Source organism: Sphingobium sp. MI1205 (assembly GCF_001563285.1).
Taxonomy (GTDB): Bacteria; Pseudomonadota; Alphaproteobacteria; order Sphingomonadales; family Sphingomonadaceae; genus Sphingobium.
In genome coordinates this window covers 2356571-2466523 of the sequence record NZ_CP005188.1, presented here as the reverse complement: position 1 = coordinate 2466523, position 109953 = coordinate 2356571, and the positions used below count along the sequence as shown (strand labels likewise).

Here is a 109953-nt window from a genome sequence, read left to right as displayed (position 1 = left end):
CGCCATATCGCCGACTTCATTGCGGGCATGACCGACCGCTATGCCGAAAAGCGCCATGCGGAGATATTCGGCGAACTGGCGGTAGCCTGACTCGCCCGGTCCGGCTCCTTCCGCGCGACCTTCACTGCCCGACCGATTGAGCAATTGACGCCGCGCTGCATTTCCCGCAATGCGAAGACGTCTCTGGTGCCCGGAAGATTCGGGCCCGGACATGATGCGGGAGAGCATGGGAAGCCTTTCAGGCCACCCCGTCGCCGAAGGAGCAACCGCCCCGGAATCTCTCAGGCCAAAGGACCGCATCGTGGGCAGGCGCTCTGGAAAGCGGACGGTTTAATCGCCGTCCCACCGAAGGGGTAAGCCATCCGGTCACTGGCCGGTGGTCAAAGCTCTCAGGTTCCGTGACAGAGGGGGTGGCATACGCAACAGGTCCGATTCCGGACCGCGGCGTCTGTCGCCAATCACTCGCACGGAAAGGCCGCCCCTCATGTCCGGCAATGACGACATCGCCCATATCGAAGAAGAATTGCCCCTGCAGGACTTGCCGCTGGACGCTTGGCATCGGGCAAAAGGCGCGCGCATGGTCGGTTTTGCCGACTATAACATGCCCATCCAATATGAAGGCATCATGGCCGAGCACGCATGGACCCGCGAGCATGCGGGCCTGTTCGATGTCAGCCATATGGGCCAGCTGCTTTTTTCCGGCGAAGGCGTGGACGACGCGCTTGAACATCTGCTGCCGAGCGACATCAGGGGGTTGAAGCCCTTCCGCCAGCGTTACTCGATGCTGCTCGATGAGGATGGCGGCATTCTGGACGACTTGATGGTCTCCCGTCTGGGCGGTGACGCCTTTGACGGCGCGGACATCTACATGGTCGTCAACGGCGCGACCAAATATGACGATATGGGCTGGATGATCGAACATCTGCCCGATGAGGTCGTCATGAATCATATGGATGAGCAGGCGCTGCTCGCCCTGCAGGGGCCGGAAGCGGGTGAGGCGCTTGCCAGCCTGATCCCTGAAACCGCCGACCTTCTGTTCATGCAGTCTGGCCTCTTCATCTGGCGTGGCGTGCCGCTGTGGATCAGCCGGTCGGGCTACACCGGCGAGGATGGCTTTGAAATCAGCGTGCCCGGCGATGATGTCACGCTGCTTGCAGACGCGCTGTGCGGTTTGCCGCAGGTGAAACCGATCGGCCTTGGCGCGCGGGACTCGCTTCGCCTTGAAGCCGGTTTGCCGCTTTATGGCCATGATCTTACGCCCGCGGTCAGCACGATCGGCGCGGATCTGGGCTTTGCGATCCAGAAACGCCGCCGGGAGGAGGGGGGCTTCATCGGCCATGCTCGCGTGATGAAGGAATTGGCCGATGGACCCGGATCAAAACGCGTCGGTTTGAAGATAGAAGGCCGGCTGCCCGCGCGGGAAGGTGCGCCGATCTTCGCCGGAGTGGCGCGGGTGGGTGAAGTGACGTCCGGCGGCTTTGCGCCTACCGTCGGCGCACCCATCGCGATGGGCTGGGTTAGCCTGCCGCACAGCGCGATCGACACCGCGCTCGAAATCGAGGTGCGCGGCAAGCGCATCGCCGCGACCGTCGCTCCGATGCCATTCATTCCGCATCGCTATCGTCGCAAAGCCTGATTTTTTCTTTTCCGAGGGGAGAAGCACCACATGAGCCGTTATTTCACTGACGAACATGAATGGATCGATGTCGAAGGCGAAATCGCCACCGTCGGCATCACTGATTATGCGCAGGAACAGTTGGGCGACATCGTGTTCGTCGAACTGCCTGCCGAGGGCACGACTTTTGACAAGGGCGACGACGCCGCAGTCGTGGAGTCGGTCAAGGCCGCGTCCGACGTTTATGCGCCCATCTCCGGCGAAGTCGTCGAGGCCAACAGCGCGCTTGAGGATGAACCCGCGCTCGTGAACAGCGATGCAGAGGAAGATGGCTGGTTCTTCAAGCTGCGCATCACCGATACGAGCGAGCTGGACGGCCTGATGAATGAAGCCGCCTACAAGAAGTTCGTCGCCGCGCTTTAACAGACATAAGTCCCTCCCATCAGGGAGGAGGAAAGGGGTGGGTCGCGACCGCAGGGAGCGTCCGCCCCATAGAGATGGCGGCAGGCTTGCTTTGCTCGCTACCACCCCAGACCCTCCCGTGAAGGGAGGGGGGAGTTTTGGAACATGCGCTACCTACCCCTTACCGATGCAGACCGGCAGGACATGCTGTCCGTTATCGGCGCGGCATCCATTGACGACCTGTTCGTCGATGTCCCCGCTGAAGCGCGCCTTCCCGGAAAGATCGGCGGCCTGCCCGATCATGCCAGCGAACTGGCGGTCGAGCGCCATATGGCGGCGCTGGCGCGGAAAAACCTGTCGGCGGGGGAGGCGCCCTTCTTCCTGGGCGCAGGCGCCTACAGGCATCATGTTCCTGCCAGCGTCGATCATCTGATCCAGCGCGGCGAGTTCCTGACCGCCTATACGCCCTATCAGCCGGAAATCGCGCAGGGCACGTTGCAGGTGCTGTTCGAATTCCAGACGCAGGTCGCCCGCCTGCTCGGCTGCGACGTCGCCAACGCCTCCATGTATGACGGCTCGACCGCCTGCTGGGAAGCGATCGGCATGGCTCGCCGCATCACCAAGCGCGGCAAGGCGATCCTCTCCTCCGGCCTGCATCCCCATTATGTCTCGGTCGCCAACACCATGGCGAAGTTCACCGGCGACACGCTGGTGCATGAAGCGCCCACCCTGGACGCTGCCACCGATATCGATGCGCTGATCGCCGGCATCGACAAGGATACGAGCTGCGTCGTCGTCCAATATCCCGACATCCTCGGCCGCATCGCCGACCTGACCCCGCTCGCCGAGGCGGCGCACGCCGCAGGTGCGCTGCTGGTCGCGGTGGTAACGGAACCCGTCGCGCTGGGTGCGTGCCGGGCGCCGGGCCATATGGGCGCGGACATCGTCGTGGGCGAAGGCCAGTCGATCGGCGTCGGCCTGCAATTCGGCGGGCCTTATCTGGGCCTGTTCGCGTGCAAGCAGAAATATGTCCGACAGATGCCGGGCCGCCTGTGCGGCGAGACGGTCGACGCGGCGGGCAAGCGCGGCTTCGTGCTGACCCTCTCGACCCGCGAACAGCATATCCGCCGTGAAAAGGCGACGTCGAACATCTGCACCAATTCGGGCCTGTGCGCTCTGGCATTCAGCATTCACATGACCCTGCTGGGCGAAAAGGGCCTGCGGGAACTTGCGGCGCTGAATCATGCGCTCGCCTGTCAGGCTGCTGAGCGCCTGGCGCAGGTGCCGGGCGTCACGCTGCTCAACGACAGCTTTTTCAACGAATTCACGCTGATCCTGTCAAAGGACGCGCGCGAAATCGTCCGTAACCTTGCGGACAGGGGCGTGCTGGGCGGTGTTTCGCTGGGCCGCCTGTTTCCCGATGCGCCGCAGATCGGCAACGGCCTGGTTGTCGCCGTCACTGAAACCGTGACGCCGGAGGATATCGAAACCCTTGCCAAGGCGCTTGAGGAGGAACTGGCATGACCATGCTCAAGGAAGGCCGTCCCACCGCGCCGCAGGCCATCACCCAGGCCGATGCGCCTCCGGCAACCGTCACTGGCAACCGCGCCCTGATGCTGGAAGAAGCGCTGATCTTCGAGATCGGTTCGACCGACACCACCGGCGTCGATTTCGCGGAGGCCCCGAAAGTCACCAGCCGCCTCGGTAATCTCGCCCGCACGGACGGCATCGGCCTGCCGGGCCTGTCGGAACAGGAAACGGTGCGCCATTATACGCGCCTCAGCCGCCAGAACTATGCCATCGACCTTGGCCTGTTCCCGCTCGGCTCCTGCACGATGAAGCACAATCCGCGCCTGAACGAGAAGGTCGCGCGGATGCCCGGTTTCGCCGACCTTCACCCGCTGGCGCCCCAATCGACGGTGCAGGGCGCACTCGCGGTGATCCATGAACTGGCCGAATGGCTCATCAAGCTGACCGGCATGCATTCGGTCGCGATGAGCCCCAAGGCAGGCGCGCATGGCGAACTATGCGGCCTGCTTGCGATCCGCGCCGCGCTCGAAGCCCGGGGTGACGCGCGCAGCGTCATCCTCGTCCCTGAAAGCGCCCACGGCACCAACCCCGCCACCGCAGCCTTCTGTGGCTACAAGGTCGAGGACATACCCGCTACGCTGGATGGCCGCGTTGACCTTGAAGCGCTCAAGGGCCGTCTCGGCCCGGACGTCGCGGCGGTGATGATCACCAACCCCAACACCTGCGGCCTGTTCGAGCGAGACATGAAGACGATCTCTGACGCGGTCCATGCCGCCGGGGCCTTCGTCTATTGCGACGGTGCGAACTTCAACGCCATCGTCGGCCGGGTCCGCCCCGGCGACCTTGGCGTCGATGCGATGCATATCAACCTGCACAAGACCTTCTCCACCCCGCACGGCGGTGGCGGTCCCGGTTCCGGCCCGGTGGTGCTGAGCCAGGCGCTCGCTCCCTTCGCGCCGCTCCCCTTCGTCGAGCGTCAGGGCGATCAATTCGCGCTGATCGAAGAAGAAACGGCGCAGGGCCATCATGGCCAGACCTTTGGCCGCATGGTCGCCTTCCACGGCCAGATGGGCATGTTTACTCGCGCGCTCACCTATATTCTCAGCCATGGCGCGGATGGACTGCGGCAGGTCGCGAGCGACGCGGTGCTCAATGCCAATTACATCCTGCGCAGTCTGGACGATGTGCTGGACGCGCCTTTTGGCCAGAGCGGCCCATGCATGCATGAGGCGCTGTTCAGCGACAAGGGGCTGGCCGAAGGCTTCACCACGCTCGACATCGCCAAGGGGCTGATCGACGAAGGCTTCCATCCCATGACCATGTATTTCCCGTTGGTCGTCCATGGCGCGATGCTGATCGAACCGACCGAAACCGAAAGCAAGGCAGCGCTCGATCAGTTCATCATGGCGCTGCGCAGCCTCGCCCAGCGCGCCAAGGCGGGGGACGAGGCGTTGAAGGGGGCGCCCCATTTCGCACCGCGCCGTCGCCTTGACGAGACGCTTGCCGCTCGCAAGCCGATCCTTGCATGGACCGACCCGGCACTGGCGCAGGCCGCAGAATGACCGGCGGACCGGAGCCGTGGGAACCCGGTTCCGGCCCCGCTGCGGCGGACAAGCGCCATGCCCCCGCAACCGAGCGCAATCGCGACGCCATCCTCGCTGTCCTGCGAGACGAGCTGCCACCTTCCGGCCTTGTGCTGGAGGTGGCGAGCGGAAGCGGCGAACATGCGGTTCATTTTGCCACCACCTTGCCCGCGCTCGACTGGCAGCCCAGCGACCCCGATCCTGCGGCGCTTGCCTCCATCGAAGCATGGCGCGTTGAGGCCCGCTGTCCCAACCTGCGCCCGCCCGTCCGGCTTGATGCGGCGGCAGACTGGCCGATCAGGCAAGCCGACGCGATCCTGTGCATCAACATGGTCCACATCAGCCCTTGGGAAGCGACGGTCGGATTGATGAAAGGGGCGGGAAGGCTTCTGCCTCCCTCGGGCCTTCTCTACCTTTACGGCCCCTTCCTTCGGCAGGACCTTGCAACAGCGCCCAGCAACCTTGCTTTCGACGCCTCGCTAAAGTCTCGCGATCCGCAATGGGGCCTGCGCCGCATGGAGGATGTAGTCGCCGCCGCCGGGGGTGAAGGGCTGGCCTTTCAGAAGCTGGTCGAAATGCCCGCCAACAATCTATCGTTGCTCTTCCGCAAGCGCCTGTCCTGAAAAGCGCTTCGACAGGCGAGATCGAAGCGGATATGGGGCGAAAGCTGATGCCCGATACGCTGCCATCCCTCGTCACTGCGGAACTCACCGCGCCTGCTGATCCTCGCGCGGCGGCCATGGCGGGCGCGTTGGCGGCGAAATATCCTTATGCATCGCGCGCCGTGCTGTTCTACGGCTCTTGCCTGCGAGAGAAGAATCTCGATGGGCTGATGCTGGATTTCTACCTTATCGTGTCGGACTATCGCGGGGCTTATGGCAAAAGCTGGCTGGCCACCGCCAACCGGCTGATCCCGCCCAATGTCTTCCCGTTCGAACATAACGGCCTGGTCGCCAAGTATGCTGTGCTTTCGGAGGCGGACTTCGCTCGACTGAACAGCATGGATGCTGACAATGTTTCGGTCTGGGCGCGCTTTGCCCAGCCTGCCCGTCTGCTCTGGGTGGCGGATGATCTTGCGCGGCAGCGGGCGGTCAGCGCTATCGCCAGCGCCGCGCCGACACTGCTGTCGCTGGCCCGCCCAATGGCGAAGGCGCAGGACGCGCTATCGCTCTGGAAGACTGGCTTCACACTGACCTACAACGCCGAATTGCGGGCGGAGAAGAAGGGGCGTTCCAACTCGATCGTGGACGTAGACGCCGACCGCTATCGCCGTTTTGGAGAGGCCGCGCTGGCTGATGGGCTACCGCCTTCGCCGAAAGATGCGCCTGCCCGATGGCGCGAGCTTCAGCGTCGCGGCAAGCGCCTGTCGGTTATCCGTCTTGCCAAGGCCAGCTTCACCTATGCGGGCGGCATCGATTATCTGGCGTGGAAGATCAATCGCCACGCAGGCACGGCGATCGTCATCAAACCCTGGCAGCGCCGCTGGCCGCTGCTTGGCGCGCTTACTCTGCTGCCGCGGCTGTTCCGGGGTGGTGCGATCCGTTGAGCGCATTGGACAGCGCGTGGGACAGACCCATCAGCGTATAGGGCTTTCGCAGCACCTGGTGCCCGCCAAATTCCGAACCCTCCGCAATATCGCCCGCATATCCGGTGACGAACAGCACCGGCACATGTGCGTAGGCAGCGGGCAGGGAGCGGACCATTTCCGGCCCGGTCATGTCTGGCATCAGCACATCGCTGACTATCAGACCGATGTCACGGTGACTGGCAAGCAGCTTAGCGGCCTTTGACGGATGATCGCATGCGACGGGCAGATGGCCCAGTTCCGCCAGCGCCGCCATCGTCTGGTTCAGCACGCGGGGATCATCCTCGACGACCAGGATGCGCGTGGGTGGATGCAGCACCGGCTCCCGATCGGACAGGGGCGCTTCACCAGCCGATTGCCCGCTGAGGCTGACCCGGCGGGGCAGGTAGATCTGGACACTGGTACCGTGGCCCAATTCCGATTCGATGCGGATTTCACCTTGGCTCTGCCGTACGAAGCCGAAAATCTGGCTAAGCCCCAGCCCGGTGCCCTTGCCGACGGGTTTGGTCGTGAAAAAGGGTTCGAATACTCGAGCGAGAACGTCGGGGGCCATGCCGCATCCATCGTCTGTGACGCTCAGCACGACATAATCCCCCGCCGCGCATTCCCCGATCTCGTTTCCAGCGAGCAGCGCCTGGCGCGTTTCGATGACCAGCCTGCCCCGACCATCCATCGCGTCGCGGGCATTGACGCACAGGTTCAATATGGCGTTTTCCATCTGGTGCTGATCGACGAAAATGTGCCAGCCATCAGCCTGATTATCGAAGGAGACAATGATCTGGTCGCCGATCGACCGGTCGATCAGTTCCGCCATGTCCTTTACCAGCATGTCGGGATCGACGGCGCTGGGCAGCAGTGGCTCGGAGCGGGCGAAGGCGAGCAGGCGGCGGGTCAGCGCCGCGGCGCGGGTTGCGCCGTCCATGGCATTGTCCAGATGCCGGGAAGCCTCCTGCGGCTTCAGGCGCAACGTGCGCTTGGCCAGTTCCAGGCCGCCGACGACGACCGCGAGCATGTTGTTGAAATCATGCGCGATGCCGCCAGTCAACTGGCCCACGGCATCCATCTTCTGCATCTGGCGCAGATTTTCCTCGGCGGCCGCGCGTTCCGCCGTTTCCTTTTTCAATTGCTCATAGGCGCTCGACAGCTCCACGGTGCGCGCGGCAACTGCGGCCTCCATCCGGTCGGCGCGCTCGGCCTCCATGTCCGCGATGCGGCGGGCGCTGCGACGCTCGGTCAGGGCTGCGTTCGCCATCCATAGCGCAAACAGGACGCAGACAAACAGCACCAGACCGAACAGACGCGAGGTTCGATCAACCCATTGCGTGCGATTGCCCGCCAGCTTCACCGCCAGGCTGCGTTCCTGAAGCCGGCCATTTTCGGCCTGGATCACCCGGTCGAGCAACTTGTTGATATGCTTCAGCTCTTCTGACTTGCCCGCCTGGTGGAATTGGCCCAGGGCGGCCATCTTCTGGTCATAGGTTGTGCGCAGACCGATTTCGTTCAGCGTCTTTCCGCGCTGCTCGAAGGCCTGCTTTAATTCCCGCACATTGGCTCGCTGCCATCCCGATCGGCGCGTTGCATAGGTCAGCAGCTTGAGCTGGCTCGACGCGGTACGCCATTGATCCTGGAATAGGCGGCCAACGTCGGGATCCAGGCTGATCACATAGCGGGCCAGCGTCACTTCGGCGCGCGCGGTCTTGGCCTCAAACGCGCGGGCAAGGGCGATAATCTCGAAACTGCGCCGCTGTTCCGTCAGCGCGCGTTCATGATCCCGCGTCGCCGTGCTGGCGCTGTAGAGCAGGGTGCCGAGCGCCCCGACCAGCAATATCACCAGGACGAGTGGAAGGAAGCGTCGTACCGCTGCTTGCCAGCCGGACTCCTGATCTTCCATGCAATAACTGTCCGCCATCAACCCTTACATTAGTCGAACAGTATTACCGGCGAAATATCAAGGATGAAAAGGTTCCCCGATGTTGTTGCCCTTCGTCGGACACTCGCGTCGCAAAGGCGGCAAGGCGCTTGCTGGCGCGATTAAGCGATGGCTCCGGTCGCCTTTCCAGCGACCTCGAATATGCCGATGATCTGCCCGACCTGTTCGTCGCTATGCTCTGCGCAAAGCGAGCAGCGTAGCAGGAACGTGCCAGCCGGTGTCGCGGGCGGCCGAGCCATGTTGACATAGAGACCCAGTTCCAGCAGCGCCTGCCACATCGCAACAGCCTGGGTCTGATCGGTCAGGATTACGGCGATGATTGCCGATTGGGGCGTTTCAGTCCCCAGCTTGAAACCAAGGTCCGTCAGGCCCTTGTGCAACCTCTGGCTGTTCTTCCAAAGATGCGCGCGCTTTTCCCCCGCATGCATGAGCTTGCGGATCGAGGTGGCGGCGGTGGCGACCACGCTGGGCGGCAGCGATGCGGTGAAGACATAGGGACGGCAGACCAGGCGCAGCACTTCGAACTTGGGATGGTTGGACACGCAGAATCCACCCACCGTGCCAACTGATTTGGAAAAGGTGCCGACGACGAAATCGACGTCATTCTCGACGCCCTGCTCTTCATACACGCCGCGCCCGTTGGCTCCGAAAAAGCCCATGCCATGCGCTTCATCGACCAGGATCATGCAATTGGGATGCTTGCGCACAGCCGCGACCATCTCGGGCAGGGGGGCGACGTCGCCCAGCATCGAATAGACGCCTTCCAGCACGACCAGCTTCTGCGCGTCCGCAGGCAGGCGGCCAAGGCGCTTGTCCAGATCCTCGACGCTGTTGTGGCGGAAACGGACGATCTCCGCATCGCCCAGGAAGCAGCCGTCATAGATGGAGGCGTGACTGTCGGCATCCAGAATGATGTAATCGCCACGACCCGCCAATGTGGAGATCATGCCCAGATTGGCCTGGTAACCGGTGGAAAAGACCATCGCGCCGGAGGTGCCGTAAAATTCCTTGAGCGCCTCTTCGACTTCCTTGTGGCCCTGATAGGTGCCGTTCAGCACGCGGCTGCCGGTCGTGCCAGCGCCAAATTCGTCCAGCGCCTTCTTGCCCGCCGCGACCACATCCGGGTCGAACGTCATGCCCATATAATTATAGGTGCCGAGCAGGATCGTTTCCCGGCCCTTGATAACCGCCTGGGTCGGTGACTTCACCTCGTCCATGACGATCGCAAAGGGATCGCGCACGCCAGTCGCCAGCAGCGCCTCGCGCTCGGCGATCAGCGGATCGAATTTGGAAAACAGGTCGCGCGCGCCGGTCACTTCGGCGGGCGTGTGGGCGTCGGTGGCGGTTTCCGCTGCGTCTGTCATCTCGTTATCCAAATATCCGTTCGTCCCCACTTGAGCGGTGGGACGTTACGCGAATGCGCGGGTCGTTTCGCCCGCTTGCGAAAGCAGCCCGGATCAGCCTTTCAGCTTCGCCACAGCATCGACAAGCTGGCCGACGGTCTCGATTTCGGCCTGCATGTTCATCGTGATGATGATGTCGAACTCGTCCTCGATCGCCGCGACGAAATCCATCACCGTCAGGCTGTCCCATTCCAGGTCGCCTGCAAAGGTGGTGGCCTCGCTCAGTTCGACGCCCTTCTTGTTGAAGGGGCCGATCTGCGCGGTGATGCTATCGAAAATCTGCTGGCGATCCGTCATTATCTGTTCAAAGCTTTCCCGTGAAAGGGTGGCTTTTGCCCCCAAGCCTCGCCTCTTGGCAAGGGAATAAGGCGGCAATCGGGCAGCATCGCGCCCGATTGTGCCACCGATTTGGGTGTCAGCGGAAATTGTCGGCGTATGCCTGAATCTTCAACGTCTTGGGCGGCGTGGCAATGAGGCTGTAGTCGATGCCATATTTGTCGGCATAGGCGCGCGCGGCGTCCTGCGAGGGAAAAGTCAGCTTCACCTGGCTCTGCGTATCGCCTGATCCGGCCCAGCCCGTCAGGGGATCGGGCTTTTTCGCCTCGCTCGGTGCGAACTCCAGCACCCATTTGTCGGTCCGCGCCTTGCCGGACTGAAGAGCGTTCTTCTGGATCTGATAGATGCGCGCAGCCATCGTGGCGTCAAACTCCTTGGGGCGATGGCTCCGTTGCACCAGCGGGTGTCTGGAAGTCAAGGCTTGCGGCGGGTATCGGCGCGTTTCGTGCGTAGCGTTGCGGCGGCGCCCGCAGGATCGTCGGGCCAGGGATGTCTTGGATATCGGCCGCGCATCTCCTTGGCGACCGCGCTCCAGCTTCCCGCCCAAAAGCCGGGCAGGTCGCGCGTCGTCTGGATCGGCCGTCCCGCAGGAGACGTCAGCGACAGGACAAGCGGGATCCGTTCGCTCCCGACGACCGGATGCTCGGCCAGGCCGAACAGCGCCTGCACCCGCAATTCGACCTTGGGCCCGCCCTCTGCGGCATAATCGATCGCATTGCTGCTCCCCGCAGGCGAGCGGAAATCCGGCGGGGCGAGCCGGTCGAGCTGTTGCTTGCCGTCCCAGCCGATCAGCCCTTCCAGCACTGCCGACAGCTGCGACCGGTCAATGTCCGACAGGCGCCGCTTGCCCGTGAGCAGGGGTAGGAGCCACTCGTCGAGGCTGGTGATCAGCGCCGCGTCCGAAAGCGCCTCGATCCCGGCGAACCCCGCCCGCATCCTGAGTGACCGCGCGGCCTCCGACCAGGGCAGCAGGTCCAGCCCGCCACGCCTGACGCCGTCCAGCAGAGCCACCGCCACTGCGTCTGGGTCCGGCCTGTCATCCGACCCGGACGAAAGCCGTACCGCGCCGAGCCGCCTTTCCCGCAGCGCCTCTATCCCGCCGGTCTCGGGCCGGAAGCGCACGGTGCGATGTTCCGCCACCCGGTCGCTGAACAGGCGCAGCACATCGTCCTCGTCGATCGGCGCGGCAGACAATATCCGCGCACCCGCAGCGCTGCCCTGCACTTCGCCAACCGCCAGCCACTCCTCCCGCGCGAGCGGGCTGGCGGGGTCCAGCCGGAAGCCGCGCCCACCCACGCTGGCCCAGTCCGCGCCGTCTGCGGACCGGCGCTTCGCCACCCGGTCGGGAAAGGCGAGGGCGAGACAAAGGCCGATGCTCCTGTCTCCCTTCCCGCCGCCAGAAGGGGTCGGCGTGACCTTTATCAGGCCAGCCCATCGCCTCGCCATTGCCCGGGCCGCGTCGGCCCGCTTCCCGGACTCCCGCCGCCATCGCATCCGCCGTTGCGACAGGTCGATGTCCTGCCCACCGACTCCGCGCTCGCCCAGCAGCACGGCTACGTCGGCGGCAACCTCCGCCAGACCCATCTCACCCGCCCGGATCAGCATATGGCCGATCCGCGGGGCAAGCGGCAGCCGGGCCAGCGCCTTGCCATGCGCCGTGATCCGGCCGTCCTTATCCAGCGCTTCCAGCGCCGTCAGCCGCGTTCTCGCCTCGCTCAGCGCAGCCGCAGGCGGGACATCGAGCCAGCGCAGGCTAGCCGGATCGCTCACCCCCCACAGAGTGCAGTCGAGCAACAGGCTCGACAGGTCGCTTTCCAGAATTTCGGGCGGGTCAAAGGGCGGCATGCCCGCCGTCGCCGCCGCTTCCCACAGGCGGTAGGCTACACCTGGCCGTTGCCGCGCAGCGCGTCCTGCCCGCTGCGTCGCCGCCGCCTGGCTTGCCCGTTCGGTGACAAGGCGCGTCACGCCGGCTGCCCGGTCATAGCGCGGACGGCGCGCCAGCCCCGAATCGATCACGATCCGCACGCCATCAATGGTCAGGCTTGTTTCAGCGATGGACGTCGCCAGAATGACCTTGCGCAGCCCCTCGCGCGATGGCCGGATGGCGGCCCGCTGGGCTGCGGGATCGAGGCTGCCGTGCAACCGGTGCACCTCGACGCCCAGTCCCTCCAGTCGCTCCGCCGTCCGTTCGATCTCGCCGACGCCGGGCAGGAAGGCGAGCAGGTCTCCTTTGCTTTCTTCGGTCAGCGCGCGCCGCACGGCCGCAGCCATCTCGTCCTCGATCCGCCTTTCCGCCGACCGCCCCAGATGCCGCAGTTCCAGCGGTTGTATCCGCCCCTCGCTCTCCAACACCGGCGCGTTGTCCAGCAAGGCCGCGAAGCGCGCGCCGTCCAGTGTCGCCGACATCGGCACGATGCGCAGGTCCGGCCGCAACGCGCCCTGAGCATCCAGCGCCAGAGCCAGGCCGAAATCGCTGTCCAGGCTCCGCTCATGCACTTCGTCAAACAGCACTGCCGACACGCCCGACAGTTCAGGATCATCCTGTATCCGCCGCACGAAAATACCCTCGGTCAACACCAGGATGCGCGTCCGTGCCGACTGCTTGCTGTCCATGCGCGTGGCATAGCCAACGGTTCCGCCCGCCGCCTCGCCCATCATTTCGGCGATACGTTCCGCCGCCGCGCGGGCCGCCAGCCTGCGGGGGGACAGCAGCAGGATCTGGCCCGTGCACCATGGCTCGTTCAGCAGGGCAGGGGCGACCGCCGTCGTCTTGCCCGCGCCGGGCGGCGCGACGAGTACGGCGTTGCTTGCCTTTCGCAGCGCGTCCAGCAGCCGGGGCAGAACATCATATATGGGTAGCGGGGCACTCATCCTGCGTCCCTGTCGCGCCAATCAGCCGTCAGCGCAAGCCATCGAACCCGCCCGCCACGCCACCGATATGCGTGGCTATCCAAAAAGCAGGGCGTGCACCGGATTCGTCGGGTCCAGCAGCATCTTCGCCGTCAGCCCCAGCGACATGACGATCAATAGCGGCCGGATCAGCTTGCTGCCGAACCGCATGGCCAGATGCGACCCGATCTGCCCGCCGGTGATGCTGCCCACGGCCATCGCCAGCCCGGCGATCCAGATCACATGGCCGCCCGCGATCATCGTCATCAACCCGGCGATGTTGCTCGCGAAATTCGCGGCTTTCGTCTGCGCCGTCGCCCGGACCAGCCCCAACCCGCCCAGCGCCACGAATATGGTCGTGTAGAAAGCGCCCGCGCCGGGGCCGAAAAAGCCGTCATAAAAGCCGATTCCCCCGATCAGCAGGCTCAGCGCGACGATGCCCACCCGGCTGCGCCGATCCATCTCGCTCACCTTGGGGGAAAAGGTGAAATAGGCGGCGAGTGCAATCAGCAGCGCGGGCATCAGTCCCGCCAGAATGGCAGGGTCCACGCGCTGGATCAGCCATGCGCCGCCCACTGACCCGGCAAAGGCGGCGATGATCGGCCAACGATAGGCTTTCAGATCCATATGTCCCGCCCGCGCGTAAGCGATGCAGGCGCCGAAGGTGCCAAGGGAGGATTGCAGCTTGTTGGTGGCAACGGCGGGGACGGGCGGCACCCCGGCGGCGAGCAGCGCGGGCAAGGCGATCAGGCCACCGCCGCCCGCCATGGCGTCGATGCACCCGGCAATCAGCGCGGCCCCCATCAGGAAAGCCAGAGTTTCGGGAGATAAGATCATGTAAGGGGCGCCCCGCTCATCCTGCCGCCCGCCCGAGCTTGCGAACGCAATCGGCGGGACGCAACATGATACGATCGGGAAGTCCCAATTCCTCAATAAGCGCGTGCAATGGCGAACTCGACCGCCTCGGTCAGCGCGGCCTTGGCGCTGCCTGAGTCGAACTGACCCAGTGCATCGATCGCCCGCTGGCCATAGAGCCGCGCCCGCGCCAGCGTGTCGTCAATCGCGCCCGTCTTGCGCAGCAGCTGCGTTGCATGCGCCAGGTCCTCGTCGGCCACCCGGTTGCCCGCCATAGCCTGCTTCCAGAAAGCGCGATCGTCTTCGGCGCCGCGCGCATAGGCCAGGATTACCGGCAGCGTTACCTTGCCATCGCGGAAATCGTCGCCTGCATCCTTGCCCATGGTCGCGCCATCCGATTCATAGTCGATGGCGTCGTCGATTAGTTGGAATGCGATGCCGAGGTTGCGGCCATAGACGTCCAGCGCCTTTTCCTCCGCCTCGTCCCGGTCCGCGACGACCGCCGAAATCCGGCATGCGGCTGCGAACAGGGCGGCGGTCTTTGCGCCGATAATGTCCAGATATTGTTCTTCGCTGGTGTCGATCTTGCGCTGGGCGGTCAGCTGGTTGACCTCACCCTCGGCGATCACCGCCGAGGCGTTGGACAGGATCTTGAGCACCTTGAGCGATTCCGCCTCGACCATCAGTTCGAAGGCGCGGGAAAACAGGAAGTCGCCAACCAGCACGCTGGCGCTGTTGCCCCAGATGATGTTGGCGGTCTTGCGGCCCCGGCGCAGGCCCGACCCATCGACCACATCATCGTGCAGCAGCGTGGCGGTGTGGATGAACTCGACCGCCGCGGCCAGCTTGTAATGGCGGCTTCCCGCATAGCCCACCAGCTGCGCGCAGGCGAGCGTCAGCATCGGCCGCATCCGTTTGCCGCCGCCTGCGATCAGATGGCCCGCCAATTCGGGGATCAGCGGTATGCGCGACTGCATCCGGTCCAAAATGACGACATTCACATGGTTCATGCCCTGGGCGACCAGCGCCATCATCGGGGCGAGCGAAGGCGCGCCGTTGGCGCGGCCGATGGGATGGACATTGCCGGAGGCGGGTGCGGTCATGACCCGGCCCATGTGGCGGCGCAAAATGCAGATGGCAAGCGGGAATAGCTTGCGCGCGGCGCGGGATGGCGCAAAAAGCGCGCGAAGATTGGGAGGACAGGCGTGGACGAGACTTTGAAAGGGTATCGCGAGAGCATCGACAATATCGACGCCGCGCTCGTGTTCATGCTTGCCGAGCGTTTCAAGGTCACACAGGCGGTCGGCGAATATAAGGCGACCCATGACCTGCCGCCTGCCGACCCCGGCCGTGAGGAACGCCAGATCGCCCGCCTGCGTCAGCTTGCGACCGATGCCAATCTCGACCCGGACTTTACCGAAAAATTCCTGCGCTTCATCATCGATGAAGTGATCCGCCATCATGAACGGCTACGCGAAAGCTGAACGCCGCCCTATTGGTCAGGCTGGCTCGTTTACCGTTTCGCGATTGCCTCGCGACCGTCCCAAAAGCACGCCCACCAGCGCCAGCGCGAATCCCGCCAACTGGACTGGCCCCAGCCGCTCGTCGAACAGCAGCCAGGCTTCGATAGCGGCCAATGGCGGCACGAGCAGCAGCAGCATCGACATACGGGTCGGCCCCTGTTTCCGCACCAGCCAGATCAGCAAGGACAGCCCGCCTGCCGACAAGCCCAGCACCGACCAGCCAAGCCCCATCCATAGCAATGGACTATTGTCCCAGCGCATCTCACCGATTGTCAGCACAGCGCCGATCGCGACCAGCGCTCCACCTGCATTCTGCACAGCGCCTGAAATCCAGATGCCATCGCGCGCGATCGAACCGCGCTGCACCATTGTGCCGCCGGTCATGCCGATCACTGCGACGAATCCGGCAATGGCAGGGATTAGCGGGATGCCGTCCGCACCGGATCGCTCGATCGCTGGCAAAAGTACGCAGGTGACGCCTGTAATTGCTATGGCGAGCCCTGCCCATGCGCGGCCTAGCAGCCGGTCGCCCAGCAGGGCCACGCTCGCCACCGCGACCATCAAGGGTTGCAACGCCCCCAACAATGCCATGATTCCCGCTGGCATGCCATTATAGACGGCCCACCAACTCACTGTCAGATAGACGCCATGCAGCATCGCGCCCGCAACGATGTGCAGCATTAATCGCTTCCCGCGGGGCAGTTTCTGCCGTGCGCCCAAAGCGATCATGGCCAGCAGCATCGCCGTCAGCGTCAGCCGGATGCTTAATATCAGTTCGGGCGCGCCATGCGGCGCCATTCCCCGCGCAACGATGAAGCCGGTGGACCAGATGAGGACGAACAGCAGTGAGGCGCCGATTGCGATCATTCGCGACCGGCCCGGATCGCCGCGCCGCCTGCAAATGGCGTGATCGCCACCAGCAGCAGCGACGCTGCCCCCAGGAATTTGAGCGCCGCGCCGCTGCCATCCCCCAACGTCCCCGCGCCGAAGATCAGCAGCGGCACCGCCAGCGGCAATGCCAGCAGCCCTGACAGCGCGCCGCTAGACCGCAGTCCCGCCGTGAGACTCGCTACCAGCAGCCCCAGCGCAGCCAGCGCCGGGGTTCCGATCAGCAAGCCCAGTTCCAGCAGCCCTATCGTCGCCCCGTCCAGCTTCAGCAGCGCCGCCGCTGGCAAGGTTGCGATCATCAGTGCCGGGCCGAAGCCAAGCCAATGCGCGATCAGCCGCGACAATATCACCATCTCCTCGCCAATGCCGCGCAGGGCGATCTGGTCCAGCACGCCAGCGTCCCGGTCCGGCGCGATCAGCCGATCGACCGGCAGCAGGCTGGCGAGCAGCGCCGCGATCCACAGCATACCTCCGCCCGACCGCCGCAGCAGCGCCGCGTCCGGCCCCACTGCAAAGGGATAGAGGCTGGCGACCAGCAGCAGGAATGCGATCGGCAGCCATAGTCCCGCAGACTGCCAGGCCTGCCGCAAGTCTCGCGCGGTGAGCAGCAGGATCAGCCTCACGCAGCATCCTTTGCCAGATAATCGGCAAGCGCGATGGTCACGGGAGCTGCCATCGGCAACGGCTGATGCGACGCCGCCACGACGACCCCCCCCGTCGCCAGATGCGCCTCCACCGCCGCGCCCAGCAGCGCGAGCGACGCGTCGTCCAGCCCGTTCCCCGGCTCGTCCAGCAGCCACAGCGGCGCGCCACCGGCAATCACTCGCGCCAGGGAGGCGCGTTTGCGCTGCCCGGTCGACAGCATCCGCACCGGTATGTCGCGGATCGGTGCCAGCGCCATGGCGTCCATCGCCCGGTCCAGCGTCTCCGGATCAGCGCCATCCAGCCGCGCCCAGAAGCCCAGCGCCGTCTGCAACCTGTCCTCCATGTCCAGCGCAAGCCGTTCGTCGGCCAGCGCGATCCGTCCGCGCCGCTCGATCGTGCCGGCCACCGGTCGTAGCAGCCCGGCGCAGATCCGCATCAGGCTCGACTTGCCGATGCCATTGGGTCCGCGCAGCAGTGCGCTTCCGCCCGGTTCCAGCGTCAGGTCCACCCCCCTGAACAGCAGTCGCCCGCCGCGCGCGCAGGCAATGCCCGACAGGCACAGCGCCGCATCGCTCATGGTGCGACCATGTCCTCCAGAACCTGCATGTCCACATCGGATAGGCCGAAATGATGGCCGATCTCATGCACCACCACATGGGTGATCAGCGCATCCAGCGGCACGCCCGTCTCCACCCATTCATCCAGCAGCGGCCTGCGGAACAGATGCACCGTCGGCGGGCTGTCTCCGGTCTGCACCGGTTCCCCGATCGGACGGCCGCTGTAAAGGCCGGTGAGGCCGAACGGGTCGTCGATCTCCATTTCCTTCAATATCTGTTCATCGGCGAATTCCTCAACGAAGAGGGCGACGTTGGACAGATGTGACCGGAACGGATCGGGCAGCCGCGACAAAGCCTCCAGCGCCAGGCTTTCGATCCGGGCGCGCGTTGGCGGCAAAAGAAGGGGTTGACCATTGTCGGACATGGCTGCGACATAGGCGAAACAATAATATGAGGATAGGGCCATGATTGGTAAACTGTCCGGGGAAGAACGAGATCGGGAACTGGCCGATCTCCCCGAATGGACGGCGATAGCGGAGCCGGAAGGCATTCGTCGCCGCTTTGTCTTCGCCGATTTCAACGCCGCCTTCGGTTTCATGGCGCGTGTTGCGCTGCTCGCCGAACAGGCGAACCATCATCCCGAATGGTCCAACGTCTATAATCGGGTCGATATCACCCTGACGACGCATGATGCGGGCGGGCTTTCCCGCCGTGACATCGACATGGCTAAGGCGATCGACGCGTTGCTCGCCTGATCGGGCGGATCACTGCGGCCTGGCTTCGATATGATCTTCATAGCCATGCAGAGCCGCGATGACAGCCGCATCGCCGGCATAGCGCCGCCGCAACATCGCCAGCTTCGCATCGGTGCCGGTGCATAGTTCGGCGATATTTTCGATCAGGAACACACGGCGCTCGCTGTCATAGGGTTCCTCGCCCCGGAAATGGTCGCATCCGTCGCGATCCACCATGAAACTGGTGACTTCCTGCGGGAAGGGCAGCGGCTGCACGGCGTCCGGGGAAGGAGGAAGGTCAAGCGAGTTCATCGGCGCAGGCTGCGCCCGCACGGTGACTTCTGGAGAAGGCCGCTGCCGTGCGGCGACCACCTCGATCGATTCGCCCTCTATCGCGTTGAAGGAAACCACGGGAGGGGGCGCAACGGCATTGTCGGCGGACACGGCATCGCCGGACGCATCACGGCAACCCGCCGTCAGCGTCAGCATCATCACCAATGGAAACAGTCCCACCCGTGTGCCCACCGATTTCCTCCCGCAATATGGCAATTAGATCAGCGACATGCGGCAGTCGCTGTTCCTCTTCATCGAGAATCGCCATGAATGCGGCTTGCCTATAGGCGCGCACGCTCTCTTCGGGAAGGCGGCTTGCTGCGGGCAATGCGGAAATTACGATATCCAGCAGGCGTTCGACACCATGAAGGCGTCCCCATAAATAGTCATTCTCACGGTAAGCCCTGCTAAAGAACGCGCCGAAGTTATTGAATTCTATCCCCTTTAACGTCGCCTCTGCCCCGCCGGAGCGGATAGCGCTGCAATCCTCTGGCGAAATCCGGTCCACCTTCACCGGATCATATTCATCCATGGCGTGGCCCTGAAGCAACGGTAGGGTCGCGATGTCGTAAAAGGGAAAGCCGAGATAGGCGAGCAGCATGGTGCGCCGCTCCCCCTTGGGCAGCCCGGCCAGCGCATCCGCCAGCATCATGTCCGCCGTGCCGTCTCGCTCATCCAGGCCTCGCGCCTGCGCGATGGCGTCCAATGCCGCCGCAGGATTGTTGGGCAATTCCTTCGCAGCCGACCGGATCGCGCCATTGTAGAAATCCGTGCCCTCACACTCGGTGTAATGGGCCAACGCCTCATATATGGCGTCATGCATCTTCTGGACGGCCGCATCGCCTTCCTGCGACCCCACCTCCAGCGTATCGGCCAGCCGCCGCGTCAGGAAACGCAGCCGCCGGATACGAAAGGAAAGATCGTGGGTGCGGAAGAACAGCACGGGCGGTGAACCCGGCCCGACATCCTCGGTCAACCGATCCGCGCCGATCGCCCGGACATGCGACCAGAGCGCCTGCCGGTAATTTTCGCGCATCAAGGGGCTTTCTTCATCGCTCAGGCGAAAAAGCAGGGCGGCAAGATCCTCGACAATGCCCGACAGTTTCAAATGCCCATAAGCGGGAAAGGCGAAGCCCGCTGAATTGGCCGCGCGCTGCTGCGCCTTGGCCCGCCAGGCGGAAAGCCGCGCCGCGGTGGGGCGGTCCAGAAACAGCATGCCGCCCATCGCGCTTTCGACTTCCGCCTCGATGCCCGGCCGCAGCGCGTTCAAAATGCGCACCACCCTGCGGATACGGGAGGAATGGCGGTCGATCGCGTCCAGATTGTCGCGGATCGGCTGTTCGCGCGGAATGTCGCTCAGGGCGCCGAATATGGTGCGAAAAAATCCCGGCAGCGGGGCATTCTCTCCTGTTGCCTCCTCCTGCTGGTCGCCTTCACGGTTGAGCCGGACGGACCGGTGGCCGGGCTTGGGATCGATATAGACGAACCGCCGGTCAACCTCGCGTCGCGACGGCCGGTTGCGCAGCGCCCCGATCGCCTGGGCAAAGGGGGCGTTGGCCAGAACCGAACCGTCGATCAGCACGGCGTCCTCCGCCGTTCCCCGCGCGGCATGCCGTGGCAAGGCATGGGCCAGAAACGCATCGCGCGTCGGCCAGGCGCGATGACGGCGTTTGAGCACCTTGTCCAGTTCGCGCACGGTGAAGGGCGGGAATGCGCCGGGGAAGCTCGCCGTCGCCCGCGCGGCAAAGACCAGTTCGGCCGGATCGGCAAAGATCCGATCGCCCCGACCCCGCGCGCGAAAGCCGATCGACAGCCGATGCTCTGTCTCCACCACTTGGGGCGGGCTGTTGAGATTAAGGCTTTGCGGGTGCCCTTCGAAATCGGTGACCGTGACGAACAGGTCCAGCGGATGTCCTTCCGGCAACAAAGGCGGTCCGCGTTCGGCCTTTTCCATGGCGTCGAACGCATCCAGGATCATCGCGGTGAATATTTCGCCGCCAAAAGGAGGCTCGAACCAGCGCGATCGGATGAAATTGGACAGCTTGTGCCGCACCTCCTCGCGCGTGTTGGGGGCGACCGTGCGCTCTACCGTATCGCCGGGATGCCGCGCCGCCATCCAGACGAGCGGGGTTGCCCAGAATTTGGTGATCCGCCGGGCGGGCCGGGCGTCAGGGTCCAGCAACTGCTCCACATCGGCATTTTCCAGCCACAGGTCGGTCAGCGGTTCCAGTGACTGGCCGGTCTCGAGCGCTTGCGCCAAAAATATGCCGTTGATGCCGCCCGCGCTCGCCCCGGCAATAATGTCGGGCATTACACGCAGACGAATGCCGCTCGCCGCCTCCAGATCTTCCAGCAGCTTGCGATATACGGCCTCGCTGCTGTTGCCGCTGGTCGTTCCGTCATGGAAACCGCGACTTGCCCGTGCCAGCCGCCAAATCTCCTTGGTGATGCCGTGCATGTAGACCGCCAGGCTGATCCCCCCATAGCAGACCAGCGCAAGGCGCAGTTCGCGTTCCTTCATGTGGCGAGCATCCCCGTCATAGCTGGAACTCGGCCCAGATCGGCAGGTGGTCCGACGCCTTGCGCGCCGCCGCGCTGTCATGCGCCCCGCAATCCACCAGTTTCAACTTCGCGCAGTGCATGATCCGGTCCAGTTGCGCCACCGGCCGTTGCGCATGGAAACTCCGTCCACAAGGTGCGAAATCATAATGGCGAGCGAAATCCGCCAGGCATCCGCGCCCCGCGCTCCATTCGTTCAAATCTCCCATCAGCACCGTCGGCATCGCGTCGCGCAGCCCCGCTGCATGGATCACAGCTGCCGCCTGCTTGCGCCGCCACAGACCCGAAAGGTCCAGATGCATGCCGAAAATCCGCATCTTTGCGTTGCGCAGCGTGACTTCCGCCATGATCGCGCCGCGCGGCTCCAGACAGGGCAGGTGCAATATGTCATGCACGCCTATGTCGGATTCCTTGCGCACCAGAATGGCGTTGCCGTGCCAGCCCATCGAATCTGCCTGTACATTGAGCGGCACCGGCTTGTAGGGACTGGCGGCCTCCAGCAGCCACGGCGGTATGGCCGCTGATCGGACGCCAAACCGCCGGTCAGCTTCCTGCAGGGCGATAATGTCGGCATCGACTTCTGACAGTACCTCCAGCACCCGTTCGGGACTTCGTCGGCGGTCGGTGCCGATGGCTTTGCGGATATTGTAGCTGGCAACGCGAATAGGCTTCATGGCGAAACAATGCGCCACATCGCGATCAGTTTCCAGCGCTCTCCCGCCCCTTTGCAACTTATGGCCGGTTGGAACCGGACTGCTTCCTGATAGGTGCATCCTGCTCTTTGTTCTTGAAACGTTCGCATCCTCCCGCCATACCGGCATCTTCCGGTTGGCGGAAGTTGAGACGCCTCGCCTCCGGCGGAACATGAAAAGAGTTTCTGGATGGCAAAGGCAAAGCGCAAATTCGTCTGCCAGCAATGCGGCACGCTCTCTTCTCGCTGGCAGGGCCAGTGCGATGATTGCGGCGAATGGAACAGCATCATCGAAGAGGCGGGAGAGACGATCTTCTCGGCCCGACATGACCTGCAAAGCGGTGGGCGCGCGCTGACGCTCGTCGGCCTGGATACCCAGGTCGAACTGCCGCCGCGCACCAGCACCGGCATCGCCGAGTTCGACCGGGCGCTGGGCGGAGGGATCGTTCCCGGTTCGGCGACCCTGATCGGCGGCGACCCCGGCATCGGCAAATCCACCCTGTTGCTTCAGGCTGCCGCCCGCATTGCCGCGCGCGGCCTTTCCGTCGCTTATATCAGCGGTGAGGAAGCCGCCGACCAGGTCCGTCTGCGCGCCCAGCGTTTGGGCCTTGGCTCCGCGCCGGTTCAGCTTGCCAGCGCAACCTCCGTCCGCGACATATTGACCACCTTGGGGGAGGGGGATCCTCCCGCACTGCTCGTCATCGATTCTATCCAGACGATGCACAGCGACCTGATCGAAGGCGCGCCGGGCACCGTCAGCCAGGTCCGCGCCTCGTCGCAGGAACTGATCCGCTTCGCCAAGCAACGGGGCACCGCCGTCATTCTGGTCGGCCATGTGACCAAGGACGGCAGCATCGCCGGGCCTCGCGTCCTCGAACATATGGTCGATACGGTGTTGAGCTTCGAAGGGGAGCGCAGTCACCAATATCGAATCCTGCGCGCCAGCAAGAATCGCTTCGGCGGCACCGACGAAATTGGCGTTTTCGCGATGGTGGCCGAAGGGCTTGAGGAGGTCGCGAACCCTTCCGCGCTGTTCCTGACGCATCGTGACGAAAACGTAACGGGCGCAACGGTCTTTCCTGCGCTTGAGGGTACTCGTCCGGTTCTGGTCGAAATTCAGGCGCTGGTCGTTCGCCTGTCCAGTGGGGCCACCCCGCGCAGGGCCGTGGTTGGTTGGGACAGCGGCCGTCTCGCCATGGTCCTTGCGGTGCTGGAAGCGCGTTGCGGCCTCAGCTTCTCGACCTGCGAAGTTTACCTGAACGTCGCGGGCGGCTATCGTCTGTCCGATCCTGCCGCTGACCTCGCAGTCGCCGCCGCTCTCATCTCTGCCCTCGCGGAACGGCCCGTGCCCGCTGACCTTGTCCTCTTCGGGGAAATCGCCCTGTCGGGGGAAATCCGGCCGGTCGCTCACGCTCCGCTGCGTCTGCGGGAAGCCGCAAAGCTGGGCTTCGAGCGCGCCAATGTCCCGGCGGCCGTTGCCGATGGGGTGCAGGGGATCGCCGTCAGCGGCTACCGGGGATTAAGCCAGCTGGTTGACCAGATGCTCGGGCGCGGATAGCCCGGCGTCCATGAACGCCGTCGACATCCTCGTCCTGCTCGCCATCGGCGGCTGCGCCGTCCTGGGCCTGCTTAATGGTTTCGTATCCGAAACATTATCGCTGATCGCCTGGGTGCTCGGCATCTTCGCCATCCGCCTTTTCCACAGCTCCGCCACCGAACTGCTCACCCCCTTCGTAGGAACTGATAGCGGCGCTGCAATTCTTGCATTCCTTCTTGTTTTCGGCATCACCTTCAGCGCAGGCAAGCTCCTCGCCCACGCCATCGGCCGCCGCACGCGCCAGTCGGTTCTCGGCCCTGTGGACCGGGTCCTAGGCGGCGGGTTCGGAGCGGTCAAGGGGCTGATCGGCGCGACGCTCGTCTTCCTCGCGTTCAGCTTGGTCTACGACACGTTCTATGGCAGCGCGGCCCGCCGCCCGGACTGGCTGTCCGACGCCCGTACCTATCCCCTGCTCAACGCGAGCGGTCAGGCGATTAGCGAATTCGTCGCAGAGCGCCGCTCTCGAAAGCCCATAGACTAGGCTACAGCCATCCTTTTGCCCGATAGGCTTCCACCGTCGCTTTCAGCCCATCCTCTGTCGCGACCTTTGGCGTCCAGAGCTTCATTGGCGGCTGCTTGCGCTTGGTCACAACCCAGTCGGGATGGCAGAAATAGTTGACGCGATCCTGGGTCAATTTCGCGCCCTTGCCTCGCAGCACCCGGTCCAGCCGGGCGCCTAGGCCCAGCGCCCAATTTGGAGTGGCGAAGGTCTTGACGGGGCGACCCAGCGCGCGGCCGATCGCCTGACCGAACTCCAGATGGTCCCAGCCGCCGGGCGTGCCGTCATCAGCTTCATAACAGTGGGCGAGGCTAATTTCCTTCTCGCGTGCAAGCACCAGCAGCAGCCGCGCCAGATCGCTCACCTCAATCAGTGAAAGCCGTCCGCCCGGGGGCAGCAGCATGACGCCGCGCTTGGCCATTCGGAACAGCTCCAGCATTTCGCGATCGCCGGGCCCGTAAATTGCGGGCGGCCTTACGATCGTCCAATCCAATCCGCTCGCTTTCACATGCCGCTCGGCCAAACCCTTGGACCATCCATAGTCGGACAGTTTGGGCTCGCGCGCTGCGAGCGAAGACACATGGACGAGCCTTCGCACGCCGCGCTGCCGCATGGCGTCGATTACCGCCATCGTGCCGCGGGCATTTCCTGCTTCGAAACCATCGCGATTAGTCGCGTTAACAACCCCCGCGATGTGGATCACGACGTCGGCATCCCGCACCAGCGTATTCAACGCCGCGCGATTCTCAAGTGAGCCCGGCACCCATTTCAGCCGTCCACGCGGCGGTTGTGCCTTGCGCGTGATTGCGGTCACGTGATGGCCTGCTTCCAACGCCTGATTAAGCGTCTCAGCGCCGACGAATCCCGTCGCGCCGGTCATTGCAATGCGCAAATTCATAGAATCTCAGACCATCGCCATATGATCGCGATGGACCAGCACGGAACGCGGCAAATGGCCCAGTAATGTAGCGATATCCTCGCTGCGCTTGCCTGCAACCAGCGCGGCTTCTTCGCTGTCATATTCGCTTAGGCCGCGCGCTATAACTTGCCCTTCCGGTCCGACGATATCGACGACATCGCCACGCGCGAAGGTGCCCTCAATCCTGGCTACCCCCGCAGGCAGCAGGCTGTTGCCGCGCCCTAGCGCTTTTTCAGCGCCTGCATCGACGACGATCTGTCCGCGTACCGTCAGTCGGCCAGCGAGCCACCCCTTACGCGCCCGTTTTGCAGGCGCTGCCAGGAAGATTGATCCTCGTCCGCCGTTGCTCCAGTGGGACAGGGGACTATCCACATTGCCGGAAATGATCGCCAGATGCGCACCTGCGCCGGTCGCGATGCGTGCCGCCTCGATCTTGGATGTCATGCCGCCCGATCCCATGCCGGAAGCGGAGCCACTGTCGGCCATTGCCGTGATCTGCGCATCGATGCGCTCAATTGTCTCAATCAACATGGCGCTCGCATCGACATGCGGGTTCGCGGTGTAAAGCCCATCGACGTCGGAAAGGAGCACGACCGCGTCGGCCCGTGCCGCCTGTCCGATACGCGCCGCCAGCCGGTCATTATCGCCAAAACGGATCTCGGCGGTAGCCACGCTGTCATTCTCGTTGACGACAGGCACAACGTCCAGCGCCATCAGACGCTCCAGGGTCGCCGAAGCATTGAGGTAGCGGCGCCGATGCTCAAGATCGTCCAACGTTACCAGCATCTGCGCCGCCGTTATGCCCTTTTCCTGCAGCAGGTGCGCCCAGCATTGCGACAATGCGATCTGTCCGGTAGCGGCAGCGGCCTGCGCATCCTCCAGGCTGCCCCGTCCGCCCTTGGGGAGCTTCAGCCTTCGGGCGCCTAGCGCGATTGCGCCTGACGACACGATGATGATCTGTTGCCCGGCGATCTTTCGAGTAGCGATGTCCTCGATCAGTGTGCGCAGCCATGCTTCGCGCACCTCGCCAGCCGGATCGACAAGCAAGGCTGACCCGATCTTGACGACGAGACGACGGATTTGAGAAGGGGGGAAACCGGCGAGGGGAGAGGTCACAGATCTAATTTCCGTTGGCCTGGACTGTGATCGGGCAACACAACAGGCTCGGCTGCCGGTCCTGGTTCAGCCCAAGGGCGCAGCCGTTCGCGATCAGATCGGTGACCATTGGGCGTCACCTTTGTCATCGGCCTCATCCTCTGCTTCTGCCTTTGCTTCCGCCAATAAGGGTAAAACGGCATCCAACAGGCGGGGCACGCCTTCGCCCGTGGCACCAGAGACGATGAAGAGATCCTCAACCCCTGCTTCCTCGCGAAGCTGGGCAGCGATGTCCTCCATCAGTTCCTGCCCGAGCAAATCGCCCTTGTTAAGAGCCACGATCTGGGGCTTGTCGTCCAGCCCTTCGCCATAGGCGCCGAGTTCATCCTGCACGATCCGGAATTGTTCGACGGGATCATCGCCGGTCGCATCGACCAGATGCAGCAGTACGCGGCAGCGCTCGATATGACCGAGGAACCGGTCGCCGATTCCCGCGCCCTCGGCCGCGCCTGCGATGAGACCCGGAATATCCGCAAGAACGAACTCCCGATCACGATGCAGCACAACGCCAAGCTGCGGCTTGGTCGTTGTGAAAGCATATGCCCCGACCTTCGCCTTGGTATTGGTGACCTGGTTGATGAAGGTCGATTTGCCCGCATTGGGCATCCCGACGAGCCCCACGTCGGCCAGGAGCTTCAGGCGCAGCCAGACCCACATCTCCTGGCCCGGCCAGCCCGTGCCGTGCTGACGCGGCGCGCGGTTCGTGCTGGTCTTGTAAGAAAGATTACCCCGGCCGCCATCACCGCCGCGCAGCAGAACCAGGCGTTGGCCAACTTCCGTGAAGTCGGCGAGCAGTTCCTGCTCTTCATATTCGGGATAGCCGTCCTCGTCCTCGGTCCCATCGACAGGCTGAGGATCGGACAGAATCTGGGTTCCCACCGGCACCTTGATGACAAGGTCGTTGCCACCCGCACCATAGCGATTCTTGCCCGCGCCGGGCATGCCTCTCTGCGCCTTGAAATGCTGTGTATAGCGAAAATCGATGAGCGTGTTCAGTCCAGCGACAGCTTCGAAGATGATGTCGCCGCCCTTGCCCCCGTTACCGCCATCGGGACCGCCATATTCGACATATTTTTCCCGCCGGAAACTGACCGCGCCGGGGCCGCCCCAACCGGACTTAATGTATATCTTTGCTTGATCCAGAAAATGCATGGCTGGCCCATAGCCGCTTATGCTGCGGAATTAAACCTCGCCGTCGATGGTCCATCCAAACACATGAATGAAATTATGAGGACGGATGATGCCGCCCCCATCTGTCATTCATGCCGCCATGGCTGGCATGGCATCATCATAAAGGTCCATTGCTGGATCGATGCTCGCTCGGCCGGCAATGCCCTCTTCGAAAACCAGGCATTCGGCCGTCGCGCCGCGCGCAGGACTGTAACGCCGCTCAACGCGCCCGGTGTAACGGAAACCAAGCTTGCGCAGGACGTTGCCTGATGCCGGATTGTCGGCGAAGTGCGATGCCCGGATGCCGGTAATGCCCGCCGCGCGCGCCATCCCGAGCGCCGCGCCGGCTGCCTCCGTCGCAAAGCCCAGGCCCCAATAGGGTCGCGCGACCCAATATCCGATTTCCGGCGTGCCATCTTCGGCAAGGTGCAGCCCACAGCCGCCGACGAGCCGCGGCGCGCCGCGGGTACGGGAAAAGACCAAAAGGCGCGGCATGCGCGAATCGTGCGGCAGCGCGAGGAAGGCGCGGGCGTCGTCCACATCGTAGAGGGCGGGCGCACGAATGAGGTTGCGGAGAATGGCCGGCTCGCCGATCGCCTCGGCCAGCGCGGGTGCATCTTCCATCCAGCCGGGCCTAAGGAGCAGGCGGGGGGTACGGGCGAACATTTAAACTCTCCTCTTATCGCTGCGCCAATGGCCGCAAAAAGTTACGGCTTGACGACTATTCCTTTGGCTGAACCCCGCGCGCATGACGCTCGAGAATGCGAAGGGTTCCAAAGGCTTGAGGGAAATGAGGGGAGATGCCCTGGAAAATAGAAAAAGGGGCGCTCCCAGATGGGGCGCCCCTTTGTTCCCTCGAATACTGGCGGTGACTAAAAGTCATTCCGCCAGGAGGATCGCCCCGATGGTGAGGGACGATCCGTCATCGATCATCCGTTATTCGGCTGCTTCGGCCATCGCATCGACCGACACATATTTGCGGCCGAGCTTGCCAGTGTGGAATACCACGCGGCCTTCACCGAGCGCGAACAGCGTGTGGTCTTTACCCATGCCGACGTTGCGACCCGGGTAGACGCGTGTGCCGCGCTGGCGAATGATGATGTTGCCGCCGATCACTTCCTGACCACCGAACTTCTTAACGCCAAGACGCTTCGACTCCGAATCGCGACCGTTACGCGATGAACCGCCAGCTTTCTTATGTGCCATGACTCAAACTCCTCGAAACTGGACTGCGGCTCAGGCGATCGACACGATCTTGAGGATCGTGTGATTCTGGCGGTGGCCATTGCGGCGGCGATAGTTATGCCGACGGCGCTTCTTGAAAACGATGACCTTTTCGCCCTTCGCTTGCGCGATGATCTCTGCGGCTACGGTCAGCTTGCTGACGTCCTTCACGTCGCCGCCTTCGCCGGCGAACAGGACGTCATCCAGCGTCACCTTGTCACCAGCCTCACCGGCCAACTTCTCGACGACGATCTTGTCTCCGGCGGCGACGCGATATTGCTTGCCGCCCGTGCGCACGACTGCGAACATGGCTCTTCTCTTCTCGTTCAAATCTGCTTTACGCAGATCATCGAGGACATGAAGTCCTGCTGACCCGCGCGGGAATGTGGCCCGGTAGTGGAATGACTCGCGGCTGTCAACCGATATGGCCCCGGATCGGTACTGGTTTTTCCGCTCGCTCGCGCGTATCTCTCGGGCGAAGGGACCAATAAAGCGCATGACGTCGATACTGCACGGGGCCAGCCGCATGAAAGGACGCAGTTCCTTCATCGTCACCTTGTGGGTTGCGATTATGGTCGCGCTATTGTCCGCCGTGGCGCCTTTGGGCCCGCCGTCCAGCAGACTTACCGGCTCGGCCTTCAATCCCGCCACGGTCAGTGTCGTGCTGAAGGCTCGGTCCCTTGACAGCGCGAAGGTTCTTCCGGTCGTTGAGAGGGAGCCGGGTCACCCAGCCTATAGCATGGCTTACGTTCAGTCCTGGCTTCTCCCGGCGATGTTGTCGCTGGTGGCTGCCGGACTGTTCCTAGTTACACTTCGCTGGCCCGCGCCCCCTGACCGCAGTGGGACTGCATTACATTTTCCTTTTTGCCGAGCACGGGCTCCCCCCGCGTCCATCTGACGATCCTTGCCCCGGCCCCATAGCCTGGAAGGAGCCTTCCATGACCCGGAGGAAATTGCGCCGCAGCCGCAGCCGTCCACCCCGGTGGTTCGTCCCGGCTGTCTTCACCGGAATTGCCGCGGCCGGTGCACTGTTGTCCGTAGCGATGCTGGCAGTTGTAGAATGATAATGAGCCGGGGGTAGCGCCATGCTGTGCCCCGGCGGACAGGGAAAGACCCTATATGCCCCATCATACGCCGCTGATCGGAACGATCGTTGCGGGCCTTGTTGTCGCTTTCATAATGGGCGCGATTGCTCATCGCCTCAAACTATCGCCGCTTGTAGGCTATCTCGTCGCGGGGATCATCGTTGGCCCTTTCACCCCGGGGTTTGTGGCCGATGCCGGGCTTGCCAATGAACTTGCCGAGATTGGCGTGATCCTATTGATGTTTGGCGTCGGTCTCCACTTTTCCCTTCGCGACCTGTTGTCGGTTAAGAATATCGCCGTTCCCGGCGCAGTCGGTCAGATTGCCGTGGCCACATTGCTGGGGATGGGCCTTTCGCATCTCATGAGCTGGCCAATGCTGGGGGGCCTTGTCTTTGGTCTCGCCTTGTCGGTCGCCAGTACGGTGGTGCTTCTGCGCGCATTGCAGGGTGCGGACCTGGTGGAAACGCGGCGGGGGCGGATCGCGGTAGGCTGGCTGATCGTCGAGGATTTGGCGATGGTGCTGGCTCTGGTGCTGCTGCCCGCACTTGCAGGGGTAATGAACAACGCTGACGCCTCAGCCGGGATGGGTGCGCTGCTGGTGCCACTGCTTGGCACGCTGTTGAAAGTAGCAGGCTTCGTTGCCCTGATGTTGGTCGTCGGCCGTCGAGTTATCCCGTGGTTGCTGCATTGGGTAGTGCATAGTGGTTCGCGGGAGCTGTTTCGCCTTGCGGTTCTGGCCGTTGCGCTGGGCGTCGCATTCGGCGCAGCGGTCGCGTTTGACGTATCCTTTGCGCTAGGCGCATTTTTCGCGGGCATGATTCTGGGCGAAACTCGGCTTAGCCGACGCGCCGCGGAAGAAACGCTGCCGTTGAGAGACGCATTCGCCGTTCTCTTCTTTGTGTCCGTGGGTATGCTGTTCAACCCGGCGGTCTTGATTGAGCAGCCGCTACCTCTGCTCGCTACGGTGGTGATTATCATCATCGGCAAATCCATCGCCGCTTTCGTCATCGTCCGCGCGTTCGGCTACGCTGGCGACACTGCGCTTACCATCGCGGCCAGCCTGGCCCAGATCGGTGAATTTTCCTTCATCCTCGCATCATTGGGCACTGGCCTCGGCATTCTGCCAGCGGAGGCGCGCGACCTGATCCTTGCGGGGGCGATCGTGTCCATCTTTCTGAATCCGCTGATTTTCACGATGATCGTTCGGAAGCACCAGGCGGACGAGGAAGAGGAGCAGGCTGAAGAGCCGCAGCCAATGCGCCCGGTCGGTCATGTTATTCTGGTCGGCTATGGTAGGGTAGGCAAGATGATCGCATCGCGCCTTGTCGAGAGGAACACGCATCTGGTAATCGTCGAAGGCGATCTGGAACGCGCCAGGGAAGCGGAGGCGGCGGGCCTTTCGGTCGTGCGGGGCAGCGCGCTGGAGGATCGCCATCTTCACGCTGCCGGCGTTTGCGAGGCACGCCACCTTTTGATCGCGGTTCCGGAGGGATTTGAGGGCGGCGCTATCCATCAACATGCGTGCATCCTCAATCCGGAAATTCAGGTCATCGCTCGCGCCCACTCAGATGCGGAGGTCGAGCATCTGGAAGCATTGGGCGTTCCCCACATCGTCATGGGCGAGCGTGAACTGGCCGCAAAGATGTTGTCGCTTTGCGGTGCGGGATGACGCTCGCCAGCCGGTTTCACACCCGGCAACAATAATAAGGGGCCGCTCGGTTAACGAGCGGCCCTTTTTTATCCTCGAGGATTGCGAGGCCCGGTCCGCTTCGGACCACCCTTGAAGGGCCGGGGGCTGTGCGCGGGCGGACGCGGGCCGCGATCGCTGTTGGGACGGCCTTTGCCGCGAGGCCCTTCGCGTCTGTTCTCGCGCGCCATTTCGCGCGGTTTGCCCTCCATCTGGTCGATAGCCACCTCCGCGCCTTCGTCACTGGCCTGGCCTGTGCGCTTAACTGCGGCCACGAACTTCGCCGCGATCGCGGAGGGAATTTCGAACATCGTTTCGTTGGCGGCGATGCGAATCGCACCGATATCGCCCCGGCTGACATGTCCGCGACGGCAGATCAGCGGCAGGATCCAGCGCGGGTCGGCATTCTGGTTCCGGCCGATATCCATGCGGAACCAGATAGTGTCCTCAAAGCCAGGACGCGGTCCTTCGCGGCGTTGCGGCGCTTCGCTGGCGTCCAAGAGTTCCTCGGGAGCGGGCAGGGCGGCGCGCGCGCTCTTCACCAGCATTGCCGCGATTTCCTTGGCCGACTTTTCGGCCAGCAGTTCGGCACCCAACGCCCAGTCCAGCTCGTCAAGTTCGGCCTTTTCCATCAGGCTGGCGCGGAGCCGCGCATTATCTTGCTCCTGAATGGCTTCCTTGCTTGGCGGCGTACCCCACTCCACTGGAATCTTCGCGCCGCGCAGCATTGATTCAACCCGACGGCGGCGCGGATAGGGAACGACCAGAACGGCCGTGCCTTTCTTGCCCGCGCGCCCGGTGCGGCCCGATCGGTGCTGCATCGTTTCCGCATCGCGAGGAATTTCCACGTGAACGACAAGGCTCAGATTGGGGAGGTCGATGCCACGCGCGGCGACGTCGGTCGCCACGCAGACGCGTGCCCGGCGGTCCCGCAGCGCTTGAAGCGCGTGATTGCGCTCATTCTGGCTATGTTCGCCCGACAGTGCCACCGCCGCGAAGCCACGCTCGGTGAGGCTGGCGTGTAGATGCCGCACATTGTCGCGGGTCGCGCAGAAGAGGATCGCTGTCTCGGCTTCATGATAGCGGAGCAGATTGACGACGGCGTTTTCGATGTCGGCCGGAGCAACGGTCACTGCCTGATAGCTGATGTCACCATGACCGCGTTCATCACTGACGGTGGAGATGCGCAGAGCATCCTTCTGGTAACGCTTGGCCAACGCCACGATTGGCTTGGGCATGGTGGCGGAAAACAGAAGCGTTCGGCGACCGTCGGGCGCGCCATCAAGTATCTCTTCCAAATCTTCGCGGAAGCCCATGTCGAGCATTTCGTCGGCTTCATCGAGCACCACGGTCTTGAGGCCTGACAGGTCGAGGGCGCCGCGCTCAAGATGGTCGCGCAGACGGCCTGGCGTGCCGACGACAATATGCGCGCCATGGCTAAGGGCGCGGCGTTCCTTGGCGGCGTCCATGCCACCGACGCAGGTGGCGATGCGGGCGCGGGCTTCGCCGTAGAGCCATTCCAGCTCGCGGCTGACCTGTAGTGCCAGTTCGCGGGTCGGTGCGATGGCGAGCGCGAGGGGCTTGCCAGCGACCGGCAGGCGGCTCTGTTCGCCCAGCAGTTCGGTAGCCATGGCCAGGCCGAAGGCGACCGTCTTGCCGGAGCCGGTCTGTGCGGACACGATCAAGTCGCGCCCTTCGGCTTCAGGCTGGGTGACTTGGGCCTGCACCGGGGTCAGCTGTTCATAGCCTTTCCGCGTTAGTGCGTCAGAAAGCAGGGGTGGGAGATGTTCAAAAGACATTATGTTTTCCATCGGTAAGGCGACCCGCCAGTCCCGACGGATACATGATGACCTGATCTTCTCCAGCCATTGCTGGAGCCCGGAGTGCAAGGTCACGCACCCCGAAGTTCACACCGTCAATCGGAAGAAGCAGCCGCCGAAAACAGGGGTTTTCGGGCAGCGCCCTTGCGAAGGGAGATGTTCCAAATAAGAAGGCCGCCTTCCCCTGCAAAGAGGAAGGCGGCCCCTTTATTGATTATCCGTTCAGGATCAGACCGAAGCGACTTCCGCCACATCGACCTTCACGCCCGGGCCCATCGAGGACGACAGAGCGATCTTGCGGACATATTTGCCCTTTGAACCCGACGGCTTCGCCTTGACGATCGCGTCAACGAAGGCATCGAAATTCTTGCGCAGATCTTCAGCCGAGAAGCTCGCCTTGCCCAGGCCAGCATGGATGATGCCAGCCTTTTCAACGCGAAATTCGATCTGACCACCCTTGGCAGCCTTGACCGCCTCGGCGACGTTCGGCGTCACGGTGCCCAGCTTGGGGTTCGGCATCAGGCCTTTGGGGCCCAGAACCTTACCCAACCGGCCAACCAGACCCATCATGTCGGGAGTGGCGATCACGCGCTGGAAGTCGATGTTGCCAGCCTGGATGCTGTCGAGCAGATCCTCGGCGCCCACGATGTCGGCACCAGCGGCGGTCGCGGCTTCAGCCTTGTCGCCACGGGCGAACACGGCGACGCGAACGTCCTTGCCGGTGCCAGCGGGCAGGGTGACGACGCCACGGACCATCTGGTCGGCGTGACGCGGGTCGACGCCCAGGTTGATCGCGATTTCGACGCTTTCGTCGAACTTGGCGGTTGCGTGGGTCTTGATCAGGCCCAGCGCTTCGTCAACGCCGTGCAGCTTTTCGCGGTCAACCGCGGTGGCCAGCGCCTTCGCCTTCTTGCTCAGCTTTGCCATGATCTTAGCCCTCCACCACTTCGAGGCCCATCGCGCGAGCGGAGCCTTCGATGATCTTCGTCGCTGCGTCGATGTCGTTCGCGTTCAGGTCAACCATCTTGGCCTGGGCGATTTCAGCGAGCTGGGCGCGGGTGATCTTGCCAGCGACGACCTTGCCCGGCTCCTTGGAGCCTGACTTCAGGTTGACGGCCTTCTTGATCAGGTAGGTGGCGGGCGGCTGCTTCGTCACGAAGCTGAACGAACGGTCCGCATAAACGGTGATGATGGTCGGCAGCGGGGTGCCCTTGTCCATCTTTTCCGTCGAGGCGTTGAACGCCTTGCAAAATTCCATGATGTTCACACCGCGCTGACCCAGCGCCGGACCGATCGGCGGGGAGGGGTTGGCGGCTCCAGCGGGCACCTGGAGCTTGATATAGCCCGTAATCTTCTTGGCCATTGTCACTCACTCTGTTGCTGAGCGTGCCCGAAGGCGCGCCCGGTTCAAGTTTAGCGGTCAAGCAGCGATCCCAAGGACGCCTCCCGCACTGCCCTTGTCGTCATCCCAGCGGGCGCTGGGATCTCAGGCCGCAAGGGAACGGCTTGAGGGACGAGATCCCAGCTTTCGCTGGGATGACGTAATCTCTCTTACTTCGACAGTTCGACCTGCTCGAAGTCCAGTTCGACCGGCGTGGCGCGGCCGAAGATCGACACGGACACCTTGACGCGGTTCTTTTCGAAATCCAGTTCCTCGACGGTGCCGTTGAAGCTGGCGAAGGGGCCGTCCAGCACCTTGACGCTGTCGCCGATTTCGTAATCGACATTGACCTTGTGCTTGGGCGCGGCCTCGGCTTCCTTGCGGGCGCCGAAATAGCGGGCGGCTTCCGTCTCGCTGATCGCCTGCGGCTTGCCGCTCGATCCGAGGAAGCCCGTCACCTTCGGCGTGTTCTTCACAAGGTGATAGATGTCGTCGTTCATTGCCAGCTTGGCGAGGACGTAGCCGGGCATGAACTTGCGTTCCACCTGAACCTTCTTGCCCCGCTTTACTTCGGTCACGGTCTCGGTGGGGACTTCCACCTGTTCGACCAGCTGGGAGAGGCCCATGCGCTCGGCTTCGGACAGGATCGATTCCTTGACCTTGTTTTCGAAGCCCGAATAGGCGTGGATGATGTACCAGCGCGCCATGTTACCGTTTCAAACTCCCAATCAAGCCTGTCCGGCCGCGAAGCTCAGCAGCCACTGAACGACCGCGCCGAAAAAGGTGTCTATGCCGAAGAAGAAGATGCCCAGCAGGGAGGTCATGATACCGACCATCACTGCGGTCATGACCGTCTCGCGGCCTGTAGGCCACACGATCTTCGACGCCTCGGTCTTCACCTGATTGACGAATTCGCCCGGAGAAACCTTCGCCATCGCTGCCTCAAAAACCTTCGAACAAAACACCAAAGCGCGAAGCAACAGTCCACCCTCCGGACCCCGCCATGTCGGCGTCCCGGGGTGCGGCCGCTGGCTTCGCGACCCATCTTCACTCGGGCAGCTACCCGCGAACCTTTGAAAAATCAAGGATCAGCGACCAGATGCTTGGCAGGAGTGGAGGGACTCGAACCCCCGGCATTCGGTTTTGGAGACCGACGCTCTACCAGCTGAGCTACACTCCTGTGCCGGCGAAGGAGGGCGCTTTAGCGTGGCCTGCCGGGGAGGGCAAGCAGGAAACTTCAGAGGAAAACGCCACCCTTCATGATCCGGCGGGCGCGGCCCTGAACGGGCACATGATCGAAGGGCGTATTGCCGGCCTGCGCCGCCATTCTGGTGGAATCGATGATCCATGGCGCATCGGGATCGACGAAGATGAGGTCGGCTGCGCTGCCCTCAGCAAAGCTGCCCGCATCAATATTCAGTATCCGTGCCGGATTGGCGCTGAGCAGGGTCATCAGCCGCGTCATCGAAAGATGCCCTTCGCGCACCAGATTGAGCGAAAGGGCGAGCAGCGTCTCTGCGCCCGCCATGCCCGGCGAGGCGTCGGCGAACGGCAGCCGCTTGTCCTCCGGACCGCGTGGATCGTGGCCGGAGGTGATAACATCCACCGTCCCGTCCGCCACCGCTGCGATCGAAGCCAGGCGATCATCTTCCGACCGCAAGGGCGGCGACAAGCGAGCGAAGGTGCGGAAATCGGTGACGGCGTTGTCTGCGAGGTAAAGATAGGCCGGGCTGATGCCGCAAGTGACCTTCAGCCCTTCGGCCTTTGCCGCGCGGATGAGGTCGAAGCCAGCCTTGGTGGTCACGAGGCGGAAGTGGATCGCCGCGCCCGTTTCGCGCGCCAGCATGATGTCTCGCGCGATCGCGATGGCTTCGGCGCAGGCTGGCGCGTGGGGCAGGCCCAGCCGTGTCGCCGTTTCGCCACTCGTCGCAACAGTCTTGCCAGTCAGCCCGTTGTCCTCGGCGTGGGTGATGACCGTCAGTCCAAGGCCGGATGCATAGGCAAGGACCCTCATCATGACCCCGGAGTCCGCGATCCACTGTCGCCCGGTTCCAACAGCCTTGGCGCCAGCCAGTTGCATCATGCCGATTTCGGCCAGCTCGGCCCCTTTGAGACCACGGGTGGCTGCGGCGATGGGATGGACCCAGAAGTCCGGCTTGCCCGCACGGGTCGCCTGGCGGATGAGTCCGGCATCATCGAGCGGGGAAGACTGGTCCGGCATCAGCGCCGCACGGGTTATACCACCAAAGTGGAAGGCGGGCTTGTCCGTCGCAAAGACGCCCAGATCGATGAGGCCCGGCGCCACCACTAGTCCTGCCGCATCCACTTGTTCCGCATCCTGAGGGACAGGAATATCGCCCGCGGCGACAATCCGGTCCCCTTCGATCAGGATGACGCCGCTGGTTAATCCGGATTGGGCCGGATCAGCCAGCTTTCCGTTCACGATGGCGATCCTGGTCATTGCCATCCCTCCACACCGCGCGCGCTGCGCGTTAAAACATCCAGGCAGGCCATGCGGATAGCGACCCCCATTTCAACCTGTTCAGTGATGGCGGAGCGTTGGGGGTCATCGGCCACGACGCTTGAAATCTCGACCCCGCGGTTCATTGGACCAGGGTGCATGACGAGGGCGTCGGGCTTGGCGATCCCCAGCCGTTCAGGCGTCAGGCCGTAGAGCATGTGATATTCGCGCGGGGACGGGATGAAAGCGCCGTCCATCCGCTCATTCTGCAGACGCAGCATCATGACCACATCCGCGCCATCCAGTCCTTCGTCCATCCGGTGGAAGGGTGTAGCGCCCAGCATTTCCACTTCCGGCGGCATCAGTGTGGGAGGGGCTACCGCCCGCACCTGCGCGCCCAGAGCAGCGAGGCAAAGCATGTTCGATCGCGCAACCCGGCTGTGTAGCACATCACCGCAGATCGCGACGATCAGCCCTTCGAAACTGCCCTTGCGTCGGCGGATGGTCAGCGCGTCGAGCAGCGCCTGGGTTGGATGCTGATGCCAGCCGTCCCCGGCGTTGAGCACCGGGCAGTCCACCTTGTCAGCGATCAGCGCTACCGCGCCCGAACTGGCGTGGCGGATGACGATTACGTCAGCGGCCATGGCGTTGAGCGTCATTGCCGTGTCGATCAGCGTTTCGCCCTTCTTCACGCTGGATTGACCGGCATGCATGTTGACGACATCGGCGCCCAGCCGCTTACCTGCAATTTCGAAGGACAGCAGCGTGCGCGTGCTGTTTTCGAAAAAGGCGTTGATCTGCGTCATGCCCGTCAGCCGGTCGTCATGCTTGCGGGCATTGTCGCGATTGGTCCTTGCCCAATGCTCCGCCTCATCAAGTAGGAAGCGGATTTCCCATGGTTTCAGGTCTGCGATAGAGAGGAGATGCCGATGCGGAAACAGCGCCCGGCCAGTGAGGTCGGGCGCGGCGGAGTGAGCAGTGGGATCGGGCATGAACGGACCCTTTAAGCGAGCGCAGAAAAGAGGGCAAGGCGCGAAACTTGGAACTTCACCGCCGCTTCCTATCTCGGCGACATGCGCATTTATACGATAGGATATGAAGGAACTACCCAGGCCGAGTTGATCGCAGCACTGCAAGAGGCGGGCGTGAGGCTGCTGGCTGACATCAGGGCCGTGCCGCTATCCCGCCGTCCGGGCTTTTCGAAGAATATCCTGGCTGCCGGATTAAGAGAGGCTGGCATCGATTATGTCGGGCTGAAAGCGCTGGGTACGCCTGCGGAGGGCCGCGAAGCTGCGCGCAAGGGCAACCATGCGAGGCTTCGTGAGATTTACTCGGGGCAGCTTGATTTGCCCGAAGCCGTTGTCCAGGCGGAGCAATTGCGCGACATGGCGCGTGAACGGCCCACGGCCCTGCTTTGCTTCGAGCGGGAGGCGGACGGTTGCCATCGCTCGCTGCTGCTCGAATATCTTTTTCCCGACGATGAGCGTGTCGATCTGAAGCCTTGACCCGGATCAGAAGCGGCGTGCCAGCGCGCCCGCGGCCCAGCCCATGCCCCCGGCGAGCAATATGGCGGTGAGGCCATAGAGGAACGGCCATTGTTCCGCCGCTACGGCCATGAAGCGCTCGAATCCCGACTTGCGGATCTTGATGTCGCGCACCGCCGCAGCGACCACTCGGCCATCCTGCACCAGGAAAGTTTCAGCCGTATAGTCGCCGACGATCACGCGCGCGGGAAGCGGCAGGCGGGCGCGGTACAGTACCCCTTGCGTGATCTCGACCGAACCAGGCCGTTCGGCGAAGAGCCCGGCCCGCTCGCGCAGATCAATGAGGCCCGCCTGGAAACGTTCAAGTTCTGCACTTTCGTTGAGCGAAGAGGGAGATAGTTGCAGCTTGTTGACGCCCAACTCATAAATGGCAGCGGTACGGTCATCGACGACTTCGGCAATGGGCCTTGACGATGCAACCGCATAGAAGCTGGGGGCGGAACGGAATCGGGCGCTGTCCGCATTGATCCATATACCGGCGACCTTCTGTTTTTCACGCATGATGATCGACTGGTCCGGGCCTTTCAAGACAACCAGTATTTCAGCCGGTTTCTTGGGCAGGCGGCCGTCAGGGTAGACAATGGCGCCGAACAGCAAAAGGTCTGCGCCGGTGAAGCTATATTGGATCTTTACCTCGCGCTGGGAAACGTCGGGGACCAATATCGGCTCTCCGGCCGCGCCGAGCAGCAATATGGCGGGCAGCAGGGCCAGACGGGCACGCAAGCTCACCGGACTTCCACCGTGTAGATTTCGTCGGGACGGAAGCCGAGGCCGAGCGCCATGCGCGCTGCCACCAGAAGGACGATCGCCGACAAGAGGATACGCAGATATTCGGGCCGGACCGTCATCGATATTCGTGTTCCGACCTGCGCGCCGGTGACGCTGCCGATCAGGAGCAGCATCGCGAGGACGAGATCGACTGCCTTTGTGGTGAAGGCATGCATCATGGTGGTGGCCATGGTGACAAACAGGATCTGGAACAGGGATGTACCCACCACCGATTGCGTGGTCATGCCCAGAAGATAAAGCATGGCCGGCACAAGAATGAAGCCGCCGCCGACGCCCAGCAAGGTCGTGAGGATGCCGGTGGCCAGGCCCAGCAGCAGCGGCGCCAGGGGCGATATATACAGACCGGAACGATAGAAGCGCCAGCGCATCGGGAGCGCCGCGACGAGCGGGTGGTGGCGGCGCTTGCGAGCGGGCAGGCGCTGACCGGTCTTCAGAGCGATGAGCGCCTGGATGGATTCCCTTGCCATCAGCAGGCCGATGCCACCCAGCATCAGGACGTAAAGGATGCCAATGGCCGTATCGATCTGTCCCACCGATTGCAGCAGGCGAAAAAGGATGACCCCAATGCCTGCTCCGATGACGCCGCCACCGATCAGGACCCCGCCCATGCGGAAATCAACGGTTCCCCGCGCCATATGCGTCACGACACCAGACACGCTTGCTCCGGTCACCTGAGATGCGGCTGACGCGGCGGCAACCGTAGGAGGGATCCCGTAGAAGATCAGCAACGGCGTTGTAAGGAAGCCGCCTCCGACCCCGAACATGCCGGATAGCAGGCCGACCACGCCGCCCAGGGCGATGATCACCAGCGCATTCACCGACAGGTTGGCGATGGGGAGATACAGATCCATTGAGTATCCCGGTTAAGCCCAATAAGCGGCAAGATAAAGGTGAAGACCGTCGGTCTTGCCTTAAAAATCCGCGCCGAGCGTGACCGCCAGGCCAGATGATGGCGATGCCTGTCCCGCAATACGCTCCCGCCATTCAATGCTGACGCGCGATGCGACTTGAGGAAATGGCAGGCGCAACTGAATTTCCGGGCCAACATCCAGCCGCTCTACCTTGGGCTGAGCGCCGCCCGAAACACTCAACCCCATGCGGATCGGTGATCGTGCGAGGGGCGAGAGCAGCGAGAATTTCCCGTCCGCGAACAGGTCGCCGCGTCGGAATCCGACGACGCCCGCCTGCGCGTAGCTTTCCGCTTCCAGCGAGCCGATGACCGGCGTTGGCCCCAAGCCGCCCACGATGAGCAGAGCATTGGCATTCCGTGCGCCCTCCCCAAAAGCTATGCGTCGTTCAGCGGCGATAGAGACGGGAATGGCGCGCGACGGCTGCCAGGCGATGCCCAGCGCGCCCTCCGGCGAGGCGGGGCGGTTGAAAGCGCTGCTTACGCGTCCATAGGCGGCGGCGCGGCCTGTGCCGACGGGCGTCAGATCATAATCGAGCCGAAGGCCAGCCTGCGATCCGCCCAGCCGACCTCCAGTGACGATGTCGGCGGGGTCGGCGCTGCCCGCGCGCCAAAGCAACCAGACGCTTCCGCGCCACCGGTCCGACGTTGCGGCACTTGTAGATTCCAGTGGAATAGCTGGGGAGAGAGTGGGTGAGGATAGCGTGACGCGGTTTGCGGGTGAGGCCGCTGCTGCCGAACTGGTTGCTAACCCTGGCGTGGCCATCAGTATAGCGGCAGCATCTGCAGAAAAGCGGGTGGGTTTTGCCGAGCCTGTAGCGTCGCGAACAAAGCTGCCCGAGGCTGCTGGTGAGCGGTTTTCGAACTGAGAGGTGGCCGTTACCGGAGTCGGTAGCGGGCGCGCTGCCGCTGTTCGCACGGGTGTCGGCAGCGGTGCTTCGGGAACCTTGAGGCCGAGCATGTCGCCAGCGACATGGGCGACGCGAATAATGACCCAGCCGCTCATAAGGAGGATGAAAAAGCGAACCGGCCGGCCGCTTACAGTGCTGCTCATGCTGTTCTCTAAAGCTTGGGGAAGCGATGTTGCGTCTTGTCCCAGGCGAGTGGCTTGCCGAACAGGGAATCAAGATAGAGGAAGACGGCGCGCCGGGCGGCAAGCATGGCGATCAGGTTGGCGAGGATCGCGCGGGGTATCGCGCCGAGCCCATATAGCCACCCATAGCTTCGCCCCACGAAAATGGCGCGCATCGCAATCCGCCACGCCATGAATGCGAAGTTCAGCCAGAGCAGCATCTCGATCAAGGGCGAGGGTTGAGGGGCGGCTTCAAGGCCGAACCAGCTCGCGAGCAGAAGCGCGCCCCACAGGATGAACGAGAGATAGGCGGCCAAGAGGACGAAGGCGGCGATAGCGGCGCGGCGATCACGGATGCGCATCCACCATTCTGCAGGACCGCCTTGCCAGCCCATGCGATCCCATCCCGCAAGGGAAATGCCGACCATCCACCGCGCCTTTTGCCGGACCGCGCCATCAAGGCTGTCCGGGAAATATTCGCGTGTTGCGACCAGATCGCCCGCTCTGTCCCGCATGCGTACGAATACACCGCGGCCTCCCATATTCTTGATCCGCAGACCGACTTCATAATCTTCGGTCAGGGATTCGGGGTCGAAAGGCCCGCCATTGGCTGGATTGACCAAGCGATCGAGCGTGAGCCGTTCGAATGCGCAGGCGACACCGGCAGAGGGCACCGATGCGCCCATGGCTTCCCGGATCGTCAGATACTTCCCGTGACTCTCCGCTAATTGGGCGTTAGCGTAATTGAGCTTGCTGCCCTTTGGCCATGGACAGAATCTCGTCCATCTGTCGCACCACCTCGACCTTAACGCCGCGCTTCCGTTCGGTGTCAGGATGGACGATCACGCGCGCGATCATAGCGCGAAGGCGTGGGACAGCCTCCAGCTCGGCTTCTGGCTCGGCAAGGGCCTTTTCCAGCTCTTCGACCTGATTACGATAGGCCTGCTCGATATGCGGGTGGAGCGATAGCACGTTGGGCATGGCGTCCAAGCTGGCGAGTTCGCGGGTGAGTCGTTCCTTTTCATCTCGCGCGGCCGCGAGCATCGTTCGGATTTCGGCGAATTCACTGCCGCCCTCGCTAAACGCCTTCAGCATGCGCTCCATCTTGCGCTCTGCTTCCTGTAGCTTGCGCTCGATCTTGGCCCGATCGCGGCCCAGCTCGGCTGACTGGCGGGCGAAGTCGCGGTGATATTCGCGCACATATTCGGTGATGGCGTCAGGGGAAAGCAGGCCCGCCTTCAGGTCCGCGAGCACACCACGCTCATATAGGCGCGTGTTCGTCATATGATTGTTCGAGCATCCGAGGCGGTAGCGATAGTTGCTGCATCGCCAGAAGTCGCCGCTCGCTTTAACCCATGCCGCGCCACAAACGCCGCAGAAGCCCAGGCCCGATAGGACATGCTTGGGCCGGCGCTTACGCTCAGGGCGGACGCCCTGGTTCGACGCGAGGCGTTCCTGGACCTGCTGCCAGAGATGATCGTCGATGATCCGGAGATGCGGGAAGGCCTGACGCTCTACCGCTTCCTCAGGGTTGGGACGCATTAGCCTCTGCCTAGTCTGCGGATTAACGACTTGGCTGCTGCGACCGTAGGTGACGACGCCGATATAGGTCTCGTTGCGAAGGATGCCCCGCTTGTGCTTCAGGTCGCCACTGATCGCGGTCTCGTGCCAAAGCGCGCCCTGTGGCGCCGGCACGCCGTCTGCGGTCAACCTAGCTGCAATCTGGCGGGGGCTGCGGCCAGCGGCATATTCGGCGAATATGCGGCGGACGATGTCGGCCTTCTCAGTGTCGATCTCGCGGAGCCCGCGCACCAGCTGCCCTTTTTCGTCGAGCCGGTTGGCGTGACGATAGCCGTAGGCGATGCTGCCCGGGATGCGGCCTTGCTTGAGCGTGCCCAGCTGGCCGCGCCGCACGCGCTTGGCGAGGTCGGTGCGAAACTGTGCGTCCATGAAGCCTTTGACCAGGCCGATCATGGGCGTGACGGTGCCGTCGAAGAGCGTGAAGAGCCGCGCGCCGACGAATTCGATCCGTTCGCGGATCATGTGGGCGTCGGCGATGTGGCGGGAGATGCGGTCGGTTGATTCGGCGAGCACCTGGTCGATGCCGCCAGCCTCGACCATCTGCATCATGGCGTGCAGTCCTGGGCGCTGGTGCGCATCGATGCCGGCTGCGCCGGAAGTTGCGGCATCCTCGAACGTGGCGACGACGTGCCAGCCTTCCTGCTCCGCGCGCTGGCGGCACAGAGCGATCTGATCCGCGGTCGAGCGCGGATTTTGATTATCGCTGCTGAAGCGTGCGTAGATGACCGTCCGCACCGGCGTCTCCTGGCTGGCCGCTTCGCCCGTGTGGATTCTGGGCGGCGCGAAGGGCGGCAATGTCTCTTGCAACCTGGGCGCGCGCAAGCGCCTTTACGAATTCCCGCATCTTTGGATCAAGGCTCATGCTGCCTTCCTCCTGCGGCTCCAGCGCAGCGCTCGGTTCGTCTCGGCCGGGATCAGCTCGTAATGACTTTCCTCGATGCAGAGCGTCCGCTCGCAGCGGTGGTCGAGGTTCATGCCGTCGGGCACGCGAGGCGTGGGGATGATGCCCGTGACCCATGCGACCGCGACATGGACGCGCACGGCGTTGAAGCCGGGGATCCAGATCGAGCCATAGGGGCCGCTGCTCGGCCGCTTGCCGCCCTTCGACTGCGCTCCGGTCCACAGACGGCACGGCTTCGTCAGGCCATTGCGCGAGCCGATCAGCACGCGCTGCTTCTCGGCGAGGCGTGCCGCGATGAGGATGCGGAGGCAGGCGGGAGTCATGCTGCCGCCGTCCTGCCCGGGATGCAGTGGGGGCGCGGCTGGGGATAGACTTTGCAGTAGAGCAGCGTGAATTCGAGAGCGTACCAGATATCGCGCAGGCCCTTCAGCTTGTCGAAGTCCTCCTGCCTAGTGCTGCCGTCCAGCACCTCCAGCATGCGCTTATAGGTGGCGCGCGCACTCTTCGACATGATCTCGCGCTGGGCCTCGGACCAGCCCTGCGGCTCGCGGGTGTCGCCCGACCAGCGGCGGAAGAAGTGGACGATGTTCGACCAGATGGCGTCGTCATAGTCCGCCTTCTCGACCGACACCTTGCCCGCCTCGACCGACGCCTTCGACGCGGCGGCGCGGCGGGCTCGTTCCTGCTCGGCCGCGTGCTGAAGGGTGGTCGGCGGCAAAGGTTCGCTGAGGAGGTGGCAGCTCATTGTCCCACCATGTCGCGGAAGAGGATCGGCTCGACCGAGCCGTCGCCGTTGACACGGTCGAGCCAGACCGAAGCGTTCGGCTCGCTGCCGTCCCACTTCTCCGGGAATGTGCGCGCGCCGATCAGCTCGCGGATGCGGGCCTCTTCCTCGGCATTGATCAGGTCGACCTGCGCCCGGCTTTGGATGTCGAGGATCCTCGCCAGCGCATCCACACGCGCCTCCAGCGTCAGCGGCCCCATGCGCTGAGGGTTCTTCGCCAAGCTGCCGTTTTTAAGCGTCTCGGCCCCGGCCTTGCGCAGGCGCTGGGCCGGCTGGCGCATCCACCGATAGAGGGGCTTCAACTCCTTCAGTGCGGCCAGGTGTGCCCATGCCTCGGTGCCGACGAGGTAGTCGAGCGCCGTGTCTTTCACCGCAAGCGGACAGCCGATACAGCCAGTGCGGGCGTTGATCTCCTCGGCATCATCACCGCCATAGGCATCGGCAAGGATGCGAACTGGCCAGCCCCCGAATTCAGGCTGCGGCGCATAGACCTTCAGCCAGTCCCAGACGATGCAGACGCGCCAGTGCAGGATCGGCGCAAGCGTCGCGATACGGCCGCGCACGCCTTTGCTCTCAGGCAGTGCCTGCTGATACCAGCCCTGCCCGCATTCGGCGCCGTCCTTCGAGCAGGACATCTCAATCCGCCCGTCGCGCGCCGCGCTCTCGCCCTGGCGCACGCCGGTAATCATCAGTGCTGTGCCGGGTAGCGCGGCGATTGCAGCGCCCAGCGCCTCGGCCATCGGCTCGACCTTGATCTGCCGGGTGCACCAACGGAGGGTGTTGTTGTTAGGCGGCGGCACGCCCCGGCCAAGGATATAGACCATGAACCGCTTATCTAGTGGCGCGCAAACGACGATGACCTCGATCCAGTGGCGCAGGCGCAGCAGCGCAATGACCTGCTCGGCCGCGATTTGTATGGGCGGAAGCTCCTGTCGGGTGTCAGCATAGAAGACATAGAGCTTCGCCGGTCGCGGCAACTCGCCCGCTTCGATCAGGTGAACGAGCAGCGTCAGGGTTGCAGTGCTGTCCTTGCCTCCCGACCACGCGATGGCGACATGCTCGTGCTTGTCCCAATAGGCGCGGAGGGATTGAAGCGTCAGTTCGATCGCCTCCTCGGATACCATGCGCGCGCCAGCGGCGAACAGGTTGTCAATGGCTGCCATGGGCAACCTCCGGCATCCCGTCGTGCTGGACGCCGTCGAGCAGGCGACCGGCCTTGCGCTTGCCGACGGCCATCATCTGCATGGCGCCGGTGCCGTGCAGAAACGCGCCATCCTCCAGGAAGTGATGCTGCGACCCGTCATCATGGAGAATGTGGGACTGGACCTTGCAGCGGCGCGAGGCGTCCGGGTGGCGGACCGGCGCGGGATGATAGCAGCCGTCGATCAGCTCCTCGCTCATCGCACAGACCGGCGCCCAGCTGCCCCATTGCTTGAAGAAGAACGGGACGCCCGCCTTGTCGCAGTCGTCGCGCAGGGTGCGTACCCACATCGGGTGCATTGGGCGGGCGTCCGGCCCGCTCTCACCGCCGGCCACCACCCAATCGATTTTGCGGGTAAGTGTGCCATCACCGCCATTACGGCGACAGCCCGGATCATGACCGAACAGCCCGCTGCAATTGCAGTCCCCCCAGCATTCAGGATCCAGCACCGTCGACCCGCCGTCGGCAATGTCGGTCAGATAGATAGGGCCGAGCAGGGGTTCACATGACAGCCAGCGCACTGCTGCCGGGGTTGCGAGCAGATCGGGAATTCGCGTCAGGGCGCGGGCGTGGTCCTCGACCGAAACGCCTAGCCAGACATTCGGAAGCGCCCACCAAGCAGCGCCCGGCTGGACATGCTCCAGCGGCGCGACAATTACGCGCTCCCCCCGATGGCGCCGCATGGCGATGATCCTATCGGCGATACGTCCGCATGCGCGCTCCATGTATGCCCGCATCCGATCGGATCGCTTCGTCAGCACCTGGTGGATGTGCTGCGGCGTCAGCGCCATGACGGCAAAGCAGCGGTCGATCCACGCATCGGGCACGGCCGGGTGGAACATGTCGCCGTGCGCGTTCCAGAAGATACGGCGCGGCTTGGCCCAGCGGAGCGGCTGGAGCAGCTTGTCCTCGTTCAACCGGACCTCGCCGTTCCAGACCGGCCCAGCCTTGCTGTCGATGGTCAGGCCCGCGCGGGAGGGGTGATGCTTCAGCCGGGTTCCGGCAAGCCGCATCGCGTAGCAGTTGGTGCAGCCCGGCGACAGGACGGAGCAGCCGTTGATGCCGTTCACCGTCGCGTCGGTCCATTCGATCTTGGTGCCGTCAGCCATTGGCGCGCTCCCGAATCTGCTGTGCCACCGCTCTCTGCGTGTCCGCGTCGAGGCAGAAGAATCCCAGCTGACCCCGGCAGGGGATGAGCGGCAGCGGGAAGGCGTCGTGCAGCACGAAGCCATAGGGACCGAAGAACCAGCGCGAATCCATCTCGGTCACGCAATCGACGATGCGGGCCATGCCGACCACGCCGCCGCGTGGTATAGCCGCCTCTTTCGGATCCTGCATGTCCAGTTCGCTCTTCGACACGCCGGCATGGATGATGAACCAGCCTCGGCCCCTGGTGCCCCAACTGCGGTTCTCGACATCCTTGCCGTCGTGAAAAATGTGGTGGGGGTAGGGCTGCTTGATCGACAGCGCCTTGATCACACCGCGCTCGACGCGGTCGGCCAGCTGGAGGAGGTCAGACATGGGCGTCCTCCCTATTGCCGCCCCGGCCGTTCATCGGTTGTTCGCAATGGAAGCAGTTGTTAGGACCGCTTTCCATGGAAGTGTCGACCTGATGCTTGCCATTTGGTGATAGCGCGCATTTCCGCTCCCTTCGCTCTTGAGCGCCGATGGAGAGGGCGGCTGACGCATCGGCTATGATCGCATCCAGCTCTTTCAGGCCCGCATAGCCGTTCCAGCAATTGACCGGATAGTCTTTGTCCCACTTAACCAGTCGAGCAGCGATGGTCCGAAAATCGTTCGGCGCGCTCGGTGGTGAGGGATTGGCGACCCTCTCGATCGTCGCTGCTTCGAAGCGCGCGACCTCCTGCACTGTCGGGTCGCTGTCACTGTTGCCCTCGCGCACACATGCGGCGGTGGCAGTCAGTCCGATTGCTTCCAGAATGTCGGCAGCCGCGCTGCGCGCCTCATTGCTGACCTTAGCCATTGGCGATCTCCAGCAATACATCGGCGTGGCAGGGCTCGCCCGGTCGGCACCAGCAGGCGAGGTTCTTCCCCCGCAGTTCGGTGCGTATCTGTTCGAGCGATGGAGCTTTAGGAGCCGCAACATCGGGTGAAACAGCGACGGGCTTCTTCCTGCCTTTGTGGACGGCATAGAGGCCGACGCCGGTGAGCAGCATGAACTTGCCACCCTCAATCCATTCGCGGAAAGCCTTCACGCTCGCCGCGTGCCGCCCGGCGGGGTCGCCGCGTTCGCCATATGACAGCGCCGTCCAGCAGTGAGCCGACGACTTGAAGTTGAACGGATTGCCCCACTTGGTCGAGCGATCGACCTTCACCGTGTTGTCGGGCATGCGCCACCCCTTGGCGCGCGACAGCTGGATTCGAGCGGGCTTATCCATGATGAGCCTCGACGGATGGCTCGCCACAGTCGGGGCGGCGACCTGGGGTGAAAGGGAGCTTTCCGAAGTCGATCGCGCTGAGCAGCAACAGCACGCCTATGGCGACCAGTACGGCGAAGAAGGCGGCGGCGCGGCTCATGAAGGATTGACCCCGCCGCCCCTGACCTTGACGCCCAGCTCTTCGAGCTTTTCGGTCCAGAGCGCCTTCATCGCGTCGGAGCAATGCTCCATCGCATCCAGCCAGGTCGCAGTCCGGCCATGCTGCATGTGGAAGGCGGCCTGATAATAGAGGCTTTGCGCATTATGCGGCAGCTCAGGCTCGTGCACGGTGCCGCACTCTGTGCAGCGGCCGGGGCCCGGCGGCAGAAGGGTCCATGATCCTTCCTTCGTCACCACGGTCATTCCGCGCTGGTTCGGTCTGTCCTGGGCCATGATCACCGCCGTTCCACCGGCTGCCCCGCGCGATATCGCTGGTCGCCCGGCATCGGCTCCATCGTGAGAGCGGCGGCGATCCGATCTCGATATTCGAAGAACATGCCGACGATGATCGAGAGGGCGAACCACGCGATCGCGAAGATCATGACGGCGGCAGCGGGAACCGCGGCGCTCATGCTGCCATCTCGGCGGCGTCGAGAAGCGCGAAGCCGAAGCCGTTGCGGATGCCCTTGGCGTAAAGCGGGCGACGGCGTTCCATGCGGAAGCCGCTATCGCTCAGGCGTCGGGCAAAGACGGCTTTGTCGATGGCGGGCTCGCGCTGATAGACATTCCGGTGCCAGGCGAAGAAATCGGCCCAGGCATCGTCCCGCGTCGTGAAAGCGTCGCTGTGGACCGATGCGATCCGCGCCGAGGACCATAGCTCGATCGCGTCTTCGGGTGCGGCATAAGCGGTGAGCTGATCCAGCGCCACGGTCGCGGTCACCTGTTTGCGGCGATCGGTAATGCCCGTCACCAGGCGCGTGCCGTTTGGATTGATCCGCTGAATGCGGACCTTGGTGTTGCGAAAGACGGCATAGCTGCCGACGTGCGGGAATTCGGTGGGCGTCTGAAGCATGGTGCAATCTCCGTCACATATGACGGGTTAGCTACACCGTCATATGTGACGGGTCAAGCGGCACGCGTAACGGGATATCGCGTCTGGGCTGCGAGGGGTATGATGAGGCCACTGGACCGGGGGAATTCTGAATGAAATCTGTGGCGCTGCTCATGCTGCTGGCTTCGGCATCAACGCAGGTGCCCGTGTCGGGCGCGCGGGATGTGCAAATCCAACGGGGCCCCGGCAAATGGCATGTGCTGAAGCAGCCGGATCCGATTCGTGGCGGCGAAAGCCTGGCCATGGTGGTGGAGTCGGAAAACGGTCACGACTTTGCCTGGCCATATCAGGGCGGGTCGAAGTTGCGCCTCTGGCTGGCCCGCAACGCCGCGGGCGGGCAGGGTGCGATTATCGAGCTGACGAAAGGCCAGCTAGTCTGCTCGCCGTCTATTCCGTGCAGCGCTCTTGTTCGGTTTGACGAGCGTCCGGCGAGGCGCTTCCGTCTGGGGCTGATGGAAGACTTCTCGCCCAACCGCCTACGGATTGTAGACGGCGAAGAATTCGCTCGCGAGCTTATCAGTGCCCGCCGACTCGTGGTGGAGGTGACGGTGTTCCGGGAGGGAACGCCGCAATTCTCCTTCGACGTGTCCGGTCTGGATGTCGCTTCCGATCAGAGACCGTAGAGGTCGTTATTTTCCATGATCCGGTGCATCCGGTGAACGGACTTTGCGGGCAGACGGAACACTATCGGCGGGTTGTATTGCTCCAGCTCGATATATTCCTGGGTCCGTTTCAGCAGCGTCTTTACGAGCACGCTGTATATCCTGCCGTCGCCCTCGTCGCCCTCTGGCCGGGCCACCTGGACGATCACTGCGTCACCGATGCTCGGCTCGCGACGAGTCTCCACAAACGATAACCAGCCTGGGAAGAAGCGCGGCTGCATCGAAATGCCGGTGTGATAGATCGCGTAGATATCCTTGCGGCCCGCCACCCCTGCGGGCCTGCGCACATAATCGATCACATCGTTTTCGTCGATTTCCGTCATCTCGACGATCTTACTGAGCCCGTCTTCGTCGAAGTGCATATCGCTCCCCATGGCTGTTCCAAGAACGGGGACATCCTTGCCCAGCTTTAATTTATCGAAGGTTGCCATTTCGGGAATAGCTCGCTCCGCCTCGCTGAAGGTTGGGAAGTCATAAGGCTGGGGGAGCGACAACTCTGGTTTCGCCGGCTGATCATCCTTGCCCAGCAGCCATGCAACGGTGGTGCCGAGTTCGCGCGCGATCATCTCCATCCGTTCGCCGCTGGGCATGTGGCCTCGATAGATACGGCGAATCGCGTCCTCGTTGCCCGTCGCGGCCTTTGATACATTGGAAGCCGATCGCTTAATCAGCTCCAGGCGTTCTTTGATGCGGTCGTTGAGGGTGTCGGACATACCGGCATTTATGGCGGATTTGCGGGCCGTCATGCTATCGTCATCCGTGCCGGTTGACTGTGACGCAGAAACCGTCATATGTAACGGCTTCCGAAGTGAGGAAGTCGTTTGCTGTGGACCAAGACAATCCATCCTCTGTTCTCATCGATCCGATGTTGGCGTTAGCCGAAATCTGGTCGGCGAAGGCGGGTAAGCCGCTAACCGTGTTAGCTGAGCGGGTCATTTCCAGCAGCCAGTTCTTCGCCCGCGTGCGGGAAGGGCGCGACATCACCGTGCGCAATTACGCTCGTGTCACCGCATGGCTGAGCGAGCCAGCAAACTGGCCGGACGAACGCATGCCCAAGGCTGCGAAGCGCATTGTCGAGATCATGCCCCATGGTGCTGATATTGCCAGCGCGCTGGCGGCGGCGTCATCTCATAAGGCGGATGAGTGCATGAGCGACTCCGACCTTGGGGCTGCCGCATGACGAACGGCGTCACCCTCTCCACCGACCAGCTCTACCTGAAGAAGGAAACCCGTGCGGCCGTCGACGACGTGCAGGGGATGGACAAGGTCGCCAAGATGCTCGGCCGATCGCAGTCCCGCATCTCCCATTACTGCTCGTCAAACCGGGACGAATTCATGCCGATCGACCTGGTCGCGGAGCTGGAGCAGCTGACCGTCGGCAAGCCCGGCCATCCCCGCATCACCCGTGCGCTCGCCCGGCAGGCCGGTTTCCTGCTGGTGCCTGAGGGCGGCGAGAAGGGCGAGGGTCGCTCGCTCAGCGAGCATCTGGCCGATGTGGTGGGCGAGGCCGCCGGGGTCATGACCGCGATGAAGGCCGCCATCACTGGATGTGCGCTTGATCGCAATGCCCGCAGGGAAGCGCTGCAGGAGGCGCGTGAATTGCAGGATGCGGCCGCCGAATTGGTGGCCGCGCTGGAAGCACAGGGGGGATAGGCATGCACGGGGGTGGGGTAGACCAGGGTGCGAAACGCGGCGCCGCAAGGCGCCAGCTCAATCGCGAAGAACTGCTTGAATGGGTGCTTGCGGCTCAGTCCGGTGCCCGGCTGCTCTATGGCCATGGCGAGCATGCCTCCCATGTCGCGAGCGAAGAGGTCAATGACGAGCTGAAGAAGCTCGCGGAGCAGGGCTACGTCCACCTGTTTCAGGGCAAGGCGCATCCGCCCCGCTTCACGCGCGATTATATCGCCCAGCGCAGCAGCCGGCAGGTGAAGGCATGAGCTGGCTTCCCCGTTTCGGCCTCCTGGGGGCGATCGTCCCCGGCCTCAGTGAATGCGATGACTTCCATGGCTGGGCGCTCATCATCACATGGGGCCGTTGGACTCTCGACATCACAATCGCGCGGCGGCGTCCATGAGCGGCGAGGGCTATCCGATCGCCGCCGATCGGCAGGTGTCTGACGACACGGTGCAGTGCTGCACATGCGATGCGCTGCATCAGGGCGTCCCGGCGTCGTCGCTCCCTCATGGATGGGACGTCCTTTTCGACGTCGGTGAGGGGCTCGCGCTCTTCTGCACGGCATGTGTCAGGGCTGGCCGGATGGAGATGTTTCGCGCAACGGCGCAGCTGCCCCGGCAGCAGCAGTGGAAATTCTCCACCTGTGTTATCGCGGTCTATCGCCCCGCGTCCCGCGAAGTGCTGGTCGTGACGCCCGATGGCGTCGCTGCTCTGTCCGAACGGGATGCTGAAGCTCTTGTAGCGGCGATCGGCGGCGCGCTCGCGGACAGGGCGCTGGCCCGGCAGCTGACCGGAGACCGCGCATGACGGGGGCGATCAGGGAACAGGTCGCTGCTCTCCTCCTCCATATCCGTCCCGTTCATCTGGACGCAGCGGACGTGCGCGACCCGGCGAAGCGCCTCATGCGCGACCTCGGCCTCGATCATATCGACCTCATGAGCCTGGACCTCGAACTGGAAGACCGGTTCGGGCTGAGGCTGGGGGAGGATGCGCTGCTGGCGCTGACGACCGTCGGCGATGTTGTCGCGGCGGTCACGAATCATGTTTCTGCCGGGGCCTTGTTCACCCCACCCGGCACGGCGGGAGCTGTCCTTCGGGTCGCACCGGCTCCCGCCGACCCTTTCGGTTTGACGGAATCGCTGCCCTGCCAATCTTTTGCCGGAGGTAAAGCCGCATGATCACGATCATCCATGGGCCGACGCGCACCGGGAAGACGCTACACAGGCAGGCGTTCGCCCGCCACTATGGCTGCTCGCACATCGTCGACAACTGGAATCCGAGCGAGCATGAACTGCCAGCGGAGTCCGGTCGACTGGTGCTGACCGACGCCGCGGCGGACGCCGTCCTTCAGCAGATGACCCTTTTCGGCGACCCTATCGTCGCGTTTCGGATGATCGACATTGTCACTGCCCGGTTAGCAATTGGGGTCGGGGCGTGCGCGCCGGAACCTGAGGTCGTGGAAAGGCTGGCGCAGTGAAGACGGTCAGCCTCCTCGACGATGCGCGCGCGCCGCTGGAGCGTGACTGGTCCGTCGGCATCAACGTCGACAATTTCGCCGGCGGGGGCGGCGCCTCGACCGGTCTGGAGCAGGCCGGGATCGAGGTTCACGTCGCCATCAATCATGATCCCGAAGCGGTGGCGATGCACGCAGCCAATCATCCGCGCACCCGTCACCATTGCCAGAGCGTCTGGAGCGTCGACCCGCTGGAGGCCGTGACCTGGGCCGATGATGACGGCGTGGTGCGGGCGCATCCGGTGCGGGGCGCGTGGTTCTCGCCGGACTGCAAGCATTTCAGCAAGGCCAAGGGCGGCAAGCCTGTCGAGAAGAACATCCGCGACCTCGCCTGGGTCGTGCATCACTGGATCGACCGGCTCGGCCCAGCCCTGCGCCCGGCGATCATCTGGCTGGAGAATGTCGAGGAGTTCCGCACCTGGGGACCGCTCGGCGATGACGGCCGTCCCTGTCCGGCGCGCAAAGGCAAGACGTTCAACCAGTGGGTCGCGAAGCTGCGTCGCGCCGGATACCGCGTGCAATGGAAGGAATTGCGGGCCTGCGACTATGGCGCGCCGACCTCCCGCAAGCGCCTGTTCCTGAAGGCGCGCTGTGACGGGCGCAAGATCAGCTGGCCCAAGCCCACGCATGGGAAGCCCGGCAGCCCGGCGGTCGTCAGCGGAAAGTTGCTGCCATGGCGTACGGCCGCCGAGATTATAGATTGGTCTATTCCCTGCCCGTCGATCTTCGAACGGGCACGACCGCTGAAGGATGCCACCTGCCGCCGGATTGCTGCGGGGATCATGCGCTACGTCATCAACGCGCCGCATCCGTTCATCGTGCCGGTCTGCAACAGCAGCTGGGCGGCGGGTCGTGCCTATGCCGGTGACGAGCCGCTGCGCACCATCACGACCGCGAAGGGCGGGGAGTTCGCCGTGGTTGCACCCTATTTCGCACGCACGGCCCATGGCGACGTAGATCGAAACGGGAAACGGCGGGGCCGTGGCACGCACGGCATTGACGAGCCATATCCCACCGTCACGGTGTCGGGTGATAGCGCGCTGATCGTTCCGCACGTTATGACGATGCGAAACAGTGGTAAACCCCATACCGCCGCCGATGAGCCGACCCACACCGTCACCGCTGGTGGCGCGCATCAATATCTGGTCGCGGCCTTCATGGCGCAGCACAATGGCGGGGTCGTCGGCCGCGATGCAGCCGCGCCGCTTTCAACCATCACCCATCGCGGCACGCAACAGCAGCTGGTGGCGAGCCATATCGTCAAGCTGCGGGGCACGTCGAAGGACGGCCAGCCCACCGACACGCCGCTTCATACGGTCAGTGCGGGGGGCCTGCATCATGCCGAGGTTCGCGCCTTCCTCGTCAAATATTATGGCAATGAGCATGACGGCCATGGCCTTGACGCGCCGCTGGGCGCGGTGACGACGAAGGATCGCTTTGGCCTCGTCACGGTGACGATCGCGGGAGAGGAATATGCGATCGTCGATATCGGTATGCGGATGCTCAGCCCGCGCGAGTTGTTCCTCGCCCAGGGCTTCCCCGCTGATTACATCATCGAGCTGGAGGTCAACGGCCGTCCACTGACGAAGACAGCGCAGGTCCGCATGTGCGGCAACAGTGTCAGCCCGGTCATGGCGCGGGCGCTGGCCTCGGTCGACTTCGCCAATGACGATGATGCAACGACAAGGATCGCGGCATGAACGCGGCCCAGGCGCGCATCGTCGCCACCCTGCGAGGGCATCCGCCGGTGGGCGGTTGGACCGCATCCAAGCTGCGCGTGGCAAGCGGCCTCGACAAGGCGTCCTTCCAGGATGCCCTGCGCGCGCTGCGGAACAGCGGCAAGGTGGCCTTCGCCGGTTTCGAGCTGTCGCCCTCCATGCTGGAGCAGGATCCGCGGGTTGACGCCCAAGCCGTCACGGCTGTCGCCGAATCGGTAAAGGCCGAAGCGAAGGCCATGGGCGCGAACCGCAAGGCAGCGCGGACCATCGGCGCGAACGGAGCGCGCGGCGGGATGGTCGATGCGACTGTCACCGGCCTGTCGTTCGGTGGCCAGCTTCAGCACACTGCGCTCAGCGACGACCAGGTAGCGGCGGTGCAACTGGCGCGCTCCCAATGGGGCGAGCTGTGGGCGCGGCTGTGCGACAGCGCCGCCGCTGCGGGCGAGAGGCCGGTGCAGGCGATGCGCCGCCTGATCGAAGCGGGCCTTTGGGTGGAGCGGCTCGATCAGGAGGAATCGGCAGCATGAACACGCGCCGGAAACCTGCGGCGGCCAAGGCTGACCCACGCAAGTCGATTGAGCGGCTGCTCGCCGAGCATAATGAGCACCGCCGCCTCGTCGGCAAAAATTTCGTCCATCGTGCCAGCGGCGATTCCTATCAGCTGCTGGCGCTGGCCCACACCGAAAGCGGCAATGAGCTGGTGGCGGTCTACTGCCTCAACGCCATGTCCCGCCTGAAATTCACGCGTCCCATGACCGAGTTCCTCGATCGGTTCGAGGAAGGGCTGGGCATCAAGCAGGAGACAGAATGATGGCGAAAGCCAGCACGACGGCGGAGCCGCCGGCAGAGGGTGACGAACAGGGCTCGGCCGGAAAGGGTAAGTCGCCCGTCAATCCGCCGATCATCGAAGTGGGGGTGAAGCAGCTTCGCGCGGCGATGAAGGCCGTGTCCGGCGCGATCGAGAGCCGCAACACCATTCCCGTCCTCAGCAATGTGTTGATCACCTGCGACGGGCGCCGCCTGTTCCTGACCGGCACCGACCTCGACCTCATGATCGAAACCACGGTCGAAGCGCAGAAGGCGCGGGGCATTTCCGTAACCGTGGGCGCGAAGCTGCTGGAGGACATCGCCAAGAAGCTGCCGGCGGAGGCGCTGGCCACGATGGTGCTCGACGGCAACCAGCTGGTCGTCAGCGCGGGCCGGGCCCGGTTCCGCCTGCCGACACTGCCCGTCGCCGATTTTCCGATCCTCACCGCGCCCGAATGGCTGCACGAGTTTGAATGTCCCGCCTCGGTGTGGACGCAGATGATCGATCGCGTCGGCTTCGCCATGGCGAGCGAGGAAGCGCGCTATTACCTCAACGGCATCTATCTGCATCAGACCCCCGCTGGACTGCTGGGCGCGGCCGCGACTGACGGACATCGCCTGGCGGTGTTCCGCACCGACATGCCCGACGGTGGCGAGGGACTGACGTCCATCATCCTCGGCCGCAAGGCGGTCGGCCTTGTCGCCAAGCTGCTCGACGACCTGAAGCCCGGCGATGACGGCGTGTCGCCGGAGGTCGAGTTCGCAACCGATGGCAAGAAGGCCCGCTTCGACTTCGGCACGGTGACGCTGACGACCAAGCTGATCGACGGCCAATATCCCGATTATACCCGGGTGATCCCCATCGGCACCGACAAGCGGTGCGAGTTCACGCCGTCCATCCTGCGCGAAGCGGTCGACCGCGTGATCGTCGTCACGACCGAAAAGACGCGGCTGGTGAAGGCCGTCTTCGGCGGAGAACTGCTGCAACTGGAATCGGTCAGCCCCGAAAATGGACGCGGCACCGAAGAGCTGGCCGTCGCGCACGAGGGCGGTGAGCTGACGATCGGCTTCAACGGCAGCTATCTGCTGGCGGTGCTCGACCATCTGGCGGGTGGCCCTGCCGAAGTGCTGATGACCGATCCCGCCGGACCGACGCTGTGGCGGCAGGATGAGCAGGCCACGTCCTTCTACGTCCTTATGCCGATGAGGGTCTGACGATGGTGTTCAAGAAAGCCAAGGATCGGCTCGGCGACTTCGTAATCGACTGGTCGAAGATCGAAGAAGGCGTCGATGTGCTGCCCTCCTCGATCGAATTCATCCCCTTCCACAACGGCGATGCGCGCGTGATGAGCATCCCGGCGGAAGAGGTCATGTATTGCGCGACCGGAAAGGATGACAGGCTCACCCATGCGCTGATCGCGCTGCGCATCGGAACGCAATCGGTACATCACGCGATGTCCGTTCCGCTGCTGCGCCAGCTGGCGGAAAACCTCGTCCGAACAGCGGACCTGATCGAAGCGCAGGCGCGCAGCTGATGGGCGTCGCCGGTTCCTTTGACCCCGCTGACGGTCCTGCCTTGCTGCCTGCCAGCGAGCTGTATCGCCGTGCGCGCAAGGTCCAGGAGCTGGCGCGCATCGCCATGGACTGCACCAGTGCGGGCGCGCGGTGCCGGGACATAGCGCGGGCAACGCGTATTATGGCTGAGATTGGCGCGATCGTCGGCCCAGGGGGTGAAGCATGAGCTTAGGCGCTTTGCCACTTGGTCACTTTGGATGCCTGCTCGCGGATCCGCCCTGGGCGTTCCGCACCTTTTCCGGCGAGAACATGACGCCGCACCGTTCGGCGGAGGATCACTACCGCACGATGGAGCTGACCGACATCATGGCGCTGCCGGTGGGCGACCACGCGGCGAAGGATGCAGCCCTGTTCATGTGGATCGTCGACAGCCATGTCGATGCGGCGATCGAGCTGGGCCGCGCCTGGGGTTTCGATCTGAAGACGGTCGCCTTCATCTGGCTGAAGACCGGCATGTATGAGGCGCAGTTTGATCTCTTCACCGGCGACCTGCCGGATCCGCTGATGTCGATGGGATATTGGACGCGCAAGCAGGCGGAAATCTGCCTGCTCTTCACGCGCGGCAAGCCCGAGCGCCTGTCGAAGGGCGTGCGCCAGGTGATCGTCGATCGACGCCGCGAGCACAGCCGGAAGCCGGATGATCAATATGCCCGGATCGAAGCGCTGGTCGGCGGGCCAAGGCTGGAACTGTTCGCCCGCACAACGCGGCCGGGCTGGTCATCATGGGGCAATCAGACAGAAAAATTCGGGGAGGCGGCATGACAGAAGAGATGAAGAAGCCGTGGGTCACGCATTGGGGCGCCGATCCATACAGCTGGAACATTCATGAGCCGGAAGATGATGACGATAGCGATGGCAGCTACATGCCCGGCCGAGAGCTGGTGCGCGGGGCTGTGGCGCGCTGGGCAATGGCGCAGCCAGCGGGAGCCTCGTTGGCGGCTGATGTAATTTCGACCGTATTCAACCTTCCTATCCATCTGGCCGAAGACGCCATCGGAGGGGTGGCATCCGATCTCGATGATGCGGTGCAAGTGTGGACCGGCCTTCAGGACCGTGGAGGCCGTGACTGTACCGTCGGAGAAGTTGCGGCGGCTTTCTTGTTGAAGCCCGAAGAGATCGTGGCGGCGGTTGAAGGCCACTATTGGATGTATCTGACGGGGGACCGCGCCGACGTCGCGGGCATGCTCATTGGGCATGAAGGGGAATAGGGGGCCGTCGGCCTGACGGCCGCGACTTTCGAAAAATTTGTTTGAGTTGCCTGATTTTCGGGGTGGGTGTTCGTGTCTTTATCGCCTCAATTCCTTGACCAGCTGCGCGATCGGACGACGCTGTCCGCGCTGATCGGCGGGTCGATCAAAGTCGAAAAGGCGGGGCGCGAGCACAAGGCGTGCTGCCCGTTCCACAATGAGAAGACGCCCAGCTTCACCATCAACGATGACAAGGGCTTCTATCATTGCTTCGGTTGCGGCGCGCATGGCGATGCCATCCGCTGGCTGACCGACCATCGCGGGCTCGATTTCATCGACGCGGTGCGGGAGCTGGCAGAGAAGGCCGGGCTGGAAATGCCCGAGCGTTCAACCGCCGATCGCGCGCGTGTCCTGGCGCGCGAAGCGAACAGCGATGTTCTGGGGAAGGCTGCAAACTGGTATGCGCAGCAGCTCGGGCGCACGCCCGCGATCAAGCAATGGCTGATCGATCGAGGTGTCACGCTGGCCCAGATGGAGGCGTTCGGCCTTGGCCTGTCGTCCTGGCGCAACTCGGTCACAGGGTGCGGGGCCCATCCGGAAGAACTGTTGCGTATGGGCCTGACGGTCGAGCAGTACGACACCGCTGCTGGCCTTCGCCGCGATTATTTCCGTGGTCGGCTGATGGTGCCGATTCACGATGCGCGCGGCCGGGTCGTCGGCTTCGGCGCGCGCGCGCTGCCGAACCGCGAGGGGGAGACGCCCGAACCCAAATATATCAACAGCCCCGACAGCGAGACTTTCGACAAGGGCCGGCTGCTGTTCAATCATCACCGCGCCGCGCCGGCCGCGCGCGTGGCCCGCAGGCTGGCGATCGTCGAAGGCTATTTCGACGTGATCGCGATGGAGCGCGCTGAAATCGTCGAATGCGTCGCGCCGATGGGCACCGCACTTACCGAAGCGCAGCTGGAGCGCGCCTGGCGCATCCACCATCATCCGGTGCTGCTGTTCGACGGAGACGGCGCGGGGCGCAAGGCGGCGGTCAAGGCATGCGAGCGCGCCTTGCCGATGGTCGGGCCGGGCAGGATGCTGTCGGTCGCGCTGCTGCCCGAGGGCAAGGATCCCGACGATCTGGAGCGGGAAGGCGGTCGCGCGGCGATCGAGGCGGTGCTCGATGCTGCCCAGCCCATGTTCGATTTCCTCTGGCAGGTGGAGCTGGCCGCCGCCGATACCTCGACGCCTGAGGGGCGCAGCGCGCTGCGTCGCCGCCTCGGCCGTCTCGCCGCCGGCATCCAGGATGAGGAAACCCGCGCACAGTATCGCGTCGAATGGGATGCCCGCTACGCCGCTGCCTTTCCCCCGCCGCCCCCGGGGTTATCTGAAGAAGAGATGCTTCCGAATGGAAGTGTGGCGGCCTTCTCTACATTGCCGGGGGAGGTGGGGGCGCGGCTGAAACGACTGAGCCAGCTGTGGCTGCGGCGGAGCGCCGAGCATTGCCCCATCACAGCCAAGGCGATCTGCCGCTGGGCATGGGAGCTTGGGCGGCGCGTCGATTATGGGCTGCTCACCGTCGAGGAGGCGCAGCCGGAAATCGACCGGCTCGTCGATGCACTGGCGCAGGCGGAGGAGGTCAGCAGCACCGACAGCGGTGATGATGTCGTGCGCGCATTTGCCGCTGGTGAGCAGCGCGGCTTCGATCCGGGGCCAACGCTGCTGGATTTCCAGTGCGCCGGGTTCGAGCGAACCGACCTTGGCAATGCCGAGCGCTTCCACGCGCGCTTCGGGCGCGACTATCTCTACACCACGGCCAAGGGCTGGCTGGGCTGGGATCAGCGCCGCTACCAGGTGCTCAACCAGGAAAAGGATGTCACGCCGTCTGAAGTGCAGGCGGGTGTGTTCGAGACCATCCGCGCCATCCAGCGCGAGGCGGCGGTCATTCGCGACAGCGGCGTGCGGCGTCCAGATATCCTCGACGAACTGGATGACAGCGCGAGCAAGTTCGACCTGGTGCAATGGAATATCTGGGTCGATCAGGGCCAGCCCGAGCATGGCCTTGACATGGTCGTCGATGTCAAAAAGGGGCAGACGGTCATGCTGTCCGACCTGATCGGCCGCTGGGGCCGTGCCTCGGAAGCGTCGGGGCGGCTGAGCTGCATTCCCAATCTGGTGAAGCGCTGGCTGACGGTCGAGCTGACATCGTTCGATACCAACCCGATGGTGCTCAACTGCCAGAATGGCACGCTGCATTTCCTGCGCGCTGATGATGAAGGCCCGGATCGCGTCGAGCTGCGTCCGCATGATCGCGCCGACCTGCTGACGAAGATTACGGCGTGCGACTATGATCCGGGGGCGGAAGCGCCCGAATGGCAGAAGCTGGTCCGCTGGGCGCAGCCGAACAAGGATCGTCGCCGATATCTGCGCCAGTGGGGCGGTTATAACCTTACCGGCGAGATGGGGGAGCAAATCTTCCATATCTGGTGGGGGCCGACGGCCGCGAACGGCAAGTCGACCGTGGGCAACGCGATGCGTGAGGCCACGGGCGACTATGGCGACATCACCAATGTCGACACGTTCATGAACGACGGGCCGAAGAAGCGCGGCGACCAGGCCACGCCCGATATCGTCCGCCTGCCCGGCGTTCGCTTCCTCACCTCTGGCGAGCCGGAAAAGGGTGCGAAGATCAACGAGGCGCTAATCAACAGTGTTACCGGCGGCGACCCGATGCTGGCGCGCGACAATTTCCGTTCCTTCTTCCGGTTCACGCCCTCGTTCAAATGGACGCTCTGGTGCAACGCCAAGCCGGACATTCCGCAGGGAACCGAAGGCATCTGGCGGCGCGTGAAGGTGCTGCTGTGGGAATCGCACCTGGAGCCGCACGAGCGCGACCGGGGGCTGCCCGATCGGCTGAAGAAGGAATATCCCGGCATCCTCGCATGGATGGTGCGGGGGCTGATCGACTGGATGGAGAACGGCTTTGTCGAGCCGGACGATGTGAAGCGCCAGTCCGAAGCCTATCGCGATGACAGCGACCCTCTGGCCAGCTTCCTGCGTATGTGCACGGTCGAGGATCCTGCCGCGCGCGTCCAGTCGTCGCATCTCTATGAGGTCTTCTGCGCCTGGGCCAAGGCGGCGGGCGAGGTCGAATGGAAGCAGAAGGGCTTCAGCAAGGCCATGAAGGACCGGGGCTTCGACAACAAACAGTCGAACGGCATGCAATGGTTGGGGCTGAAGCTGGTCAAGCAGAAGCATGATTTCGTGGATGAGCACGGCAATGTCGTGACGTTCCGCGATGACAGCCCGCCTCCGACCGACGACGCGCCTCCAGTCGATCATGGCGACGGCGTCGGTCCACCTGATGACGACGACGATTACGTGCCCTTCTAGCGGGCGCGCAGCAGTTCACGATGCTTCCATTTGGAAGGGTGGCGGAAGCATCGCCGGAAGGAAGAAAGGGCGGATTTGTGCGGGTTTGGAAGGATTGGAAGGTTTGACGAAACTCTATGGCGCGCATGTGCGTGTGCGCGCAGGCATGCATGAACATAGATTATCAACAACCCTTCCAATCCTTCCAAATAATCATTTGAGGTAGAAAGAAATGAGAAAGAACAAAGGCTTGGCGGTGGAAGTGTGGGGCGCTCGTCGCTTCCTCCTCCCTTCCGCCACTGGAAGGGAGCGCAGCGCATGGTGATGGTCATTCGTTCGGGTGCCCTGCCGGGGCACCGCAGCACGCGGGAACAGGACTTCGCGCCGCTGGCTCGCCCCTGGGAGCGGACCGGATCGGTCGATGTCGAGCAGCTGGCCATCTGGTCCTATCGTGACCAGAAGGTCGATCGGTTCGCCACAACGGGCCTGCACGCTATCGAGATACAGGCATCGGGCATGGAGGCGGGCGGGCGCTCGGCCGATGGGTGCGCGGCCATTGCCGACATCAACCACATGGGCTGCCGGATCGACTATTCCGGTCGCATCGTGAAGGACACGGTGCATCGCGCCGCTGAGGTCGTGGCCGCGCTGCTGGCGGGTATCGAGCATGGCCGCATGGTCGCCTTCCACGCGCGCCTCGGTGGCCGTCCTGATGGCTGGGAAGAGCCTTCGCACTGGTATCGGGCGACGGTGTGGGTGAAGCCCTGGCAGGACGCGCAGGTGGAGCGCACGGGTCGGGGCACGTCGCCGACCTTCTGCAGTGTGATCCCGACGGTGACGCGCGAAGAGTTGGCGCGGCGTCGACTGGACTATCTCCACTGGTGGGGCGCACTGGACGCGCTGGCGTGGCAGCTGTCGATGCGCTCGCTCGGCTTCACGGTGCGGCCGCCTTCGGCACCGCAGGCGCCTTGGGAAGCCGCAGGCGAGGGCGACGCCTGATGCAATCGGTTCGCACCTTTCCGATTTCGCTTGACCTCGGGCGAGGGGCCTCGACCCCCACCCCCCCTTGGGTCCTCCCAGCGCCTCCAGAGCGGTTGCGGTGCGGCAGCGCGGTCCGCGCGTGGCGCAGAAATGGCGGATTTCCTTGGGTTTTTGATTGTTGTTTTGGACTGAACGTAAGAAAATTACGCGACTAGGGCATAGGCATGGCTGAGCAACCGCAAGAGCTGATCGTCAATCTGGAAGAGTTCGCTGACCTGTGCGGCGTCACCGGCGAAACGATGCGCCCCCACCTGAAGGGCGTCGAGGGCGATCCGGCTTGGTTGCTGGAGCGCGGCGATCGTGGTCGCGGCTATCGCATCGAGGCGCGCGGCGGCGTCGCCTGGTGGCGGGCGAAGCGAGACACGGAAGAGCAGCAGAGCGCGGAGCGCCGCGCCCAGCTCGCGCAGATGCGATTGGACCTCGTCGGTGACCAGGTCGAGGCTCCGGCCCAGCTGGGCATGACAGGCAAGCAACGCCGCGAGGAATATGCGGCGGCGGAAGCGGCGGCCAAATACCGCAAGATGATGGGTGAGCTGGTCGATCGGCATGAAATGGTCCACGCCCTGTCGTCGGCCGCCAGCCAGCTGAAGCGGCGCCTGCTCCAGGTGCCCGGCGAATTCGCCATCCGCGAGGGGCTGACGCCGCAGAGCGTGACGCCGCTGGAAGGAATGCTGGCCCGAGCGATCGAGGATTTTCTGCGCACCATTGCCGACGAGACGAAGATCGAGATAATTGAGGCAGGGGGTTCAGACGCCGATGCTTGAAGCCGCGCTACCAGCTCCGGCCCTAGCCAGCGCGAACGCTGTGCTGTCCGGCGCATTTGAGGCGCTGCGCTTTCCTGAAAAGGTGTCGATTTCCGAAGCGGCCCGCCGGCACCGCGTGCTGATGAACCCGGGCGCCTATTCCGGCCCGTGGGGTGACAGTCCCCATGACATGCGCTGCCTAGACCGGCCGATGGACTGTCTCCACGGTGATTCCCCTTATGCGGTCGTCGGCGTGATGGGGCCGAGCCAGACTGGCAAGTCGGAGATCGGCAATAACTGGCAGCTGCACACCATCCTTTATGACCAGGCCGACATGCTGTTCGTCGCGCCGACGCGGGACCTCACCAACAGCTATGTGACGACGCAGTTCGACAAGATGCTGGACCTCGCCGCCTATGACGATGGCCGGGCCGGGATTCTGCGCGACCGCCAGCTGGGCGGGGTGTCATCGGACAATATCAACCTCAAGCGGTTCCTCGGCTGCGATCTTCATTTTCTCTGGCCTGGCGGCCCGACCTTCCGCGCTAAGCCGTTCCCGCGCGGGCGCATGGACGACTACGAGGAATTTGCGAAGGATGTCGCCGACCAGGGCAGCGCCCTTGGTCTGATGGAAGGCCGCATGGCCAGCTTTGCCGCCTATGGGCGGACGAAGATCTATGCGAACTCCAGCCCGACGCTCGGCCGCAGCAAGGGGATCGAGGCACTGGTCGCCAGCGGCACGGATGAACGCTGGTTTGTCGACTGCCTCCAGTGCAGCTCGCCGTTCCGTCTGTCCTTCGATCATCTGCAATATGACAAGGACGGCACGCCGGAGGATGCCGCGGCGAGCGCCGCCGTCGTTTGCTTGGACTGTGGCGGTGTCCATCGGCAGTCGGACAAGCGCATGCTGGGCTCGACTGGACGGTGGGTCGGGCGCGGCGAGCGCGCGGTGTCGCTGCGGGACAGCAAGCTCGGCAAGGTGGGCGACTTGATCATGACCGATCGCGCCACCTTCCGGTTCGACGGGCTCATGGGGTTCCGTCCGTGGGCGCAGGTCGCCAAGCTTGCGCGCGAGGCCGAGATTGCCTTTGCGATCGAGCAGGATCCGGCGTCGCTGGTGTCGTTCGACAATACCGTCGTCGGGCGCAATTACGTGCCGCGCGAAGACGGCGAGCCTGCCGTTACCGAGGACGCGCTCTATACGCGGGCGCGCAACAGCTATTATCGAATGGGCGAAGTGCCTCCCGGCGTGCTCTGCCTGATCGCCACGATCGACCAGCAGGGCAATCGGTTCGAGGTCGCCGTGTGGGGCTTTGGGGCCGGATTCCGCTGTTGGCTGATCGACCGCTTCGCGGTGCTGACGACGATGGACAATGGCCGGGAACGACCGCTGCGCCCGTTCAATCGGCCGGAGGACTGGTCGGTGCTGCATGCCCGCGTGCTGTCGCGGACCTATCCTATGGCCGGTGCGCCGCAGCTCCGCATGAAGATCATGAACACGTCGATCGACACGGGTGGCCTCGACGGCGCGACCGACAACGCCTTCGCCTGGTGGCACGCGATGGTGTCTGGCGATGTGGGGTCGGGACGGCCACCCTTACCAGCGACGGCGATCACGCTGCTGAAAGGCGGCAACAATCCGAAGGGCAGGCAGCTGCCGCCGCCGACCGTCGATGCGAAGCGCCAGATTAAGGGCGCGCCCCAAGCCGAATTGTTCGTGCCCAATGTCAATCGTTACAAGGATATTGCCGACGTTCGTCTGAAGCGGACGGAGGAAGGTCCGGGCTTCATCGCCTTCCCGAACAATCTACCGCAGGCCGACGACGGCTCATTCCCCTATCTGGCCGAGCTGCGGGCCGAGCACAACGTCAACGGCCAATGGACCCGTGAGCCGCATCGCGCGAACGAGACATGGGATCTCTATATTCAAGCGTGCGCGGTAGTGACCCGCTTCGGCGGCAATGACGCCAGCTTCGCCTGGGTACCGGAATGGGCTCGGCCGCCAAAGGATGCGCCGCGCAAGTTGATGCCAGAGCCGCAGCCTGATCCTGTTGAGCTGGGCCGCGAAGAGCCGCCGATGCAAGTGCCGATGGGTCCTCGTCCGTCATCCAGAAATGCGCGGCCACGCCGGTCGGTGCGTGTGTCGCGCGGTTAGACGGCAGCCGCTTCGACGCCGGTGCCGCAATAGCGGCACTTGATGGCTTCCACCTTGATGAATTCAGCGCAGGCCGGGCACTTCCGCATCTTCGCAGTGCGCGTGATCCCCGTGGGGGACGGCGGACCTTGGCCGATAAGCGCCAGCAGAAGAATGGCAAAAATTCCGAACATCGCGCCGAGGAAGCCCCATAGAACAGGTTCGCGGTCACGCGCTTGCGCCATCTTCACGCACACCACAATCGAACCCAGCCATATGACAAAAGAAACAATAGGCCCACGCCAACCCCCGACCCTGTTCATGGCCGGAATGTATGCCGGTTGCCGTTCCTCGTCCATAGCCTCATCGCGGGTGTCCTGACCGGCTCTTGTGTCATGGCGGACCAAGGATCGCACCACTCATATCTCCGCTGATTTTATTAGTCGCCTACTATACCGATACTTGCCATCCTGCCCTTCTACCCCTGCTCCGGCTCGGAAACTTGACGGCCAAATCGTTTATTTGACATAGGCCAGAAGGTCAGAAGAGCTGTGCACGAACAGACCCGCCCCCGGCGCCCGGAGGCGGGTCTTTTTGTGCGCTCATTCCGGGAGATCGTCATGGCCCTCACACAGGCGGAGATCGAGCAACTGCAAGCTCGGCTTGCCGCCTATCTCGAAGCCGAAGCCGCCGTGCTCCGGAACCAGTCCTACAAGATGCCAGATGGGCGCGAGCTGACGCGCGCCTCGCTCGCTGAAATCCGCAAGGGAATTGATTCCCTCCGCAATGACATCGCCAACGCCAGCGGCGCGCCGATCGTGCGCGGCCGCATGCGTCGTGGCGTGATGGTAGGGCGCTGAGGGATGCACGTGCGCCAGAATTTCTTTGACCGCATGGTCGCCGCGGTGTCGCCGGAACGCGGTGCGCGCCGCTTTGCAGCTCGGGCTGCGCTGACGGCGGCCACGTCGATGACGGCAGGCTTGCCGATCAGCCCCGGCGGTCAGGTCACGGGACAGGGGGGTTATTATGGCGGGCAGTCGGACCGGCGGCAGACGCGGGGCTGGGCTGCAAAGCTGCGCACGCCCAATCAGGACGCAGCGAAGCGCGACACGCTGATTGCGCGGTCGCGCCACGCGGCCATGAACATCCCGCTGGGAACGGCGGCGGTTGAGCGTCCGATCGACTTCACAGTCGGCTCTGGCCTTATGGCGATTCCGGAGATTGACGGGGCGGCAGTCGGCCTTTCGGATGAAGACGCTGCGGCGCTCAACCGGCAGATCGCCAAGGACTATGACGATTACATGTCGTCGACCGATCCCGACGCGGAGCGGGGAACGACCGGATACGGCCTGCAGGAAATCGTTATGCGCGGCGTCCTGGAGTCCGGCGACATCGTGCCGCTGCGCTGCTGGGCCGACGATCAGCTGGGCCGCACGCATTTCACCGCGTGGAAGCTGGTCGAGGCGGACTGGATCGTTTCGCCGCTGGGGCATGTCGAAGGCAAGCCGTTGAACAGCACCGGCAATGTCTGCACCGATGGCGTCGAGGTCGACGGCTATAACGCACCCGTCGCGGTGCATGTGCTGAAAAAGGCGCCCGATGGAGCGTTCGGTGGACGCTATGCTCGCACGGCGGGTGATACGGTCCGCATTCCGATTTGGGGCGAGAAGAGCGGCTTGCCCAGCGCCGTGCTGATCATGTCGAAGCGGCGCGGCGGGCAGACGCGGGGCATTCCGGTTCTGGCGCCCGTTCTGGAGATCCTGCGCCAGGTGTCCGACCTCACCGACGCGGAACTGTTCGCGGCCGTGATGACCGCGATGCTTGCCATCGTTTACAAGTCCCCCGGCGCCGGCAGTATGCCCGAGGCCGATTATGGCGCCGAAAGCGAAGAAGCCCGCATGGTGTCGGGCGGCGGCGCCTATACTGGTGACGGCAGCGATCGTGGCGGCAACATCCGCATGGAAGCCGGGTCGGTACTGGAAATCGACAGCGAGTCCGAAGTTGATGTGAAATCGCCAGGTCGGCCCAATCCCGCGTTCGATCCTTTCTTTCTCGGCATGGTCCGGCAGCTCTCGGCCGCGACCAAGGTGCCCTATGAAATCCTGCTGCTGCACTTCACCGCGAGCTATTCGGCAAGCCGGGGCGCGCTGGAGGTGTTCTACCTGACCTATGTCATGCCCAAGCGGGAATGGCTGTCGTCGATGTGGTGTCAGGTCGGCTATTCATGCTGGCTGCACGAGCAGGTCGTGCGGGGCGTCTACAAAATGCCAGGCTTCCTTACCAATGCGACGCGGCGCGTTGCATGGTCGCGGGCGCGCCATAGGGGTGATGGCAAGATCACGCTGGACCCGGCGCGCGAAGCGAAGGCGCTGGAAGTCTATGAGGCGCATGCCTGGTCGACCGGCGCGCAGATCACCGCCGGCCTCAATGGCGGCGACTATGACAGCAACGTCACGGTGCGGGCATCCGAGCACAAGCGGTTTGTGGATGGCGGCTTGCCGATTCCGAACGCCAAGGGCGGCGGGAATGAAACGGCGCCATCCGATCAGAAGGAAGAGCAGGAATGAGCAGCCGCGCCTTTTCGCGCGCCGCGATCACGCGGCGCTTGTTCAATGCCCCGTTGGCGGTGATGCCCGACACGGCCGCGATCGTTCTGGGCGCGATCGGCGAACGACTGGACGTAGGGCAGCTGTTCGTCGCCAGCGACGGGAGCTCCATGACCTTGCCCCAGCTTTCCGAACTGGCGGCCGACGAGCGCACGAAGATCGAGGCGCGGTCGCGCACCGATCGGGTTGCACCGACGCGGCCCGCTGCCGATCTGATGATGGTGTATGCTGGTATTGCGCACATTGATATACGCGGTGAGCTGGTGGCCGAGAATGGCATCGGCCCCGTCTCGGGCTTCACGGGCTATGACGGCATCTGTGCACAGGTCGCATCAGCCGACGCCGACCCCGATGTGCGCGGGCTGATCTATGACATTGACTGCCCCGGCGGTGAGGTTGCGAGCCTTTTCGAATGCGTGCAGCAGCTGATGGCTCGGCGCGGCACGAAGCCGACCCGCGCGATCATTCGGGGCGTCGGATGCAGTGCAGCCTACGCCATCGCCTGCTGCGCCGATGATGTGACAGTGCATGAGCTGGGCTATGCCGGATCGATCGGCGTCATCATGATGCATGTCGATTTCAGCCAGCGCCTGGCAAACGATGGCATCAAGGTAACGCTCATCGCGCAGGGCGCACACAAGGCCGACGGCAACCCGTTCGAGCCGCTGCCCGATGAGGTCAAGGCCCGTTACGAAACGCTGATCGCCACCAGCTATGATCGCTTCGTCGCCCATGTCGCCACCGCGCGCGGGCTGGATGAGAAGGCGGTGCGGGCACAGCAGAGCCGGGTCTATCAGGGCGAGGAGGCTGTGCAGGCGGGCCTCGCGGACAAGGTCATGAGCTGGGCCGATTCCATGGCGGAATTTTCCGAGCAAGTGAATGGCGGCGGATTGAACGGACGGGCCGCCCGTCCCGCGCCCGGTGCGCGAACGATGAAGGGAAGCGTTATGACCACTCAAACTGCCGCACCGGCGGACGACACGCCCGTGCACACTCAGGCGCAGCTGGATGCCGCTGTCGCCACGGCTTCGGCGAACGCGTCGGCTGCCGCCACCACGGCTGAACGTGAACGCATCACTGCGCTCGCCGAGCTGGACAGCGACAGCACGATCAGCGCATCGCTGTCGAAGGCCATGACGGAAGGCACCAGCGCGGGCGATTACGCGATCGGGCTGGCGCAGGCTGCGAAGGCTGCAACCGCGACCGCTTTGGAAGCGGCGAAGTCGGACGCGGTCAAGACGGACGCACTGCCGAGCGGTGGCGAGGCGCGCGGCACCGGGACAGGCGAGAAGGGCAATCGCGGTGAGGCCGCGGTGGCTCGTTTCCGCGGCAAGATCCCTGGTCTCCCCGCGAAGGCCGGCTGAGCGGCCGATCATCACCGGGGCTTGCCCCATTGGAGCATCGCAGGGCGGTCCGATGGGCCGCCCTTTTTCGTGAAGGGAATGCATCATGGCTTATGAACAGGCCGATTATTCGCAAGAAACGCCCTACAGCCCGAAGCATCTGCTTGCCTCCGGCCCCTACACCACGCGCAAGGTAACGATCCTGTCCGGTCAGAACCTGGTGGCCGGCGCGGTGATCGGCGCCATTGCGCTGGGCGCCGTCACCGTCACCCCCGGTGCGGCGGTCTCCGCTACCCCGGCGGGCACCCCTGGCAACGGCTCGATTGGCACGGTTACGTCCGACGCCGGGGCACAGGAGGGCACGTATCAGGTTGTCATCATCGAGCCAGCGGCTAATGGCGGCACCTACGAAGTCACCCTGCCCGACGGTACTGTCGATGGGACCGGCGTGATTGGCCAGGCCTATAACGGCTCGATCAACTTCACGCTCGCCGATGGATCGACCGACTTCGTTGCTGGCGACCGGATCCCCGTGGTGGTCGATTATGCGACCGGGTCGGGGAAGTACAAGCTCTCGCTCGCCGCAGCGGTCGACGGGTCGGAAACCCCCGATATGGTGCTGGCTTATGATTGCGACGCCAGCGGCGGCGATACCGAAGCCATCGCTTATGAGACCGCCAATGTGGTGGCGGGCGCGCTGACGCTCGGCACCGGCCACACGGTTGCCAGCATCCGCGAGGGTCTGCGCCTGAAGGGTATCCTGATCGACGACTGATCGCGTCACCCACCATCAACCGGGCCCACCGGGTCGCACCCCGGCTTCCGCGTGAAGCCGGGGTTTATTTTCATGGAAGGTAGAGCAAATGCCCGACGCACTTTACGGCACCGAAGAACTGCTGCCGATGATCGACTCCCTCTTCATCCCCGGCAATTTCCTGATGAAGATCGCTTTCCCCGGACTGCTGGAATTCGACACCGAACAGGTGTCGATGGACCGCGTGCTGGACGACCTGCGCCTCGCGCCGCTGGTGTCGCCCTATTCGCCGGGCAAAGTCCAGCAGCCGCGCGGCTTTCAGAAGGAGTCGATAGTCCCGGCCTATGTGAAGCCCCGCAACCCGGTGCCCGCGAGCCAGGTGATGAAGCGCATCGCCGGCGAGAAGCCTTGGGGCGAACTAAGCGCGGCCGAGCGCCACGAGCTGATCATATTCGACCTGCTCAACGGCCATCGCCGGAAGATCGACCGTCGCGTCGAATGGATGGCGGCATCGGTCTTGAAGACCGGCACGCTGGTGCTGTCGAGCGCCGACTATCCGGCCACAACGGTCGATTATCAGCGCAGCGCTGGCCTCACCAAGACCCTGCTGACCAGCGATCGTTGGGGCGAAACCGGCGTCTCGCCCTATGACGATGTCGACGACTGGATCAACGAGGTCGGTGAAGAATCGGGCGGCGCGGTCAATATCGTCGTCATGGACCGTAAGGCATGGGCGCTCTACATCGCCGATCCCAAGGCGCAGAAGGCGCTCGACAAGACGCTCGGTCAGACCAGCGTCGCCTATGAATTGGGCCTCACTGTCCAGCTGCCGGGTTCGCCGGTGTTCAAGGGCCGCGACGGCAACATCGAATTCTATGTCTATAACGACAAGTTCGAGAATGACTCCGGCTCGATCGAGGCTCTGCTCCCCGACTATACCGTCATCCTGGTCAGCCAGGGCGGCGTTGAGGGGGTAACCGCGTTCGGCCTCATCCAAGATGCGCGCAACCAATATGGCAAGGGCGCCTATTTCTCGAAGAACTGGATCGACGACAACACCGGCGCCGAGCTGCTGGAAAGCGCGTCGGCACCCATTCCGGTGCCGAAGCGCATCAACGCGACGCTCTGCGCTACGGTCCGATAAGGCGGCATCCTCTCCGTCGCCAAACCTGTGGCCGCCGCCCTGCACGGTGGCGGCCACGTTTTTCCCGATTTCACAGGAGGCCATCCATGGCCACGAAGACAATTTTGGTCGCGGCGCAGCAGCTTCGCGGCGGTGTGCCGGTCAAAGGCAAAGAGGGCGAGGTCGAACGGCATGTCGCCGAGAAGGGAACGCATCTCACCAGCGCCATTCTGAAGAAGCTGGGGTTGAACACCAAGGCCGTGGACGGACTGAAGGCAAAGGGCGTCATCATCGAGCGCGATGTAATGCAGGCCGATGACGACGACCTGTCCGATCTGGACTTGCTGTCCGGCGCCGAGCTGGAAGCCGTGCTGCTGATGCGCAAGGTCGCGATCGAGCCTGGCACAGACAAGGATGGCCTGATCGCGCTCATCAAGTCGGGCAAGGCAGGCTGATCCATGCCGGTTGAATCCGCCTCGGACCGCGCCAGCTTCTTCTCCTCCAGCGAATTCGCAGAGCTGGCGCTGTTCACCCCCTCCGGGGGCAGCGGCAGCGATGCCGTCGTCTGCACGATCGTCTATGATCGCGGCCAGGGGAAGAACCGGATGGCGGTCGGGGAGGCGGCGGCATCGGGTGCGGAGCGCGCCGTCTGGATCAATGCAGACGAGGTCGCCACGGTCGGACGGGGTGCCCGCATCGTGGTGCCCGTCGATGAGGATGGCGACGCGCTTCCGGGGGCCGAGACGCTCGACGTGATTGGCGAACCGAAGCTGGACGAGACCGGCTTCATGTGGGCCGCCGACCTGGTACTGGTGGACTGATCCCATGGTGTTCGTTCCGGGGCGCAAGCTGACCAGCTTTGAACGGGGGTTCGGGCGTGGATTCGGTATAGAGATTGCGGGTGAGGCTGCCTCGCAAGAGGGTCGCGCCATCCTGGAGCAGGATGCGATCGTCATTAAAGGCGCTGCGGTTGATGCGGTCGAGCACACGACCAACAGCGTGAAGATCAAGATCCGCAACTTCATCGACCAGCATTTTCGCGGGTCGAAGATGCACGGCAATAATCATCGGCGAGTGTCGAACGCGGCGGCGCAGTCGAAATTCTACAACGACCTGTCGACGCAGGGGCAATATACCGGCCTGGTCTATTCGAAGTGGGGGCGCGGCAAGGGGCCGGGGAGCTTCATCGACTTCCTGGTGCTGCACATCAAGGGCGGCGTCCTTCAGGCCAGCGGCGGCGGCAAATTGAAGATACCGAACCGCAAGGCGCCGGGATCGCTGATGGGACAGGTCGGTAATTTCGGCGATAGCCGGATATTCATCCGCAAGGGGAAGGATGGAAAATCCTTCCTGATGCGGGCCTTCAAGAACAGCGCCGGCAGCAAGCGCGGCGGCAAGGTGGTGCTGCTGGCGACGTTGGTCGACGAGCTGCGCTTCCCTGCGTCACTGCGCGGGATCGACACCATCCTCGCCGCCGCAGGGCCGGAACTTGAAAATAACTTCCTCGCCCTGCTGGGGCAGAGCGGCACAACAGGACCGGCGGCATGAGCAGCGTTCGCGAGCAGATTTTGCAGGCCGTCTTCGCCAAGGTCGAGGCTGTCCGTGACGCGCTTGAATGGGCGACTGCCGAGCGCAACCCTAGCGACCCGCTGGGCGATGACCGGCTGAACGCTCTTGTCATGTTTGACGGTGGCCTGCTTGATCCGCGCGGCCTGTCAGGTGGCGTCGAAGAGGGTGAGGTAGAATTCTCGATCGGCCTGATCATCCGCGAGAAGGAATCGGCGGGGATCAGCAAGGAAGCGCTGATCGACGCCGGGTTTGTCGCGGTGATGAATGCATTGCTTGATCCCGACGACATCCAGCTGGGCGGTCTGGTCGAGATGATCGAAGCGCGCGGCGGCAGCGACCCGGTTTTCGGTCGCTCGGAAAAGGGCGCGCGCGTCGTCGGCGGCCTCGTCATGGATTTTTCGGCACGGTTCCTGACCCGCGAGGGCGATGCCTCGCAGGTCGGGCCGTGAATTCAATGGAGACAGTCATGGGCGACAAGCAGGGAATGAGTTTCACACCCCGCAGCGGCGACACGCATGTGATCGGCGACGACGGGGCAGCGGTGAACGTCGACGCGCAGGCGCGCGATGTGGCGTTGGCCGACATCGTCGACACCATCAAGGGGCCGGACGGCGAAGCGGTGACGCTGCCCGAAGTTGATCTCACCGATCCACCATCGCCACTCGCTCCGGCCTCCGCCGGTCGCAAGGCGAAGTAATCGAAGCCCGAACAAAGGACCGTGACCGATGGGTGATTTCCTGATCAAAAACCGCCTCGTGCTGGCAAAGGAGGAAACCACCTCCGGCACGGACGCATCGCCAACGCCTTCGGCCAATGCCGTGCTCTGTGAGGAGCCGCGCGTCGCGCCGAACATGGAACTGGAGCGCACGAACGAAGTGACCGGCTCGCTCGACAGTATGCAGTCGATCGTCGGCGGCGGCTATGTCGAGCACAGCCAGCGCATCTTCGCCAAGGGTTCCGGCACGCCGGGCACTGCGCCGGAAATGGACCCGTATCTGAAAGCGGGGGCCCTCGGCCTCACCACGCTGGCGGCGGCCAGCACCGGCACCGCCCAGGCTGGCGCGGCGGCAGCGATCACGCTGGCCGTGGGTGCGCCGTCGACCGACCTGAAGGGCTTCGTGATCGTCACCACTGGTGGCACGGGCAGCGGCCAGACTCGCGTTATCACCGCCTACGACACCACGACCAAGGTGGCTGACGTCTATCCCGATTGGGACACCGAGCCTGACGCAACCACCACCTATTCGGTGAAGGCAGGCAATCTCTATGTGCCGGCCTCGACCGCGCTGAAGACGATCACCAGCTACGTCTATCAGAAGAACAGCAGTACCGGGAACGCCATCCTGAAGAAGCTGCTGGGTGGCGCTGCCAACATCGCCTTCGCCGTGCAGACTCGGCAGACGGGCCGCTTCACCTTCACCGTGCGCGGGATGCTGTCCGACCCTGAAGACGTCGCGAACCCCGCTGCCGGCGTGTTCGACGCCACGCGCCCGCGCCCGCTGCGCGATGCCGACGCCTTTCTCGACGGCACGCGGGTCTGCTTCCGCAACTTCACACTCGATTGGGGCAATGTCCTCACGCAGGCGGACTGCCCCGGCGCGATCTATGGCTACGATCCTGCGCGCGTGACCGACCGGCGCCCCACGGGCCGGATCAACCCGCAGATGAAGACGCTGTCGGAGCGCAATGCCTGGGCAGACATGGTCGCCGGCACGACCAAGCCGATCTGGCTGAATTGGGGCGAGGTCGACGGCAACCGCATTTCCATCTTCATTCCGGCCATCGCCTACACCGGTAATGAGGAAGAGGATCTGGACGGCATCGCAGCCGACGGCCTGCCCTTCGAAGCTGTCGGTCCCGACAGCTGGATCTACCTGCTGTTCTGGTGAGGTGTGAATGACGACCGTGTTAAACGACCATCGCCATGTGAAGACATTGGGCGGCGTGGATTATGCGTTCCGCCGTCCCGATGTCTATGACCTCCCCGCGATGCGCCGCCGTCTGCGCATCGCCCGCGTCCGCCGCCCTACAATCGGTGAATATCGGGCGATCGGCGCGGAGGGCGCGCGGCGCATCGGCGAAGCGGCCGGCGACGCGGCTGAAGGTGCGCGCCAGGCCGAGATCATCGAACGCTGGTATGATCTGCTGCTTCCGTTTGACGAGGACTCGATCGACGAGCCGGACCTGGAGGCGCGGGCCAAGCTGTTCGCGCAGGAGCAGGCAGAGCGGCGGCAGGAAATGGCGAAGCTCTATCCCGACGTGCTGGCGATCGAGGCCAATCTCGATCGCCACTGCCAGGATTGGGCGGAGCTAAGGGCCGACGCCGATTTTTGGGAGGAGATCAGCCGCATCGATTCCGTGCGGTTGCTGCTGACAGAAATCGGGGGCAGGGTTTTCCCGCGCGATGCTGACGGGTTGATGATCGAGGAAGGCTATCAAAGCATTCCGGCCCAGCACCGGCTACAGCTCGGTACCTTCGCGCTCAGCCTGCTGACGCCCGACGAGGCCACAAGAAAAAACTGATCATCGCCGCCGCCTGGGCCTTCGACCCGAAAGCCTATGACGGTGGCGAGGATTACACGCCGCGCAATCCCCTGCGCGGCGATTCCTTTATCGCGCAGGAGCCTGCGGGTGTCCGCTGGCTCCATGTGCATCCCCAATATCTGGTCGACGATGAAGTCGCGCTGATCGTGCGGCTCGCCAGGCTGTGGCGGGACGGCGTCATGCCCGAAGAGGGCGGGGCGCTTGCCCAATCGGCGTGGACCGTCGCGGCCATCATGATCGTGCTGAAGGCGTGGGGCGACTTGCAGGCCGCCCGCGACCGGAAAAACGCAAGGGATTGACCGTATGGCTCAGACCTCCCGCGCCGTAAATCTGGCGCTGCGCATCGTCGGCATCGCGGACGCGGAGCGCGACTTCAAACGGGTAGGCGATGCGGGGGGCCGCGCCTTCAGCGACATCGAGAAAGAAGCGATCAGCGCCGAGAAAGCTGTGATCAAGCTCGCCAATGCCGAAAAGTCCGCGGCCTTGGTCAGCGATCGCCGGCGGACCGCCCATGCCGAGGCGCGGGCGCTGTTCCCCAAGGGCAGCGGCCCGGCTGCGTCCGTGCTCCAGCAGCGCCGCAGCTATGTGACTGACGCGGTTGCCAAAGCCCAGTCAGTGATCGACGACGCGCAGGGCGCGCAGGCGCTGGAGAATATCGCGGCCAAATCGGCGGCGGCGGAGGCGCGCCTGCTTGCTTTTGCTCGAGCGGGCGGCGGTGCGGCGATCGTCATCACGGCATTGGCCGTCGCATCGTATAAGGCCGCGAAGGCTGCGGACGAGCATAATGAGGCCCTGAACGCTTTCCACCGGCAGCTGGAATTGACCGGCAATGTGTCGGCCGCGACTAGCGAGGAGCTGGAGCACTTCGCGGATCAGGCGGCGCGCACCAGCATCGCGACCGAGAAGGCCGCGCTTCAGGCAGCTACCGCCTTGGCCAGGGTACCGGGGCTGGCTCGCGAGACGCTCAATCAGGCGCTCAGCGTCGCGGGCGACTTAGGCGATGATCCCCAGGCTGTCGTCCAGTGGGCCGAGAAGATGGGCAGCGTCCTGTCCGCGCTGGCCCGAAACGATATCGAGGCGCTGCGCAGCGCACTTGCCGACGCCAATCCCGAACTGCAGATCACCGTCATGCGCCTCGCGGAAGCGGGCAAGACGGCTGAAGCACAGCAAGCCTATATTCAGGGTCTCGCCCGCGCGGCGAGTGGCTCCGGCGGGCTCGATGAAGCGGCGCAGTCGGTCGGTGAGGCATGGGACCGGATGCTGGCCCGGATCGGCGACAGCAGCGGCGTGTCGGATGCTGTAATTGGCATGTTCAACGGCATCGCCAGTGCGATCGACTGGACTTCGGACCGGGTGTCGGCGTTCGGTACGAAGGTGGCGAACTTCTATCGTTGGGCGCGTGGGCAGCAGCAGGAAACGCGCTCGGCTTTTGCCACGCCCATCGACAATATGCTGGCGATGGGGCGGCAGGCGCAGGGAATGGCGACCGACGCCGCTGCCCGCGCCCTGATGGCGAAGCCCGACACGCCGAAGAAGTCCGGCGGTGGTCGCGGCGGGAAGTCGGACGCTCAGCGTGAGGCCGAGCGGCAAGCTCGCGAGGCGGAGCAGGCGCGCCAGGCAGCCGATCGCATCAAGCAGTCCAACGATCAGGTCATCGACAGCTACAAGCTGCGCGCCGACGAGGCGCAGGCGCGGCTTGGGCTGGAAGGCGATGCGTTGGATGCGGTGGTGCGCCAGCAGGCGATTGACGCGGCCGCGCGGCGGATTTCCACCGAGCTGGTCGACAAGGAAGTCGAGGCCAGACGCCGCGTTGCGAAAGGCCATTTCGACGAAGCCCAGGCGCGCGCCGAGGCAACGGCGGTCGTCAGTCAGCAGACCGACGCGGTGCGCAAATTCGCCGCGGCCGAATATGATGCGGAGCGGGCGCAGAAGCTCTTCATAGAGCGCCAACGCATCGCCACTCAGATGTTCGACGACACCCGCACCTCGCTCGAAATGATCGCGCAGGAGGTCGCCAACGTGCAGGCCGCCTTTGATGGCGGCGCCATCAGCGCGTTTACCTTCAGCCGCCGCATGAAGCAGCTCGCCGAGGATTATGTCGACCTCGGTCGCATGGGCAATAAAATGTGGGAAGGGTTCGGTCAGGATGTGGGCCGCACCCTGACCGACATCATCCGCAATGGCGGCAGCGCCCGCGACATTCTCAGCCAGCTGATCGATCTGCCCCTGCAGCGTCTGCTCCAGAAGAATGTCGAGGAGCCGATCGCCAAGCTCATCGACGGCCTGACTGGCAATGATATCGAAAAGAATGTCGCCAAGGCAAAGAGCGACATCCTGCCCGGCCTGCCCCAGCAGCTCGGCATTCAGGCTGAACCCGAATTCCTGCGTCTGACTACCGCTGCGGGTATGGCGGCCGATGCGCTGACGCGGGTCGCTGCGGCCGGGGGATCGCCAGTGGTCGATCCGCTCGCTGACGTGGGCAGCGAAGCGGCGCGCGCAGCCGAGGGCATGAACGCGATCAGTGATCAGTCGGCACAGCTCGGCTCGGCTTTCAACAGCTTGATCGCGATGGCGACGGGCGGGTCGGTGTCGGGCGGTGGTGGATTGCTGGGCACGGTGCTCAGCCTGGGGACGAGTCTGATCGGACCCGCGATTGGCGGCGGCGCCGTCACCAGCGCGGGAACGGACGCCGTATATGGTGGCACGCTGGGCGGCATCTATCATGATGGCGGCAGGGTCGGCCCCGGTGGCAAGCAGCGCGTGCTGCCCTTCGATGTATCGGCCCTGCCGCGTCTGCACAGCGGCACGCTGCGCAACGATGAGTTCCTGTCGGTGCTCCAGACCGATGAGGAAGTGCTCAACCGCTCGCAGGCGTCGGCTTTCCGCACGCTGCTGCGCGGGAACTCGCCAGCGCCGCCGCGCGGCGGGGGCAGCCAGACCATCGTGAACAACTGGAACGTGCCCGCCACGCCCGATCGCCGGCGAACGGGGGCAGAGGTCGCGCGGCGGCAGGCCGAGCAACAGGATGATTTCCGCCGGAGGGGACTGGCATGACCGATGATGTGCGCTTGCCGGAAAAGTGGTCAAAGGGATCCAACGGCGGTTTCGAATTTTCCACCGATGCGGTGTTGACCGACGACGGCGGTGTCGAGACGAACGAGAATTGGGCGGTGCCCCTGCGCCGCTATGAAATCTCGCACAATGTGAAAACACCGGAGGATATCGGGCTGCTGCGTTCTTTCCACGCTGCACGACGGGGCGCTGCGCGCCCCTTTCTGTTCAAGGATTGGATCGACTTTACCAGCAAGGCGGACGGCAACTCAGCGGCCGCCATGACCGATCAGCCGTTGGGCATCGGCGACGGCGTTACCACGGCCTTCCAGCTGGTGAAGCGCTATGCCGATAGCGTCAGTCCGATTGACGTGCCGGTTCTTTGGCCGGTAACCGGCACGCTGCTCATCGCCAAGGATGGCGTTGCGGCGCCCACGGGCTGGTCGGTCAACCGAGGCACGGGGATAGTGACATTCACGTCGGCTCCGCCGCTGGGGGTAATTCTCACGGCAGGTTTCCAGTTCGACGTGCCCGTGCGCTTCGAGGACGATTTGCTGCGGATCAGCTGGGATACCATCAACAGCCGAAGCGCGGGCAGCGTGCCGCTGTCGGAATGGCGCGCATGAGCAGGACGATTCCCGTCGGGTATATCGCGCATCTGGCTTCCAGCACGCGATCGCTCTGCTGGTGCTTGCGGATCGATGCAGCCAATGGCGTCAGCGTCGGGCTGACCACGCATGATCGACCCCTCTCGATCGACCTTGGCGACGGTGCGCTGGATTATGTGGGCGGACTCACCATGTCTGAGGTCAGCCTCTCTGTCGGCCTTGGCGCTGACAATTTTCAGGCCAGCGGTCCGCTTGGCCCGTTGTTCACGGCAGCCGACGTTCTTGGCGGCCGCTGGAATCGCGCTCGCTTCCGGCTCTTTCAGGTCAATCATCGGGGATTGGTGTCAGGCCAGATCAGGATGCTGGGCGGCAAGCTGGGACAGCCTTTGGTCGACGGCCACACCTTCAACCTGGAGGGGCTTGGTCACACAGCGAGCTACAATCAGGAGATAGGGCGGGTTACCTCCCCCTATTGCGCAGAGACCTTCGGCTCGGCCCGCTGCAAATATCCGCTGCTGCCGGATGTCTGGACGCCGGGCGCGGCTGTGGCAGCGCGGGGCGCATGGGATGCAGGTGCGGGCAACTTCGTCCGCCCCTCCGTTTTCAACGGCTATCATTATTCCTGTTCGGCGGCCGGAACGACCGGCGGCAGCGAACCGAGCTGGCCTACCACACTGGGCGCGACGGTCAGCGATGGCGGTGCCACATGGACCTGCGTCAAGGCCGCCACGATTGAGGCGGTTGTGGCATCGGTCACCAGCGGCTTCCGATTCACGATCGCGGCGCTGCCCTTCAGCACGATCGACGACGAACTGGCCTATGGGCGGGTCGCCTTCACGAGTGGCGTGCTGGCAGACGATCTGGAAATCGAGATATTTCGCTGGGCTGCTTCGACGCGCTCGATTGAGCTTTATGCGAGCATGGCCGATCTGCCCTCGGTAGGAGACGCGCTGGTCATCCGGCGGCCTTGCCTCAACACCCGAGTGGACTGCCGCGACAGCTGGCGCAACACCTGGAACTTCCGGGGGGAGCCCGACCAGCGCGGTAGCGACCAGATTTTGCGAGCGGCGACGGGGGGCGCATGATGGCAACGCGAACGGATATCGTCGCCGAGGCGCGCCGCTGGATCGGCACGCCCTACCATGAGCAGGCCAGCGTGCGCGGCGGTGGCTGCGACTGCAAGGGGTTGGTCGTCGGGGTTGCGCGTGAGTGCGGCTTGCCCGAGGCCGATGGCTTTCACGCTCGCCTGTCGAATTACGGCGTCAAGGTTGATGTTCGCCTGCTCCGTGCTGGGCTTGCGGCCGAACTGCGCCAGGTCGCGTGCCCGCGCCCCGGCGACGTCCTGCTGCTGCGGGTCGGGGACAAGGCGCAGCATCTTGGCCTGTTGGTGGATGGCAGCCGCCTGATCCACTGCTGGGGCGCAGGGCTGCAACAGGTTGTGTCCGCTCCCTGGACGGTAGGGCGGGCGCAACGCGAGCTGGATTCCGCATGGGCCTTCCCCTCGATTCTTGCGCAGGAGGACGATAATGGCTGATCCGGTTTCACTGGGTCTCACAATAGCGCTGAGCGCGGTGCAGATGGGGTTGCAGGCTTCGCGGAAGATCGAGGGGCCGCGTCTGACCGACCGCACCGTCAGCCTGGGGGACCCCGGCGACGCGAAAAATTATTTCCTGGGGACGCGTCGCTTCGAAAGCTGCAGCTTTCTGTTCGCCGAGGACCTTCGCGAAGTCAAAAAGAAGCGCAAGACCAAGGGCGGGAAATATAATGAATATCGCTATTATGGCACATGGGCCAACCATGTCGCCGATCATCCGACAGACGCCATAACCCGCATCTGGCTCGACAAGCATTTGATATTCGATGCCACCGGAGTCGGGCCGATCACGGTGATCGCCAAGGGTAACTGGAAGGACTTTCTCACATTCTACCTAGGTGGGGAGGATCAGGAACCTGACCCGCGCATGGCGCAGACGATCGACGCGAAGCTCGGTGAGGGCAGTTGTCCGGCCTATCGGGGTCAGTCCTATGTCATGTTCAAGGAAGTGTTCCTGGAGAAGTTCGGGAATCGTCTGCCGCAACCGACGATTGAGGCCACTAAAAACGTCTCGCCCAACTATCCTTGGGAGACCTTCAGTTACGTATACGGCAAACCGACCAATCTCACGCTCGATCCGTCGGGCACCTTCGCGGCCTGGGGAGGTCAAAGCTACGAGGTCTATGACCTCCCTAGCCGCACCCTTCTCGGGAGCCCCACTTTCTCGGTGCCGGTCGCTGGCGATTGGAAGGGCATTACCTCCGATGGCCGGATTTACACCGTCATCGGCAATGATGATTCGGTCGATCAGTTTTTCAACGGCAACCATCATGTCGGGACGTTCGACGCCGCCAGCGGGAGCCTGATCGGGTCATCCGACACCGGCGGCCGCTTTCAAGATGGGTGTGTTGTCCTGAAGGACGGGAACGGTGTCGAACATGTCCTGACTTACGGCTTTACTTCCTGGCCCATCCAGTATGGCATGCCGCTTTCTGGCGGCTCACTGGGATGGTACGAATATGATTTCGGCTGGAAAATCACGCAATATTTCGTAGATGGCCATGGGGACATATGGGCAGTCGGCTCGGCTCCCTCCATCTCCCCCACGACTACTATGTATCTGCGCCGCGTCGTCGATACCGGGGTGCGATCCAGCGCGCCATCGTCTGCGGCCTTCACAGTTCCGCTAGGCGCCGCCTATTGGACGCATGTCGATGGCGCGCACTATGGCGACCATTTCGTTCTGCAATGGAACGGCGCGGTGCTTTATCTCATTGACGATGAGACCCTGACGGTCTCGAGCAGCCGCAGTTTTGGCTATGCCTATGCGACCACGAACTGGGTCCATCACGACCCGTCGCAACCGACGATCTGGCTCGGTCGCGATGAAATATCGCTTATCGATCTCTCGACTGTTCGCACCATCGATTATTCCGACTGGAAGTTCGAGGATGTCTATTTCAATACGTCAGCCTATATTCCGAGCCTTCATGCGCTCTTTGGATCGCCGCAATTTTCCGATGTATTCACCTTCCGCTATCTAGATCGTGTCGGCCGTGGCGGGGTGACGGTCGGGGCAGTTATCGACATGATCAGCGACCTGTGCGGGGTCGAGGTGGGTGATTACGATTCCTCGCTCTGCACCGATATCCTCGACGGCTTCAATTTTACAGCTGGCGCGGGCAAGTCGATCCTGTCGCCGGTGCTGGAAGCATTCGATATTGATCCGGTGTCGGAAGATTTTCTTGTGCGCTTCCGCCCTCGTGGCGGCGCGAGCGAGGGAACGATCACCACCGGAAAGCTCGCAATCTCGGGCGACAGCCGATTCCGCATCCCGCTGGTGAAGGATGAGGACCTGCCGTTGCAGGTTACGATGACCTTCGCTGATATCGACAAAGACCAGCAAGTGAATCTCGCGCAATCGGCACGCGCCGCCGATGCGGTTCGGACGAAGCGGATCACTCAGATCGACATGCGTAACCTTGCGATCGATGCCGACGCCGCGCGGCATCTGGCTGACCGTTTCATGCGTCGCCAGCACGCCGAGAAGGAAAGCCATGAATTCTCGTTGACCGATCGATTTCTGAAGGTGACGCCGGGCAGCGTCTACACATTGCAGCTGGGCAATCTGTCCCGCATCGGCCGCTGCATTTCCGCGCGCCATGGCGCTGACCGGGTGACGGAGACCCGATGGGTTCGCGATAATCCGTCGCTGGCTGACCGGGGTAGCGCAGCCGGTGCGGAGATGGAATCGCGGAGTCCGGAAGTCATAAGAATTCCGACGCCCTCGCGCGGCTTCGTTCTGGATGTGCCGCTGCCGCAGGATGCGCTCGATAGCGCCACACCATTCATGCTCATCGCGGCCGGCCCATTTTCTCCAGACGGCTATTGGGTGGGGGCCGATGTTTATGCCAGCGACACCGGTGTGGCCGATGACTATGACGCGGGCTGGGCGGCGATTTCCGCGCAGAGTGTGGCTAGCTGGGGGGTTTGTATAGACGCGCTCGGTGACGCGCTTCCCTGGCTGCCGGACAATGGCAACAGCATCACGGTGGATATGCGTAGCGGTACGCTCAGCAGCGTGAGCATGGATGATCTTCTCCTGTATCCGACGCTTAACCTCGTCCTGATCGGGCGGGAATATGTGCAGTTCGCCAATGCCACCCTGATCGCGCCCAACCGCTACGTCCTGTCTGGCTTTCTGCGAGGCAGACGGGGAACCGAGCAGCATTTGGCGAGCCATGCCATTGGCGACAGCCTGCTGGTGATGGACGCGTCCGTGCTGTCGAGAGTCATGGGTGCATCGGAGATTGGTGACACGGATTATTACAAGGTGGTCAGTCAGGGACGCGAGGAAGAAACCGGCTTCGCTGTCACCGTTCCCTTCACCGCCGCCGCGCAGAAGCCTTACTCGCCGGTGCACGGCGCACTTACGCACAATATGGGCACGGGGGATTGGTCAATCACGGCGACGCGGCGGACCCGTATCGGCGGGGGCAAGATTGATGGTCAGGACGTTCCGCTCGGTGAAACGGCTGAAAGCTGGTCCTGCGATATTATGGATGGAGCCATCGTGGTGCACACGATCACCGGCGTCAGCCTGCCCCTGACCTATAGCAGTGCGCAGCAGACGACCGACTTCGGCGCGCCGCAGACCAGTCTGAGTGTCAACCTCTACCAGGTGTCGCCGGTGCTTTCTCTGAGGGGCTTTCCGCTCACCATCGCCGCATAGGGGGTAACATGACAGATTTTCCTAACACCGGGGCGCCTATGTGGGCTGCCTCCCAGGCTTCTCCATGGGATGCAGTCAACGAGGCTTCATTCATCTTCGATGCCTTCGCGAGTCGCTCGATCGTGGAGGATCGCGATCTGACGGCGCCCCCTGGCAGCTGCGCGAATGGCGCGCGCTATCTGATTGCCGCGGCCGCGACAGGTTTATGGGTGGGGCATGATGGCGAGCTTGCCATCGCGATCGGCACCGATGCGAGCAACGGGTGGTATTTTGCGAACGTCGCGCGGCACGGTAATCAATTGTTGGTCAAGGACGAAGATCTGCTGATTGAATATGACGGCGCGAGCTGGAATCCTTTTTGGCCGGGCGCCGCCGCTGCTCTGAAGACTGTGCCCGGCACCACATATGATGCGGTCCGCGATGACGCTGGTAGTTATATTCTTTTCACCAATGCCCTCCCGGTAGCATTCACGATCCCGCCGGAGGCGTCGGTCAACTGGCCCGTCTGGTCCGTGCTCACCTTTGAGCAAAATGGGGCGGGCGCGGTGACGGTTTCGCCGGGGTCGGGCGTGACGATCAACAGCCATGGCTCGCTCTACACCAGCGGCGGCCAACATGCCGTTTGCCAGCTTAAAAAGGTTGGGACCGATATCTGGACCATGACGGGAGATTTGACGTGAGTATTGTTTTTGCAGCCACGGAAGCGTCCGGCGTGAGGATCGCAGGAACGATGGCGGAGGACACCGCCACCACCGCCGCGCGGCGGACAGCGAACTCCCGCGCAAGTCTGGCAAGCCCGGACGGCACGGCGCTGGGCACCATAGCCCTCGGCTCTGCACTGACGGAGTGCTGGCTACATGCTATCACCTATGCCGGGGCGTGGGATGACGATCAGAACGACTATATTGTGCTGGTCAAGGATACCTCCGCGAACAATGTATTTCGGGTATACACAACGTCCCCCGGCGTATTCTGGGCGCAGTATTGGAACGGCTCTGCTTGGACTTCGGTCGGATCGTCGTGGACGATCACCGGCGGTCAATCATCATATGCCATCTATCTGAAAACCGGCGCGAGCGGCGCAAACTTCATCGTTTTGGTCGATGGTGTCATCAAGGCGTCCGGCACCATGGGCACAGCGACCGTGGACGTGAAAACTATCGTTTGGGGCACGCCGGACAATAACCTCGCTGGCTATTTTTCGGAGCTGGTGGTGGAGGATGCCAATCTTTCGACCGTTGGCGTTGTGGTGGAGACGGAAGCGCCCACCGGCGCGGGCGGGGATGCGACCGGCACCGGAGCCTATACTGATGTGGACGAGGCTCCCCTCAATGATACGGACATCATCACCTTTGGCGCAGCGGGTGAGCGCAACAGCTTCACCAGTCCGGCGCGTACCAGCACACTTGCCCTTGTGCGTGGCGTGGGCGTGGCCGCCCGCGCCAAGCGAGACGCATCCGGCCCGCAAAACATGAAATTCTATCTCAAGATCGGCGGCACCCGCTACTATAGCCCGGACATAGCTCTCACCACCGGCTTTGACGCCTATCAATATGTTTGGGCGCTCAACCCGGCGACAAGCGCGGCTTGGACCTCGACCGATGCCAATGACGCGGCGCTGGAGTGGGGGGTCGAGGCGGTCGCATGACGATCTCCATATCCAAGGCGACCTTGCAAGTCGCTTCCAGCCCGCCGTCCGAGAAAATCTTTGTCTCCAAGGCGACCTTGCAAGTGGCTTCCGGGCCGTCTTTTGGGTTCATGTCAATATCCAAGGCCACGCTACAAGTGGTTTCGGGCCCATATCTGGACCTGTTAGAAGTTTCCAAAGCGACGCTGCAAATTATATCCGGCCCGATCAAGCCGACGCGCCGCAAGGTGCTCCAGCACGGATCATGCTAGCCGCCTTTATAGTAAGGCTCGCGCACAAATCACCGCCAAGCATTTTCAGTACAGGGAGATACCAACTATGCCTGATCCGGGGGCAGGTGGAATATCGTCGGGCGAGGTCGGGGGCGTCCTTGCCGGCGTGGTTGCGATGGGTGTCGCGGTCGGAAAGGGCCTGGCCTGGCTGATCAACTGGCGGGATGTGCGGGCCTCGACCCGTTCGGCCAAGCTGGACAAATGGCACGAGGAGCTGGCCCGTCGGGAGAAGGACCTCGACGACAAGCTCGACCACAGGATGAACGGCCTGGAGCGGCAGGTGGGCGATTTGACGGTGGCCGTCGATAAATGGCGGATGGCGTTCCACATGGTCGCCGCCGAGCTGCTCCAGCGGCACCCGCAATCGGCGGCGCTGATGCAGGCGCAGAAGATCCTTGCCGAGGCTTTCCCGATTCATCTGGCAGTGCCGGAGGACATGGCGCGCGCGCTGGGCCGGATCGACGAGGCGGACGCGGGCAGGCTGTAACCGTCGGCACATTGTCATTTGCATGGGGCGCTTCGGGCGCCCTTTTTCATGGGGGTAATCATGGGGTTTGAGAGCAAGCGGCTGTTCGACGTGATCCGCGCGATCAAAGGAAAGGCGCTGACGCAGGCCGAGGTCGACCAAGTCAACGCGGAACTTGCCGGTCACGTCGTCATGACTGGCAAGGCGGGCATGAAATGCAGCGCCGCGGGTGTTGCCCTGATTCACAGTTTCGAACAGCTGCGACTGGTAGCCTATCCCGATCCCGGCAGCGCCAATGGTCTTCCGATCACCAACGGCTGGGGCACGACCCGCGACGAGAATGGCGGGCCGATCCCGCGCGGCGCGAAGTGGGACAAGCCGAAGGCTGACCGGCTGTTCGCCCGCGACCTCGTGGCGGTGGAGATCGGCGTCAACACCCTTCTGAACGGCGCTCCTACCACCCAGACGCAGTTCGATGCTCTGGTGTCCTTTGCCTATAATGTCGGGCTCGACATGGATGGAGACGGCAAGGCCGAGGGGCTGGGCGATTCGACGCTGCTGCGGAAGCATAAGGCTGGCGACTATGCGTGCGCTGCCGCCGAGTTTCCCAAGTGGGACAAGAATGACGGCAAGGTCATGGCCGGGCTGAGACGGCGCCGCGCAGCTGAGCGCGCCATGTATGAGGGGCGGTCATGAACGAGGCGCGCAAGAAGGCCGTCTATGTGGGTGCGCCTGCATGTTTCGCGCTCGAAGCTGAATGCCAGCTCCTAAATCAGGCGTTCCCCGGATCCTGCTATCTGGTTGGTTCCTCGTTGGAGCGGCCGGACTGGCGCGATATCGACGTGCGGATGATCATGGATGATGAGGCGTTCTCCGGGCTCTTCCCTCACGCGAAAGAGCATTGGGAATTCGATCCTCGCTGGATAGTGATGACGGTCGCAATATCGGAACGCCTGTCGAAGCAGACCGGGCTTCCGGTGGATTTCCAGTTCCAGCCCCGGACGCATGCCAACAAGCGTCACAGCGGGCCGCGCAATGCGTTGGGCTTGATTTTCGCCAGGCACGGGGAGGAGGGGTGATGACGCTTCTCCCCGACACGGCCGCATGGACAGCCCGCGACTGGCGGCGACTCGTCGGCATCGTATTTCTCGGGGCAGGCGGAATCGCCTGCACGGTGATCGCATGGCGCGCCTTGACGCTGCTTGCCGAAAAGTCGACGGGGCCGTGGCCTGTAGCCTATTTCGCCTATGGATGCCTGATACTCATCGGCATCGTGCTGACTGGCCTGTCGGCTATCCTCGGCCGCCGCACCTTCAAGCTCAAGGTGGGTGGCAACACCGTGGAAAGCGTCGGGGAGGAAGCGGCCGATCGAATTCAGGCTGCGGCGGAGAAGGCGTGATGGGCGCGTTCTTCTCCCGTATCTGGCCGCACCTGCTGGTCGTGGCGGCCGTGCTCGGCGGACTCTGGTATGTCGATCATCGCGGCTATCAGCGCGCGCGCAAAGATTTTCAGATGGACCAGCTGAAGATCCGGGCGATGTTCGATGGGCTGCTGCGCGACAGCGAAGGGCGCATGGCCGGCGTCATCCGCTTCCAGGACCGCGACCTGGCCGACAAGATCGCGGCGGTGAAGGTCTATCACCGCACCATCATCCAGCCCGCAATCGAAAAGGAAATCGCCCATGATCCGGCGCTTGCCCGCCCTGATGCTCGCATGTCTGACGGCCTGTGGCGTCAACTCAACGCCGCCCTCGCCGGCAGCGCCTGTTCCCGCCGCGCTGACGGCGGAATTGAGTGCGCCTTGCCAGCAGCTGCAACAGTTGCCCGACCCGATGTGGGCGACGCTGGCGCGGGCGACGTCGCCGAACGCCGCACTGAATGACGAGTGCCGCCTTCGACACGCGGCCGTGGTGAACGCCTATGTGGCGAGCCGGGAAGAGATCATCCGGCACAACGTGGAAGTGGAGAAGCTCTCGCGTACCCGGAAATAAATGGTCCCGCCTCCGGGGTAGGAGACGGGACCTGCAAGAGAGCGTGTTGATTATCAGCAATTTAGGCGGTTGCATATAGTGCCGAAGGATATTTGTGCGGCCGATGGAAAGTGCCCTGAAGACGGGGGCCGAAGCGCGCTAACGCTTCAAGCCGGCGGGTATGCACCGCCATGTCCCCAACAGGATCCTGTCGGGTCCATCCCGCCACCCGGCGCCCGGGTGGGGGAGACGTATCGGAAGAACAGTGATGGAGTCGAGCCACCTTTTTGATGATTTCGTTCAACCCGTCAGTCCGCCTGCGGCCTACATAGGCGGCAAGCGACGCCTGTCTCGCATGCTGGTGCGCGCGATCGAGCGCATTCCGCACCACAGCTATTGCGAGGTCTTCATGGGGATGGGCGGCGTGTTCCTACGCCGCACGCGCCGCCCAGGGGCGGAATACATCAATGATTGGTCGGAGGATGTCTCTACCTTTTTCCGCATCCTCCAGCGCCATTATGTCGCGTTCCTCGACATGCTGCGATTCCAGCTCACCACGCGCAGCGGATTCGAGAAGCTGCTGCGCGTGGACCCGTCGACGCAGACCGACCTGGAACGAGCCGCGCGCTTCCTCTACCTCCAGCGCCTCGCCTTCGGCGGCAAGGTGGCAGGCCGCAACTTCGGCGTCGATCCGATGAATAGCGGCGGCTTCGACGTGACGCGGCTGGCGCCTATGCTGGAGCAGCTGCACGAGCGTTTGGCGTCGGTCACGATCGAGCGCTTGCGCTGGCATGATTTCATCCGCCGCTATGATCGGCCGGACACGCTCTTCTACCTCGACCCGCCCTATTTCGGGTCGGAAGGCGACTATGGCGCCGACCTGTTCGACCGTTCGCAATTCTCGACCATGGCCGAACAGCTGTCCACGATCGAGGGCCGGTTCCTGCTCAGCATCAACGACTGTCCGGAAATCCGCCAGCTCTTCGGCGCTTTCCAGATGGTTGAAGTCGATCTGCTCTATTCGATCGGGAGCGGTTCGCCGACCGACGCGCGCGAGCTGGTGATCAGCAACGTCGACATGCCTCTCAACAGACTGCTCGGCGCGTCGGAGAGCGGGTGAGGCGGCTTGTCCTTTTGCTCCGTTCTCGTCATGTTCTCATTTATGAGCGACTCACGAGAAGCAGAGCAGGCGGTCGCCGCCTTCTTCCATCACACCAGGGCGGCGAAGAAAAAAGCTGCGAAGGCGAGGCCGAAGGGCGAGCCGCCCATGCATCATCGCGCCAACACCGATTGGTGGAATTGCATCAACCGGAGCTGAGCTATAGGGCCGGATAAGTTCCCCCACCCCTCGGAAACCCGTGGAAAACCGTGGGTGCCTATGGTGCGAATTTGGGGGAACGGGCTTTGAAAACAAACAGGAAAATGCTTCCACGGCTGAAACGCGGAGTGGCGCGATCAGGGCAGGGTTATGCCGCCTTGCTGGGCCGCTTTTGTTCGTTGTCATTGAGATACGCTAATGGCCAACGAGGTTCCGCGAATTCGTCACAGTAATGGTTGGCTATCGAACGCGACCACCAGCTGCCTTCACCGGGAAGCGGCAGTACTGGAAGTTGCACGAGTTGGAACCGATCGATCAAAAGGTCGAACAGCCGGATTTCGTCGGCATGCACGACGTCTTCTGCGTCATGGAGAACCACCGCCTTGAACCGCGTGCTGGAAAGATCTTCCTGCGTCACCATTGTTCGCCACAGCAGGTTTAGGCAGTCGGCCTTGGTTGTCGGGCCGGGGCGTTCATTAACGCACAGGACCAGTCGATCGTCCCCATCCGCGACTTTCGCTACCGCCGCCAGCGTCGCCGGATCGTTCGGGTAAACGCCCACGAAGATGCGGTAATCGCCCTCAGACCATTGGCCAAGGGCATTCCGAAGCATGGGGCCGATCACCTCTGCCTCTCCCCATGCGGGGATGAATACAGCGATTCGTCCGGGTGTTTCAGAGGGCGGCAAGGTGGCTGTCGTCATGCGCGTGTGACGCGAATAGACAGTCAGGTTACGCCACCAGCGCCGCACCAGAAACATGATGTCGACGAGGAAATCATCGATCCCGCCGATAGCCAGGCCGACAACCGCGAACAGCAATATTTCCTGATAGATGATCGCCAAAACCGCCGTCAGCGACTGCGCCATTTTCCCACGCCCCCATTTGCCTGCCGCGGCCAGTGGCAAAAGTTGGTGGAAATTCATAGCCTTGCTGCACGAATTTTTAGCGGAAGGCCGAGGGCATGGGGTGAAGTTTCCGCTCAAATGGTTCTTCGCTGCGTTGGGCCGAATCGCCTGTGCGAAGGGACGCTGCTATGGTTGCGCATTGCCGGTACGATGACTCGACGTAAGATCGGGGCACCTTGACCAGTCTCTTGAAGCGATAGGGTAGGAGGGCGTGAATGACCGGAGATATGGATGTCAATTATCTCCTGCACAGGCAGCAGGTTTCCTTGATACGCGCTCAGATGAGTCGATCGAAGAAGGGACGCGCGGCCTATGAGGGGCTGGCGCGCGGCTATACCGATCAGATAGATGCCTATCGTGAGGAAAATGCCAGGATGGTGAACATCCCGCATTGATAGCTGCGATTCGGGTACTCAACCCCGACATGAGGCTGTGCTCATTTATCCCCTGTTCAGGGTTTGGCCGTCATCACGCGTGGATGGCCAACTTATCTCTTCGCGTCCTCATGGTTGCTTTGCCTGCCGGGGCGTTGCTGCTGTCTTCCTGTGCTACCGTTTCGCCCGAATCGCGTTTGCGAACCGGCCTGATCGAGGCAGGGCTTTCGCCGCGGATGGCGCGATGCATGTCGCAGCGGATGGCGGATCGCCTGAGCCTGATCCAGTTGCGGCGGTTGCAGTCGCTGGCGTCGATCCGCAAGTCACGCATGGAGGAAATGACGGTCGATCGATTCCTCTACAAGGTGCGGGCGCTGGAGGATCCTGAGATATTCATGGTGACGAGCAAGGCGGCGATTGTGTGTGCGATTTCGTGAATGAAATGGTGAATTGAACGGGATTTCCGGAATCGATTTTGCAATTTTGCAAAGTTGATTTGCGAAATCGGTCTGGCGTCCCCCGGCCGGCTGTGCTTTAGCGCCGTCATCAGCTTTTCAGGCGAAAGGACGGGCCGGGCCCATGAACATTCACGAATATCAGGCGAAGGAACTGCTGGCGAAATATGGCGCCCCGATCGCCGCCGGCTACGCCGCTTTCTCGGTCGAGGAAGCCGTCGAAGCCGCCAAGAAGCTGCCCGGGCCGCTTTATGTCGTGAAGTCGCAGATCCACGCTGGTGGCCGCGGCAAGGGCAAGTTCAAGGAGCTGGGCCCCGACGCGAAGGGCGGCGTCCGCCTGGCCTTCAACCTGGACGAAGTGAAGGCCCACGCCACTGACATGCTGGGCAATACGCTGGTCACGATTCAGACCGGTGAAGCGGGCAAGCAGGTCAATCGCCTGTACATCACCGACGGCGCCGACATCGCCAAGGAATTCTACCTGGCCCTGCTGGTCGACCGTGGCAGCAGCCGCATCGCGTTCGTCGTATCGACCGAAGGCGGCATGGATATTGAGGAAGTCGCCCACTCGACGCCTGAAAAGATCCACACCTTCACCGTCGATCCGGCAGCAGGTTTCCAGCCGCACCACGGCCGTTCGGTCGCTGCCGCCCTGGGCCTGACCGGCGATCAGGCGAAGCAGGCCGCCAAGGTTGCCTCCTCGCTCTACGCCGCGTTCCTCGACACCGACGCCGAGCAGATCGAAGTCAACCCGCTGGCGTTGACGGAGCAGGGCAACTTGCTGGTGCTGGACGCCAAGGTCGGTTTCGACGGCAACGCCATGTTCCGTCACAAGGACATCGCGCAGCTGCGCGACCTGACCGAGGAAGATCCGGCCGAAGTCGAAGCGAGCGAATATGACCTCGCCTACATCAAGCTGGATGGCAACATCGGCTGCATGGTGAACGGCGCGGGCCTGGCCATGGCGACGATGGACATCATCAAGCTGAACGGCGAATTCCCCGCCAACTTCCTGGACGTCGGTGGCGGCGCCAACAAGGAAAAGGTGACCGCGGCCTTCAAGATCATCCTGAAGGACCCGGCGGTGAAGGGCATTCTCGTCAACATCTTCGGTGGCATCATGAAGTGCGACATCATTGCCGAGGGCATCGTCGCCGCCGCCAAGGAAGTTGACCTGTCGGTCCCGCTGGTCGTGCGCCTGGAAGGCACGAACGTCCAGCAGGGCAAGGACATTCTGGCCTCGTCGGGCCTGGCCATCGTCCCGGCGGACGACCTGGGCGACGCGGCCAAGAAGATCGTGGCGGAAGTGAGGAAGGCAGCCTGAGGCACTTTCCAACGATTTGAACAGAAACCATGGGACGCAGGCGGTCTTTAACGGGTCGCCTGCGTCCTTGTCCGCATTTGCGGGCGATGGCGTAAACCGAAAGGATGTTGGCAATGAAGATCCTTGTACCCGTCAAGCGGGTCATTGACTATAATGTGAAGCCGCGGGTGAAGGCCGACGGCACGGGCGTCGATCTGGCGAACGTCAAGATGAGCATGAACCCGTTCGACGAGATCGCGGTCGAGGAAGCCATCCGCCTGAAGGAAAAGGGCGTGGCGACCGAGGTCGTCGCGGTGTCGATCGGCGTCGCCAAGTCGCAGGAAACGCTGCGCACGGCGCTGGCCATGGGCGCTGACCGCGCCATTCTGATCCAGACCGATGACGAAGTCGAACCGCTGGGCGTCGCCAAGCTGCTCGCCAAGGTGCAGGAAGAGGAACAGGCTGGCCTGATCATCCTGGGCAAGCAGGCGATCGACGACGACAGCAACCAGACCGGTCAGATGCTGGCGGCTCTGTTGAACCTGCCGCAGGGCACCTTCGCGTCGAAGGTCGAAGTGTCGGGCGACAAGGTCGATGTGACGCGCGAAGTCGATGGCGGACTGGAGACGGTGAAGCTGAACACGCCCGCCATCATCACCACCGACCTGCGCCTCAATGAGCCGCGCTATGCCTCTCTGCCCAACATCATGAAGGCGAAGAGCAAGCCGCTGGCAACCAAGACGCCCGCCGATTATGGCGTCGATATCGCCCCGCGTCTGGAGACGCTGAAGGTCACCGAGCCTGCCAAGCGTTCGGCTGGCGTCAAGGTTGCCGATGTCGATGAACTGGTCGCGAAGCTGAAGGCTCTGGGCGTCGCCGCCTGACCATCATTCCAAGCCCGTTCAGGCTGAGCCGGTCGAAGCCCTTCGACAAGCTCAGGGCGAACGGGGATAGAGGATCGAGAATATGAAGACTCTGGTATGGGTTGAACATGAGGGCGGCGCCGTCAAGGACGCGACCCTTTCCGCCGTCACCGCTGCTGCGAAGCTGGGTGAGGTGCATCTGCTGGTCGCTGGCGCAGGCGTCAGCGGCGTGGGCGAGGCTGCTGCGAAGATCGCGGGCGTGGGCAAGGTCCATGTCGTCGATGACGCGGCGTTCGGTCATGCGCTGGCCGAAAACGTCGCGCCGCTGGTCGTCGAGCTGATGGGCAGCCATGACGCATTCGTCGTGCCCGCCACCAGCAATGGCAAGAATATCGCGCCGCGCGTCGCGGCCCTGCTGGACGTCATGCAGATCAGCGACATCCTGTCGGTCGAGAGCGAGGACACCTTTACCCGTCCGATCTACGCGGGCAACGCCATCGCGACCGTCAAGTCGAAGGACGCGAAGAAGGTCATCACCGTGCGCGGCACCGCCTTTGAAAAGGCGGCGCGTGAGGGCGGTTCGGGCGCGGTGGAAGCCGTGTCCTCCACCGGCGACAAGGGCCTGTCGAGCTTCGTCGGCGCAGAGATCGCCAAGCAGGAGCGCCCGGAATTGACCAGCGCGAAGGTGATCGTGTCGGGCGGCCGTGCGCTGAAGGATGGCGAGACGTTCGAGCAGGTGATCTTCCCGCTGGCCGACAAGCTGGGCGCGGCGGTTGGCGCTTCGCGCGCCGCCGTTGACGCAGGCTATGTCCCCAATGACTATCAGGTCGGCCAGACCGGCAAGATCGTTGCGCCGGAAGTCTATATCGCGGTCGGTATTTCCGGCGCGATCCAGCATCTGGCGGGCATGAAGGACAGCAAGACCATCGTCGCCATCAACAAGGACGAGGATGCGCCGATTTTCCAGGTGGCCGACATCGGCCTGGTCGGCGATCTGTTCAAGGTCGTGCCGGAGCTGACCGAAAAGCTGTAAGGAATTTTAGCTCCGTTCGGGCCGGGTTGCTCGAAGGCCGCATGCGTCCTTTGACAGGCTGGGGGCGAACGGAGTTGGGACAATCCCTTTATAAAAAGAGGGCGCGGCCGGTGGTCGCGCCCTTTTCATTGTCATTCGCAGCGGATGTCATTGCGATCGATCGCGCGGCCTGCCAGCGCGCCGCCGCCTGCGCCCAAAATGGTGCCGAGCGTTTTCGAGCCGCCCGGTGCGATGATGTTGCCCAGGACGCCGCCCGCTATCGCGCCGACGATCGTGCCGGTGGTGCCGTCGTCGCGCTTGCAATAATAACGGCCATCGGCGTCGCGATAGATATAATCATTTTCGCCGATCGGGCGGCCTGAATAATAGGGGCCGGGGCCGGACGGACGATCATAGCCGTAGCGGTCGCCATAGCGGTCCGACGTACAGGCGGCGAGCGGCAGCGCCAGCAGCGCGGCAGCGATAAGGGGGGTGCGCATTTATCTCTCTCCTCATTTTATCCCGCTCTGGCGACAACCCCTGACATGGCGGGAGGTTGCGTGAGCGGAACGGTTATCGGAGAGGGGAAAGTGGTAGAAAATAGTCCGCCCGCCACAACACCGTGAAAGGGGGAAACGCGGAGCCGGGCGGGCGTTGCCAGCGGCCAGAGGGATTAGCCGCCGGATCTGGAATTTTAAACGATCAGCCGGTCAACTGGCGAGCGGGGACGTCGATGCCGATGGCGTGTGACGCGGCGCGCTGGGCGTGGCCGGGGGGGAAAGGTCGCTGCTGCTGAGCGTGCTGCTGTTGCCGCTACGGTGGGAGAGGTCGTCGCGGGCCTGATTATAGCGGGAGACGAGGTCCTGCTTGAATTCGGTCAGCTTGCCTTCGTCATACAGCTTCTTGCCGACATAGCCGGCGATGGCGCCGAAAATCAGAGTACGGATCATTTGTCTCGCTCCTTGCGATTGGTCTTGCCAGGATTTGCAAGGATAACCGGCAGAGGGGCGTTGGGTTCCGGGCCTTTCGGCGTAATCGACAGGGCGAGAGCAGGAGGCGATGTGAAGCCGCGCCGGGGCGGTCAGACCTGTTCCGCGGCCTTTGCGGTGGCGGCTTCTTCGCGGCGGGCGCGATTGGTGTCGGCAAGGTCCTGGCGCTGGGCCATGGCGAGAAAGGCTGCTTCCGACCGCAGGCAGCGGAAACGGACATTGTCCAGGGTCGCGGCGTCGGCCTGGCTGCGGGCCTGTGCGGCGAGTCCGCGATAATCGGGATGGGACATGGGCTTTGCTCCCTTGCTGAAAGGCGGATGCCGCCGGGAGGCAGGCCGGGCGCCGCACATGGCAGCGCCCGACCCGATCGAATTATTGCGCGTGCGCGATATTCACGGCCGCCATCTTGCCGCGACCGTCCTGCTCCAGATCATAGGAGACGCGGTCCTTTTCGCGCAGCGTGGCAAGGCCAGCGCGCTCAACGGCGGTGATGTGGACGAATGCGTCCGGGCTGCCGTCATCGGGAGCGATGAAGCCATAGCCCTTGTCGGCGTTAAAGAATTTGACGGTTCCGACGATGCTCATGGGTAGTTCCTTCTTTCGTGCGGCGCGTCCCGTGTGGACGGGCCTTGCGCTAGAGGGGCAGGGAAAGAAGGAAGTTTGGTGCCGCAAAGCGCCGAAAGACCGTCGATTTGCGACTGTAGCAGCGCCTATATAGGGCAAGGGGCGCGAAATAGCAAATCGGGCGGGAAAGCGAGGCCGTCAGCCGGTTTCCTCCAGCGCCGCAAAGCCGAAAAAGACGTCGCGGGCGCGGGCGGCGGCATCCTCATAAGGGCGACGGCGGGCGGCCTCGCGCTGGGCAAGCGCTTCCTCCTCCTCCGCCGTCAGGTCGCGCTGATAGGCGTCGATGTCATATATGTCGTCGCTTTCATCGCCCATGAAACCGGGCGGCGCGGGATAGTCGGTGCGCCAGGCTTCCCGCTCATCATCCCACCAGATGCCGCGCAGCCCTGCTGCGGCTTCGTCGGGCGGAAGGGTCGCCAGATCGACGATCGGCGCGCGAAGTTCACACCGTTCATCGAAGGGGTGGGGGCGGGCGCTGCCGCCACTGCCCAGCGCCATGCGCGCCGCGACGAACAAAGCGGCGGACGCGCCCGGCGACAGGGCGGTGGCGGCCTGATCGATGGCTGGGTCGGGAAGAGCGGCGTCGTCCATGGCGGGGGCGAAGGGCTGCGCGGTGGAGGGCGGCGGGTCGAGGCGGTCAGCCTGCGCCGCTGCCTGCTCATCGGGGCAGATGAGGTCGAGATAGGCGGCGAAATCCTGCGCGACGACGCGGGCGAGCGCGGCGTCGGACCCCGCGGGCGGATTGTCGGCCATGCGGTCGAGGCGCGAGAGCATCGACATGGCGAGGCGGTTGTCGTGGCGGTGGCGGGTGATTTCGTGGGCGTCCGGGTCTTTGCGGATCACTTCTTCATGGCCGTTGAGGGCACGGGCGAGCAGATCATCGGCGAGGCGCGCACGGGCGATGAGGATGGCCGCGTCCCAGCCAAGGCGAAAGGCCGCGCCGTCGCGGCGGATGCGCAGGGCATAGGCCGAACGGGTGGAGATGTGGGTGGCTTCGCAGGCGGTGGTTATGACGCCGGTGGCGGCGAGGGTTTCGAGGAAGTGCCGCTGCCGCGCGGGGCTCCAGCCGTCAACGCGGCTCTGATCGGCGGGCGCGGGGAGGGAGGAGAAGTGGTAGGACATGGGCAAAGCTCCGGTTTAGGGGAGGGTTTGCCGGGACGGTATCAAAGGTGAGGGGTTGTAGGACAGAACAAAATGGGAACATATGAACGGCGGCGGTTTACCAGTTGCCGCCTGCGTCCTTGATGGCTTTGAGCAGCGCTTTTTTGGAAGCGGTGCGGCGCGTGCCGCTGTTGCGGGGCATGGTCGCGGCTTCGCCTAGCGCCTCGCGACGGCGCGCGAGGTCGCGCCCAAACTCTTCGAGCGAAATGGCCGGACGGCTAGACTTGTAGGTCCGAAACGCCAAATTCATTCCCCGTTTCTTCGCGAATGCGTCTCTCCATATAATGGAGGTCGAGGTCTTTCGAAAGCGCGAAGAGAATGCGCGCCTGCTTCAGCATTTCGGGTGCGGTGCCCGAGGCATATTGGCCCATGCGGTCGGCAATCAGGTCTTCGGGGGGGATTGTCAGGAATTGCGCGCCGTTGGCAGCGTCGAACAGGCGCACCCGGTCAAGATCGGCCAAGCCGTCGAGCAGGGTTGAGCCCACGACTTCGAAGCCCAGTTGCAGGTCCGGGTGAATCCAGCCGCGCGTCAGCGTGCCCGGTCCGGACGGACGAACGAAGCCATGGGCGCGCAGAGCTGCTTCGAAGGCATCCTGTCGGGCGATGACGTCGAAGTCACCTGTGGCGAGGGTGCTGCCCGAATAAAGTTCGGCGGCAGCGCCGCCCACAAGGATGGGCGGGCGGATGCCTTGGGCGTCCATATGCTCGCTAACGGCGGCGAAGATTTCGAGCGCTGCAGCAAATTCAGGGCGATAACCAGTCACGTGACCAAGCTTTCAGAACGGAACCTCGTCGTCGAGATCTGGTGCCTTTATCAAGCGAATGCTGTATTTAATCCAGTCTTCATTCCACTGATCTGATCTGATAACCCGTAATTGCTGATCATCATCAAAAAGTGACTTGTGCACCTGAACTGTGGCGACACTTTTTCCTTTATTCCATTTGTTATTTATCCATTCGTAGTATTCATCATCAACTTCAAATTCATCTATTTTAAAGGATCGAGCATCTAACCAAGAATCTAGCTCCGGTTTATTCGTGAAAAACACCCTATAAGGGATTTTCATTTTTTCCTTGAGAGATGAAAATATCGGATGGGAAGTTAACAGGATATCTTGAACGATAGCCGCGCCTTCCTTCTTTTCTTTCGCTAAGCCTTCCGAAAGCTTTCTTGAAATTTCGAGAGATTGCTTCAAATCCCTCACGAGGTTGAATGAAGGTTGATTGGCTGACTCCAAAAGAAGCCTTTGAAACAATCCGGCCCATTGCTCTTTTAAGAGAGAGATTATCTCATGAGATGTGTCAAATGGCATGACGGCATTATTTGATGGAAGAGAGTATACTTCAGAGATAAATTCAAATATTTTTTTATCATCAACAGATTGCCATTCAACATCCCTGTCGCGATTGGCCCCATAAGTGCGATATTCATTGAACACATCACGTTCTATAAAAATATAAACTTGCTTATTTATCTCAAATGCGGTTTTGAGTTCAATCTGGGAAATGCTGTGAGTGCCCCGATAAGAGGCAGTGCCAATTTTCCCTCCTATGATCGAAATCAAAATATCGCAGTTTTCGATCTCTTTATGGCAATATTCTTCCGGCGAGCTGTCTCGCCCATATGGAACCTGGCCACGTTCAAAAAGTATGGGATCATAACCTTGGTCTTTGATGAAGTGCTCTAGGTCTGTCCGAACACTCTTCAAATCGTAATAGGTTGAACTTATAAATACCCTTGGCTTGGCCATAATGCGCCCCCTCGCAATATTGGTGTCTGGAAAGATTAACTACTCCGCCGCAACGGCCTCCAATCCCAACAACGGCGCCAAATACCGCCCGGTAAAACTCCGGGCGTTCTTCGCCACCTTTTCCGGCGTGCCTTCTGCGACGACTTCGCCACCCTTGACGCCGCCCTCCGGTCCCATGTCGATGATCCAGTCGGCGGTCTTGATGACATCCAGATTATGTTCGATCACGACCACGCTGTTGCCCTGTTCGACCAGGGCGTGGAGGACTTCGAGCAGTTTGCGGACATCCTCGAAATGCAGGCCGGTGGTGGGCTCGTCCAATATGTAGAGGGTCTGGCCGGTGGCGCGGCGGGAGAGTTCCTTGGCGAGTTTAACGCGCTGGGCTTCGCCGCCGGACAGGGTGGTGGCTTGCTGGCCGACCTTGATATAGCCAAGGCCCACTTCGGCGAGCATGGCCATCTTGTCGCGGATGGGGGGGACGGCCTTGAAGAATTCGACCGCGTCCTCGACCGTCATGTCGAGCACGTCGGCGATGCTGTGGCCCTTGAACTTCACCTCCAGCGTTTCGCGATTGTAGCGCGCGCCGTGGCAGACGTCGCAGGTGACATAGACGTCGGGGAGGAAGTGCATCTCAATCTTGAGCAGGCCGTCGCCGGTGCAGGCTTCGCAGCGGCCGCCCTTTACGTTGAAGCTGAAGCGGCCGGGTTTGTAGCCGCGCGCCTGTGCTTCGGGGAGGCCGGCGAACCAGTCGCGGATGTTGGTGAAGGCGCCGGTATAGGTCGCCGGGTTGGAGCGGGGGGTGCGGCCGATGGGCGACTGGTCGATGTCGATCACCTTGTCGCAATGTTCAAGGCCGGTGATCTTGTCATGCGGCCCCGCGACGATCCGCGCGCCGTTCAGGGTGCGGGCTGACGCGGCGTAGAGGGTGTCGATGGTGAAGCTGGACTTGCCCGAACCCGATACGCCGGTGATGCAGGTGAAGGTGCCGAGCGGGATGCTGGCCGTGACGCCTTGCAGATTGTTGGCGCGGGCGTTGTGGACGGTGAGCTTCTTGCCATTGCCCTTGCGGCGTTTTGCGGGGACTTCGATGCGGCGGGTGCCGTTGAGGTAATCGGCGGTCAGGCTGTCGCGGTGGGCGAGCAGTTCGTTGAGGGAGCCTTGCGCGACGATGGTGCCGCCATGGACGCCCGCGCCCGGCCCCATGTCGACGATATAGTCGGCGGTGCGGATTGCGTCTTCATCATGTTCCACGACGATGACGGTGTTGCCGAGGTCGCGCAGGCGCTTCAAGGTGATGAGCAGTCGGTCGTTGTCGCGTTGGTGCAGGCCGATGCTGGGTTCGTCGAGGACGTAGAGGACGCCCGACAGGCCGCTGCCGATCTGGGACGCGAGGCGGATACGCTGGGACTCGCCGCCCGACAGGGTGCCGCTGGTGCGGTCGAGGTTCAGATAGTCGAGGCCGACATTGTTGAGGAAGCCGAGGCGCTCGACAATTTCCTTGAGGATGGCCTTGGCGATCTGGTTCTGCTGGTCGGTGAGATGGTCGGGGAGCGACTGGAAGAAGGTGAGCGCGTCCACCACCGAGCGGCGGGTGGACATGGAGATGTCTTCGCCCGCGATCTTGACCGCGCGGGCTTCGGGTTTGAGGCGGGCGCCGTGGCAGGTCTCGCACGGCATGGCGGTTTGGTACTTGGACAGTTCCTCGCGCATCCAGGCGGATTCGGTCTGGAGCATGCGGCGGTTGAGGTTGCCGATGACGCCTTCGAAGGGCTTTTTGACCTCATAGGACTTCTTGCCGTCGACGAAGCGCAGGGTGACCGGCTTGCCCCCGGTGCCGTGGAGAATGATGAGCTTTACCTCTGGCGGCAGGTCGATCCAGGGGGTGTCGAGGGCGAAGCCGAACTCCTTGGCGAGGGAGCCGAGGACTTGCATATAATAGGGGCTGGGCGGGTTGGATTTGGCCCAGGGGACGATGGCGCCCTTTTTGAGCGTCAGATGCTCGTTGGGGACGACCAGTTCGGGGTCGAATTCCTGCCGTTCGCCAAGGCCGTCGCAGGCCGGGCAGGCGCCTTGCGGGGCGTTGAAGGAGAAGAGGCGCGGTTCGATCTCGGGGATGGTGAAGCCGCTGACGGGGCAGGCGAATTTTTCGCTGAAGACGATGCGGTTGGCGGGGACTTCCGCGCCTTTCATCTTGCCCTTTTCCGTCACCCCAGCGGAAGCTGGGGTCTCGGACGTTGGCGCGCTGCCGCCTGAGATCCCAGCTTCCGCTGGGATGACGGATTGGGCGAGGGCGGCTACGGTCGTGTCGGCCAGGTCGATATAAGCGAGGCCGTCGGCGAGTTTCAGCGCCTGTTCGAAACTGTCGGCTAAGCGGGTGGACATGTCGGGGTCCACGGCGAGGCGGTCGACGACGACTTCGATGTCATGCTTGTATTTCTTGTCGAGGGCGGGGGCTTCTTCGATCAGGTACATTTCGCCGTCGATGCGGACGCGGGTGTAGCCCGCCTTCTGCCATTCCAGCAGTTCCTTCTTATATTCGCCCTTGCGGCCACGAACGACGGGGGCGAGCAGGTAAAAGCGGGTGCCTTCTGGCAGCTGGAGGACGCGGTCGACCATCTGGCTGACGGTCTGGGCGCTGATCGGCTCCCCGGTCGCGGGGGAGTAGGGGACGCCGACCCGCGCCCAGAGCAGGCGCATATAGTCGTAGATTTCGGTGACGGTCGCGACCGTGGAACGCGGGTTGCGGCTGGTCGTCTTCTGCTCGATCGAGATGGCGGGGGAGAGGCCGTCAATATGTTCGACGTCCGGCTTCTGCATCATCTCCAGGAACTGGCGGGCGTAGGCGGAGAGGGACTCCACATAGCGGCGCTGCCCCTCGGCATAGATGGTGTCGAAGGCGAGAGAGGATTTGCCCGAGCCGGAAAGGCCGGTGATGACGATCAGGCTGTCGCGGGGGAGGTCGACGTCCACGCCCTTGAGATTGTGTTCGCGCGCGCCGCGCACGGAAATGGTGGTCAGACTCATGGGCCGTGTTGTTCCAGATTTGTTCTTTGGGGGCAAGCGTATCGCGCGGATATGGGCGCGCGCATCGCGGCTCGCAAGCGGGGCGGGGATGTCGAATAGTCAAGCACTGTTAGCCGAATGAGCGTATAGTGTGACGGAAGCGCTGCATCGGCGGCGTCACATGTTCAAGAGATCCCGGAGAGCCCGACAGCATCCTGGATACGCCCCCGGCCATCCCTTGCGCCGGGGGCGTTCTTGTTTCCATGCCGAAACCTGGACTGCGGAACCGCCCATCGGCGCTGGCCGTTGATCGGGGGAGGCGCGCATGCAGGTCGCGCCGCAGGAGAATATGATGAACGAGAAAACCGATGTCCGGCCCAACAGCCGCGAAGAAGCGCATGACCATCGCCCCACCGACGCGCAGGATCATGCCGTGACCAAGGAAGAAAAGCTGGACGAAGGATTGATGGACAGCATGGACGCATCCGATCCACCGTCAGTGACCGCACCGGGCGATCATGGCGATCCTGTGCCTTCTTCCGGCTTTCATGAGGATGAGGAAGAAGAGGACGAAGCCAAGCGATAGACGGCGCTGATAATGGTGATATGATCAGCATTCGAGGCGAACCGTATCGGCGGATGGCCGGGCGGTTCGCATCACCGGCGAGAGGAGCCTTGTTGATGCCGACTTCCACTACCCCCGCGATCGAACGCATTGCCCGCGTGCTGGCCGGGCGCCAGCTGAGCATGAATGGCGAGGGTAGCGATCCGCACGCGTCGGGAGCCGTGGACGCAAGCTGGCCCGATCATGTCGATGACGCCTATGCGATCCTGCACACATTACGCGAACCGGACGAGCAGATGGCCCAGGCGGGCGATGTCGCGACGTGGCGCAAGATGATCGGCGCTGTGCTGGAGCGGCGGCCGTAGAGCGTGAACGCGTAGTCAGCGCATGAGCGGGCCGAGACTGAAGATAAAGACCCAGATCTATTGCGGTGACGAGATCGCGATGGGGCCGGGGAAGGCCGACCTGTTGGACGCCATCGCCAGCGAGGGTTCGATTTCCGCGGCGGGGCGCAAGCTGAAGATGAGCTATCGGCGATGCTGGATGCTGGTGGATGTGATGAACCGCTGTTGGGCCGGTCCTTTGGTGGCGACTTCGAGCGAGGGCGCGCTGGTGACCGAACTGGGGCAGCAGGTTCTGGCCCAGTATCGCGGACTGCAGATGGCCACCGCCAGCGCGGCGGGCCAGACGCACTGGCCCGATCTTGCACAACAGGTGAGGGGAGAGCCGCTGCCGCCGCGTTCCTGACTATTCCATTCGGCGCATTCACAAAATTTACATGTTGCACTGCACAACGAAACATGATTCCTTGTAACTGTCGACGCGGTCAGCGCTTAATCTTACAGTAACCATGAAGGGCGCATGATCTGTCGATCGACTTGAAGTCGGAGGGCAAGAGCATGGGCACCAATGCAAGACCGGCTGACGGGGCCATTACACTGGCTGAATTGCGTGAATTCGCCAGTTTCCCGTCTGCCACGCAGCGCTATATCCGCCGCTCGCTGGATATCGGCCTCCACCGCCGCGACGCCATGAAGCTGTGGTCGCGCGACATGGTGGAGGAAGCGAGCATCCGCGCGCAGGCCCGCATCTACGGGCGCATCGACGAGATAAAGGCACGCGTGCCCGACGACAGCGGCCTTGACCAGATGGAGCCGTTCATGGCCCCGCTGGTGACGATTTCCGCCTTCGATCTTGGTCAGGACAGGCTATGCAGCTTTTCCTCCTATCGTTTCCTGTATGAAAGGCTGCTGGGCGCTGGGTCTCGCCCATGGCTGCCCGGAGCCTTCTGCGCGGCGGCGAGCCTGCCGCACCTCCATCCCGAAAAGCGCCGGTCGTTGCTCCAGTCGATCAGCGAAGCGGCGGCGACGGCGGTGGGCTGGTCCAACCGCGAACCGACCTTCTATCCCGAATGGGTGGAGAAGGTGGACATGAGCAAGGCGAACTGAAGACGGAGAGGCGCCGGCCCGAGGGGATGGGCGCGACCGTTTGAAGCGATGACGGCGCGGCGGGCATGGCTCGCCGCGCCGTTGCCTTGTTGTGGCGACGGCGGATCGAGCGGCAGGCCGATGGTCACGCACAGGCTGACGCAAAAAGCCCCGCCTGAACAGACGGGGCTAGTTTGGGTCGCACTGCAGGGCAAACCTGCGCTGCTAATAGGCCATGGATAAGGCTGGGCGGCCATATATCCAAAGTAATAAAAACAAGAAAAACTGTCTAATCTCAATCAGTTATTCTTGGCATTCATTCACAAGAAGGGCCCCGCCCGGGGTTGTATCCGGGCGAGGCCATCAAGGAATGCAGCGGAATCTGCGGGGAATAAATGCTTGATTTGGCGATTAGTTCACCCACTTGAAGAATAAAGCAGTCCCTATCCATTTATAATCGTTCCGCCGTTCGGATGGAGGACCTGGCCCGACATGTAGCTTGAGTCCTCACAGGCGAGGAACAGGAAGGCTGGGGCGACTTCGTTGGGCTGGCCGGGGCGGCCCATGGGGGTGGACTCGCCGAAATGTTCAAGCTTCTCCTGACTCGCGCCGCCGCTGGGGTTGAGCGGCGTCCAGATCGGGCCGGGGGCGACGGCGTTGACGCGGATGCCGTGCTTCACCAGATTTTCCGACAGGCTGCGTGTGAAGGCGGTGATCGCGCCCTTGGTGCTGCTATAGTCCAGCAGTTCCGATGATCCCTGATACATGGTGACGCTGGTGCAGTTGATGATCGCCGCGCCTTTTTTCAGGTGCGGGCGGGCGGCCTGCGTCAGGAAGAACATGCCGAAGATGTTCGTCTGGAACGTGCGGCGCAGCTGTTCCTCGGTGATATCGGTGATGTCCTGATCGGGATGTTGTTCACCGGCGTTGTTGACCAGAATGTCGAGGCGGCCGAAGCGGTCGATGACCTGTTTGACAGCGTCGTCGCAGAAGGCTTTTTCGCCTACGTCCCCCGCGATGGTGAGTGCTTCCTGCCCTTCGCCCTCGACGATCCGGGCGGTTTTTTTCGCGTCGTCATGTTCGCACAGGTACAGGATGGCGACGTCGGCCCCTTCACGCGCGTAGAGGGCAGCGACGGCCCGGCCGATGCCGCTGTCGGCGCCGGTGACGAGAGCCACCTTGCCCGCGAGACGGCCGGAACCGGGATAGCGGGGCTCCCATTCGGGCTTTGGCTCCAGCTTCGACTCATGGCCGGGCAGAGCGTCTTCGTGGATCATCTCTTCATGATTGTCGGACATCGCGCATCTCCTTTCCCCCGGCCAACACCTGGGGGAGGGGATGGTTCAGCGCCGTCGATAGCGGAAATACCAGACTTCATGGCCCAGGCTCCGGGCCTTGGCTTCATAGCGCGTTTCGGGCCAGCCGCCGGGGCGGGTGAGGAAGTCCTTTGGATCGCTGGCCAGCCAGTCGAAATCGGGATGGCCGTTCATCACCATCAGCGCCCAGCGGAGATAGACGGGATGGTCGGTTCCAAAGCGGAACTCGCCGCCGGGCTTCAGCTTGCGGGCGATCATTCCGACCGGGCCGGGGTTCATCATGCGGCGCTTGGCGTGGCGCGCCTTTGGCCAGGGGTCGGGATGGAGCAGGTAGACGAAGCTGAGCGCCCCGTCAGGGATGCGGGAGAGGACTTGCAGCGCGTCGCCCATATGGACGCGGACATTGCCAAGCGCCTTGTCGCGAATATGGCCGAGCGCGGTGACGACGCCGTTCAGGAAAGGCTCGCAGCCGATGAAGCCATGGTCGGGCAGCATGTCGGCGCGATAGGCCATATGCTCGCCGCCGCCGAAGCCGATTTCGAAATGGAGCGGGCGGTCGTAGCCGAAAAGGTCGGCGGCGGTGATGTCGCCTTCTTCGGGGACTGAGACGGCGGGGAGCAGCGTATCGACCAACTGTTGCTGGCCTGCGCGCAGCTTGTGGCCCGACTGGCGGCCGTAAAGGCGGTTGAGCGTGGTGGGGTCGCCGGATTTGTGCGCGGTCATGGGCGCGCGCTTAGCGGGACGGAGCCAAGGGGGCAAGGGCAAGGCGCGCAGGGATTATCTCCCCGCGCGCCTCAATCATTGAGCGGCTTTGGCGCTTAGAGAGCCGCCTTCAGCTTTTCGATCAGGTCGGTGCGTTCCCAGGGGAAGAAATCGCCTTCGGGCTTGCGGCCGAAATGGCCATAGGCAGCCGACGGGCGATAGATGGGCTTGTTGAGGCCCAGATGCGTGCGGATGCCGCGCGGGGTGAGCCCGCCCAGTTCCTTGATCGACTTGATCGCTTCTTCGATCTTTGCATCGTCAACGCTGCCGGTGCCGTGGGTATCGACATAGAGCGAGAGCGGTTCGGACACGCCGATCGCATAGGCCAGCTGGATCGTGCAGCGGCGGGCGAGCCCGGCGGCGACGATATTCTTGGCGAGATAGCGGGTGATGTAGGCGGCCGAGCGATCGACCTTGGTCGGATCCTTGCCGGAGAAAGCGCCGCCGCCATGGGGCGAAGCGCCGCCATAGGTGTCGACGATGATCTTGCGCCCGGTGAGGCCTGCGTCGCCGTCCGGCCCGCCGATTTCAAAGCTGCCGGTCGGGTTGATGTGATAGACGGTTTCGTCGCCGAGCAGGTCGCCGGGCAGGACTTCGGCAATGACGCCCTTCACATAGTCCTTCAGTTCGGCTTCCTTGGCGCCCGTGTCATAGCCCGGCGCATGCTGGGTCGAGACGACGATGGCGGTGGCGGCTGCGGGCTTGCCATTTTCGAAGCGCAGCGTGACCTGGCTCTTGGCGTCCGGCTCCAGGAAGGGCGCGCGGCCACTGTGGCGGTCGGCGGCCATCTTCGCCAGGATCTTGTGGCTGTAATCGAGCGTGGCGGGCATCAGGTCGGGCGTTTCGTCACAGGCGAAACCGAACATGATGCCCTGGTCGCCCGCGCCTTCATCCTTGTTGCCGGCCGCGTCGACGCCCTGCGCGATGTGCGCGGACTGGGCATGGAGGTTGTTTTCGAAGCGGAAAGTTTCCCAGTGGAAGCCGTCCTGCTCATAACCGATGCGCTTCACGGTGTCGCGAACGGTCCGTTCAATCTCTTCCTGCGCGCCGGGAGCCCATGCGCCGTCTTCATAGACGCCCTTGCACCGGATTTCACCGGCGAGGACGACGAGCTGCGTCGTGGTCAGCGTTTCGCAGGCGATGCGGGCTTCGGGATCCTTGGAGAGGAAGAGATCGACGATGGCGTCGGAAATCTGGTCCGCAACCTTGTCGGGATGGCCTTCGGATACGGATTCCGAGGTGAAGAGATAGTTGCTGCGCATGGGACTCCCGTTAGCAGGCTGGCTTGAAAAGCGACATAAAGAAAAGTTTATGTGCCCTATTAGCTTTTCGTTCTGGGGATGGCAATGGCCAGACCGGCAAGCAGCATCATGAACAGGATGGACGCCCAGTTGCCCAGCCGCGCGAACAGCGTCGGGGGCAGGGCTGGCGGCAGCGCGCCGTCGAGGAAACCGGCGCGGTTGAGGCCGAGGGCGCGCAGAACATGGCCGCGCGCATCGACGACCGCCGATACCCCGGTGGGGGTGGAGCGGATGATGGGGATGCCTTCTTCAATCGCGCGCAGGCGGGCTTGCGCCAGATGCTGGACCGGCCCCCAGCTGCCGAACCAGGCGTCGTTGGAGGGATTGAAGAGGAAGGCTGGGCGATTGGCCGCGTCGATCACCTGACCCGAGAAGATGATTTCGTAGCATATCTGGACGCCCATCTTGAGTTCCGGGCGGCCGAGCGTGGCGGGCAGGGTGAGGCTTTGCGGGCCGGGACCGGGCCAGAAATCGGCGTCGCCGGGCACAAGGCGCGACAGGCCGATCGGCTGGAGCAGCGCGCGCATCGGCAGATATTCGCCATAGGGGACCAGGTGCGCCTTGTCATAGCGGCCGAGCAGTTGCGCCTCGGGCGAGACGATGAAGAGGCTGTTGTTCGCGCCCGCCAGCGCGCTGGTGGCGACGCCATTTTCCTCCACCTGCTTGAAATAGACCTTGGTCGCGCCGGTCATCAGCAGGTCGCCGGGGCCGAGCAGCGCCGCCAGCCGACCGCGCCATTGCGGTTCCATGTCGAGATAGGCGGGGATCGCGGCTTCGGGCCAGAAGATGAGGCGCGGGGCGGGACGCTGTTCGCCGGACAGGCGGGCGAGGGTGCGGAAATGCGCCTCTTCCAGCTCTGGCGAATATTTTTCGTCCTGGCCGATGTTCGGCTGAACGACGCGAATGCGCGGGGCGCCTGCGGGTGTCGGCGGCGCGGTGGCAAGAAGGCCCCAAAGCGCGAGGGCGCAGAGCGGCGCGGCGATGGCGGCGGTGGCGAACCACTGACGGCGGAGGGCGAGGAGGATGGCTCCAGCCGCGAGGATCGTCAGCGCGCCGAGGCCATAGGTGCCGATCAGCGTCGCCGCGATTGCGATGCCGGTGGGGAGCAGCGTGACGCCCAGCGGGTTCCATGCGAAGCCGGTGAAGATGACGGCGCGCAGATATTCGCTGGCGATCCAGCAGGCGGCGAAGATGAGGATGAAGGGAAGGCCGCTGCGTTCGGCCCGGAGCAACTTGCCGGACAGCCACCATGCGGCCAGCGCGGCAAGTCCCGGATAGATGGCGAGATAGAGCGACAGGAAGACCACCGCGCCATAGCCGAACCAGTGCGGCATTGCATCCTGAAAGCTGAAAGCGTGGGCGATCCAGTTGAGGCCCAGCGTGAAATGGCCAAGACCGAACAGCCAGCCACGGGTGAAGGCTGCGCGAGGCGTCGGCGCGCGCGCGATGAGCCAGAGCAGCAGCGCGAAGCAGGCAAGGGTGACGGGCCAGAGCCGAAGCGGCTCAAAACCAGTCGCGGCGAGGAATCCTGCGCAAAGCGCGCCAAGCCGGGGATAGCGGGCGAACATGTCCTGCATCGGCCGAACGATCAGCGCAGCGTGGCCATGGTGGCGCCGCTGCACGCGTCGCTCTTTTCCCCGCCGCCCGACAGCATGGATGCCGCGATGAAGCCGCCCACGACAAGGACGAGGAAGGCGGCGGAGAGCAGGCCCAGATATTTTTCGATGAACGCCTTTATGGGGCGGCCGAATTTCCAGAACAGAAAGCCCACCAGCATGAACTGGAATGCGCGGGACAGGATGCTTGCCCAGATGAAGGTGAACAGGGGGAGGCCGATGAAGCCCGCCGTGATGGTGATGAGCTTGAAGGGGATGGGCGTCGCGCCCTTCACCAGGATGATTTCCGCGCCATATTCGCGCAGATAGCAGGCGGCGACCGGGAATTTGGCGGCAAGGCCGAGGGTGTCGAGTATCTGCTGCCCGACCGCTTCATAGAGGAAATAGCCGATCGCATAGCCAAGCATGCCGCCCAGTACCGAGGCGAGCGTGCAGATGGCGCCAAATCGGATCGCGCGTTCCGGCCGCGCAAGGCACATGAGGCCGAGCAGCGGATGCGGCGGAATAGGAAAGAAGCTGGATTCCATGAAGGATATGACGAAGAGCCAGCGTTCGGCATGGGCGTGGGCGGCTTTGGCCAGCGTCCACTGATAGAGCTTGGTGAGCATCGGGGGCGGGCGTAGCGGAGATTGAAACCGACCGCCAGCGCTTTCCTTTTCATGACAAAAGCGAAATTGTTGACCCGGTGCCCGGCGCCTCTAGAATCGGGGCAAAGGAGAAGGTCATGCTGGGCATGGGAGAGGGCGCGT

Annotated in this window: 128 protein-coding genes, 1 tRNA gene, 2 pseudogenes and 1 riboswitch (2 of these 132 only partly in view); of the genes and pseudogenes, 70 read left to right on the top strand and 61 right to left on the bottom strand. The window is 63.3% G+C overall.

Translation table 11 applies throughout. From position 1 onward, the window contains the following. The 7 genes from K663_RS12060 to K663_RS12030 all read left to right on the top strand — a co-directional run. A protein-coding gene (locus K663_RS12060) for a deoxyguanosinetriphosphate triphosphohydrolase (RefSeq protein WP_062117848.1) crosses the window boundary here: on the top strand, positions 1-90 show its 3' portion. 1068 nt of this gene lie to the left of the window's left edge; the window shows 90 of its 1158 coding nt (coding positions 1069-1158); its start codon lies beyond the left edge, outside the window; the stop codon is at positions 88-90. Positions 91-207: 117 nt separating this feature from the next. Beyond that, positions 208-307: riboswitch (glycine riboswitch) on the top strand. Between the two features lie 177 nt (positions 308-484). Further along, complete coding sequence (gene gcvT / locus K663_RS12055) at positions 485-1636, top strand: glycine cleavage system aminomethyltransferase GcvT (RefSeq protein WP_062117844.1); 1152 nt, start codon at positions 485-487, stop codon at positions 1634-1636. Between the two features lie 30 nt (positions 1637-1666). Further along, positions 1667-2038, top strand: a complete 372-nt coding sequence (gene gcvH, locus K663_RS12050) for a glycine cleavage system protein GcvH (RefSeq protein ID WP_037462442.1) — start codon at positions 1667-1669, stop codon at positions 2036-2038. A gap of 144 nt (positions 2039-2182) precedes the next feature. Next, the gene (gcvPA, locus tag K663_RS12045; RefSeq protein ID WP_062117841.1) at positions 2183-3541 is read left to right on the top strand and encodes an aminomethyl-transferring glycine dehydrogenase subunit GcvPA; all 1359 of its coding nucleotides are present in this window, start codon (positions 2183-2185) and stop codon (positions 3539-3541) included. After that, entirely contained in the window at positions 3538-5109 is a 1572-nt protein-coding gene (gene gcvPB / locus K663_RS12040) for an aminomethyl-transferring glycine dehydrogenase subunit GcvPB (protein ID WP_062117838.1), read from the top strand. Before gcvPA ends, gcvPB begins: the two co-directional genes overlap by 4 nt. Then, positions 5106-5753, top strand: a complete 648-nt coding sequence (locus K663_RS12035; RefSeq protein WP_062117835.1) for a DUF938 domain-containing protein — start codon at positions 5106-5108, stop codon at positions 5751-5753. Before gcvPB ends, K663_RS12035 begins: the two co-directional genes overlap by 4 nt. 47 nt (positions 5754-5800) lie before the next feature. Next, positions 5801-6676: a hypothetical protein gene (locus K663_RS12030; RefSeq protein WP_062120817.1), complete on the top strand. Its 876-nt coding sequence runs from the start codon at positions 5801-5803 to the stop codon at positions 6674-6676. On the opposite strand, the gene K663_RS12025 is transcribed toward K663_RS12030, so the two are convergent. The 7 genes from K663_RS12025 to K663_RS11995 all read right to left on the bottom strand — a co-directional run bounded on the left by K663_RS12025 (position 6633) and on the right by K663_RS11995 (position 15231). After that, a complete protein-coding gene (locus tag K663_RS12025) occupies positions 6633-8624 on the bottom strand; it encodes an ATP-binding protein (RefSeq protein ID WP_062117833.1) in 1992 nt (663 codons plus the stop codon). The two genes, K663_RS12030 and K663_RS12025, sit on opposite strands and share 44 nt — an antisense overlap. Before the next feature lie 122 nt (positions 8625-8746). After that, complete coding sequence (spt, locus tag K663_RS12020; protein WP_062117830.1) at positions 8747-10009, bottom strand: serine palmitoyltransferase; 1263 nt, start codon at positions 10007-10009, stop codon at positions 8747-8749. A 93-nt stretch (positions 10010-10102) separates the two neighbouring features. Next, the gene (locus K663_RS12015) at positions 10103-10345 is read right to left on the bottom strand and encodes an acyl carrier protein (RefSeq protein WP_062117828.1); all 243 of its coding nucleotides are present in this window, start codon (positions 10343-10345) and stop codon (positions 10103-10105) included. A 118-nt stretch (positions 10346-10463) separates the two neighbouring features. Beyond that, the gene (locus K663_RS12010; RefSeq protein WP_062117825.1) at positions 10464-10742 is read right to left on the bottom strand and encodes an ETC complex I subunit; all 279 of its coding nucleotides are present in this window, start codon (positions 10740-10742) and stop codon (positions 10464-10466) included. Positions 10743-10798: 56 nt separating this feature from the next. Then, entirely contained in the window at positions 10799-13255 is a 2457-nt protein-coding gene (gene hrpB, locus K663_RS12005; RefSeq protein ID WP_062117822.1) for an ATP-dependent helicase HrpB, read from the bottom strand. A 75-nt stretch (positions 13256-13330) separates the two neighbouring features. Then, on the bottom strand, positions 13331-14110 hold the full coding sequence (locus K663_RS12000; protein ID WP_062117819.1) for a TSUP family transporter: 780 nt from the start codon (positions 14108-14110) through the stop codon (positions 13331-13333). A gap of 92 nt (positions 14111-14202) precedes the next feature. Then, entirely contained in the window at positions 14203-15231 is a 1029-nt protein-coding gene (locus K663_RS11995; protein ID WP_062120814.1) for a polyprenyl synthetase family protein, read from the bottom strand. Positions 15232-15333: 102 nt separating this feature from the next. On the opposite strand from K663_RS11995, the gene K663_RS11990 reads away from it, so the two are divergent. Further along, positions 15334-15612 (top strand): chorismate mutase, encoded by a 279-nt coding sequence (locus tag K663_RS11990; RefSeq protein ID WP_062117816.1) that lies wholly within the window; start codon positions 15334-15336, stop codon positions 15610-15612. A 15-nt stretch (positions 15613-15627) separates the two neighbouring features. On the opposite strand, the gene K663_RS11985 is transcribed toward K663_RS11990, so the two are convergent. Genes K663_RS11985 through K663_RS11970 form a run of 4 tightly spaced genes read right to left on the bottom strand, consistent with a single transcriptional unit; the run spans position 15628 to position 18165 of the window. After that, a complete protein-coding gene (locus K663_RS11985) occupies positions 15628-16518 on the bottom strand; it encodes a DMT family transporter (protein ID WP_062117813.1) in 891 nt (296 codons plus the stop codon). After that, positions 16515-17162 (bottom strand): heme exporter protein CcmB, encoded by a 648-nt coding sequence (locus K663_RS11980; RefSeq protein WP_062117810.1) that lies wholly within the window; start codon positions 17160-17162, stop codon positions 16515-16517. The genes K663_RS11985 and K663_RS11980 overlap by 4 nt, the downstream gene beginning before the upstream one ends. Further along, the gene (gene ccmA, locus K663_RS11975; RefSeq protein ID WP_062117806.1) at positions 17159-17761 is read right to left on the bottom strand and encodes a heme ABC exporter ATP-binding protein CcmA; all 603 of its coding nucleotides are present in this window, start codon (positions 17759-17761) and stop codon (positions 17159-17161) included. Before ccmA ends, K663_RS11980 begins: the two co-directional genes overlap by 4 nt. Beyond that, entirely contained in the window at positions 17758-18165 is a 408-nt protein-coding gene (locus tag K663_RS11970) for a metallopeptidase family protein (RefSeq protein ID WP_083535972.1), read from the bottom strand. The genes ccmA and K663_RS11970 overlap by 4 nt, the downstream gene beginning before the upstream one ends. 40 nt (positions 18166-18205) lie before the next feature. Between K663_RS11970 and K663_RS11965 the strand changes: the two genes are divergently transcribed. Further along, positions 18206-18496: a 4a-hydroxytetrahydrobiopterin dehydratase gene (locus K663_RS11965; protein ID WP_062117800.1), complete on the top strand. Its 291-nt coding sequence runs from the start codon at positions 18206-18208 to the stop codon at positions 18494-18496. Between the two features lie 9 nt (positions 18497-18505). Here K663_RS11965 and K663_RS11960 read toward each other — a convergent pair whose 3' ends face one another. From K663_RS11960 to K663_RS11950, 3 genes are read right to left on the bottom strand one after another with little or no spacing between them, the layout of a single operon-like run. Further along, a complete protein-coding gene (locus K663_RS11960; protein WP_062117797.1) occupies positions 18506-18967 on the bottom strand; it encodes a hypothetical protein in 462 nt (153 codons plus the stop codon). Then, on the bottom strand, positions 18936-21329 hold the full coding sequence (locus K663_RS11955; RefSeq protein ID WP_083535891.1) for a patatin-like protein: 2394 nt from the start codon (positions 21327-21329) through the stop codon (positions 18936-18938). Before K663_RS11955 ends, K663_RS11960 begins: the two co-directional genes overlap by 32 nt. Before the next feature lie 16 nt (positions 21330-21345). After that, complete coding sequence (locus tag K663_RS11950) at positions 21346-22041, bottom strand: endonuclease/exonuclease/phosphatase family protein (protein WP_062117794.1); 696 nt, start codon at positions 22039-22041, stop codon at positions 21346-21348. A gap of 207 nt (positions 22042-22248) precedes the next feature. Between K663_RS11950 and radA the strand changes: the two genes are divergently transcribed. Both radA and K663_RS11940 read left to right on the top strand, forming a co-directional pair. After that, positions 22249-23616: a DNA repair protein RadA gene (gene radA, locus K663_RS11945; protein WP_062117792.1), complete on the top strand. Its 1368-nt coding sequence runs from the start codon at positions 22249-22251 to the stop codon at positions 23614-23616. 10 nt (positions 23617-23626) lie between these two features. Next, positions 23627-24136: a CvpA family protein gene (locus K663_RS11940; RefSeq protein WP_062117789.1), complete on the top strand. Its 510-nt coding sequence runs from the start codon at positions 23627-23629 to the stop codon at positions 24134-24136. 1 nt (position 24137) lies between these two features. On the opposite strand, the gene K663_RS11935 is transcribed toward K663_RS11940, so the two are convergent. From K663_RS11935 to rplU, 6 genes are all read right to left on the bottom strand, one after another. After that, on the bottom strand, positions 24138-25052 hold the full coding sequence (locus K663_RS11935; protein ID WP_235589437.1) for an NAD-dependent epimerase/dehydratase family protein: 915 nt from the start codon (positions 25050-25052) through the stop codon (positions 24138-24140). A 6-nt stretch (positions 25053-25058) separates the two neighbouring features. Beyond that, complete coding sequence (gene proB / locus K663_RS11930; protein WP_062117786.1) at positions 25059-26189, bottom strand: glutamate 5-kinase; 1131 nt, start codon at positions 26187-26189, stop codon at positions 25059-25061. 93 nt (positions 26190-26282) lie between these two features. Further along, positions 26283-27380 (bottom strand): GTPase ObgE, encoded by a 1098-nt coding sequence (obgE, locus tag K663_RS11925; protein WP_062117783.1) that lies wholly within the window; start codon positions 27378-27380, stop codon positions 26283-26285. A 108-nt stretch (positions 27381-27488) separates the two neighbouring features. After that, positions 27489-28064: a GNAT family N-acetyltransferase gene (locus tag K663_RS11920; protein ID WP_062117780.1), complete on the bottom strand. Its 576-nt coding sequence runs from the start codon at positions 28062-28064 to the stop codon at positions 27489-27491. Positions 28065-28334: 270 nt separating this feature from the next. Beyond that, positions 28335-28604: a 50S ribosomal protein L27 gene (rpmA, locus tag K663_RS11915; RefSeq protein ID WP_007683600.1), complete on the bottom strand. Its 270-nt coding sequence runs from the start codon at positions 28602-28604 to the stop codon at positions 28335-28337. A gap of 30 nt (positions 28605-28634) precedes the next feature. Continuing rightward, the gene (rplU, locus tag K663_RS11910; protein ID WP_037464028.1) at positions 28635-28931 is read right to left on the bottom strand and encodes a 50S ribosomal protein L21; all 297 of its coding nucleotides are present in this window, start codon (positions 28929-28931) and stop codon (positions 28635-28637) included. 810 nt (positions 28932-29741) lie between these two features. Here rplU and ybaL point away from each other — a divergent pair. Further along, positions 29742-31376, top strand: a complete 1635-nt coding sequence (ybaL, locus tag K663_RS11905; RefSeq protein ID WP_062117777.1) for a YbaL family putative K(+) efflux transporter — start codon at positions 29742-29744, stop codon at positions 31374-31376. A gap of 68 nt (positions 31377-31444) precedes the next feature. Here the strand turns inward: ybaL and K663_RS11900 are convergent, their stop codons facing one another. The 8 genes from K663_RS11900 to K663_RS11865 all read right to left on the bottom strand — a co-directional run bounded on the left by K663_RS11900 (position 31445) and on the right by K663_RS11865 (position 38048). Then, a complete protein-coding gene (locus tag K663_RS11900) occupies positions 31445-33193 on the bottom strand; it encodes a DEAD/DEAH box helicase (protein WP_062120812.1) in 1749 nt (582 codons plus the stop codon). Positions 33194-33442: 249 nt separating this feature from the next. After that, entirely contained in the window at positions 33443-34141 is a 699-nt protein-coding gene (rplA, locus tag K663_RS11895; protein ID WP_037464035.1) for a 50S ribosomal protein L1, read from the bottom strand. 4 nt (positions 34142-34145) lie between these two features. Then, on the bottom strand, positions 34146-34577 hold the full coding sequence (rplK, locus tag K663_RS11890) for a 50S ribosomal protein L11 (RefSeq protein ID WP_037464038.1): 432 nt from the start codon (positions 34575-34577) through the stop codon (positions 34146-34148). Between the two features lie 188 nt (positions 34578-34765). Beyond that, the gene (gene nusG / locus K663_RS11885) at positions 34766-35302 is read right to left on the bottom strand and encodes a transcription termination/antitermination protein NusG (protein ID WP_062117774.1); all 537 of its coding nucleotides are present in this window, start codon (positions 35300-35302) and stop codon (positions 34766-34768) included. Between the two features lie 21 nt (positions 35303-35323). Then, complete coding sequence (gene secE / locus K663_RS11880; RefSeq protein WP_062117769.1) at positions 35324-35530, bottom strand: preprotein translocase subunit SecE; 207 nt, start codon at positions 35528-35530, stop codon at positions 35324-35326. Between the two features lie 169 nt (positions 35531-35699). Continuing rightward, positions 35700-35775: transfer RNA gene (locus tag K663_RS11875), tRNA-Trp, on the bottom strand. 57 nt (positions 35776-35832) lie between these two features. Further along, positions 35833-37056, bottom strand: a complete 1224-nt coding sequence (locus K663_RS11870; protein WP_062117757.1) for a dihydroorotase — start codon at positions 37054-37056, stop codon at positions 35833-35835. Then, on the bottom strand, positions 37053-38048 hold the full coding sequence (locus K663_RS11865) for an aspartate carbamoyltransferase catalytic subunit (protein ID WP_062117754.1): 996 nt from the start codon (positions 38046-38048) through the stop codon (positions 37053-37055). Before K663_RS11865 ends, K663_RS11870 begins: the two co-directional genes overlap by 4 nt. A gap of 81 nt (positions 38049-38129) precedes the next feature. Between K663_RS11865 and K663_RS11860 the strand changes: the two genes are divergently transcribed. Beyond that, positions 38130-38561 (top strand): DUF488 domain-containing protein, encoded by a 432-nt coding sequence (locus K663_RS11860; RefSeq protein WP_062117751.1) that lies wholly within the window; start codon positions 38130-38132, stop codon positions 38559-38561. A gap of 6 nt (positions 38562-38567) precedes the next feature. Here the strand turns inward: K663_RS11860 and K663_RS11855 are convergent, their stop codons facing one another. The 16 genes and pseudogenes from K663_RS11855 to K663_RS11790 form a co-directional block, all read right to left on the bottom strand. Further along, positions 38568-39329, bottom strand: a complete 762-nt coding sequence (locus K663_RS11855; RefSeq protein ID WP_145902267.1) for a TIGR02186 family protein — start codon at positions 39327-39329, stop codon at positions 38568-38570. Further along, positions 39326-40240, bottom strand: a complete 915-nt coding sequence (locus K663_RS11850) for a sulfite exporter TauE/SafE family protein (RefSeq protein ID WP_062117747.1) — start codon at positions 40238-40240, stop codon at positions 39326-39328. The genes K663_RS11855 and K663_RS11850 overlap by 4 nt, the downstream gene beginning before the upstream one ends. 60 nt (positions 40241-40300) lie before the next feature. Further along, the gene (locus K663_RS24650) at positions 40301-41350 is read right to left on the bottom strand and encodes a hypothetical protein (protein WP_062117744.1); all 1050 of its coding nucleotides are present in this window, start codon (positions 41348-41350) and stop codon (positions 40301-40303) included. A gap of 8 nt (positions 41351-41358) precedes the next feature. Next, positions 41359-42096 (bottom strand): annotated as a pseudogene (locus tag K663_RS11840) (glycosyltransferase family 2 protein); the annotation flags it as partial. 7 nt (positions 42097-42103) lie between these two features. Then, positions 42104-43684, bottom strand: a complete 1581-nt coding sequence (locus K663_RS11835) for a recombinase family protein (protein WP_062120810.1) — start codon at positions 43682-43684, stop codon at positions 42104-42106. A 123-nt stretch (positions 43685-43807) separates the two neighbouring features. After that, positions 43808-44173, bottom strand: a complete 366-nt coding sequence (locus K663_RS11830; RefSeq protein WP_062117740.1) for a hypothetical protein — start codon at positions 44171-44173, stop codon at positions 43808-43810. After that, positions 44170-44595 (bottom strand): hypothetical protein, encoded by a 426-nt coding sequence (locus tag K663_RS11825; RefSeq protein WP_062117737.1) that lies wholly within the window; start codon positions 44593-44595, stop codon positions 44170-44172. Before K663_RS11825 ends, K663_RS11830 begins: the two co-directional genes overlap by 4 nt. Next, positions 44592-45797 (bottom strand): phosphoadenosine phosphosulfate reductase domain-containing protein, encoded by a 1206-nt coding sequence (locus K663_RS11820; RefSeq protein WP_062117734.1) that lies wholly within the window; start codon positions 45795-45797, stop codon positions 44592-44594. Before K663_RS11820 ends, K663_RS11825 begins: the two co-directional genes overlap by 4 nt. Then, the gene (locus K663_RS11815) at positions 45784-46944 is read right to left on the bottom strand and encodes a phage Gp37/Gp68 family protein (RefSeq protein ID WP_062117731.1); all 1161 of its coding nucleotides are present in this window, start codon (positions 46942-46944) and stop codon (positions 45784-45786) included. The genes K663_RS11820 and K663_RS11815 overlap by 14 nt, the downstream gene beginning before the upstream one ends. Continuing rightward, positions 46937-47356, bottom strand: a complete 420-nt coding sequence (locus K663_RS11810; protein ID WP_062117728.1) for a hypothetical protein — start codon at positions 47354-47356, stop codon at positions 46937-46939. Before K663_RS11810 ends, K663_RS11815 begins: the two co-directional genes overlap by 8 nt. Continuing rightward, positions 47349-47819 carry a hypothetical protein gene (locus K663_RS11805; protein ID WP_062117725.1) on the bottom strand — a complete coding sequence of 157 codons (471 nt, stop codon included), beginning with the start codon at positions 47817-47819 and terminating at the stop codon, positions 47349-47351. The genes K663_RS11810 and K663_RS11805 overlap by 8 nt, the downstream gene beginning before the upstream one ends. Then, the gene (locus K663_RS11800) at positions 47812-48186 is read right to left on the bottom strand and encodes a DUF4326 domain-containing protein (protein ID WP_063619064.1); all 375 of its coding nucleotides are present in this window, start codon (positions 48184-48186) and stop codon (positions 47812-47814) included. Before K663_RS11800 ends, K663_RS11805 begins: the two co-directional genes overlap by 8 nt. Positions 48187-48226: 40 nt before the next feature. Next, on the bottom strand, positions 48227-48373 hold the full coding sequence (locus K663_RS24350) for a hypothetical protein (RefSeq protein WP_158511177.1): 147 nt from the start codon (positions 48371-48373) through the stop codon (positions 48227-48229). Further along, the gene (locus K663_RS11795) at positions 48370-48666 is read right to left on the bottom strand and encodes a hypothetical protein (RefSeq protein ID WP_062117718.1); all 297 of its coding nucleotides are present in this window, start codon (positions 48664-48666) and stop codon (positions 48370-48372) included. Before K663_RS11795 ends, K663_RS24350 begins: the two co-directional genes overlap by 4 nt. Positions 48667-48668: 2 nt before the next feature. Beyond that, positions 48669-48845, bottom strand: coding sequence for a hypothetical protein (locus tag K663_RS24345; protein WP_158511176.1), 177 nt, complete (start codon positions 48843-48845; stop codon positions 48669-48671). Then, positions 48842-49285, bottom strand: a complete 444-nt coding sequence (locus K663_RS11790; protein ID WP_062117715.1) for a hypothetical protein — start codon at positions 49283-49285, stop codon at positions 48842-48844. The genes K663_RS24345 and K663_RS11790 overlap by 4 nt, the downstream gene beginning before the upstream one ends. Positions 49286-49416: 131 nt before the next feature. Between K663_RS11790 and K663_RS11785 the strand changes: the two genes are divergently transcribed. Continuing rightward, positions 49417-49947 (top strand): hypothetical protein, encoded by a 531-nt coding sequence (locus tag K663_RS11785; RefSeq protein ID WP_062117712.1) that lies wholly within the window; start codon positions 49417-49419, stop codon positions 49945-49947. On the opposite strand, the gene K663_RS11780 is transcribed toward K663_RS11785, so the two are convergent. Beyond that, positions 49935-50732, bottom strand: coding sequence for a S24 family peptidase (locus K663_RS11780; protein WP_158511175.1), 798 nt, complete (start codon positions 50730-50732; stop codon positions 49935-49937). The genes K663_RS11785 and K663_RS11780 overlap by 13 nt on opposite strands. A gap of 80 nt (positions 50733-50812) precedes the next feature. Between K663_RS11780 and K663_RS11775 the strand changes: the two genes are divergently transcribed. From K663_RS11775 to K663_RS11690, 19 genes are all read left to right on the top strand, one after another. Beyond that, positions 50813-51166, top strand: coding sequence for a hypothetical protein (locus K663_RS11775; RefSeq protein WP_062117706.1), 354 nt, complete (start codon positions 50813-50815; stop codon positions 51164-51166). Continuing rightward, positions 51163-51639: a phage regulatory CII family protein gene (locus K663_RS11770; RefSeq protein WP_062117703.1), complete on the top strand. Its 477-nt coding sequence runs from the start codon at positions 51163-51165 to the stop codon at positions 51637-51639. Before K663_RS11775 ends, K663_RS11770 begins: the two co-directional genes overlap by 4 nt. Positions 51640-51641: 2 nt before the next feature. Further along, positions 51642-51923: a hypothetical protein gene (locus K663_RS11765; RefSeq protein ID WP_062117700.1), complete on the top strand. Its 282-nt coding sequence runs from the start codon at positions 51642-51644 to the stop codon at positions 51921-51923. Continuing rightward, positions 51920-52060: a hypothetical protein gene (locus tag K663_RS24340; RefSeq protein ID WP_158511174.1), complete on the top strand. Its 141-nt coding sequence runs from the start codon at positions 51920-51922 to the stop codon at positions 52058-52060. Before K663_RS11765 ends, K663_RS24340 begins: the two co-directional genes overlap by 4 nt. Further along, on the top strand, positions 52057-52467 hold the full coding sequence (locus K663_RS11760; protein ID WP_062117697.1) for a hypothetical protein: 411 nt from the start codon (positions 52057-52059) through the stop codon (positions 52465-52467). The genes K663_RS24340 and K663_RS11760 overlap by 4 nt, the downstream gene beginning before the upstream one ends. Next, complete coding sequence (locus K663_RS11755) at positions 52464-52838, top strand: acyl carrier protein (protein ID WP_062117694.1); 375 nt, start codon at positions 52464-52466, stop codon at positions 52836-52838. Before K663_RS11760 ends, K663_RS11755 begins: the two co-directional genes overlap by 4 nt. Continuing rightward, entirely contained in the window at positions 52835-53137 is a 303-nt protein-coding gene (locus tag K663_RS11750) for a hypothetical protein (protein ID WP_062117691.1), read from the top strand. Before K663_RS11755 ends, K663_RS11750 begins: the two co-directional genes overlap by 4 nt. Further along, positions 53134-54873: a DNA cytosine methyltransferase gene (locus K663_RS11745; protein WP_235589436.1), complete on the top strand. Its 1740-nt coding sequence runs from the start codon at positions 53134-53136 to the stop codon at positions 54871-54873. The genes K663_RS11750 and K663_RS11745 overlap by 4 nt, the downstream gene beginning before the upstream one ends. Beyond that, positions 54870-55418, top strand: coding sequence for a hypothetical protein (locus tag K663_RS11740; protein WP_062117688.1), 549 nt, complete (start codon positions 54870-54872; stop codon positions 55416-55418). The genes K663_RS11745 and K663_RS11740 overlap by 4 nt, the downstream gene beginning before the upstream one ends. Continuing rightward, the gene (locus K663_RS11735) at positions 55415-55702 is read left to right on the top strand and encodes a hypothetical protein (RefSeq protein WP_062117685.1); all 288 of its coding nucleotides are present in this window, start codon (positions 55415-55417) and stop codon (positions 55700-55702) included. The genes K663_RS11740 and K663_RS11735 overlap by 4 nt, the downstream gene beginning before the upstream one ends. After that, on the top strand, positions 55699-56913 hold the full coding sequence (dnaN, locus tag K663_RS11730) for a DNA polymerase III subunit beta (RefSeq protein ID WP_083535889.1): 1215 nt from the start codon (positions 55699-55701) through the stop codon (positions 56911-56913). Before K663_RS11735 ends, dnaN begins: the two co-directional genes overlap by 4 nt. Positions 56914-56915: 2 nt before the next feature. Next, positions 56916-57233 carry a hypothetical protein gene (locus K663_RS11725; protein ID WP_062117680.1) on the top strand — a complete coding sequence of 106 codons (318 nt, stop codon included), beginning with the start codon at positions 56916-56918 and terminating at the stop codon, positions 57231-57233. Then, positions 57233-57439: a hypothetical protein gene (locus tag K663_RS11720; RefSeq protein ID WP_062117678.1), complete on the top strand. Its 207-nt coding sequence runs from the start codon at positions 57233-57235 to the stop codon at positions 57437-57439. The genes K663_RS11725 and K663_RS11720 overlap by 1 nt, the downstream gene beginning before the upstream one ends. Next, positions 57436-58035: an MT-A70 family methyltransferase gene (locus K663_RS11715; RefSeq protein ID WP_062117676.1), complete on the top strand. Its 600-nt coding sequence runs from the start codon at positions 57436-57438 to the stop codon at positions 58033-58035. The genes K663_RS11720 and K663_RS11715 overlap by 4 nt, the downstream gene beginning before the upstream one ends. Beyond that, a complete protein-coding gene (locus tag K663_RS11710; RefSeq protein WP_062117674.1) occupies positions 58032-58481 on the top strand; it encodes a hypothetical protein in 450 nt (149 codons plus the stop codon). Before K663_RS11715 ends, K663_RS11710 begins: the two co-directional genes overlap by 4 nt. A gap of 72 nt (positions 58482-58553) precedes the next feature. Further along, on the top strand, positions 58554-61841 hold the full coding sequence (gene dnaG / locus K663_RS11705) for a DNA primase (protein ID WP_158511173.1): 3288 nt from the start codon (positions 58554-58556) through the stop codon (positions 61839-61841). Between the two features lie 297 nt (positions 61842-62138). Beyond that, positions 62139-62819: a hypothetical protein gene (locus K663_RS11700; protein WP_062117670.1), complete on the top strand. Its 681-nt coding sequence runs from the start codon at positions 62139-62141 to the stop codon at positions 62817-62819. 206 nt (positions 62820-63025) lie between these two features. After that, positions 63026-63625 (top strand): hypothetical protein, encoded by a 600-nt coding sequence (locus K663_RS11695; protein WP_062117668.1) that lies wholly within the window; start codon positions 63026-63028, stop codon positions 63623-63625. After that, the gene (locus tag K663_RS11690; protein ID WP_062117666.1) at positions 63618-65759 is read left to right on the top strand and encodes a terminase gpA endonuclease subunit; all 2142 of its coding nucleotides are present in this window, start codon (positions 63618-63620) and stop codon (positions 65757-65759) included. Before K663_RS11695 ends, K663_RS11690 begins: the two co-directional genes overlap by 8 nt. Here the strand turns inward: K663_RS11690 and K663_RS11685 are convergent. Then, a complete protein-coding gene (locus tag K663_RS11685) occupies positions 65756-66097 on the bottom strand; it encodes a zinc ribbon domain-containing protein (protein ID WP_062117663.1) in 342 nt (113 codons plus the stop codon). The genes K663_RS11690 and K663_RS11685 overlap by 4 nt on opposite strands. A gap of 261 nt (positions 66098-66358) precedes the next feature. On the opposite strand from K663_RS11685, the gene K663_RS11680 reads away from it, so the two are divergent. The 27 genes from K663_RS11680 to K663_RS11550 all read left to right on the top strand — a co-directional run bounded on the left by K663_RS11680 (position 66359) and on the right by K663_RS11550 (position 89577). Then, a complete protein-coding gene (locus K663_RS11680) occupies positions 66359-66598 on the top strand; it encodes a hypothetical protein (RefSeq protein ID WP_062117659.1) in 240 nt (79 codons plus the stop codon). A gap of 3 nt (positions 66599-66601) precedes the next feature. Next, positions 66602-68305, top strand: coding sequence for a phage portal protein (locus tag K663_RS11675; RefSeq protein WP_062117656.1), 1704 nt, complete (start codon positions 66602-66604; stop codon positions 68303-68305). Beyond that, positions 68302-69708 carry a S49 family peptidase gene (locus K663_RS11670; RefSeq protein WP_062117653.1) on the top strand — a complete coding sequence of 469 codons (1407 nt, stop codon included), beginning with the start codon at positions 68302-68304 and terminating at the stop codon, positions 69706-69708. The genes K663_RS11675 and K663_RS11670 overlap by 4 nt, the downstream gene beginning before the upstream one ends. An 85-nt stretch (positions 69709-69793) precedes the next feature. Next, positions 69794-70462: a head decoration protein gene (locus tag K663_RS11665; protein ID WP_062117650.1), complete on the top strand. Its 669-nt coding sequence runs from the start codon at positions 69794-69796 to the stop codon at positions 70460-70462. 88 nt (positions 70463-70550) lie between these two features. After that, positions 70551-71585, top strand: coding sequence for a major capsid protein (locus K663_RS11660; RefSeq protein WP_062117647.1), 1035 nt, complete (start codon positions 70551-70553; stop codon positions 71583-71585). An 86-nt stretch (positions 71586-71671) separates the two neighbouring features. Next, positions 71672-72019, top strand: a complete 348-nt coding sequence (locus tag K663_RS11655; RefSeq protein WP_062117644.1) for a hypothetical protein — start codon at positions 71672-71674, stop codon at positions 72017-72019. 3 nt (positions 72020-72022) lie between these two features. Further along, positions 72023-72385: a head-tail joining protein gene (locus tag K663_RS11650; protein ID WP_062117641.1), complete on the top strand. Its 363-nt coding sequence runs from the start codon at positions 72023-72025 to the stop codon at positions 72383-72385. 4 nt (positions 72386-72389) lie between these two features. Continuing rightward, entirely contained in the window at positions 72390-73112 is a 723-nt protein-coding gene (locus K663_RS11645; RefSeq protein ID WP_062117638.1) for a hypothetical protein, read from the top strand. Continuing rightward, positions 73109-73582 (top strand): hypothetical protein, encoded by a 474-nt coding sequence (locus K663_RS11640; protein WP_062117635.1) that lies wholly within the window; start codon positions 73109-73111, stop codon positions 73580-73582. Before K663_RS11645 ends, K663_RS11640 begins: the two co-directional genes overlap by 4 nt. A gap of 17 nt (positions 73583-73599) precedes the next feature. Then, on the top strand, positions 73600-73830 hold the full coding sequence (locus K663_RS11635; protein ID WP_145902265.1) for a hypothetical protein: 231 nt from the start codon (positions 73600-73602) through the stop codon (positions 73828-73830). Positions 73831-73858: 28 nt separating this feature from the next. Beyond that, positions 73859-75022, top strand: a complete 1164-nt coding sequence (locus K663_RS11630; RefSeq protein ID WP_062117628.1) for a hypothetical protein — start codon at positions 73859-73861, stop codon at positions 75020-75022. 7 nt (positions 75023-75029) lie between these two features. Beyond that, positions 75030-75656, top strand: a complete 627-nt coding sequence (locus tag K663_RS11625) for a hypothetical protein (RefSeq protein ID WP_062117625.1) — start codon at positions 75030-75032, stop codon at positions 75654-75656. 125 nt (positions 75657-75781) lie between these two features. Continuing rightward, on the top strand, positions 75782-75976 hold the full coding sequence (locus tag K663_RS11620; protein WP_062117622.1) for a hypothetical protein: 195 nt from the start codon (positions 75782-75784) through the stop codon (positions 75974-75976). A 4-nt stretch (positions 75977-75980) separates the two neighbouring features. Further along, positions 75981-78731, top strand: a complete 2751-nt coding sequence (locus tag K663_RS11615; RefSeq protein WP_062117619.1) for a hypothetical protein — start codon at positions 75981-75983, stop codon at positions 78729-78731. After that, entirely contained in the window at positions 78728-79354 is a 627-nt protein-coding gene (locus K663_RS11610; RefSeq protein ID WP_062117617.1) for a DUF2460 domain-containing protein, read from the top strand. The genes K663_RS11615 and K663_RS11610 overlap by 4 nt, the downstream gene beginning before the upstream one ends. Continuing rightward, complete coding sequence (locus K663_RS11605) at positions 79351-80421, top strand: DUF2163 domain-containing protein (protein WP_062117614.1); 1071 nt, start codon at positions 79351-79353, stop codon at positions 80419-80421. Before K663_RS11610 ends, K663_RS11605 begins: the two co-directional genes overlap by 4 nt. After that, on the top strand, positions 80418-80870 hold the full coding sequence (locus K663_RS11600; RefSeq protein WP_063619033.1) for a hypothetical protein: 453 nt from the start codon (positions 80418-80420) through the stop codon (positions 80868-80870). The genes K663_RS11605 and K663_RS11600 overlap by 4 nt, the downstream gene beginning before the upstream one ends. After that, positions 80863-84102 carry a phage tail protein gene (locus K663_RS11595; RefSeq protein ID WP_062117608.1) on the top strand — a complete coding sequence of 1080 codons (3240 nt, stop codon included), beginning with the start codon at positions 80863-80865 and terminating at the stop codon, positions 84100-84102. Before K663_RS11600 ends, K663_RS11595 begins: the two co-directional genes overlap by 8 nt. Before the next feature lie 8 nt (positions 84103-84110). After that, positions 84111-84782: a DUF2793 domain-containing protein gene (locus K663_RS11590; RefSeq protein ID WP_083535887.1), complete on the top strand. Its 672-nt coding sequence runs from the start codon at positions 84111-84113 to the stop codon at positions 84780-84782. Further along, positions 84779-85750, top strand: a complete 972-nt coding sequence (locus tag K663_RS11585) for a hypothetical protein (RefSeq protein WP_062117602.1) — start codon at positions 84779-84781, stop codon at positions 85748-85750. The genes K663_RS11590 and K663_RS11585 overlap by 4 nt, the downstream gene beginning before the upstream one ends. After that, on the top strand, positions 85747-86001 hold the full coding sequence (locus K663_RS11580) for a hypothetical protein (RefSeq protein WP_062117598.1): 255 nt from the start codon (positions 85747-85749) through the stop codon (positions 85999-86001). Before K663_RS11585 ends, K663_RS11580 begins: the two co-directional genes overlap by 4 nt. A 67-nt stretch (positions 86002-86068) precedes the next feature. Beyond that, the gene (locus K663_RS11575) at positions 86069-86509 is read left to right on the top strand and encodes a hypothetical protein (protein WP_062117594.1); all 441 of its coding nucleotides are present in this window, start codon (positions 86069-86071) and stop codon (positions 86507-86509) included. A gap of 60 nt (positions 86510-86569) precedes the next feature. Beyond that, positions 86570-87184, top strand: coding sequence for a lysozyme (locus K663_RS11570; protein ID WP_235589435.1), 615 nt, complete (start codon positions 86570-86572; stop codon positions 87182-87184). Continuing rightward, positions 87181-87567, top strand: coding sequence for a hypothetical protein (locus K663_RS11565; RefSeq protein ID WP_062117591.1), 387 nt, complete (start codon positions 87181-87183; stop codon positions 87565-87567). Before K663_RS11570 ends, K663_RS11565 begins: the two co-directional genes overlap by 4 nt. Further along, a complete protein-coding gene (locus tag K663_RS11560) occupies positions 87567-87887 on the top strand; it encodes a hypothetical protein (protein WP_062117588.1) in 321 nt (106 codons plus the stop codon). Before K663_RS11565 ends, K663_RS11560 begins: the two co-directional genes overlap by 1 nt. Continuing rightward, the gene (locus K663_RS11555; RefSeq protein ID WP_062117585.1) at positions 87887-88369 is read left to right on the top strand and encodes a hypothetical protein; all 483 of its coding nucleotides are present in this window, start codon (positions 87887-87889) and stop codon (positions 88367-88369) included. The genes K663_RS11560 and K663_RS11555 overlap by 1 nt, the downstream gene beginning before the upstream one ends. 356 nt (positions 88370-88725) lie before the next feature. Then, entirely contained in the window at positions 88726-89577 is an 852-nt protein-coding gene (locus tag K663_RS11550) for a DNA adenine methylase (protein WP_062117583.1), read from the top strand. 409 nt (positions 89578-89986) lie between these two features. Here the strand turns inward: K663_RS11550 and K663_RS11545 are convergent. Further along, a pseudogene (locus K663_RS11545) lies at positions 89987-90643 on the bottom strand (glycosyltransferase); the annotation flags it as partial. Positions 90644-90897: 254 nt separating this feature from the next. On the opposite strand from K663_RS11545, the gene K663_RS11540 reads away from it, so the two are divergent. The 5 genes from K663_RS11540 to K663_RS11520 all read left to right on the top strand — a co-directional run bounded on the left by K663_RS11540 (position 90898) and on the right by K663_RS11520 (position 94710). Beyond that, the gene (locus K663_RS11540; protein ID WP_037464161.1) at positions 90898-91077 is read left to right on the top strand and encodes a hypothetical protein; all 180 of its coding nucleotides are present in this window, start codon (positions 90898-90900) and stop codon (positions 91075-91077) included. A gap of 83 nt (positions 91078-91160) precedes the next feature. Further along, positions 91161-91493, top strand: a complete 333-nt coding sequence (locus K663_RS11535) for a hypothetical protein (protein ID WP_062117580.1) — start codon at positions 91161-91163, stop codon at positions 91491-91493. 142 nt (positions 91494-91635) lie between these two features. Beyond that, on the top strand, positions 91636-92835 hold the full coding sequence (gene sucC / locus K663_RS11530) for an ADP-forming succinate--CoA ligase subunit beta (protein WP_062117576.1): 1200 nt from the start codon (positions 91636-91638) through the stop codon (positions 92833-92835). Between the two features lie 113 nt (positions 92836-92948). Beyond that, on the top strand, positions 92949-93698 hold the full coding sequence (locus K663_RS11525) for an electron transfer flavoprotein subunit beta/FixA family protein (RefSeq protein ID WP_062117574.1): 750 nt from the start codon (positions 92949-92951) through the stop codon (positions 93696-93698). Between the two features lie 82 nt (positions 93699-93780). Next, the gene (locus tag K663_RS11520; RefSeq protein ID WP_062117571.1) at positions 93781-94710 is read left to right on the top strand and encodes an electron transfer flavoprotein subunit alpha/FixB family protein; all 930 of its coding nucleotides are present in this window, start codon (positions 93781-93783) and stop codon (positions 94708-94710) included. Positions 94711-94841: 131 nt separating this feature from the next. Here the strand turns inward: K663_RS11520 and K663_RS11515 are convergent, their stop codons facing one another. From K663_RS11515 to uvrA, 9 genes are all read right to left on the bottom strand, one after another. Further along, positions 94842-95189, bottom strand: coding sequence for a glycine zipper 2TM domain-containing protein (locus K663_RS11515; RefSeq protein WP_037464172.1), 348 nt, complete (start codon positions 95187-95189; stop codon positions 94842-94844). A 210-nt stretch (positions 95190-95399) separates the two neighbouring features. Continuing rightward, positions 95400-95639 carry a hypothetical protein gene (locus K663_RS11510; RefSeq protein ID WP_062117568.1) on the bottom strand — a complete coding sequence of 80 codons (240 nt, stop codon included), beginning with the start codon at positions 95637-95639 and terminating at the stop codon, positions 95400-95402. A 131-nt stretch (positions 95640-95770) separates the two neighbouring features. Further along, complete coding sequence (locus K663_RS11505) at positions 95771-95968, bottom strand: hypothetical protein (protein WP_062117565.1); 198 nt, start codon at positions 95966-95968, stop codon at positions 95771-95773. A gap of 82 nt (positions 95969-96050) precedes the next feature. Next, positions 96051-96263, bottom strand: a complete 213-nt coding sequence (locus K663_RS11500) for a cold-shock protein (protein WP_037464177.1) — start codon at positions 96261-96263, stop codon at positions 96051-96053. A 177-nt stretch (positions 96264-96440) separates the two neighbouring features. After that, a complete protein-coding gene (locus K663_RS11495; protein WP_062117562.1) occupies positions 96441-97424 on the bottom strand; it encodes a hypothetical protein in 984 nt (327 codons plus the stop codon). 97 nt (positions 97425-97521) lie between these two features. Beyond that, positions 97522-97713, bottom strand: a complete 192-nt coding sequence (locus K663_RS11490; protein ID WP_062117559.1) for a hypothetical protein — start codon at positions 97711-97713, stop codon at positions 97522-97524. Further along, positions 97682-98227: a hypothetical protein gene (locus K663_RS11485; protein ID WP_062117556.1), complete on the bottom strand. Its 546-nt coding sequence runs from the start codon at positions 98225-98227 to the stop codon at positions 97682-97684. The genes K663_RS11490 and K663_RS11485 overlap by 32 nt, the downstream gene beginning before the upstream one ends. Before the next feature lie 12 nt (positions 98228-98239). Continuing rightward, on the bottom strand, positions 98240-99214 hold the full coding sequence (locus tag K663_RS23015; protein WP_063619032.1) for a DUF4062 domain-containing protein: 975 nt from the start codon (positions 99212-99214) through the stop codon (positions 98240-98242). A gap of 39 nt (positions 99215-99253) precedes the next feature. After that, positions 99254-102238, bottom strand: a complete 2985-nt coding sequence (gene uvrA / locus K663_RS11470) for an excinuclease ABC subunit UvrA (RefSeq protein ID WP_062117548.1) — start codon at positions 102236-102238, stop codon at positions 99254-99256. Between the two features lie 304 nt (positions 102239-102542). Here uvrA and K663_RS11465 point away from each other — a divergent pair, with 304 nt between their 5' ends. The 4 genes from K663_RS11465 to K663_RS11450 all read left to right on the top strand — a co-directional run bounded on the left by K663_RS11465 (position 102543) and on the right by K663_RS11450 (position 104230). Further along, complete coding sequence (locus K663_RS11465; protein ID WP_235589434.1) at positions 102543-102803, top strand: hypothetical protein; 261 nt, start codon at positions 102543-102545, stop codon at positions 102801-102803. Between the two features lie 95 nt (positions 102804-102898). Then, positions 102899-103147, top strand: coding sequence for a hypothetical protein (locus tag K663_RS11460; RefSeq protein ID WP_062117545.1), 249 nt, complete (start codon positions 102899-102901; stop codon positions 103145-103147). Positions 103148-103169: 22 nt separating this feature from the next. Next, positions 103170-103529, top strand: a complete 360-nt coding sequence (locus tag K663_RS11455; protein ID WP_062117541.1) for a winged helix-turn-helix domain-containing protein — start codon at positions 103170-103172, stop codon at positions 103527-103529. 152 nt (positions 103530-103681) lie between these two features. Beyond that, positions 103682-104230, top strand: coding sequence for a hypothetical protein (locus K663_RS11450; protein WP_062117538.1), 549 nt, complete (start codon positions 103682-103684; stop codon positions 104228-104230). Positions 104231-104652: 422 nt separating this feature from the next. Here K663_RS11450 and K663_RS11445 read toward each other — a convergent pair whose 3' ends face one another. The 5 genes from K663_RS11445 to K663_RS11425 form a co-directional block, all read right to left on the bottom strand. Next, positions 104653-105507, bottom strand: coding sequence for a glucose 1-dehydrogenase (locus K663_RS11445; protein ID WP_062117535.1), 855 nt, complete (start codon positions 105505-105507; stop codon positions 104653-104655). Between the two features lie 45 nt (positions 105508-105552). Further along, positions 105553-106248, bottom strand: a complete 696-nt coding sequence (trmB, locus tag K663_RS11440) for a tRNA (guanine(46)-N(7))-methyltransferase TrmB (protein ID WP_062117532.1) — start codon at positions 106246-106248, stop codon at positions 105553-105555. A gap of 95 nt (positions 106249-106343) precedes the next feature. Continuing rightward, positions 106344-107549 (bottom strand): methionine adenosyltransferase, encoded by a 1206-nt coding sequence (metK, locus tag K663_RS11435; RefSeq protein ID WP_062117529.1) that lies wholly within the window; start codon positions 107547-107549, stop codon positions 106344-106346. Positions 107550-107608: 59 nt separating this feature from the next. Further along, entirely contained in the window at positions 107609-109165 is a 1557-nt protein-coding gene (gene lnt, locus K663_RS11430) for an apolipoprotein N-acyltransferase (RefSeq protein ID WP_062120798.1), read from the bottom strand. An 11-nt stretch (positions 109166-109176) separates the two neighbouring features. Further along, the gene (locus K663_RS11425; protein WP_062117526.1) at positions 109177-109812 is read right to left on the bottom strand and encodes a YqaA family protein; all 636 of its coding nucleotides are present in this window, start codon (positions 109810-109812) and stop codon (positions 109177-109179) included. A gap of 116 nt (positions 109813-109928) precedes the next feature. On the opposite strand from K663_RS11425, the gene K663_RS11420 reads away from it, so the two are divergent. Continuing rightward, positions 109929-109953, top strand: partial view of a hypothetical protein gene (locus K663_RS11420; RefSeq protein WP_062117524.1) — the start only. 218 nt of this gene lie beyond the right edge of the window; only the first 25 of its 243 coding nucleotides appear in the window; its start codon is at positions 109929-109931; the stop codon falls past the right edge of the window.

Bases quoted from the DNA above. Each gene is read 5' to 3' on its own strand.
- gcvT (WP_062117844.1), top strand. From the start codon at position 485: ATGTCCGGCAATGACGACATCGCCCATATCGAAGAAGAATTGCCCCTG.
- gcvH (WP_037462442.1), top strand. From the start codon at position 1,667: ATGAGCCGTTATTTCACTGACGAACATGAATGGATCGATGTCGAAGGC.
- gcvPA (WP_062117841.1), top strand. From the start codon at position 2,183: ATGCGCTACCTACCCCTTACCGATGCAGACCGGCAGGACATGCTGTCC.
- gcvPB (WP_062117838.1), top strand. From the start codon at position 3,538: ATGACCATGCTCAAGGAAGGCCGTCCCACCGCGCCGCAGGCCATCACC.
- K663_RS12035 (WP_062117835.1), top strand. From the start codon at position 5,106: ATGACCGGCGGACCGGAGCCGTGGGAACCCGGTTCCGGCCCCGCTGCG.
- K663_RS12030 (WP_062120817.1), top strand. From the start codon at position 5,801: ATGCCCGATACGCTGCCATCCCTCGTCACTGCGGAACTCACCGCGCCT.
- K663_RS12025 (WP_062117833.1), bottom strand. From the start codon at position 8,624: ATGGCGGACAGTTATTGCATGGAAGATCAGGAGTCCGGCTGGCAAGCA.
- spt (WP_062117830.1), bottom strand. From the start codon at position 10,009: ATGACAGACGCAGCGGAAACCGCCACCGACGCCCACACGCCCGCCGAA.
- K663_RS12015 (WP_062117828.1), bottom strand. From the start codon at position 10,345: ATGACGGATCGCCAGCAGATTTTCGATAGCATCACCGCGCAGATCGGC.
- K663_RS12010 (WP_062117825.1), bottom strand. From the start codon at position 10,742: ATGGCTGCGCGCATCTATCAGATCCAGAAGAACGCTCTTCAGTCCGGC.
- hrpB (WP_062117822.1), bottom strand. From the start codon at position 13,255: ATGAGTGCCCCGCTACCCATATATGATGTTCTGCCCCGGCTGCTGGAC.
- K663_RS12000 (WP_062117819.1), bottom strand. From the start codon at position 14,110: ATGATCTTATCTCCCGAAACTCTGGCTTTCCTGATGGGGGCCGCGCTG.
- K663_RS11995 (WP_062120814.1), bottom strand. From the start codon at position 15,231: ATGACCGCACCCGCCTCCGGCAATGTCCATCCCATCGGCCGCGCCAAC.
- K663_RS11985 (WP_062117813.1), bottom strand. From the start codon at position 16,518: ATGATCGCAATCGGCGCCTCACTGCTGTTCGTCCTCATCTGGTCCACC.
- ccmA (WP_062117806.1), bottom strand. From the start codon at position 17,761: ATGAGCGATGCGGCGCTGTGCCTGTCGGGCATTGCCTGCGCGCGCGGC.
- K663_RS11970 (WP_083535972.1), bottom strand. From the start codon at position 18,165: ATGTCCGACAATGGTCAACCCCTTCTTTTGCCGCCAACGCGCGCCCGG.
- K663_RS11965 (WP_062117800.1), top strand. From the start codon at position 18,206: ATGATTGGTAAACTGTCCGGGGAAGAACGAGATCGGGAACTGGCCGAT.
- K663_RS11960 (WP_062117797.1), bottom strand. From the start codon at position 18,967: ATGATGCTGACGCTGACGGCGGGTTGCCGTGATGCGTCCGGCGATGCC.
- K663_RS11955 (WP_083535891.1), bottom strand. From the start codon at position 21,329: ATGAAGGAACGCGAACTGCGCCTTGCGCTGGTCTGCTATGGGGGGATC.
- K663_RS11950 (WP_062117794.1), bottom strand. From the start codon at position 22,041: ATGAAGCCTATTCGCGTTGCCAGCTACAATATCCGCAAAGCCATCGGC.
- radA (WP_062117792.1), top strand. From the start codon at position 22,249: ATGGCAAAGGCAAAGCGCAAATTCGTCTGCCAGCAATGCGGCACGCTC.
- K663_RS11940 (WP_062117789.1), top strand. From the start codon at position 23,627: ATGAACGCCGTCGACATCCTCGTCCTGCTCGCCATCGGCGGCTGCGCC.
- K663_RS11935 (WP_235589437.1), bottom strand. From the start codon at position 25,052: ATGAATTTGCGCATTGCAATGACCGGCGCGACGGGATTCGTCGGCGCT.
- obgE (WP_062117783.1), bottom strand. From the start codon at position 27,380: ATGCATTTTCTGGATCAAGCAAAGATATACATTAAGTCCGGTTGGGGC.
- K663_RS11920 (WP_062117780.1), bottom strand. From the start codon at position 28,064: ATGTTCGCCCGTACCCCCCGCCTGCTCCTTAGGCCCGGCTGGATGGAA.
- rpmA (WP_007683600.1), bottom strand. From the start codon at position 28,604: ATGGCACATAAGAAAGCTGGCGGTTCATCGCGTAACGGTCGCGATTCG.
- rplU (WP_037464028.1), bottom strand. From the start codon at position 28,931: ATGTTCGCAGTCGTGCGCACGGGCGGCAAGCAATATCGCGTCGCCGCC.
- ybaL (WP_062117777.1), top strand. From the start codon at position 29,742: ATGCCCCATCATACGCCGCTGATCGGAACGATCGTTGCGGGCCTTGTT.
- K663_RS11900 (WP_062120812.1), bottom strand. From the start codon at position 33,193: ATGTCTTTTGAACATCTCCCACCCCTGCTTTCTGACGCACTAACGCGG.
- rplA (WP_037464035.1), bottom strand. From the start codon at position 34,141: ATGGCAAAGCTGAGCAAGAAGGCGAAGGCGCTGGCCACCGCGGTTGAC.
- rplK (WP_037464038.1), bottom strand. From the start codon at position 34,577: ATGGCCAAGAAGATTACGGGCTATATCAAGCTCCAGGTGCCCGCTGGA.
- nusG (WP_062117774.1), bottom strand. From the start codon at position 35,302: ATGGCGCGCTGGTACATCATCCACGCCTATTCGGGCTTCGAAAACAAG.
- secE (WP_062117769.1), bottom strand. From the start codon at position 35,530: ATGGCGAAGGTTTCTCCGGGCGAATTCGTCAATCAGGTGAAGACCGAG.
- K663_RS11870 (WP_062117757.1), bottom strand. From the start codon at position 37,056: ATGACCAGGATCGCCATCGTGAACGGAAAGCTGGCTGATCCGGCCCAA.
- K663_RS11865 (WP_062117754.1), bottom strand. From the start codon at position 38,048: ATGCCCGATCCCACTGCTCACTCCGCCGCGCCCGACCTCACTGGCCGG.
- K663_RS11860 (WP_062117751.1), top strand. From the start codon at position 38,130: ATGCGCATTTATACGATAGGATATGAAGGAACTACCCAGGCCGAGTTG.
- K663_RS11850 (WP_062117747.1), bottom strand. From the start codon at position 40,240: ATGGATCTGTATCTCCCCATCGCCAACCTGTCGGTGAATGCGCTGGTG.
- K663_RS24650 (WP_062117744.1), bottom strand. From the start codon at position 41,350: ATGAGCAGCACTGTAAGCGGCCGGCCGGTTCGCTTTTTCATCCTCCTT.
- K663_RS11830 (WP_062117740.1), bottom strand. From the start codon at position 44,173: ATGACTCCCGCCTGCCTCCGCATCCTCATCGCGGCACGCCTCGCCGAG.
- K663_RS11825 (WP_062117737.1), bottom strand. From the start codon at position 44,595: ATGAGCTGCCACCTCCTCAGCGAACCTTTGCCGCCGACCACCCTTCAG.
- K663_RS11820 (WP_062117734.1), bottom strand. From the start codon at position 45,797: ATGGCAGCCATTGACAACCTGTTCGCCGCTGGCGCGCGCATGGTATCC.
- K663_RS11815 (WP_062117731.1), bottom strand. From the start codon at position 46,944: ATGGCTGACGGCACCAAGATCGAATGGACCGACGCGACGGTGAACGGC.
- K663_RS11810 (WP_062117728.1), bottom strand. From the start codon at position 47,356: ATGTCTGACCTCCTCCAGCTGGCCGACCGCGTCGAGCGCGGTGTGATC.
- K663_RS11805 (WP_062117725.1), bottom strand. From the start codon at position 47,819: ATGGCTAAGGTCAGCAATGAGGCGCGCAGCGCGGCTGCCGACATTCTG.
- K663_RS11800 (WP_063619064.1), bottom strand. From the start codon at position 48,186: ATGCCCGACAACACGGTGAAGGTCGATCGCTCGACCAAGTGGGGCAAT.
- K663_RS24350 (WP_158511177.1), bottom strand. From the start codon at position 48,373: ATGAGCCGCGCCGCCGCCTTCTTCGCCGTACTGGTCGCCATAGGCGTG.
- K663_RS11795 (WP_062117718.1), bottom strand. From the start codon at position 48,666: ATGGCCCAGGACAGACCGAACCAGCGCGGAATGACCGTGGTGACGAAG.
- K663_RS24345 (WP_158511176.1), bottom strand. From the start codon at position 48,845: ATGAGCGCCGCGGTTCCCGCTGCCGCCGTCATGATCTTCGCGATCGCG.
- K663_RS11790 (WP_062117715.1), bottom strand. From the start codon at position 49,285: ATGCTTCAGACGCCCACCGAATTCCCGCACGTCGGCAGCTATGCCGTC.
- K663_RS11785 (WP_062117712.1), top strand. From the start codon at position 49,417: ATGAAATCTGTGGCGCTGCTCATGCTGCTGGCTTCGGCATCAACGCAG.
- K663_RS11780 (WP_158511175.1), bottom strand. From the start codon at position 50,732: ATGACGGCCCGCAAATCCGCCATAAATGCCGGTATGTCCGACACCCTC.
- K663_RS11770 (WP_062117703.1), top strand. From the start codon at position 51,163: ATGACGAACGGCGTCACCCTCTCCACCGACCAGCTCTACCTGAAGAAG.
- K663_RS11765 (WP_062117700.1), top strand. From the start codon at position 51,642: ATGCACGGGGGTGGGGTAGACCAGGGTGCGAAACGCGGCGCCGCAAGG.
- K663_RS24340 (WP_158511174.1), top strand. From the start codon at position 51,920: ATGAGCTGGCTTCCCCGTTTCGGCCTCCTGGGGGCGATCGTCCCCGGC.
- K663_RS11760 (WP_062117697.1), top strand. From the start codon at position 52,057: ATGAGCGGCGAGGGCTATCCGATCGCCGCCGATCGGCAGGTGTCTGAC.
- K663_RS11755 (WP_062117694.1), top strand. From the start codon at position 52,464: ATGACGGGGGCGATCAGGGAACAGGTCGCTGCTCTCCTCCTCCATATC.
- K663_RS11750 (WP_062117691.1), top strand. From the start codon at position 52,835: ATGATCACGATCATCCATGGGCCGACGCGCACCGGGAAGACGCTACAC.
- K663_RS11740 (WP_062117688.1), top strand. From the start codon at position 54,870: ATGAACGCGGCCCAGGCGCGCATCGTCGCCACCCTGCGAGGGCATCCG.
- K663_RS11735 (WP_062117685.1), top strand. From the start codon at position 55,415: ATGAACACGCGCCGGAAACCTGCGGCGGCCAAGGCTGACCCACGCAAG.
- dnaN (WP_083535889.1), top strand. From the start codon at position 55,699: ATGATGGCGAAAGCCAGCACGACGGCGGAGCCGCCGGCAGAGGGTGAC.
- K663_RS11725 (WP_062117680.1), top strand. From the start codon at position 56,916: ATGGTGTTCAAGAAAGCCAAGGATCGGCTCGGCGACTTCGTAATCGAC.
- K663_RS11720 (WP_062117678.1), top strand. From the start codon at position 57,233: ATGGGCGTCGCCGGTTCCTTTGACCCCGCTGACGGTCCTGCCTTGCTG.
- K663_RS11715 (WP_062117676.1), top strand. From the start codon at position 57,436: ATGAGCTTAGGCGCTTTGCCACTTGGTCACTTTGGATGCCTGCTCGCG.
- K663_RS11710 (WP_062117674.1), top strand. From the start codon at position 58,032: ATGACAGAAGAGATGAAGAAGCCGTGGGTCACGCATTGGGGCGCCGAT.
- K663_RS11700 (WP_062117670.1), top strand. From the start codon at position 62,139: ATGGTGATGGTCATTCGTTCGGGTGCCCTGCCGGGGCACCGCAGCACG.
- K663_RS11695 (WP_062117668.1), top strand. From the start codon at position 63,026: ATGGCTGAGCAACCGCAAGAGCTGATCGTCAATCTGGAAGAGTTCGCT.
- K663_RS11690 (WP_062117666.1), top strand. From the start codon at position 63,618: ATGCTTGAAGCCGCGCTACCAGCTCCGGCCCTAGCCAGCGCGAACGCT.
- K663_RS11685 (WP_062117663.1), bottom strand. From the start codon at position 66,097: ATGGACGAGGAACGGCAACCGGCATACATTCCGGCCATGAACAGGGTC.
- K663_RS11680 (WP_062117659.1), top strand. From the start codon at position 66,359: ATGGCCCTCACACAGGCGGAGATCGAGCAACTGCAAGCTCGGCTTGCC.
- K663_RS11675 (WP_062117656.1), top strand. From the start codon at position 66,602: ATGCACGTGCGCCAGAATTTCTTTGACCGCATGGTCGCCGCGGTGTCG.
- K663_RS11670 (WP_062117653.1), top strand. From the start codon at position 68,302: ATGAGCAGCCGCGCCTTTTCGCGCGCCGCGATCACGCGGCGCTTGTTC.
- K663_RS11665 (WP_062117650.1), top strand. From the start codon at position 69,794: ATGGCTTATGAACAGGCCGATTATTCGCAAGAAACGCCCTACAGCCCG.
- K663_RS11660 (WP_062117647.1), top strand. From the start codon at position 70,551: ATGCCCGACGCACTTTACGGCACCGAAGAACTGCTGCCGATGATCGAC.
- K663_RS11655 (WP_062117644.1), top strand. From the start codon at position 71,672: ATGGCCACGAAGACAATTTTGGTCGCGGCGCAGCAGCTTCGCGGCGGT.
- K663_RS11650 (WP_062117641.1), top strand. From the start codon at position 72,023: ATGCCGGTTGAATCCGCCTCGGACCGCGCCAGCTTCTTCTCCTCCAGC.
- K663_RS11645 (WP_062117638.1), top strand. From the start codon at position 72,390: ATGGTGTTCGTTCCGGGGCGCAAGCTGACCAGCTTTGAACGGGGGTTC.
- K663_RS11640 (WP_062117635.1), top strand. From the start codon at position 73,109: ATGAGCAGCGTTCGCGAGCAGATTTTGCAGGCCGTCTTCGCCAAGGTC.
- K663_RS11635 (WP_145902265.1), top strand. From the start codon at position 73,600: ATGGGCGACAAGCAGGGAATGAGTTTCACACCCCGCAGCGGCGACACG.
- K663_RS11630 (WP_062117628.1), top strand. From the start codon at position 73,859: ATGGGTGATTTCCTGATCAAAAACCGCCTCGTGCTGGCAAAGGAGGAA.
- K663_RS11625 (WP_062117625.1), top strand. From the start codon at position 75,030: ATGACGACCGTGTTAAACGACCATCGCCATGTGAAGACATTGGGCGGC.
- K663_RS11615 (WP_062117619.1), top strand. From the start codon at position 75,981: ATGGCTCAGACCTCCCGCGCCGTAAATCTGGCGCTGCGCATCGTCGGC.
- K663_RS11610 (WP_062117617.1), top strand. From the start codon at position 78,728: ATGACCGATGATGTGCGCTTGCCGGAAAAGTGGTCAAAGGGATCCAAC.
- K663_RS11605 (WP_062117614.1), top strand. From the start codon at position 79,351: ATGAGCAGGACGATTCCCGTCGGGTATATCGCGCATCTGGCTTCCAGC.
- K663_RS11600 (WP_063619033.1), top strand. From the start codon at position 80,418: ATGATGGCAACGCGAACGGATATCGTCGCCGAGGCGCGCCGCTGGATC.
- K663_RS11595 (WP_062117608.1), top strand. From the start codon at position 80,863: ATGGCTGATCCGGTTTCACTGGGTCTCACAATAGCGCTGAGCGCGGTG.
- K663_RS11590 (WP_083535887.1), top strand. From the start codon at position 84,111: ATGACAGATTTTCCTAACACCGGGGCGCCTATGTGGGCTGCCTCCCAG.
- K663_RS11580 (WP_062117598.1), top strand. From the start codon at position 85,747: ATGACGATCTCCATATCCAAGGCGACCTTGCAAGTCGCTTCCAGCCCG.
- K663_RS11575 (WP_062117594.1), top strand. From the start codon at position 86,069: ATGCCTGATCCGGGGGCAGGTGGAATATCGTCGGGCGAGGTCGGGGGC.
- K663_RS11570 (WP_235589435.1), top strand. From the start codon at position 86,570: ATGGGGTTTGAGAGCAAGCGGCTGTTCGACGTGATCCGCGCGATCAAA.
- K663_RS11565 (WP_062117591.1), top strand. From the start codon at position 87,181: ATGAACGAGGCGCGCAAGAAGGCCGTCTATGTGGGTGCGCCTGCATGT.
- K663_RS11560 (WP_062117588.1), top strand. From the start codon at position 87,567: ATGACGCTTCTCCCCGACACGGCCGCATGGACAGCCCGCGACTGGCGG.
- K663_RS11555 (WP_062117585.1), top strand. From the start codon at position 87,887: ATGGGCGCGTTCTTCTCCCGTATCTGGCCGCACCTGCTGGTCGTGGCG.
- K663_RS11550 (WP_062117583.1), top strand. From the start codon at position 88,726: ATGGAGTCGAGCCACCTTTTTGATGATTTCGTTCAACCCGTCAGTCCG.
- K663_RS11540 (WP_037464161.1), top strand. From the start codon at position 90,898: ATGACCGGAGATATGGATGTCAATTATCTCCTGCACAGGCAGCAGGTT.
- K663_RS11535 (WP_062117580.1), top strand. From the start codon at position 91,161: ATGGCCAACTTATCTCTTCGCGTCCTCATGGTTGCTTTGCCTGCCGGG.
- sucC (WP_062117576.1), top strand. From the start codon at position 91,636: ATGAACATTCACGAATATCAGGCGAAGGAACTGCTGGCGAAATATGGC.
- K663_RS11525 (WP_062117574.1), top strand. From the start codon at position 92,949: ATGAAGATCCTTGTACCCGTCAAGCGGGTCATTGACTATAATGTGAAG.
- K663_RS11520 (WP_062117571.1), top strand. From the start codon at position 93,781: ATGAAGACTCTGGTATGGGTTGAACATGAGGGCGGCGCCGTCAAGGAC.
- K663_RS11515 (WP_037464172.1), bottom strand. From the start codon at position 95,189: ATGCGCACCCCCCTTATCGCTGCCGCGCTGCTGGCGCTGCCGCTCGCC.
- K663_RS11510 (WP_062117568.1), bottom strand. From the start codon at position 95,639: ATGATCCGTACTCTGATTTTCGGCGCCATCGCCGGCTATGTCGGCAAG.
- K663_RS11505 (WP_062117565.1), bottom strand. From the start codon at position 95,968: ATGTCCCATCCCGATTATCGCGGACTCGCCGCACAGGCCCGCAGCCAG.
- K663_RS11500 (WP_037464177.1), bottom strand. From the start codon at position 96,263: ATGAGCATCGTCGGAACCGTCAAATTCTTTAACGCCGACAAGGGCTAT.
- K663_RS11495 (WP_062117562.1), bottom strand. From the start codon at position 97,424: ATGTCCTACCACTTCTCCTCCCTCCCCGCGCCCGCCGATCAGAGCCGC.
- K663_RS11490 (WP_062117559.1), bottom strand. From the start codon at position 97,713: ATGAATTTGGCGTTTCGGACCTACAAGTCTAGCCGTCCGGCCATTTCG.
- K663_RS23015 (WP_063619032.1), bottom strand. From the start codon at position 99,214: ATGGCCAAGCCAAGGGTATTTATAAGTTCAACCTATTACGATTTGAAG.
- uvrA (WP_062117548.1), bottom strand. From the start codon at position 102,238: ATGAGTCTGACCACCATTTCCGTGCGCGGCGCGCGCGAACACAATCTC.
- K663_RS11465 (WP_235589434.1), top strand. From the start codon at position 102,543: ATGCAGGTCGCGCCGCAGGAGAATATGATGAACGAGAAAACCGATGTC.
- K663_RS11460 (WP_062117545.1), top strand. From the start codon at position 102,899: ATGCCGACTTCCACTACCCCCGCGATCGAACGCATTGCCCGCGTGCTG.
- K663_RS11455 (WP_062117541.1), top strand. From the start codon at position 103,170: ATGAGCGGGCCGAGACTGAAGATAAAGACCCAGATCTATTGCGGTGAC.
- K663_RS11450 (WP_062117538.1), top strand. From the start codon at position 103,682: ATGGGCACCAATGCAAGACCGGCTGACGGGGCCATTACACTGGCTGAA.
- K663_RS11445 (WP_062117535.1), bottom strand. From the start codon at position 105,507: ATGTCCGACAATCATGAAGAGATGATCCACGAAGACGCTCTGCCCGGC.
- trmB (WP_062117532.1), bottom strand. From the start codon at position 106,248: ATGACCGCGCACAAATCCGGCGACCCCACCACGCTCAACCGCCTTTAC.
- metK (WP_062117529.1), bottom strand. From the start codon at position 107,549: ATGCGCAGCAACTATCTCTTCACCTCGGAATCCGTATCCGAAGGCCAT.
- lnt (WP_062120798.1), bottom strand. From the start codon at position 109,165: ATGCAGGACATGTTCGCCCGCTATCCCCGGCTTGGCGCGCTTTGCGCA.
- K663_RS11425 (WP_062117526.1), bottom strand. From the start codon at position 109,812: ATGCTCACCAAGCTCTATCAGTGGACGCTGGCCAAAGCCGCCCACGCC.